Raw genomic sequence first — 113,072 nt, forward strand, 5'->3', positions numbered from 1 at the left:
CACTTCATGTTCGGGCCGGACTGGGCCGAGGGCTGCCCGCACTGCTCGTACCTGGTGGACCACTTCACCCACCTGGAGCACCTGCACGCTCGGGACACCGCGCTGGTGGTCGTCTCCCGCGCGCCGTGGCACACGATCGCCCCGTTCCGGGAACGGATGGGCTGGACGTTCCCCTGGTACTCGACGGCGGGCAACGGCTTCGGTCAGGACTTCCGGTGCGACGGCGGCGACGACGAGTGGGGAGGCCTCGCGGTGTTCCTCCGCGACGGCGACCGCGTGCTGCACACGTACTCGACCACCGATCGCGGCCTCGACCGCCTGCACAACACCTACAACCTGCTCGACCTGACGCCGCTCGGCCGGCAGGAACGCGCCGACCACCCGATGTCGTGGGTGCGCCACCATGATCGGTACGACCTCGGAGGTGGCGCGTGAAGTACCTGATGCTGCTCATGGACACCGAGACGGCCTCCCGGCTCGACCCGGCCGCCCGGGAGGCGTGGATGGCCGAGGTCAGGGCCTGGTACGACCGGGCCGAGGGGAACGGCGCGCTGGTCGACGCCGGCCACGAGCTCACCGGCCCCGAGACGACGCGGACGATCCGCGCGGGGGGCGTGGTCGACGGCCCGTTCATGGAGACGAAGGAGGTGCTCGGCGGCTACTGCGTCATCGAGGCCGGCACCATCGACGAGGCCGTTGCGTTCGCGAGCACCTGGCCGGGCATCGACCGCGGGTACATCACGGTGGAGATCCGGCCGGTAGTGCCGCACTAGTCCGATCCGGCGCGAGCCGGTGTGGCTCCGCCGACCCGGCGGGTGAGCAGCTCGACCTCCGCCGGGTTGGCGGCCAGCGCGAGCGCGCGCTCGTTCGCGGCCCGCGCCTCGTCGCCGCGTCCGAGCGCGGCGAGCAGCTCGGCCCGGACCACGTGCAGGAGTCGGTAGCCGTCCAGCTGCGCGGCGAGGGCGTCGACCTCGGCGAGCGCCGCGGCCGGGCCCGCGACGTACCGCGTGGCCACGGCCCGGTTGAGCCGGACGACGGGCGAGGGCGCCAGCTGGTCGAGCCGGTCGTAGAGCAGGCGGATCTGGCGCCAGTCGGTGCGCTCGTACGCCGGCGCATCGGCGTGCAGCGCGGCGATCGCGGCCTGCACCTGGTAGGGCCCGGGTGCGCGCCGAGCCATCGCCCGGTCGAGCAGGACCGTCGCATCGGCGACCAGGGCGCGGTCCCAGCGGCCGCGGTCCTGGTCGGCCAGCCGCACGAGCCGGGCCCATCCGTCGAACCGCGTGGCGGCGCGGGACTCGTGCAGCAGGAGCAGGGCCAGCAGCCCCATCACCTCCGGCTGCGTCGGCATCAGCCGGTGCAGCAGCCGGGCGAGCGACACGGCCTGCGCGGCGAGGTCGCGGCGGGCGGGCGTGCGGCCGGCACTGGCCAGGTAGCCCTCGTTGAACACCAGGTAGACGACCGCGAGCACCTCGTCGAGCCGCCCGCCGAGCTCGTCGGGGTCCGGCATTGCGACGGGCACGCGGCTGATCGCCCGGCGGGCCCTGGTGAGCCGCTGCGCCATCGTCGGCTCGGCGACCAGGTGGGCCGCGGCGATCTCGGCGGTCGTCAGGCCGCACACGGCGCGCAGCGTCAGCGCCACCTGGGACTCACGCGGGAGCGCCGGGTGGCAGCAGGCGAAGACCAGGCCGAGCAGCTCCTCGTCGGCCGCCTCCACCCCCGGCGGGTCGGGGGCGGACAGCAGCGCGAGCTTCGCCTCGCCGGCACGGGTCCGGCGCAGCCGGTCGATCGCCTTGCGCCGCGCGGTGGTGGCGAGCCAGCCGCCCGGGTTGGCCGGCACGCCGTCGACCGGCCAGTGCTCAAGTGCCTCCGCGAACGCGTCGTGCACCAGCTCCTCGGCGAGCCCGACGTCACCGATGCGAGCGGCGAGGGACGCGCGCAGCCGCACGGCCTCCTCCCGGTAGACCCGTTCGAGGTCCTGCACGTCCGGCAGCCTATGTGGCCCCCACTGTTAAAGTTGGGGACGTGGCAGGCGCAGGGGACGACGACATCTCCGGGTGATCCCGGACGAGTTCGCCCCTTCCCCCGTTCTCCCTCACCTCTCGTGAAGGCTGCCGCATGTCCATCGTCTGTTCCCACCTCTCGTTCTCCTGGCCGGACGACACCCCGGTGTTCCAGGACCTCTCCTTCACCGTCGGCTCCGGCCGCACCGGTCTCGTCGCACCCAACGGCGCGGGGAAGAGCACGCTCCTCGAGCTGATCGCCGGGCAGCTGCGTCCCAGCACCGGCTCCGTCACCGTCGAAGGGGTGCTCGGGTACCTCCCGCAGGACCTGCCGTTCACCGCCGAGCTGACGGTCGCCGAGGTGCTCGGGGTCGCCCCGGTGCTCGCCGCGCTGCACGCCGTCGAGGCGGGCGACGCGAGCGAGGAGCACTTCACGACGATCGGCGCCGACTGGGACGTCGAGGAACGCACCCGCGCCCAGCTCGACCGGCTCGGACTCGCCGACGTTGCCCTGGACCGGCGGCTCGGCACCCTCAGCGGGGGCCAGGTCGTCTCCCTCGGCCTGGCCGGTCAGCTGCTGAAGCGGCCCGATGTCCTGCTCCTCGACGAGCCGACCAACAACCTCGACCTCGACGCCCGCCGCAGGCTCTACGACGTGCTCGACGAGTGGAGCGGGTGCCTGCTCCTGGTCAGCCACGACCGGGCGCTGCTCGACCGGATGGACCGGATCGCCGAGCTCGACCGCGGCGACGTCCGCTTCTTCGGGGGTGGCTTCACCGCGTACACCGAGGCCGTGACCGCGGAGCAGGAGGCCGCGGAGCGGAGCGTGCGCAACGCCGAGCAGGAGGTCAAGCGGGAGAAGCGGGAGAGGCAGCAGGCCCGCGAGCGGGCCGCTCGCCGGGCGAGCACGGCCGCCCGGAACATCAAGGACGCCGGCCTGCCCAAGATCCTCGCGGGAGCGCGGCAGCGACGGGCCCAGGAGTCGGCGGGCAAGGCCGACGGGACGCACGCCGCGCGGGTCGGGGCGGCCCGCGCCCGGCTGGACGAGGCGAGCCAGGCCCTGCGCGACGACGAGAGGATCGTGCTGGAGCTGCCGGAGACCCTGGTGCCGGCCGGGCGCACCGTGTTCGCCGGCACGGGTATCCGGGTACGCGACCTGTTCGCGGGCGGCGGGATCGACCTCACCATCCGCGGTCCGGAGCGCATCGCGCTGACCGGCCCCAACGGCGCGGGGAAGTCCACGCTGCTGCGCGTGGTCCAGGGCGAGCTGCCACCGGACGGCGGCACGACCACCCGCCTGGACGGCCGGATCGCCTACCTGTCCCAGCGGCTGGACCTGCTTGACCCGGACCGCACGGTCGCGGAGAGCCTCGAGTCCGCCGCACCTGCGATGCCGCCCTCGCGGCGGATGCACCTGCTCGCGCGCTTCCTCTTCCGCGGCGCGCGCATCCACCTCCCGATCGGCGCCCTCTCGGGTGGTGAGCGGCTGCGCGCCACCCTGGCCTGCGTCCTGTTCGCGGAACCGGCGCCCCAGCTGCTGCTGCTGGACGAGCCGACGAACAACCTCGATCTGGTCAGCGTCGGTCAGCTCGAGGCCGCGCTCGGCGCCTACGAGGGCGCGTTCGTGGTGGTGAGCCACGACGAACGCTTCCTCGCGGAGATCGGGGTGAACCGCTGGCTCCGGCTCGCGGACGGCAGCCTGCGCGAGACGGGGGCGCCGGAGGGCACCTGAACCGCGAGTCGCGGTCCGGGTGCGCGCGAGTCGCGGTCCGGCTCAGCAGGCTCGGCCCGCTGCCCCGACGGTCTCGGCCGTCCGGCGGTGCTCCGCGACCGCGCGCCGGACGTCCTCCTGCACCAGGTCGGCGTTCATGGCGATGGCGGCGGCCGAGCCCATCCCGGCCGCCGTCACCACCTGGGCGCGCGGGTCCACGACGTTGCCCGCCGCCCACACGCCGGGCTCGCTCGTGCGACCGGTGGGGTCGGTGCGGACGCGGCCGTCCTCTTCGGTCGCGCAGCCCAGCCCGGTCAGCAGATCGTCGCGCGGGACGAACCTCGGCCCGACGAACAGCACCTCGCGCGGGACCACCTGCCCACCGGCCAGTTCCACCCCGCGCAGGGCGTCGCCCTCCACCGCGAGCCCGGTGACCTCGCCGTCGGCGATGTGCACCCCGCGCGCGAGGAGCTGTTCGCGGTCGTCGGCGGAGAGCTCGGTGCGGTGCGGGAAGAACACCACGTCCGCCGACCACTGCGGCAGCATCAGCCCGAGGTGCAGCGTGCCCAGCACGCCGATCGGACGGTCGCGCACCTCGTAGCCGTGGCAGTACGGGCAGTGCAGCACGTCGCGGGCCCACCGCTCGCGAAGGCCGGGGACGTCCGGTAGCTCATCGCGCAGGCCGGTGGTCACGAGCACGCGGCGGGTGCGCAGCGTGCGGCCACCGGCCAGGTGCACCGCGAAGCCGTGGTCGATCCCGGTGACCCGGTCGGCGACGATCTCGCCGCCGTAGCCCGCCACCTCGGCCCGCCCCGCTTCCAGCAGCTGGGCCGGGGGCATCCCGTCCCGGGAGAGGAAGCCCTGCATGTGGGCGACCGGCGCGTTGCGGGGGTCTCCGGCGTCGACCACCGCCACCCGCCGCCGGGCTCGCACGAGTACCAGTGCCGCGTTCAGGCCCGCCGCCCCGCCACCGACCACCACCACGTCGAACTCGTCCATGTCCCGCAGCATCCGCTCGCCGTACCGGGATCAGCAACGATCGTTGCCGTTTCCGGGACAGCGGCGTTCGATGGCGCCGTGCAGGACACACCGATGATCAAGGGCGCCCTCGCCGAGGTCGGGCCCCGGGTGCGGCAGCTGCGGACCCAGCGCGACATCACCCTGACCGCGCTCGCCGAGGCCACCGGCATCTCCAAGAGCACCCTCTCGCGGCTGGAGTCCGGCGGGCGGCGGCCGAGCCTCGAGCTGCTGCTGCCGATCGCGGTGGCGTTGCAGGTGCCGGTCGACGAGCTGATCGGGACGCTGCGGGTCGCCGACCCGCGCGTCCAGACCAGCGCTCGCCGCGTGGACGGACGCACCGTGCTCCCGCTGACCCGCCACCCGGGCCCGCTGCAGGCGTTCAAGATGACGATCCCGGTGACGCAGCAGGAGCCGCGGCTCGTGACGCACGACGGGTACGAGTGGCTCTACGTGCTGTCCGGACACCTGCGGCTCCGGCTGGCCGACCACGACATCACGATGGGCCCGGGCGAGGTGGCCGAGTTCGACACGCGGCTGCCGCACTGGTTCGGCAGCGCGGGCCGGGGACCGGTCGAGATCCTCAGCCTGTTCGGCCGCCAGGGCGAGCGCATGCACGTCCGCGCCGGCCCCCGCCGCTGAACGCCCGACCGCATCTCGACACGGTGCGCCGCGCGAAGGAGGCTTTCCCCATGACGATCATCGTGCGGGCCGAGCTGCGGGTCCGGCCGGGGCGGGTCGAGGAGTTCCTCGTGGTCGCCCAGACGCTCGCCGCGGCCTCGGCGGACGAGCCGGGGACGCTGCGCTACTGCTGGTACACGAGCGCTGACCCGGCCGTCTTCGTCGTGCTCGAGGAGTACACCGGGCCCGGAGCGGCGGTGGAGCACAACGAGCGCTGTGCCGCACAGCTGGGTGAGGTGGCGGAGCTGGCCGACATGACGTCGGTGCACGTGCACGGTGATCTCGGACCGGAGATCGAGGCGTGGGTCAACGCCAACCCGGTGGCTCACGCGCATCCGCCGCTGTAGTCGGTGCCGGTCAGTCCGGCCGGGGAGCGGCGGCGTCCACCGCGACCGTGGAGCGGCGCATCGGGCGAACGGCGAACACCATGTCGCGGGTGACGTCGCCGAACCGGGTGCTCAGCACGTCGACGAGGTAGTTCTGGTGCAGCACCCACGGCGCGGCCGTGCCCTGCTTCGGCAGCACGTCCGCCGCCCGTTGCACGTAGCCGGAGGTGAGGGCGAGCAGGGGGCGAGCGGCCACGTCACCGTCGAACTCGGGGGTGGCCGAGCGGTAGCCGTGCGCGTCCATGTGGGCGAGGAGGCGGCAGACGTAGCGCGCAGTCAGGTCGGAGCGCAGCGTCCACGAGGCGTTGACGTAGCCGATGCAGATGGCGAGGTTCGGCACCCCGGAGAGCAGGCAGCCGCGGTAGACGACCGTCCGCCCCGGATCGACGACCGTGCCGTCCACGGTGATCCGCATGCCGCCGGCGACCTGCAGCTGCAGCCCGGTTGCCGTGACGACGACGTCGGCCGGCAGCTCGCGCCCGGAGTCGAGGCGGATCCCAACGCTGGTGAAGGTGGCGATGGTGTCGGTGACGACCTCGGCGCGGCCCGACCGCATCGCGCGGAACATGTCGCCGTCCGGCACGACGCACAGGCGCTGGTCCCACGGCTGGTAGCGGGGCGTGAAGTCGCGGTCGATGACGCGGTGGTCGGGGATCTGACGCTCGAGCCCGGCGCGCAGCAGCCGCTTGGCCGCGCCGGGCGCGCGCCGTGCGAGCTCGTAGAAACCCGAGGTGACGAGCACGTTCTTCCAGCGGATCAGCCGGTGTGCCCACCGGGGCAGCCGGTCGACGAGCCGGTCGGTGCCGGGTAGCGCGACGACGTAGCTCGGCGAGCGCTGCAGCATGGTGACCTGCGCCCCCCGCTCCGCGAGCGCCGGCACCAGCGTGACGGCGGTGGCCCCGCTGCCGATCACGACCACCCGCTTGCCCGCGCAGTCGAGGTCCTCCGGCCAGTGCTGCGGGTGCACCACCGTGCCCCGGTACGCGTCGATCACTGGGAGGTCGGGGAGGTAGCCGCGGTCGTAGCGGTAGTAGCCAGTGCCCAGGAAGAGGAAGTCGCACGAGTACCGCTCCGTCGAGCCGTCCGCGACCTGGACCTCCACGATCCACCGCTGGTCCGGGCTCGACCACGCAGCGGCCGTGACCCGCCTGCCGAAGCGGATGCGCCGGTCGATGCCGAACTCGGCCGCCGTCTCCTGCAGGTAGCGCCGGATCGACGCGCCGTCGGCGATCGCCGCGGCCGCCCGCCACGGGCGGAACGGGAACCCGAGCGTGAACATGTCGGAGTCCGAGCGGATCCCGGGGAAGCGGAAGAGGTCCCACGTGCCGCCGATCGCGTCGCGGGCCTCGAGGATCGCGTACGTGCGCTGCGGGTGTTCGGTCTGCAGCCGGTAGGCGGCGTCGATCCCGGAGATGCCGGCGCCGACGACGAGGACATCGAGGTGCTCCACGGGCGTACCCCCTGACGATCAGCCTCCCGGCATCATGCCCGGCGGCGGGGTCTCACATCCGACGAACGGCGCGCTCGTCGGTACCTATCCGACGAACGCGCCGTTCGTCGGGAGGAAGCGATCCGGGAGGTACGGGGTCAGGTCGAGGCGTGGTTCCTCCCCGAGCACGACCTCCGCGACCAGTGCCCCGGCCAGCGGGGCCATGGTCAGGCCGGTCGGGCCGAACCCGGTCGCCATGACGATCCGGGGGTAGCCGGGGAGCGGGCCGAGCACGGGCAGGCCGTCCGGCGTCGCGGGGCGGAAGCCGACGCGCGTCTCCAGCAGCGTGGCGTCCCGCAGCCCCGGCGCGACCGCGAGCGCCTGCTCGAGCACCTCCAGCTGCCCCGCGGCGGTCACCCGGTGGTCGAACCCGGATCCGGTCTCCCTCGTGGCTCCGGCCACCACCCGGCCGCCCGGGAACGCCAGCAGGTAGTGGCCGCTGTCCATGGGCGACACGACCGGCCACCGGCCGGTGTCCGCGGACACCTCGAGGTGCGTGATCTGCCCCCGCTGCGGGGCCACGGGCAGCCGGATCCCGAACGGGTCCAGCAGCTCGGCGCTCCACGCCCCTGCCGCGAGGACGACCGAGTCGGCGTCGAGCCGCTCCCCGTCGACCCGCACACCGTCGACGGCCATCATTGCCGTGCCGGTGCGCAGCTCGGCACCGCGCCGCCGCGCCGCGTCCAGGAGGCTCGCGCGCAACTGGCGACCGTCCACCCGCGCACCCCCGCTGACGTGCACGGCCGCGAGCCCCGGCTCCAGCGGTGGGAACAGGGCGCGGGCCGGTGCGGGTTCGAGCAGCGAGGCCTCCCCCGCGGCCGGGTGGGCCGCCGCCCGCGCCGCGACGAGCCGGTGGACCTCCCGAAGCGCCCCCTCGTCCCGGCCCGTGACGAGGCCGCCGACCACCGAGTAGGACGTGGGCTCGTCGGTGTCCTCGGCGAGCGCCGCGACCAGCTCGGGGTAGTAGCCGGCCGAGGCGCCCGCGAATGCGAAGCGCGTCTCGTCGGCCGTGGCCCAGGGCGAGACGATCCCCGCGCCCGCGGCCGTCGCCACGCCGGGCCGCGCGTCGTCCACGACCACGACGTCGACGCCCCGCCGGGCGAGGTGGTAGGCCGCAGCGGCCCCCGCGATGCCGGACCCGACCACGACCACCCGCACGGGAAGATCCTCCCACGCCGCGAGTCGCGGCATGAGTGCACGCGAGTCGCGCTGTCCGCGCGCGTCAGTCGGGGTCTGCCACAGCCCCCGCGAACTGGCTCTCGTAGAGGGCCGCGTAGGCGCCGCCCGCGACCACCAGCTCGTCGTGGGTGCCCTGCTCCACGATCCGGCCGGACTCCATCACGAGGATCAGGTCGGCGTCCCGGATCGTCGACAGGCGGTGGGCGATCACGAAGCTGGTGCGGTCGGTGCGCAGCGCGGCCATGGCCCGCTGCAGGAGCAGCTCGGTGCGGGTGTCCACGGAGCTGGTGGCCTCGTCGAGGATGAGCAGCGTCGGGTCGGCGAGGAACGCCCGCGCGATCGTGATCAGCTGCTTCTCCCCCGCGCTCACGTTCGAGCCCTCGTCGTCGATGACGGTGTCGTAGCCGTCGGGGAGGCTGCGCACGAACCGGTCGACGTAGGTGGCCCGCGCCGCGGCCACGATCTCCTCCTCGGTGGCCGCCGGGTTGCCGTAGGCGATGTTGTCCCGGATCGTGCCGCCGAAGAGCCACGTGTCCTGCAGGACCATCCCGATGCCGGAGCGCAGCGTGGCGCGGTCCATCGCGGCGATGTCGGCGCCGTCGAGGGTGATGCGGCCCGCGTCCAGCTCGTAGAACCGCATGATCAGGTTGACGAGCGTGGTCTTGCCGGCTCCGGTCGGCCCGACGATCGCGACCGTCTGGCCCGGCTCCGCGGTGAGCGAGAGGTGCTCGATCAGCGGCTGGTCCGGCCGGTAGCGGAACGAGACGTCCTCGAACACCACCCGGCCGCAGCGCGTCTGCGGCACGGCCGGTCGCTCCGGATCGGGTACCTGCTCATCGGCGTCGAGCAGCTCGAACACCCGCTCGGCCGACGCGACACCCGACTGCAGCAGGTTGATCATCGACGACACCTGCGTGAGCGGCTGGGTGAACTGGCGGGAGTACTGGATGAACGCCTGCACGTCACCGAGACTCAGTCCGCCGGACGCCACCCGCAGGCCCCCGATCACGGCGACGAGCACGTAGTTCAGGTTCCCGATGAACATCATCGACGGCATGATGATCCCGGAGATGAACTGCGCCAGGTAGCTGGCGCCGTACAGCTGCTCGTTCTTCTCCGCGAAGCCGGCCTCCACCTCGCGGCGCCGCCCGAACACCCGGACGAGCTCGTGGCCGGTGAACGCCTCCTCGATGTGGGCGTTGAGCGCCCCGGTGTGCCGCCACTGTGCAACGAACTGCTTCTGCGACCGGGCCATGATCGCCCGCGACAGCAGCAGCGACAGGGGGATCGACACGATCGCGACGAGCGCCAGCATCGGCGAGATCAGCAGCATCACCAGCAGCACGGCGACGATCGTCAGCAGCGAGGTGAACAGCTGCGACAGCGTCTGCTGCAGGCTCTGCGAGACGTTGTCGATGTCGTTGGTGACGCGGCTGAGCAGCTCACCGCGGGGCTGGCGGTCGAAGTAGCTCAGCGGAAGCCGGTTGATCTTGTCCTCGACGTCCCGACGCAACGCGAAGATCGTGCGCTGCACGACGCCGTTGAGCAGGTAGCCCTGCAGCCATGAGAACAGCGCCGCCACGACGTAGATCACCACGACGCTCATGAGCACCTGGCCGAGCAGGGCGAAGTCGATGCCCTGTCCCGGCACGACACCGGCGCCGGAGATCACGTTGGCGTACGTCTCGTTGCCGGCGCTGCGCGCGGCCTCCGCGGCGGCCTCCGTGGAGGTGCCGGGCTCGAGCTGGCGCCCGATCACCCCGGCGAAGATGACGTCCGTTGCGCGGCCGAGCACGAGCGGCCCGACCGAGCTGAGCCCCACGCTCAGCACGCCGAGGACGACGACCGCCACCACGCCCAGCCGCTCCGGCGCGAGCCGGCGCAGCAGCCGGCGCGCCGACGGGCCGAAGGCCAGCGACTTCTCCGCCGGCATGCCCATGCCGGCCCACGGCGGGCCGCTGCGCCGCTGCGCCGTCATCTCGCGCGCGGCGCGGTTGGTCTCCGCGACGGGGTTCGGGCGGGTCATGCCACTTCCTCCGGGGTGAACTGGGACGCGACGATCTCGCCGTAGGTCGGGCAGCCGGCCAGCAGCTCGTCGTGGGTGCCGATCCCGACCACGACGCCGTCGTCGAGCACGACGATCTGGTCGGCGTCGCGGATGCTCGCCACCCGCTGCCCCACGACCACCAGCGTGGCGGTGGCGGTGACCGGCCGGAGTGACGCGCGCAGCCGGGCGTCGGTGGCGAGGTCGAGCGCGGAGAACGAGTCGTCGAACAGGTAGATCTGGGGGCGCCGCACGAGCACGCGGGCGATCGAGAGCCGCTGGCGCTGGCCGCCGGACACGTTGGTGCCGCCCTGGGCGATCGGCGAGTCGAGGCCGTCGGGCATGGCGCGCACGAAGTCGGCGGCCTGCGCCACCTCGAGCGCCGCCCACAGCTCCTCGTCGGTGGCGTCCGGGTTGCCGTAGCGCAGGTTGCTGGCCACCGTTCCGGAGAACAGGTACGGCCGCTGCGGCACGATGCCGACCCGGCTCCACAGGTACTCGGGGTCGAGCTCGCGCACGTCGACGCCGTCCACGCGCACCGAGCCGCTCGTGACGTCGAACAGCCGTGGCACGAGCCCGAGCAGCGTGGTCTTGCCCGCGCCGGTGCTGCCGACGATCGCCGTCGTGGTGCCCGGCCGCGCGGTGAACGTGACGTCGTGCAGCACCGGGGCATCGGCGCCCGGGTAGGCGAACCCGGCACCGCGCAGCTCGAGCGCCCCGGTCGGCGCGGGCGGCGTGATCGGCTGTGCGGGCGGCGCCACCGAGGACTCCGTGTCGAGCACCTCGCTGATCCGCTCGGCGCAGACGGCGGCACGCGGGATCATCATCGTCATGAAGGTGGCCATCATGACCGCCATCAGGATCTGGATCAGGTAGGCCAGGAACGCGGTCAGCGCGCCGATCTGCATCTCACCGGCTTCGATCCGCTCGGCCCCGAACCACAGCACCGCCACGCTCGACAGGTTCAGCACGAGGATCACGGTCGGGAAGATCAACGCCTGCAGCTGGCCCACGTACGTGGCGACCTCGGTGAGCGAGGCGTTGGCGGTCTCGAACCGGGCCGTCTCGTGCGGCTCGCGCACGAACGCCCGCACCACCCGGATGCCGGTGATCTGCTCGCGCAGGACGCGGTTGACCTCGTCGATCCGGCTCTGCATCGCGCGGAAGCCGGGCATCATGCGCAGGATCAAGGCGCCGATCGCGACCACGAGGACCGGCACGCAGACCAGCATCAGCCAGGACAGGTGCGTGTCCTCCCGCAGCGCCATGACCACGCCGCCGAAGCACATGATCGGCGCCGCGACCATCATCGTGCAGGTCATCAGCACGAGCATCTGCACCTGCTGCACGTCGTTGGTGCCGCGGGTGATCAGCGACGCCGACCCGAAGTGGTTGACCTCCCGCACGGAGAACTCCCCGACGCGGTGGAACAACGCGGCGCGGACGTCACGGCCGAAGCCCATCGCCGCGCGGGCTCCGAAGTAGACCGCGGCCACGGAGCAGACGATCTGCACGAACGTGACCACGAGCATCCAGCCGCCGACCGACATGATGTAGCCGGTGTCGCCGCGGGCGATGCCCCGGTCGATGATGTCGGCGTTGAGGCTGGGCAGGTAGAGCGAGGCGATCGTGCCCGCGAGCTGCAGAACGACCACCAGCAGCAGCGGTCTGGAGTACGGGCGCAGGTGGGTGCGCAGCAGTCGGATCAGCATGCACGGTCCTCGTTCGTGGTGGGGACGGCCAAGCCGTCGAGCAGGATCGCCACGATCTGCTCCGGGTTCAGCGGGCGGCCGTCGGAGATCATCGGATGGGTGCCGGAGAAGATCAGCAGCCTCAGCACGTGGGCCAGCTCTGCGGCCGGCACCCGCAGCCGGGACTCGTCGGGGCCGACGAGATCGGCGATGGCGGCCCGGAACGCATCGTTGATGGCCTGCGGCGGTTGCGGACGCTGCTCCTCCGGCTCGGGCGGCCGGATCCAGCCGAGCGCGTCCAGCAGGCCGAACACCTGAGACAGCCGATCCTGCAGGACCTCGGTGGCCCTCGTCAGGCGCTCGCGCAGCGGGAGCCCGCGGTCGACGGCGGCGAGCTCGCGCAGGGTCGGGTCGGGGTCGAAGACCTCGGTGACGACCGCCTGGACGACGGAGTCCTTGTCCGGGAAGACGCGGAAGATGGTGCCCTCCGCGATCCCTGCCGCCTCCGCGATCTGGCGTGTGGTCACCCCCGAGCCGTGCCGCATCACGAGCGGCCGCGCGGCGTCGATGATCGCCGTGCGGCGCTCTGCGGGGGCCATGCGGGGCGCACGGCGGTTCGAGGGGGCCACGGCGCCAGATTAAATGAGCGCCCACTCACTAACCAACCGGATTTCACCGTGGGCGGAGACGGCACGCCGGTCGCCGGGGCGTTCGGCGCGGTGATCATCACGAGTGCTGGCGATCACGAGGTCGTTCCGGATGCTGCCAGGTGACGCCGACGTCAGCCCGGGATCGTGGACCGCCTCAGCGACGCCGGTGGCCGGTTGCGCGGGATCGCGGGGCCAGGGAGCGCGCGGGTCCTGCCGTGCTGCGTTCCGCGGAACGCGGCCCCCCGATCCTGCTCCCAGGCCCCGTGGTGTCGACCTGGTCGGGCACGTTCGGCTTGGGCGCGCCGTTCCCGGGACCGCGCGCGCGAAGCGCCGGCCCGCCCACCCGAGGACCGGTGGTCACACCCCCCAAGGGGCGAGGCCGGGAGCCGTGCATCTGCAACAGACCGACCCGAGCCGCCGTCGAAGATCGCGCCAACCCCACCAACCCGCGCCGCCCTGCCCGAGCCGCCGTGATCCGATCCAGCGGTTGTCCATGTGCGCGACCAGCGCCGAACAGGCCCGCCGCAATGCAATCCGGGCCTCACCGCGGGTCGCCGGGCGGCCCCGCTGGGGGACGGGACCACCCGGCGGGGCGGGACCGCCGCGCCAAGTCGGGCGGCGGCCGGAGGCGTCAACCGCCGGTGACTCCCCTGAGGGTGTCGACCAGGAACGAGGTGACGGGCCGGACCAGCTGCGGGAGGAGGCCCGGCTGTTCGTCGGCCGGCTCCGCCTCGGGGGTCGGCGGGGCCGGTTCGGGGACGTCGTCCGGCGGGATCTCGGGCTCGTCCGGCGCCTCGGCGGCGCCGGAGGAGCGGATGCCGCTCCCGGTGTCGCCGCCACCTGTGTCGCCCCCGGTGTCGCGGACCGCGGTGTCACTGCCCGCGGTGTCACTGCTGGCGGTGGTGCCGGGACTGCCGGTATCGGCGGGCGGCCCGCCGGGCTGGGCCGCCGGTCCGGCGGTGCGCGGCGCTGCCGGACCGGCCGGTGCGCCGTCCCGGCCGCCCCGGACGGACCGGGGCGGTGCCGCGACGACACCGGTGCCCGCGGCATCGTCGGGAACGGGGGGCGGCTGGAGGAGGGGCGGCTCGGGCAGGCGCCGGTCCGGGAGGGCCTCGACGGCGTCTGCTCGCGTGACGGGCGACGGCGTGCCGAGCACCACCGCCACGCCGAGCGCGGACACCGCCACGACCAGCGCGCCCGCCGTGACCACCCTGCGCAGCCGCTCCTGCCGCTGCCGGACGGCGGCCACCACGAGGTCCACCACGACGAACGCGGCGAGGCTGAGCCCGAAGGCGGGCATCAGCCAGCCGAGCACGACCGTGACCAGCACGACCGGCACCCCGACCGACGCGGTGAGCTGGCGCAACGCGGGTGGCGGCACCGGGGGCAGCTTCCCCTCGCCGTACGGGCTGCGCTGCCACCACATCCGGTAGCCGATGAGGATCAGCACGATGGTGGTGATCACGAGCAGTCCGAGCACGATCTGGTTGGCGATCCCGAAGAGGGTGCCGGTGTGCGCCTGCTGGCCGATCTCGCGCACTTGCGCCAGGAACGGGTAGTCGTTCCACCCGATCCGCTCGGTGACCTGCGCTGTGTACGGGTCGACGGCGATGTGGTCCTTCCGGATCGGCAGGCCGGGCGAGGTCTCGGCGACCGTGAACGGCCGGTCGGGCGCGGTCGGCGCCACCACGCGCAGCTCGCCGCTGAGCCCTTCCGCCCGCGCGACCTGCAGCACGCGGTCGACGCTCGCGGGATGGACGCCGCCGGGCACGGCGACCGGGGCGGCGGCGAGCTCGGGCGCCCGCACGGCGGGCAGCCCCCAGCCGGCGAACCGGCTCATCGTCAGGCCGGTGGCGCTCATGACGAGCAGGCCGGCCGTGAGCCAGATCCCGAGGGGCCCGTGCACCGCCCGCATCCGCGCCTGGTCCCCCTTGCCCCGCGGCAGCGGGGTCAGCAGCTCGCGGATGCCGCGCCTGCGCCGCCCCTGCTTGGCGGTCCACAGCAGCAGCCCGCCGACCACGATCACGGGCAGCCAGCTCGCGGCGACCTCCGAGTACAGCCGTCCGACCGCACCGAGGTGGAGATCGGTGTGCAGGTCGCGCAGCCAGACGTTGGCGGGCATCCGTCCGTCGACGGTGGTGAGCTCGCCGCTGATGTAGTTCGTGTACGGGTCGACGAAGACCGTGCGCGCCTCGCCGCGCTGGGTCAGCCTCGGTACGGCCAGGTTCACCTGCGTTGTGCGGTCGGGTTCGGGCGGCGGCACGACCGAGCGCAGCTCCGCCTCCGGGTGCGCGGCGAGCGCGGCGGCCACCTGCTCGGCCACGGGCCGCGGCGCCTCGCCGATCTCGGGCACGAAGAGCTGCCTGCCGTAGAGGTCCTCGTGGATCTGCGGGCTGCACACGTAGACCAGGCCCGTCAGGCACAGCACCAGCAGGAACGGCGCCACCAGGATCCCGGCCAGGAAGTGCACCCGGCGGGCGAGCGGGCGCAGCTGGGCGACCGAGCCGGCGAAGGGCCGCTTCCTGGGCGGACGCCCCGTGAGGGTCCGACCCGAGAGCCGGCTGGCGTGCGCGCCGGGTTCTCCGGACTCCATCTCGTGCCTCGGACTCATCGCTCGACGACACCGCCCTGCTGGAGGCCGCCCGGCTGCGCGAGCTGCGTCGGGGCGGTCGCCGGTACCGCCGCGGCGAGCAACGCCACGGCGACGCCGACCGCGCCGACCGCCGCCAGCCTGCGCAGCCGCGCGCGCCCGGAGACGTCACGCCCGCGGGTGCCTCTCCGGCGGCGCGCCCACCACCCACCGGCGAACCCGGTTGCGACGGCGAGCACCGCCAGCACCAGCAGCGCGACCAGCCGCCAGCCCGCCGTCGTGAGCAGCGCGACGGCCAGCAATGACACTCCCCCGACCGGCATGACGCGGGCGAGCCGCGGCAGCGCCACCCGGAGCACGGAGTCACCTGCAGTGCGCACCAGGACCCACAGCAGCACCGGCCCGCCGGTGCAGACCGCAACCGCGAGCAGCAGCGCGATGTCCGCGGTGACCACGAGAGCGGAAGGCCCGTCCGGGCCGGCCGGGCGGGCGAGGCCCCACGTGGCCGCCAACGCCGCGGCGGCGCCGACCACCACGCCGGACCGCAGCCATCGCTGCACGGCGGAGCGAGCGGGTGTGCCGGTCAGCAGCTGCACGAGCGCGACGGTGATCGGCACGAGCACGAGCAGCCGCGCCAGCAGAACCGCGCCGACGTCGGACCCGAACGCCGCCGACACGACCACGGGGTCGTACGCCTCCGCGAGCGGGAGCCGGGCGGTGTAGCCACCGAAGGACACGATGCTGCCGAACGTCGCCACCACCAGCGCCCACCAGGCGTAGGTGATCGGACGGCGCGCCGGCGGGTGCACGACCCCGGCCGGCCAGACGGCGCCGAGCACGAAGGCGACGCCGGTCCCGCGCGCGAACGCCGCGGTCGCGGCCGCGCGGAAGGCGTCGTGGATCGCGACGACGGCCGGATCGCGGTCGGCCGGTATCTGCGGGACGGCCGCGGCCTCGGTCGGCGCGTACACCTGGAACGCGGATGTGCCGGTGATCGGTTCGAGCGTGCTGGACGGCACCGACCACGCCACCGAGTACGTCCCGGCGTAGCGGGTGCGAGGCATCCGCACGGCGAAGGTGTTCGGGTCGTCCGACACCGGGTACGGCCGGCCCTCGACGACCTGCTGCCCGGCCGGGACGGTCATCCGCACGGTCGCCAGCCCGGCGGACACGGGCCGGTCGAAGGTGAGCCGGACCTCGTCCGGCGACTCGACGATCTCGCCATCGGCCGGCGACACGGCGACCAGCACGGGGTCGCCCGTGCTCGCCGGCACCGCGATGAGGAGGGTCCCCCAGCAGGCGGCGACAACGGCGAGCAGCCCGAGGAGGCCGCGCAGGTGCGTCCGGGTCGCGGTCATCGCCTGCCCGCCCCGGTCGGCAGCTTCCGGATCTTCGTGCTGGTGAGCCGGCGACGCGCGAGTCGCTTGCGCCGCTCCTGCTGCCGGTATCCGACGGCGGTCGCGACGCCCGCCACCAGCACGCCGACCGCCAGCAGGATCCAGGGCAGCACGCCGGTGCCGGCGGAGACGGGCTCCACCGCCGCGGCCGCCGCCGCGGGGCCGGCACCGACCTGCACCGGTGCACGGCCGCTCTCGGCGGGCCGGTCCGCCGGGGCGGCGTCGGAGCTCGGGGTGATGGTGATCGTGGGCGCGCCCGGCCAGCCCGGCCGCGCCGGTCCGGTCCACCGGTCGACGGTGCCGTCCTCGTAGCCCTGCGCGGCCGCCAGCACGAGCCGGCCCCCGCCGACGGGGAGCGGACCCGCGGTGACGAGGAACTGCTCGAACTGCTTCGGCGCGATCTCGCCACCCGTCCACACGATCGACGCGACCGCCTCGTCGACCTCCTCGCCGTCGACCGTGACCGGCGGGTCCACGCGGCGCATGTCGACCTTCGCGCGCCACTTGCCGACCGGTGCGACCTCGACGCGCGGGATCACCACGTCCGCGGGGAAGCTGAGCTCGAGCCGGGTGGTCACCAGGTCCGGCTGCTCGTTGGACAGGCGGACGGCGAAGGTCTCCGTACCGCCGCCCTGCACCTCCCCGGGCACGACGGTCACGCGCGCGGACGCCGCCGGTGCGAACGCCAACATGCAGGCCATCGAGACGAACGTCGCTGCCAGGAGGCGAGGAAAGAATTTCCGACCGCAGGCCATGGGGGAACTCCCTCAGAAGTACGGTCCCGGCCGGGCGCCGACCCGGTGCGGACCGCGGGGTGAGTCGAGCTGCTGGTGTGGTCCGGGGCCGGGGAGCCGGCCCCGGACCACTGCATGTCAGCCGATCAGCAGCCTGATCAGCCGATCGGGTTCAGCTGCGCAGGCGTCAACTTCTCCCGCCACCCTGCGGGGACCTCCTGTGACCAGCCGTTGTAGACCAGCGGGATCGCCACGACGCCCTGGCCGCCCACCCCGGCGTGCGCGACGAGCTCGTCATCGGTCGCCGTGTCCGCCGTTCCGCCCAGCACCAGCTGGCCGGCGACGGCGGCGTCGGAGATGTCCCCGTCGTTGTTCGGGTCGACGTCGATGATCTGCGAGGCGTTGGAGAACTTGTTGGAGATGTAGGCGTAGTAGCCGCCACCCTTCTTGGCGCCGAAGTTGCCGCCGTGGCAACCGGCGTTGCAGGGCAGGTCCTTGACCACCTTGTTGGTCTTCGGATCGATCACCGAGACCGTCTGGGACAGGGTGTTCGCGGCGAGCATCGCCTTGCCGTCCGGGCTCACCGGGAGCTGGATGGTCAGCCCACCCCACGGACCGGTGGGGCCGGTCAGCGGGTTGTAGTTCTGCCACAGGTCGATCGTGGAGCTGTGCGCCACGGCGCCGTCGGGGGTCGCACAGGCGTCCTCCGCCAGCGAGACGCACGAGATGCTCATGCCGAGGAAGTCGGACAGGTACGCCTTCTTCGAGTCCGGCGTCATCGAGGTGGCGATCGGGAAGTACCCGACGGAGTCGTGCTTCACGGTCCCCGACTCCATGTCGACGATGACCGCCTCGTTGGTCATCGTGTTCGGCGCGACGACCGTCTTGCCGTCATGGCTGGTCCAGTGCGCGTGCGGGTGCGGCGTGATGCCGCTCTCCGGGTCGACGTTGATGCGGCGGGTGATCTCGGTGCCGCCCGGCGCCAGCTCGACGATGTCCGTGCCGGCGTTGATGCCGACCACGAGCTGGTCGGTGTCCGGCCGGGTCATCACGTGCGCCGGGTTGGGCCCGACCTCGATCTGCCGGACGGTCGCCCCGGTCTCGCGGTCGAAAACGTCGGTCTCGTTGTCGAACCACTCGTTGGCGTACAGGTACTTGTACTCCTTGTCCGTCCACATGTTGTGCGGGTTGTTCATGTCGATCCCGGGGGCGGCGATCTTCCGGTCGATCGTCCAGTTCTCCGCGTTGATCTTGGTGATGGCCCCGTGCTTCTCCTTGCCGGCGAAGTCCTCCATCTGGGTCGCGATCCAGACCTCACCCACGCCGGGGACGTCGGGCTTCTTGTTCAGCGCCGGCAATGTCCTCGGGTAGTCGAACTTCTGGTCGTAGTAGGCGTCCAGGTTGGGGATCAGAACCGGCTTGCCCGCCTCGTCGTACTGCAGGATCGGGGCCGGGGGCTGGAACGGGTTCCAGGCCACGTCCTCGGTCTCGCTGAACACCTGCCAGTTGTTCGGGTTGGTGATCGTGAAGAACGCGTTCACCAGCCGCTGGATGATGTCGGCGTTCGACGGAACCGGGGTGTCCTTGCCGTTGACCAGCAGGGTCTTGCCGAAGTCGAGGCCCAGCGTGAGCGGGTCGTCCACGACGACCGCACCGAGCATGTACGGCGCCACGGAGTCCGTGAAGGCGTAGAGCCCTGGCTCGGTGAGCTGGATCGTCTTCTCGCCGAAGAACGCACCGCCCGCGTCCATGTACGGGAACTCCTTCGCGCCCTCCGGCGCGATCAGCCCGATCGGGTTGCGGATGCCCTCGGAACGGGCCGGGTCGACGTTGAAGGTCACCGAGACCGGCGGCCCCACGACGGCGAACTCCGCAAGCGAGTCGAGCACGCCCTGCAGGTCCACGCCGACCGGGAGGGAGAGCAGGTCGACCGGCGCGTCGGCCGGCAGCCCGGCCAGGACCCCGTTCAGCTCACCGATCAGCGACTCGGCCTCGAGGGCGAGCCCGCCGGCCTCCGCGTTGGAAGCGCCGATCCCCTTGACGGCGGACAGGGTCTGGTCCAGGCCCAGCACGTCGTCGAGACCCAGCAGCCCACCGGACGGAGCGGGAGCAGGGGCGGGGGCGGGAGCAGGAGCGGGCGTGGGCGTGGCCTCGGCCTCGGCTGCCTCCTCGGGCTCGTCCGTGGTGGAGGTGGAGGTGGGAGCGGGCGTGTCCTCGACCTCCGCCGCCTCCTCGGGCTCCTCCGTGGTGGAGGTGGAGGTCGGGGTGGGGGCAGGGGCTGGGGCGGCCGCAGGCTCCTCCCCGCCGCCGAGAAGACCACCGGTGATCCCGCCGACACCCTCGGTCAGGCCCTCGGTGAGCCCGCCGGTCGCACCGCCGGCGGCACCACCGGTGACCCCGTCGACCAGGCCGCCGATGTCGCTCTCGAGCACCGGACCACCGATGCTGGGCACCGCGATGTCCGTGCCCAGCCTCGGCAGCACGGCGACCGCGAGCGAGCTGCTGCCGAACAGGTTCAGCCCGGAGTCGAACCACGAGCCGTTCTCGTCGGTCATGTTGAACGTGATCGGCAGCGGGCCGACCCCGATCGGCTGCTGAGCGGCAGCCGGCGTCGCTGTCATCGTCGTGGCACCGACCGCCGCCATCACCGTCGCTGCGGCGAGGCGGCGCCGTCTCTTTCCAGACCCCGCAGGGCCTCGGGGAGCGATTTCGGACATGTGTTTCCTCTCGTGTCTTGCACCGATTCGCAGGACTCTCGGACCGCAACTGCCGACCCATTTCTGGACGCGCAGTGACGACGGCACACCGAACCACCGCAGCGACCCGGGAGATTGCACTTCGGGGAGTAACTCGTCCATCACTCCCGGGTCGCGGGATGCGCAAAGTTTGCACGCACGGAGTAACAACGAGGTGCAAACGGATGACTCTTCCGTTACAGAGCACTACTCCGTACGGAGTACGCGCCGGTGAGCCTGCAGACACCGAGAGTTAACTGCTGTCAGCCGTAACCGAGCGCGCGTTCGGTCGTTGACAACGTGGCCGCTCCGAATGCGCACCGAAAACAGCAACGGGCCCCCGGATCGGCAGATTCCTGCCGATCCGGGGGCCCGGGCGAATTCGTCGTTCGATGTTGTCAGGCGACCGCGGTCTCCCTCGCCAGCACCCGGCGGGCGAGCGCCCGCACGTCGTAGTCGACCGCCACGAGCTCCGCCTCGCCGGGGGTCGCGCGCTCGAGCAGGCGGCGCGCCGCCATGTGCGTGCCCGGATCGTTGACCGACTCGACCGCGGTCAGCCGCCCGTCCCGCATGCAGAACACCGAGAAGCGCGCCGCGTCACCGCGCACCACCAGCTCAGCGGAATCCCCCGCGATCCCGACCAGCTGCAGCCGGAGTGCCCCCTGGTTGCTCCAGAACCACGGCAGCGCGCAGTACGGCCGCTCCTCGCCCAGGATGCGGGCGGCGGCGTAGCGGCCGTGGTCGGTCGCGTTCTGGATGGACTCCAACCGCCGTCTCGTACCGGTGGCCGGATCGCACACCACGGCGCAGTCGCCGATCGCGATGATCCGCGGGTCCGAGGTGGTCAGCCACCGGTCGACGAGCACGCCCCCGTCCGTGGCGAGCCCGGCCCGGCGGGCCAGGCCGTCTTCTGCGGTGGCACCGATGCCCAGCACGACGAGGTCCGCCGGCAACACCCGGCCGGAGCCCGTCCGCACCCCCGTCACGTGTCCGGCGTCCCCGACCAGCTCGGTGGCGTGCTCACCGAAGCACAGCCCGACGCCATCGGCGCGGTGGTGGGCGGCGACGGCGGCCGAGACCGGCGGGGACACCGCCCGTCCGAGCAACCGGTCGGCGAGCTCGACCACCGACACGTCGACACCGCGCTTGCGCGCCGCGCTCGCCACCTCCATGCCGATGAACCCGCCGCCCAGCACGACCATCCGCCCGGCGCCGACGAGCGACGCGCGCAGCGCGAGCGCGTCGTCGAGAGTGCGCAGCTCAGCCACCCCGCGCAGCGACCGGCCGGGGAGCTCGATCCGGCGCGGCGCGGCGCCCGTTGCGAGCACCAGGTGGTCGTAGTCCAGCGGCCGGTCGCCTGCGATGTGCACCTGCTGCCGGGCCCGGTCGACGTCGACCGCGGGCCCGTGCCGAAGGACGATCCCGCGATCGGCGAAGAACGCCTCGGAACGGAGCGCGAGTGCGCCCGGATCGCCGCCGTCGGCGAGCATCTCCTTCGACAGCGGAGGTCGCTGGTAGGGCAGATGCCGTTCGGCGCCGACCACCGTCACCGGACCGGAATAGCCGCCCGCACGCAAGGACGCCGCCGCCTCCACGCCCGCGTGCCCCGCGCCGATCACCACGACTCCGTGCATCTCGGGCCTCGGCATGTCAGACCTGCTCGGCGGGGACGCGGACGACGAGATGGGCGCCCTCCTCCGTGGGGACGAGCTGGCAGCTCAGCCGGCTGTTCTCCGCGCGTGGAGCAGCGGTCCACTCCAGCATCTCGTCCTCGTCGCCGGACGGCGGCCCGAACTCCTCGGTGCTGTGGTCGAGGTAGACGTGGCAGGTCCCGCAGGTCGCGGCGCCGCCGCACTCACCGACGATGCCGCGCACCTGGTTACGCAACGCGGCCCGCATCAGGCTCGTCGCGACAGCCACCTCGACGGTGTGCTCCGAACCGTCGTCGTACACGTAGGTGACTTTTGGCACGCTCATCTCCTTCTCGTGGTCGACGGATCGGCGGACGATCAGGGGAATGGATTCCACGTTCCGAAAACGGTCCGAACCGATCCGAGTTCGCGCGATCAGACCGTGCCAAACGAGCGTGACCGCGGCGTCGCACACCGTAAAGTCACGGTAACGAAGAACTCTGCGGATCTGCTCGTGGCTGTGAGACCCGGCCTGGCCCGAACCGGATGCCGCCGGGTGGCCCGCTGTCCGGTCGAACCATCCGGCGGCCGCCGCTGGGGAGCGAATACTGTGGATGTCGATCCCGGATCGCGGGATCGGCAATTTCTACCGAACCGGAGTGACAACCACGAACAGCTGCGTGAGCCTTTCGTTACGACCATCTCATCCGGACACGTCGTCGAGAGTGAGAGGGTGGTCACGCAGTGTTTACCACCGATCGCGCATCCCGGTCGTTAGGGAGCACCTGCCTGCGAGCGGGAGGTGTGAGTCATGCTGGGGACGTGACCACCGGGGAGACGAGTGCCGTCGGGCGCGATCGGGTGCACGTGATCGCCGCCGCCGAGCTGGAATCGACAGTACGCGCGATCTTCACCGCGGCCGGCTGCGCCGACGAGGAGGCCGCGCTGGTGGCCCGCGAACTCGTCGGCGCGAACCTCGCGGGCCACGACAGCCACGGCGTCGTGCGAGTGCCGCTGTACGTCGACTGGATGCGGGAGGGCTGGGTCCGAGCCGGACAGCAGGCCGAGATCGTCACCGACGGCGGTGCGTTCGTGGTGCTGGACGGGCACGGGGGCTTCGGCCAGACGATCGCCGCGCAGGCGGTGGCCCTCGGCGTCGAACGGGCCTCGGCCAACGGCAGCTGCATCGTGGCCCTGCGCAACTCGGGGCACGTCGGCCGCGTCGGCGCCTACGCCGAGACGGCGCTCGCCGCCGGCCTGATCTCGATCCACTTCGTGAACGTGGCCAAGTCGCCGCTGGTGGCGCCGTTCGGCGCGGTCGAGCGGCGGTTCTCCACCGCGCCGTTCGCCGTGGGAGTTCCGCTGCCGGACCGTCCGGTGGTGCTGGACTTCGCCACGTCGCTCGTCGCCGAGGGGAAGGTGCAGGTGGCCTCGTACGGTGGCAGGCCGCTGCCTCCGGACGCCCTGATCGGCCCGGAGGGCGTGCCGTCGGACGACCCGCGCCTGCTCTACGGCGACTACGGACCCACCGACCTGCGCCGCCCGGGCGGGGGAGTCGGTGCCATCCGCGCGTTCGGCGAGCACAAGGGTTCGGGCCTCGCGCTGATGTGCGAGCTGCTCGCAGGCGCCTTCACCGCGGGCGGCTGCGCCGGCCCGATCGACGGCCCGCGCAAGGGCATCGCCAACGGGATGCTGTCGATCTACCTCTCCCCGGCCCACTTCGGCACGCAGGCCGAGTTCGAGCGGATCGCGCGCGAGTACCTGGACTGGGTGCTCGGCGCGCGTCCGATCGACCCGGCCGTGCCGGTGCTGCTCCCCGGCGAGCCGGAGGCCGCCACCCGCGAGGAGCGGCTGACGAAGGGCATCCCCATCCCGGTGAACACGTGGGGGGCGATCCTCCGCACGGCGGAGGGCCTCGGCGTCACCGCCTGAGCCGTCACTGGTCGCTTCCGGTCCGCACGGCGAACTCGGCCGTGTGCACGGCACCGCCGTGCTTGAACTCGAGGAACAGCCGGTGCTCCCCCGCCCCCGGCACCTCCACCGTGAACGCGATGCCCGCGCCCGCGCGGTGCGCCGAGGCCGGTGCGGCGTCGGGTGGCATGGCAGCCGTTCGCAGGTAGGCCTGGTCGGACCGGCGCAGCACGACGAGATGGCCCAGCCCGCCGAGATGGGGCTCGATGTCGGTCACCGGGAGGCGGTCGCGGTCGATCGCCACGAACACCTCCGACGTGCCGCCCGCCACCAGGTCGGCGTCGAGTCGCACGTCGTAGCCGTCGACGTGGGCCGTGCGGGATGTCGAGAACCCTTCGGGCGAGAACCTCCCGGGCGCGAACAGGTCCATGCCGAGCACGAGTGCGGGCCCACCGGCCGCCACGAAGTCGACGTACGCGCGGTACACCCCGGCGGCCGGCAGCGTGAGTTGCGCCCGCCAGACGCCGTCCGGACCGATGACCGGGTCCGGGTGCAGGAACCCCCCGCCATCCCGAGCCGCGACGACGAGGTCCAGCTGCCGCTCGTCCTTCGCGTCGAACGCCGTGAAGGGGAGCCCGTCGGGCCCGACGACGACGAACGCGAGCTCGCCCGCTGTGCCCGGCGTGTACGTCGTGGGGCCGCGCGGCACGAGTGTGTACCCGGCCCAGCTGGAGACGAGGCCGGCCGACCCGATGTCGAGCGCGACTCCCGAGTACCTGCTCTCGGCGTGCCCGTCGGCACCGGTCGGAGGGGGGACGAGAGCACCGGGCGCCAGCGTTCCCGCCCACCACGCCCCACCGAAGACCAGCGCCAACACCGCCATGAAGCCCCCGAAACGCACCGCCGGGCCCATCCGCGTCCCCCCTCGTCGCCGGTACAACGGGCGCGACCCGCTCCGATGACGGGATCCGCGCGCCAACCGGCTGTGGAATCGCCCACGTGCAACCGGATGCGCCCGATTCGCGGGAACGGTTGCGTTCACCCCGAGGGGTGACTACGGTCACCGGCGTCACTGTCGATGCGTATCGACAAACCCGACGGAGGGAGGCGCCCATGGCCACCAGCCGGGACGTCGCCCGGGTAGCGGGGGTGTCGCAGAGCACGGTCTCCTACGTCATGAGCGGCCGCCGCTCGATCTCGCCGGAGACCCGCAAGCGCGTGCTCGACGCCATCGAACAGCTCACCTACCAGCCCAACGCAGGTGCCCGCGCGCTCGCGAGCCAGCGCACCCAGGTCGTCGGTCTCGTCGTCCCGTTCGGGCCGGCCGCCGACACCGCGGGCCTGCTGCCCTTCATCGAGACGATCGCGAGCTGCGCGCGGGCCGAGGACCACGACGTCCTGCTCGTGACCGCCGACGAGGGCGCGGCCGGGCTCATCCGCCTCGCCGGTCGGGCGCTCTGCGACGCGATCGTGCTGATGGGCATCGGCGCCGACGACGCGCGCATCCCGGTGGCCGCCACGCTCTCGGTGCCGGTGATCCTCATCGGCGTCCCGGACGACAGCGCCGGCCTGCACTGCGTCGACGTCGACTTCGCGCTGGCCGGCGCACTCGCCGTCGACGAGCTCGCCGGACTCGGGCACGACCGGGTCGTGCTCATCGGACACCCGGCCGAGGTCATCGAGCGCGACATCAACTTCGTGCGCCGGTTCCAGCGGGGCGCCGCGGCGGCGGCCGAGCGGCACGGGATCGGCTACTCGGTGGTGGCCCCCGTACCGCCGGACACCGCGGGCGCCCGCGAGGCCGTCGAGCGCGCACTCGAGGGCGGTGGCCTGCCGGGCATCGTCGTGCCGAACTCGCAGGCCGTCGGGCCGGTGCTCCACGCCCTGGTCGAACGAGGGCTCGTCCCGGGCCGGGACATCTCGCTGATCGGCCTGTGCACCGACGCGGCCGCCGAGGCCACCACGCCCGCCGTCACGAACGTGTCGCTGGAGCCGCGGGACGTCTCGCGGCGCGCGATGGAGATCCTCTTCCGCCTGCTCGACCGCGACGGGGACGACCCCGCCCAGCTCGTCGAGCTGATCCCGCCCCGGCTCACGCGCCGGGACACCACGCTGCCCGCCCCCTGACCCGGCCGCGCACCCCGCGGCCGACGCACGCCCGCAATCGATACGTATCGACCGAGAGGACCGGACATGGCTCGACGAGGAGCATCACTACGGACCGCCCTCCCCGCGCTGGTCGCGGCCGCCGCGCTGGGGCTCACCGCCTGTGGCGGCGGGAGCGGTGGCGGCGGTGGCGGCGGCGGGGAAGTCACGTCGCTGCGGGTGCTCGACTACTACAACAACGAGCCCGACAAGACCGTCTACGCCCGCAAGCTCGACGAGTGCGGCCAGCAGGCAGGCGTGAAGATCGAGCGCGAGGTCGTGCCGGGCGCGCAGCTGATCGCGAAGGTCCTGCAGCAGGCGTCCTCGCGGACGCTGCCGGACGTCCTCATGCTCGACAACCCCGACCTGCAGCAGATCGCCGAGACCGGCGCGCTCGCCCCGATCACCGACTTCGGGCTCTCCGCTGACGGGTTCCAGGAGGGCGTCAAGACCGCGTCGACCTTCGAGGGCAAGGTCTACGGGCTGCAACCGATCACCAACTCGATCGGCCTGTTCTACAACGTCGACATGCTCAACCAGGCCGGCATCACGCCGCCGAAGACCTGGGACGAGCTCAAGGCGGCCGCTGCGGCGCTCACGCAGGGCCAGCGGTACGGCGTCGCGTTCTCCGCGGTGGCCGACTACGAGGGCGCATGGCAGTTCCTGCCGTTCATGTGGACCAACGGGGGCGACGAGACCAACATCGCGAGCCCGGAGACCGCGGAGGCGCTGCAGCTGTGGGTCGACCTGGTGAGCTCCGGTGCGGCGTCGCGGTCGGTGCTGAACTGGACCCAGGCCGATGTCAGGGAGCAGTTCGCGGCGGGCAACGCGGCGATGATGGTGAACGGGCCGTGGCAGTTCCCCGCGCTCGACAAGGTGCAGGGCCTCAAGTACGAGGTCGTGCCGATCCCGGTGCCGCAGGCCGGTGAGACCGTGGTGGCCCCGCTCGGCGGCGAGACCTGGACGATCCCGCAGACGGGCGACCCGGCCCGCCAGGCCAAGGCCGCCGAGATCGTCGCGTGCCTGAACACCGACGAGAACCAGATCGCGCTGGCCACCGAGCGCACCACCGTGCCGACCAAGACGGCACTGCGCGACCGGTTCACCGCCGAGGTGCCGCGGATGGCGGCGTTCACCGAGATCGTGCAGACCGCGCGGGCGCGCACCGGCAAGCTCGGCCCCGAGTGGCCCGCCGCCGCCACCCGCATCTACACCGCGGTCCAGACCGCGATCACCGGCGGCGCCCCGCCGCTCCAGGCGCTCCAGCAGGCTCAGAATGGCTGACGGAGCCAGGCCGGCGGGTGCGGTCGCCACCGCACCCGGCCGGCCACTCGCCAGCGACGCCGCGCCCGCACCCCCGAAGGCCCCGGCAGGCGGGTGGTGGTCGCCCCGCGGGCGCGAGCGGATGCTGCAGCTCGCGTTCCTCGTGCCCGCGGTGGCCTACCTGCTGCTGTTCTTCGGCTACCCGGTGGTCCAGAACGCCCTGATGGGGTTCCAGGAGTACACGACGCGGACGTTCTACACGGGCGAAGCGCCGTTCGTCGGGCTGGCCAACTACGTCACCGTGCTGTCGTCGGGACTGTTCGGCACGGCGCTGCTCAACACCGTGCTGTTCACGGTCGGCTCGATCGCGGGGCAGTTCGTGATCGGTCTCGGCATCGCGCTGTTCTTCCACCGGCGGTTCCCGCTGTCCGGGGTGCTGCGCTCGTTGCTGCTGATGCCGTGGCTCATCCCCCTGATCGTCTCCGGGGCGGTGTGGCGCTGGATCCTCGACCAGGACAACGGTGCCCTCAACCGGTTCCTCGGCGGCATCGGCGTGGCCGACAACCCGGGATGGCTCACCAGCACCTCGCTCGCCCTGATCGCGGTGATCGGCGTGAACATCTGGATCGGGATCCCGTTCAACACCACAATCCTCTACGGCGGCCTGCAGGACATCCCGCAGGACCTGTACGAGGCCGCGGCGCTGGACGGGGCCACCGGATGGCGGGCGTTCCGGCACGTGACGTGGCCGCTGCTGCGGCCCGTTGTGAACGTGGTGCTGGTGCTCGGGGTCGTCTACACGATCAAGGTGCTGGACATCATCCTCGGGCTCACCGACGGCGGTCCGGCCAACGCGACGCAGACGATCGCGACGCAGGCCTACCACCTGTCGTTCCAGGAGTTCCGTTTCGGCGAGGGCGCGGCGATGGGCAACATCCTGATCATCATCTCGCTGGTGTTCGCCATCCTCTACCTGCGCGCCAACCGGCGCGCGCTGGCCCGGTGAGGCGTCGATGAACACACGGACCCACGGCTGGGGCTACACCGCGATCGCGGTGCTGATCCTCGCCGTGATGCTGTTCCCGCTGTACTGGATGTTCAACGTCTCGCTGCAGCCGAGCGGCTCGGCCGTCGGCACGCCGTGGATCCCGCTCGAGCTGTCCTTCGACGGCTATGCGACAGCCCTGCGCGAGCAGGGCCGCAACCTCGTCACCAGCCTGATCGTGGCCACCGGCAGCGTGCTGTTCAGCCTGCTGATCGCCACACCGGCGGCGTACGCGCTGGCGCAGTTCAAGGTGCGCGGCGCGGGCGTGGTGCTCTTCGGGATCCTGATCAGCCAGATGATCCCCGGGATCGTCGTGGCCAACGCGCTGTACAACGCCTACAGCGACCTCGGCCTGCTGAACTCCATCCCCGGGCTGATCCTCGCCGACTCCACGCACGGCATCCCGTTCGCGATCCTGATCATGCGCGCCTACCTGCTGTCGATCCCGGGCGAGGTCATCGAGGCCGCGCGGGTGGACGGGGCGGGGCAGATCCGCGCATTCGTCGCGATCGTGCTGCCGATGAGCCGCAACGCGCTGGTGACGGCAGCGCTCTTCACGTTCCTGTTCACGTGGAGCGACTTCCTGTTCGCGCTCACGCTGACCACCACCGAGACGGTGCGGCCGGTGACCCTGGGGATCTTCCAGTACATCGGCACGTACGTGAACGACTGGAGCTCGGTGATGGCCACCGCCGTGCTCGCCTCCCTCCCCGCAGTGGTGCTGCTGGTCGTTGCCCAGCGCTTCGTCGCCGCAGGCGTCGCCAGCGGCGCTGTGAAATAAAAGCGTGAAATAGAAAGGACTCAATCTGTGACTCCCGTCCGCGTGACCGTCTGGGGCGAGAACCGCCACGAGAAGGTCGAGGAGCACGTCCGCAAGATCTACCCGGACGGCATGCACGAGACCATCGCAGACGGCATCCGCGAGAACCTCGGCGACGGAGCCGTCGTCCGGACCGTCACCCTCGACGACCCGGAGCACGGGCTCACCGAGGAGTCGCTGCAGGACACCGACGTGCTCGTCTGGTGGGGCCACGCCGCGCACGGCGAGGTGGCCGACGAGGTGGTGGAGCGCGTGCACCACCACGTGCTGTCCGGCATGGGTCTCGTGGTGCTGCACTCCGGGCACTGGTCGAAGATCTTCATGAAGCTCATGGGCACCAGCTGCACGTTGCGCTGGCGCAGCGAGCACGACCGGGAGCTCATCTGGACCGTCGACCCCACCCACCCGATCGCGGAGGGGGTCCCGCACCCCCTCGAGATCGAGGAGGACGAGATGTACGGGGAGTTCTTCGACATCCCCGCTCCCGACGAGCTGATCTTCATCAGCACGTTCTCCGGTGGGGAGGCGTTCCGCAGCGGCTGCACGTTCCGCCGCGGCCACGGCAAGATCTTCTACTTCCGGCCCGGCGACCAGGACTACCCGACCTACCACCACAAGGACGTGCGCCGGGTGATCGCCAACGGCGTGAAGTGGGCGAAGACCGACCGCCCCGAGCGCGCCGAGCCGGTGCTGCTGCGCTACGAGACCGGCGAGTTCTTCAAGGGCGCCGGCTACACGGGGCCGCTGGGATGACCCTCGCCGATCCACTGCGGGTGGTGCTGGTCGGCGCGGGCCTCATGGGGCGGGCCTGGCGCGACACGATCGAGGCCGCCCCCGGCGTCGAGCTGGTCGGGATCGCCGACCTCGACCCGGCCACCGCCGAGGCCACCGCGGCAGCGCTGGGCCGTCCGGTGCCCACCGGCACCGACGGCGTCGCGCTCGCCGCTGCCACCGGCGCCCGTGCCATCGTGAACGCGACCGTGCCGGAGGCCCACCACCCGGTCACGACCGCGGCGCTGTTCGCCGGCCTCGACGTGCTGGGCGAGAAGCCGGTCGCTCCCACCGTGGCCCAGGCGCTCTCGCTCGCCGCCGCGTCCGCGGTGACCGGGCGGCTGTTCATGGTGAGCCAGTCGCGGCGGTGGAACCCGCAGCTGTTCGCGCTGCGCGCCATGGCGGAGGACCTCGGCACGCCGGGCTCCCTCACCACCGAGTTCTTCCGCGAGTCCCACTTCCCCGGGTTCCGCGAGGAGATGGCGCACCCGCTGCTGGTCGACATGGCGATCCACCCGTTCGACTCCGCCCGGTTCCTGCTCGGCGCCGAGCCGGTGGCGGCGTACTGCGAGTCGCACAACCCGCCGTGGAGCTGGTTCGCGGGCGACGCCGCGGCCACCGCCGTGTTCGAGATGACCGGCGGCATCCGCTACACCTACACCGGCAGCTGGGTCAGCCCTGGCCGGCAGACGTCCTGGAACGGTGAGTGGCGCCTCGCTGCGGAGAAGGGCTCGGCGCACTGGGACGGCGACCACGACCCGGTGTTCGAGGCCGACGTCGAACCGACGCCGCGCACGGCGGCCCCGTACTCGGGGATCGAGGGTGCGCTGCTGGTGTTCACCGACGCCCTGCGCACCGGCGTGCCGCCGATGGGCGAGGTGCACGAGAACGTGCTGAGCCTCGCCATGGTCGAGGCCGCGGTGCGCTCGGCGGACACCGGTCAGCGCGTGCTGATCGACGACGTGCTCGCCGACGCCCACGCAGCGGCCCTGCAGGCGGAGACGAACCCGGACGTCCGCGACGCACTGGCCTCCTGGCCATCGGTGCGCTCGGTCCTCACCGCCGGCCGTTCATAGCCCGTGGGTGGATACGAGTGCTCCAGCACTCGTATCCACCCACGGCCAATACGCTGGGACGATGCGGCTGTTCGTGGCGATCCGGCCGCCCGCCGACGTCGTCGAGGTGCTCGGCGCGCTGCGGCGGGAGCCCGTCGCGGGCGTCACGTGGTCGGTGCCCGAGCAGTGGGTGGTGAAGCTGCGACCGCTCGGGCACGTACCCGACCGCGTCGTGAGTCCCCTGGTCGCGGCGCTGGCGGACGAGCTGGCCGGTGTCCCGCCCGTGCGGTGCGCCCTCGGTCCGGCCACCCGCAGGCTGGGCGGCCAGTGGCTCGGCGCCCCGGTCTCCGGGCTGGACGACCTCGCAGCGCTCGTGTTCGACGCGACGGTCGGGCTGGTGCCGGTGACCCACCCCCAGCCGTTCCAGGCCGACGTCGTGCTGGCCAGGGGCCGGGTGCCCGCCGCGCTCGCCGGTGAGGCGGTGGCTGCGGCGTGGACCGCCCACGAGGTCGCCCTGGTGGCCGACCGCTCCTCTCCCCAGCGTCCCCTCCTGGACGACGTCGCGACGTTCGGGTTGGCGGGCTGAGTTTTCCGAAACGGCCCCGCGCGAAGGGGTCGGCCGCCTACCGTCCGCCCCATGGATGGACGCGAGTGGCTCGCCGGCTACCAGGACCGCCTCCAGGACATCCGGGCGCGGGCGGCCCGGGCCGAGCGCGCGTTGGCCGCCGTGGCCGGCAGGGCGACGAGCCGGGACGGCGCGGTCACGGTCACGGTCGACCAGGCAGGCGCGCTGCAGCACCTGGAACTCACCGAGCACGCCGAGGTCCTCTCCCGCAAGGAGCTGGCGGCCACCGTGCTCGACACCGCCCGGCAGGCGCGGCGGGAGGCCGCTGCGCAGGCCGAGGCCGCGCTGGTGCCCGTCTTCGGCGAGCGCAGCGCGGCCATGGAGGAGTTCCGCCGGCTCGCGGTACCGGAGCGGTGATGGACGGCTTCCGGTTCGACGACGGGGTCCTGTCCCGCCACGGGCAGGAGGTCGATGCGCTCACCGCCCGGCTGCGCAACGCCTCGGGCGCGGGTTCACCGCTGGGGCTCGAGGCGTACGGGGTGATCGGGCAGGTGTTCGCGGCGGCGGCCGTCGACGCCACGGCAACCGCGTCGCGGTCGGTCGCCGAGCTCGCGGAGGGCGGTCGGGCGATCGGCGACGGCGTGCGGGCCGTCGTCCGCGACTACCAGGAGGCCGAACGGCGGGTCGCGGCACCGTTCGGTCCGGGTCGATGAGCGAGCAGCCGGGCGCCAATCCGCTCGTGGTGGCGCCCGAGAACGAGGACGCCCAGCCCCTCGACAACTTCGAGGGCGCCGGGTTCGTCTCGAGCTGGGCGGACGTGCAATCCGCCGTCTCCGCCGACCACGTCGACCCGCTCCAGGTGGCCTACACCGCGGCCGGGGCGGGCCTCGACACGCTCGGTGCGATCGAGAACCCGCTCGACGCGCTGCTCTCGGCGGGAGTCGGCTGGATCATCGAGCACGTCTGGTTCCTGCACGAGCCGCTCGACGCGCTCGCGGGCGATCCGACGCAGATCACCGCGCAGGCGCAGACGTGGCACAACGTCGGCCGCGAGCTCACCTCCGTCGCGCAGGACCACCGCGCGGCGGCAGCGGCGCTCAGCACCTGGGAGGGCATGGCGGGCGACGGCTACCGCGGTGCCGTCGACCGGTTCAGCGGGGCGCTCGACCAGGCCGGGCGGGACGCCACCCAGCTCGCCGACCTGATCCTCACCACCGGCGCCCACGTGGGCACGGTGCGAGCCCTGGTCCGCGACGCGATCGCCGAGTTCGTGAGCACCGCGATCCAGTACCTGGTCGCCGCGGCCATCGGGGCGTTCGCCACGGTGGGCGGCACGCTCGGCGCCGCGGCGGCGCGGATCGTCGTCATGGCGGTCGACCTCGCCAACAACATCTCGCGGAGGATCCGGCAACTGCTCGACGCGATGACCCTCGCGGGTGGAACGGCCGCCCAGATCAGTGGCGCGATCCAGCAGACCGCAGGCGCGGTGCGGGACACCACCACGGCGATCCAGGCGGCGCGGCCCACGATCGAGAAGGTCAACGGCGCCGCCGACGACCTGCGGGCCGGCGAGCTGGTCGAGGCCGGCAAGCAGCTCACCGCGGCCGAGCAGCAGCAGCGGACCTGGGGCTGATCCTCACACGGGTAGCAGGGCCTCCACGACGTCGGCGAGCTGCGCCGCGGTGCGGCACTCGTGCATCGGCAGGATGTCGGCGTAGCGGAGCGCGGCGGAGTCGCCGCTGCCCCACTGCCGCCGCGGCTCGGGGTTGAGCCAGTGCGCGTGCCGGACCTGCCCGACCAGCCGCTTCAGCACGTTCAGGTTCGGGTTGCGGTAGTTGGTGCGCCCGTCGCCCAGCACGAGCAGGGAGGTCCTCGGGCCGACGGCGTCGCCCCAGTGCTCGGCGAAGCTGCCGAACGAGCCGCCGTAGTCGCTGTGCCCGTCGAACGCGACGAGGTCGGCCTCACGCAGCACCCGCTGCATCACCCCGGACAGCTCAGCCCCCGGTTCGAACAGGTGCGTGACCTCGTCCGCCCGCTCCACGAACGCGAACACCCGCACCTTGCTGAACTGCTCGCGCAGCGCCTGCACCAGCAGCAGCGTGAAGTGGCTGAACCCGGCGACCGACCCGGAGACGTCGCACAGCACCACCAGCTCCGGCCGCCCCGGCCGGCGTCTGCGGTGGGCCGGGCGCATCGGCACGCCGCCGGTGGACATCGAGCGCCGCAGCGTGCGTCGCATGTCCAGCTCGCCGCGCTTGGCGTGCCGGCGGCGCACCGCGAGCCGGGACGCCAGCCGTCGGGCCAGCGGGTGCACCGTGCGCCGCAGCCCGGCCAGCTGCTCGGCGTGGGCGGAGAGGAACTCGACCTGCTCGACCGGCGTCGGCACCGCTGAGCGCGCAACCTGCTCGCGGCCCCGGATCTCCGCCGTGCGCCTGCGCACCTCGTCGGTGACCATCCTCCGGAACGCGGCGATGCGTTCGCGGACGTCCCGGCGGAGCACCTCGTCCGCGAAGTCGTCGCCGGCCTGCAGGTCGGCGAGGATCTGCGCCAGGAGCGTCTCCGGGGAGAGCGCGCGCAGCGCCTGGTAGGACGACCAACCGGGTTGCGCCGCCGCGCCACGCACCCCGGTGCCCGCCGCACCGGAACGCCCCAGCGCGTCGACGGCGGCACGGGCCAGCTCGGCGAGGGCGGCCGGGTCGCCGTCGCGCAGCAGGTCGGCGAGCACGGCGCGCAGCGCGTCGACGTCCACCGGGCCGCCGTCGGCCCGGGGCACCTCGACGGGACGGGCCCCGGCGCCGAGCGCGGCCGGGAAGTAGAGGTCGAACAGCGGGTCGAAGACCTCGCGCTGCCCGGACCGGCGCAGCAGCGCGGCCGCGAGGCCTTCCCGCAGGTGCTCGCGGCGGGTGAGGTCGATGGCGGTGAGCACCCGCGCGGCGTCGACCGTCTCCCCCGGCCCGACCGAGACCCCGTGCCGGCGCAGCGCTCCGACGAAGTCGACCAGGTGCCCCGGCAGGCCGTGCTCGGGGACGGTCAGCACCGGCTCCACCCGGCCATCATGCCGCGTCACGACGGTAACGCCAGGGCAACGCGGCGGCCCTAGAGTCTCTTGAACCGCTTGGTTCAACGACAGGAGCGCGCCATGCAGTTGAGTTCCGGCCTCGCCGAGGCCTGCGTCGTGCCCCGCCGGGTGTCGTCCCCGGAGGAGGCCCGTGAGGTCGTGGACGCCGAGGGCGCCGCGATCGTGAGCGGCATCGCCGACGAGGAAGGCGCCATCGCGTTCGGCAGGGCGATGCTGGGTGCGGATCTGCGGCGCATCGGCCGGCAGATCGAGGTCACGAGGAAGCGGGGTGAGGAGGAGAGCGCGAAGGTCGCGCAGCAGCCGGCCGACGCCCGCGGCCGCAAGCGCAGGTTCGTCACCGACACGTCGCTCCCGATGCCCGCGCACAACGACGGGTTCGCCTTCGGCGACTTCGCGCCGGACCGGCTGTTCCTGTTCAGCGAGCGCCCTGCCGCCACCGGCGGCGAGTCGTTCCTGATCGACGGCGTCGCCGTTCTCGACGTCCTCGAGCGCGACCCGGCGAACGCGCAGATGGTCGAGTTCTGCCGCACCGTCGACATCGACCACTCCGAGCCGAACTTCCCGCAGGGCACGTACTCGTCGATCCTGCGCACGACGCCCGCCGGGCGCCCGCAGGTGCGCCACCACCCCTACCTCGCGCCGGTCGCGGGGCCGGACGAGGAGGCGCAGTGGCCGTTCGTCAGGCACTGGACCGCCGCGGTGACCGCGGCGCGGGACACCGGCCCCCGGTTCCGCCTGGAGGCGGGCGAGATGGCGTGCGTCGACAACTACCGGCTCTTCCACGGCCGCCACGGCCACACCGACCCGGCGCGCACGCTCTACTCGATCTGGGGCTGGAGCAGCGCCGCCGTGGCCGTGCCGGCCGGTGAGCTGGACATCGTGATGCCGAAGGCGCCTGCTCAGCTGGCGGGCTGAGCGGAGCTTGCGGAGCGAACATCAACGCTGAGCGGCTGCTCTGCAGCGCTCCGCGAAGGCGGCCGCGGTGCCGGCGTAGCTGGCCGCCACCGCGTCCGCGTCGCCGGTGGAGAGCAGGTCGAACTGCAGCCCGCGCCAGACGGCGACGATCTCCCTGGCGAGTGCGGCCGCCTCCGCGGCGGGGATGCCCTCGGCGTGCAGCGCCTTGGCGACCTGGTTGGTCCAGTCGTGCCCGACGCGGGCGAGGAAGTCGTCGAACCGGCCGGGGTTGTGCACGGCCTGGCCGAAGACCTCGAAGAACAGCTGCAGGAACGGGAGGTTCTCCCGTTCCGCGACGCCCCGCCAGGCCGCGAGCAGCCGGTCGACGAGCGGGACAGCCGGGTCGTCGAGGGCCGCCATGCCGGCGGTGAACGCGGGGAACCGCTGCGCCGCTTCCGCCAGGGCCTGCCCGATCAGCTGCTCCTTCGAGCCGAAGTAGTACAGCAACATGCGGTTGTTCGTGCCGATCGCGGCGCCGAGGCCGCGCAGCGTCATCCCGGCGATGCCGTGCTCGAGGACGTAGTCGGCGATGAGCCGGAGCAGCCGGTCCCGCTCCGGTTCGCCACCCATGGCGCAGCACGGTAGCCCAGCGCCGAGGCGTTACGTGCGGGCGCCGCGTGCGCAACACGGCAGCAACCAGTGCTCCATAGCGTGACGTGAACCGCGCGATTCACCCACGGAGCCGCTGCATGCTCACCCGCCCCAGCACCACCACCGCGATCGCCCTCACCGGCGTCGTCAAGGAGTTCCCACTGCGCCGGGGCGAGACGGTGCGGGCCCTCGATCACCTCGACCTCGAGATCGGCCACGGCGAGTTCGTGGCGCTGCTGGGGCCGTCGGGCTGCGGGAAGTCCACGGTGCTGCGCCTGGTCGCGGGTCTCGAGGGGGCCACGGAGGGTGAGGTCGCCGTGGAGGGCGCAGGCCCGGCGGACCTGATCCGCAGCCATCGCCTCGGCGTGGCGTTCCAGGAGCACGCCCTCCTGCCGTGGGCCACGGCCCGCGACAACGTCGCGCTCCCCTACCGCGTGGCGGGCCGCCCCGTCGACCACGAGCGCGTCGCCGCGCTGCTCGCCCTCGTCGGGCTCGCGGGGTTCGAGTCGGCGCGGCCGCGGCAGCTGTCCGGCGGGATGCGCCAGCGCGTCGCCATCGCCCGCGCGCTCGCGCTGGAACCCGACGTCCTGCTGCTCGACGAGCCGTTCGGCGCCCTCGATGCGGTCACGCGGAGGCGGATGAACCTCGAGCTCGCCCGCATCTGGGCGGAGCAGCGGATCACGACCCTGCTCGTCACCCACGACGTCGACGAGGCCGTGCTGCTCGCCGACCGCGTCGTCGTCATGACCGGGCGACCGGGCCGCGTGCGGTACGTCCAGGAGATCGCGATCCCGCGGCCGCGGGGCACCGAGGTCACCCGCGACCCCGGGTTCCACGAGATCGTCGACGAGCTCACCGCGCTGCTCGACGACTCCGAGGTGGGGCCGTGAGAGCCGCCGACCGGGGCCTCGCCACGGCCGGTGCGCTCGCGGTGCTCGTGCTGGCCGAGTTGATCGGGCGGACCGGGCTCGGCGGGGTCGGATGGCCGCCGATCAGCGAGGTGCTGCTCTACCTCACCGAGCCGTCGGCCCGGCAGCTGCTGGGCAGGGCGCTCGCCGCCACCGGGGCGGCCGCAGGCGCAGGCTTCGTGCTCGGCACGATCGTCGCGCTGCTGGTCACGGCAATGGGTGCGCTGCTCCCGAGCGCGGCGCCCGGCCTGGACCGGCTGGCCGCCGTGGTCCACGCGGTGCCGCTCATCGCCATCGGCCCGCTGCTGATCACCATCGCCGGCCGGGACGCCACCCCGACGCTGGTGGCCGCGCTCGCCGCCGGGTTCGCGGTGTTCGTCGCGGCCACGTCCGCGCTCGCGGCGACGAATGCCGCCCAGCGCGACGTGTTCTCCGTTCTCGGCGCGGGGCGGCTGGTCACGCTCCTGCGGCTGCAGCTGCCGGCGGGCGTGCCGCTGATCGTCGACGGGCTCACCCTCGCCGCCCCGGCCGCGGTGCTCGGCGCCGTGATCGGCGAGTGGTTCGGAGCACGCCGCGGCATCGGCGTGCTCCTGGTGAGCTCGATGCAGAACCTGCAGGTCGAGCAGCTGTGGGCGGCGGCGCTCACCTCGGCCGCGGTATCGCTGCTCGCCTACGTGCTGCTCGTGGCGCTGCGCGGCGTGGTGAACCGGAGGTTCTCGTGAGCGCCGCGCTCTCCCGCTACTGGACGGTGTTCGCGCTGCTCGTCGCCTGGCAGCTGTACTCGTCGCTGTCAGGCCTCAACCGGATCGTCGTGCCCGGGCCCGTCAGCGTGTTCGGCGACGTCGTCACGAACGTCGGGGTCTACCTGCCCGATCTCGCCTGGACTCTCGGAATGGCCGCGGCCGGGCTCGCGGTGGGCATGGCAACGGGTACCGCGCTCGCGGTGGCGGTCTGGTCGTCGCGGGTCGTGTCCGGGATGATGACGCCGCTCGCGCTGATCATGCGCTCGGTGCCGGTGGTCGCGATGATCCCGGTGCTGGCCAGGGTGTTCGGCTACGGCTGGACCACCGTGCTGGTGATCACGAGTGTCGTCTCGTTCTTCCCGGCGTTCGTGCTGGTCGGCGCCCGCCTGCGGGACGCGCCGCCTGCCACGTCCGACCTCATGGCCGTGCTCGGCGCCTCCCGCGGCACGCTGCTGCGGCGCCTGCTCCTCCCGCACGCGGTGCCCGGCCTGCTCGTGGCGTTCCGGCTGACGGCGTCCACCGCCGTGCTCGGCGCGATGCTCGCCGAGTACCTGATGGGCGGCCGCGGCCTCGGCACGCTGTTCGCCCAGTCGGTCAGCTTCTACGAGGTCGACCGGGCGTGGGGCACCGCGCTCGTCGCGACCGCCGTCTCCGTCGCCTGCTTCGTGGCCGCCCGTGCCGTCGAGCGCTGGGGCGTCGCCCGGTTCACCTGATCCCACCCCGAGGAGATCACCATGTCCGACTGGTCCCGCCGCCGGTTCCTGCAGACGGCCGGCCTCGCAGGCCTCGGCCTCACCGCCGCGTGCGGTGCAGGCGGCCCCACCCCGGCCGGAGGCGGCGCGACCACCTCCCTGCGCGTCGCGCTCGGCTGGATCAGCAACGTCGAGTTCGCCGGCTTCTGGATCGCCGACGACCGCGGCTACTACGCGGAGGAGGGCCTCGAGGTCGAGTTCCTCCCGGGCGGCCCCAACGCCCCGCGGACCGCGCAGACCCTCGCGGCCGGGGGCGCCGAGATCGCCATCCCGGTGGCGATGCAGGAGTTCCTCTCGGCCGTGAACGACGGCAACGACTTCGTCGCGTACGGGGCGATGTTCCAGAACTCGCCCGCGGCGTGGCTGTCCCTCGCGCAGCGGCCGGTCCGCACCGCGCAGGACGCCGTCGGCGCCCGGGTGCTCGGGCAGCAGGGCGTTCAGCCCTACGTCGAGGCGGCGATGCGGCTGGCCGGGGTGCCGGTGGAGTACGAGTTCATCCCGGTCGGCTACGAGCCGAGCCCACTCGTGGAGGGGCAGGGCGAGGTCTACACCTGCTTCGCAACCAACCAGCCGATCATGCTGGAGCAGCAGGGCATGGTCGCCGACCGCGACTTCGTCGTGACGACCTACGAGCAGCTCGGCCTCCCGCAGTACGCGAGCCTGCTGTGCAGCCAGCGCTCATGGCTGGAAGCCAACCGGCCCGTCGTCGAGCGGTTCATGCGCGCCACGATCCGCGGCTGGCAGGACAACGCGGCCGACCCGTCCGTCGCGGCGCGGCTCGCCGTCGAGAACTACGGCGCCGACCTCGGCCTCGACCTCAGCCAACAGACCCGCGAGAACGAGCTGCAGATCCCGTACACGCAGAGCGAGCTGACGCAGGCGAGCGGCCTCTTCCGCATCGACCCCGAGCGGATCTCCGGCCCGATGTACACGGCCTACGCCGCCGCGGGCGTCTCCCCACTTCCGGACGTTTCCCGCATCATCGACACAGGCGTGCTCGACGCCGTCTTCCAGGGAAGGTCGACCATCTGATGCCCCGCGATCTCCGGCAGCTCCCGAAGGCCCACCTGCATCTGCACCTGGAGGGCGCGATGCGGCCCTCCACGCTCGCCGAGCTGGCAGCGGAGGCCGGGGTTGCCACTCCCCCCGTCCGGGGCTACACGTCGTTCGGCGAGTTCGGGATGCAGTACCGCGCCGCCTCTGCGCTCATCGAGACCGAGGAGCACCTGCGCCGCGTGGTCCGCGAGGTGGTCGACGACGCGGCAGACGACGGCGCGGTCTGGGTGGAGCCGCATTTCTACCCGCCCCGCTACGCCGGGCAGCTCGGCGCCGTCGAGGAGGTGCTGGAGATCGTCATCGACGAGGGCGAGCGCGCCGCCGCCGCTCGCGGCATCGGGTGCGGGTGGATCGTGTCCGCCCTCCGCGACTTCGAGGTGGACCAGGCCGTCGACCTGGCCCGGCTCGCCGCCAAGTACGCCGGGTCCGGGGTGGTGGCGTTCGGGCTCGCCGCCGACGAGGCGCTCTTCCCGCCGGAGCCCTTCGCGGAGGCGTTCGCCATCGCCCGCGACGCAGGGCTCATCTCCGCTCCGCACGCGGGCGAGCTCGCCGGGCCCGCCAGCGTCTACGGCGCGCTCGACGCGCTGGGCGCCCGGCGCATCTGCCACGGCGTCCGGGCGCTGGAGGACCCGGCGCTGGTGGAGCGGCTCGTCGCCGACGAGGTGGTGCTCGACGTCTGCCCCACGTCCAACGTGATGCTCGCCGTGGTGCCCTCGATCGAGGAGCACCCCCTCGTGCAGCTGCTCGAGGCGGGCGTGCGCTGCTCGCTGAACGGCGACGACCCGCTGCTGTTCGGCCCCGGCCTGCTCGCCGAGTACGAGCTGGTGCGCGACACGATGGGCCTTTCCGACGAGCAGTTGGCGCAGCTGGCGAGGTCGAGCCTGGTGGGCTCGGGCGCTCCGCACGAGCTGGTCGCCGACGCCGCGGACCAGGTGGAGGACTGGCTCACCGCAACGGCCTGATCGACTCGCCGTCCCGCCAGAGACGGCCCACGCACCCGGTCGATCGCCCTGCCGACAGCACTTCACAAACCCAGTGGCCACTTCACACAGGGCCGGCCTTGTGTGAAGTCCGTGCTGGGTTTGTGAAGTCAGCTGTGCGGCGTCACGGTCGGCGTGATCGACCGTCGAACCGGCCTTCGGTGGTGCCGCGCGCCCTGAGGGCAGGCCTTTGGCCTGCCCGTGTGGTCTGCCTTCAGGGCCGCAGAGGCTCACGGTCAAGGGTCGCGCAGCGATCGCGAAGCGACGCCGCAGGCGCCCTTGAGGCGTGAGGAGCGGCCCCGCACAATGCGCGGCGCCACCGAAGGCCCTGACCCACGAGCAATCGCGGAGCGTCGGATCATCAGCGGGCCGCGTTCTTCACGAAGCCCGTCTCCCGGTCCATGAGCGCCCTGTCCCCACCGTGCCACCCACCCCGGACATGCCGCCGCATCGTGTCGTCGTCCGTCGCGCGGGCGGCGGAGTGCCAGAGGTAGGCGTCGTGCAGGATCACGTCGCCGCGCTCGACGTACACCGGGATCTCGCCGCGGATCTTCTCGAAGCCCAGCGGCATCGGCGCGGGCGGCGGGACGTCGGTGTAGCCACGGGAGGGCGGCGTGCCGTCCGGCACGGCGGCGTTGTTGATGTTCTCGAACGGCGAGGCCGTGGCCCACAGGTGGCTCCCGGGCACCACCCGCAGGAAGCCGTTGGCCGGGCTGGTGCCGTCGATGTGGATCGTGAACGCGGTGCCCGGCCAGATGTCCAGGTGCGGGACGGCCTGCCAGTCGGCGTGCCAGCCGATCCGCGTGTAGCCGGACTCGCGGCCGGGCCGGGCGTCCTGGTAGACGACCCCGTTCCGCCCCGGCCAGAAGTCCGTGCCGAGGATCCGCCCCACGAGCTCGACGAGGGCGGGCGTTGCGAGGGTGGTGCCGATCGTCGGCGCGAGCTCCTCGACGTGCTCGACGTAGTTGACGAACCGCTCCGCTTTCAGCTCGTCGTCGAGGTACTTCGTCGATCCGTACCGCGGATCGAGGTCCCCGCCCAGCACGCCGCGCTGCGCGGCGACGCACTCCGCCTCCATCGCGTCGATCAGCTCCGGCGCCACGAGGTCGCGCAGCACGACGAAGCCCCAGCGGCGGTAGAAGGCCTCGGCCGCGTCCGGGCCGTCGGTGGGGGTGAAGACGCCGAGGTCGGCGAAGGCGGTCGGGTCGAGATCGGGCACGGTGACTCCTCCGGTTGAACCGAGCGGTTCACCTAGTGTCGCGCGCTCAGGGCCGCTCGGAGTTACGCGTGGGTGAAAATCGGCCTCATCGATCCCGGCCGCGGTGTTCGGAAACGGCAGTGGTGCTAGTCGAGCTTCAGTTCCCTCACCGCGCGGTCGACGTCGGACCGGTGCTTGAGCACCACCCCGAGGGTGGCGCGCACGGCGTCTGCGTCGAGGGTGTCCATGCCGAGCGCGAGCAGCGTGCGTCCCCAGTCGATCGTCTCGGCGACGGAGGGCGACTTGCGCAGCTCCAGCCCGCGCAGCACGCGGACCGTGCGCACGAGCGCGTCGACCAGCGCCTCGGGCAGCTCCGGTACGCGGCTCAGCACGATGCGCCGCTCCAGGTCGGCGTCGGGGAAGTCGAGGTGCAGGAACAGGCAGCGCCGCTTCAGCGCCTCGGACAGCTCACGCGTCGAGTTGGACGTGAGCACCACGAACGGCCGCCGGGAGGCGTGGACGGTGCCCATCTCCGGCACCGTCACCTGGTAGTCCGAGAGCACCTCCAGCAGCAGGCCCTCGACCTCGACGTCGGCCTTGTCGATCTCGTCGACCAGCAGCACGGTCGGTTCGGTGCGCCGGATGGCTGTGAGGAGCGGCCGGGGTAGCAGGAACTCCTCGGAGAACACGTCGTCGCGGGTCTCGTCCCAGGACTCGCGCCCCTGGCCCGCTGTGATGCGCAGCAGCTGCTTGGCGTGGTTCCACTCGTAGAGCGCCCGGGCCTCGTCGATGCCCTCGTAGCACTGCAGGCGCACCAGGCCGGAGCCGGTGGCCTCGGCGACGGCCTTCGCCAGCTCGGTCTTGCCAACACCCGCCGGTCCCTCGACGAGGAGCGGCTTGCCGAGCCGGTCGGCGAGGAAGACGGTGGTGGCGACGGCCGTGGACGCGAGGTAGCCGACACCGGCCAGGCGCTCGGCGACCTCGTCGACCGAGCCGAAGAGCGCGGGCTGCGGCAGAGTCACCCCGCCATCGTGCCCGTGGGGTACGTGGACGTCACGCGGTGCGGCGCCCGCTCCACTCGTCGACCCCGAGGAAGAACGCCCACTCCATGTGTTCGGAACAGGCCGCTACCGGCCCGGAGCCGTCGTCCGATGCGACCACGACGACGGCCTCCCTCGTGCATCGGGTGCATCGCCGCACCGCCAAGGGCCATAGGGGGCTGCTCATGCCGACCGGATTCCCCGTCCGGGTGACTCCACACGTTCCCGGTGCCTGTCAGTTGCGTTCGCGTACGGCTTCCGTGTCCCGGGTGGCCAGTACGAACAGTCCCGTGATCATCACCATCGCCAGCCCGCTCACCCAGAGCGGCGCGCGCAGGTCCGACGCCGCCGCGAGTCCGCCGCCCGCGAGTGCGCCGAGCGGCGCCGCCGTCATCGAGAGCGTCCGGCTCGCCGCGTTGACGCGACCCAGCACGGCGGCCGGCACGAGCCGCTGCCGGATCGTCACCGACAGCACGTTCCACAGGGCGAACGAGAAGCTGGTGGTGCTGAGCACGACGGCCGCGAGCACCGGTGTGGGGAACGCAGCGAGCACGAAGTTGCCCACCGCGGCCACGGCGAGCGCGGTGACCTGGAGCGCGCGCTGCGGGTACCGGCGCACGAGCGGGGCGGTGAGCATCGCCCCCACGATCCCGCCGACCGCGCCACCGGCCAGTATCAGCCCGAACACCGTCTCGGAAGTGCCCATGGGGCCGACGGCGAGCAGGACGAGCAGCCCCTCCCACGTCTGGGTGAAGAACGTGAGACCCGCGCCGGTCAGGATGATCGTGCGGACGAACCGGGCGCCGAGCAGCCAGCGCATCCCCTCGGCGGCCTCCCGCAGTACGGCAGCGGGGGTGGGGCGGCCCTCGACCACGGGCGCGGGCGTGCGCAACCCCGCGACGAGCACCCCAGCGAGGAGCAGCGCAGCCGCGCTCACCGCGAACGGCAGCGACGCCGCTGCGGCGAACATGACCCCGCCGACCGCCGGCCCGACGAGGTCCTGCCCGAGCCGCTCCACGCTCACGAGCGCGCTGTTGGCCCGCTCCAGGTCGGCGTCGTCCACGACGCGCGGGATCAACGACTGGCTCGCGTTGTCGTACGCGGCCTCGCCCACGCCGAGCAGGAACGCGACGACGTAGAGCAGCACCATCGACCGCACGTCGAGCAGGAGCGCGAGCGTGAGCGCACCGAACAGCACGCCCCGCGACACCGCAGCCCCGAGCACGAACAGTTCGGGCCGGCTGCGGTCGACGAGAGCGCCGATGGGCAGGCCGAGCAGCATCCACGGGACGTACGCGACGGCCGTGAGCCCGGCGACGAGCAAGGCGTCCTGGGTGATCGCAGCGGCCAGCAGCGGCAGCGCGACCTGCCGGACACCGTCACCCAGGTTGGCGAGCCCCGACGCCGCGACGACGCGGCGGTAGACGGTGATGGTTCCCCCCGAGCAGCGAGCACGGCGCCCGCCGTGCGGACGCCGTGCTCGGTGTGTGCGCCGGGCTCCTAGTGGAAGGTCACCCGGGTGCCCGCGAAGGTCACCCTCGTCCCCGCGAACGTGACCCGCGTGCCGAACGTCGACGTGCTCGTGTCGTTCATCTGATCCCCCGATCAGGGCCGAACCCCCGCCGGCCCTTGCTCCGAAGCTAGCAGCGGCCATCCGCCGTCGGAAGGAGCGGAACCGGACAGGAAGGGACCGGAAACCGGACATCGTCGGTCGGCGCGGGCCGCCGGACGGACTGTCGGGCCCCTCGGTCACCATGGGTGCATGACCTCCACCGTCAGCTCGGACCTGCGCGAGCGCGCCGAGGCCGTGCTCGCCACGCTCGCCGGCCCGGGCGCACGGCTGCGAGAGGACCAGTGGACGGCCATCCACGCGCTCGTGGCCGAGCGCAGGCGAGCGCTCGTCGTGCAGCGCACCGGTTGGGGCAAGTCGGCGGTCTACTTCGTGGCCACGGCGCTGTTGCGGGCCGACGGCGCGGGGCCCACGGTGATCGTGTCGCCGCTGCTCGCGCTCATGCGCAACCAGATCGACGCCGCCGCGCGGGCCGGCATCCACGCCGCCACCGTCAACTCGGCCAACACCGGCGACTGGGAACGCACCTACGCCGCGGTCGCGTCCGGTGAGGTCGACGTGCTGCTGGTGAGCCCGGAGCGCCTCAACAACCCCGACTTCCGCGACCGCGTGCTGCCGCAGCTCACGGCCACAGCCGGCATGCTGGTCGTCGACGAGGCCCACTGCGTCTCCGACTGGGGCCACGACTTCCGCCCCGACTACCGGCGCCTGCGCACGCTCATCTCCGAGCTGCCCGCGGGTATCCCGGTGCTCGCCACCACGGCCACCGCCAACGACCGGGTGGTCGTCGACGTCACCGAGCAGCTGGGGCTCGCATCCGGCGAGCCGCTGGTCCTGCGCGGTTCGCTCGACCGGGAGAGCCTGCGGCTGTCCGTCGTCCGGCTGGCCACGCCCGCGCAGCGGCTCGGCTGGCTCGCCGACCACCTCGACGCGCTGCCGGGCGCCGGGATCATCTACACGCTCACGATCGCGGCCGCCGAGGAGGTGGCCGACTTCCTGCGCGAACGCGGCCACCCGGTGGCGTCCTACACCGGCAAGACCGACCCGCAGGAGCGGCTCGCGGCCGAGGCCGACCTGCTCGACAACCGCGTCAAGGCGCTCGTGGCCACCAGCGCGCTCGGGATGGGGTTCGACAAGCCCGACCTCGGGTTCGTGGTGCACCTCGGGGCGCCCGCGTCGCCGGTGGCCTACTACCAGCAGATCGGCCGTGCCGGGCGCGCGGTGGAGCGGGCCGAGGTCGTGCTGCTGCCGGGCCGGGAGGACCGCGACATCTGGGCCTACTTCGCCTCGCTCGCGTTCCCGCCCGAACCGCTCGTGCGCCAGACACTCGCCGTGCTCGGGGACGATGCGATGTCCACCGCGGCCGTCGAGACGCGCGTCGACCTGTCCCGCACCCGCCTGGAGATGCTGCTCAAGGTGCTCGACAGCGATGGCGCCGTGCGCCGCGTCAAGGGCGGATGGGTGGCAACCGGCGAGGAATGGGTCTACGACCGGGAGCGCCACCAGCGCATCGCCGAGGCCCGCCGCGCCGAGCAGCAGGCGATGCTCGACTACATCGACACCACCGGCTGCCGCATGCAGTTCCTGCGCCGGCAGCTCGACGACCCGGCATCCGAACGCTGCGGCCGCTGCGACACGTGCACCACCCCCGCATGGAGCACCGACGTCGACCAGGACGCGGCCGCGGCGGCGCAGGAACGCATCAACCGGCCCGGGGTCGAGGTCGCGCCGCGCAAGCAGTGGCCGAGCGGCATGGCCGAGCTGGGCGTCGGGGCGTCGGGCCGGATCCCCGCGACCGAGCTCGCCGAGCCGGGCCGGGTGATCGGCCGCCTGTCCGACATCGGCTGGGGCACGCGGCTGCGCGAGCTGGTCGACGGCGACGACGCGCCCGTCCCCGGCGACGTGCTCGACGCCTGTGTGCGCGTGCTCGCCGGGTGGGGGTGGGAGCAGCGCCCGGTCGGCGTGGTCGGCATCGGCTCCCGCACCCGGCCACACCAGCTGGACCACCTCGCCCGGCGGATCGCCGAGATCGGGCGCCTGCCCCTGCTCGGCACCCTCACCCCGGCCGGCCCGCGGCCCGAGGCACACGCCAACAGCCCGCAAAGGCTCGCGGCGCTGTGGTCGGCGTTCGAGCCACCGGCGTTCCCGGTGCCGAACGCGCCGGTCCTGCTGGTGGACGACGTGATCGACAGCGGCTGGACGGCCACGGTCGCCGCCCGCCTGCTGCGCCGCGCGGGGGCGTCGGCGGTGCTGCCGTTCGCGCTGGCCCAGCGCGGCTGAGCCGGCACGCCGGCTCGCGCCGTCCTCGAGCCACCCGGCGGTGTCAGCAGGGGATCTCGGCCCACGGCGCCGGTTCGACGGCAGCGAGGTGCCAGCGGCCGAGGTTCGCGGTGAGGAGGGGCACGTGCTGCTCGCCGACACCCCGGACGCGCAGACCGCGCCGGTCGCGCTGTCCTACTTCGCCGGGAACCGGCGCAACTCCGACCCCGGAGTCACGGCGGCCGCGGCGTCCTCGTCGCGCTGCCGGTGCTCGTGGCCTACGTCGCAGCTCAGCGCAAGTTCGCCGCCGGGCTCTTCGCGGGCGGCATCAAGGAGTGAGGTTCCTGCCCCCGAGGATGCGCACGAGGCACACCACGTGCAGGACGAGCGTGAGGGGCACCCCGAAGGTCGGGATCAGGCTCATCGGCAGTTGTGACATCGGCTCCATCCCGCTGTCGCTGGTGACGCCGAGCGTGACGGCCAGCACGAGGTCCGTGATGCCCAGTGCCGTCCATCCGACGTAGCCGCGGCGCGCCCACCGCCCACCTCCGACGAGGTACAGGGCGACGAGCGGCGCGCTGAGACCGATCAGCATGTCGCCGATCCCCGCCGGCAGCGCGAACCGTGCGGGCAGCAGCCCCTCGGCCCACAGGGCGAGGATGGAGAAGCCGGCCACGCGCCACGCCTGCAGCAGGGTGAGGAACCGCAGGTCGAGGCCGCGAACCCAGGTCCGGAACCGGCCCGGCACGAGCCCCGCCGCCAACGCGATCAGGGGCGGCAAGCCCGCTGCGAGACCGAGAGCGACGGGTGCGGCACCGGGCGGCTCGACGAACACGCCCGCCGCCCCGGCGACGAAGGCTGCGACCAACCACGCGACGACGACCACGACGACCACGGCATCCCCCAGTGACTTGTAAGTTGCAAGTGACTGTAGGGAGCGAGACTTGTAACATGCAAGTCACTACCGGGGAGGAGCCTCGTGACCCGCCGATCCGACTGCGCCATCGCCGGCACCCTCGACGTCCTGGGCGATCGGTGGTCGCTGCTCGTCGTGCGGGACCTGCTGTTCAGCGGCACCCTGCGCTACGGGGACCTGGCCGCGTCACCCGAGGGCATCCCGACGAACACGCTCGCTGACCGGCTGCGGAAGCTGGAGGACGCCGGCATCGTCGCCAAGGAGCGCTACCAGGAGCGGCCACCCCGGTACGCCTACCGGCTCACCGACCGGGGACGGATGCTGGCTCCGGTGCTGGACGCGATGGCGACGTGGGGCACCGCGCACCTACCCGGGACGCGGCGACTGGGGTGACGGGCGTGCGCCCACCCCCACCAGGCCTTCGTGGCGCCGCGCACCATCCAGGCCGACCCCTCACCAGGCCTTCGGTGGCGCCGCGCATCATGCGGGGCCGCCCCTCACGCCTCAAGGGCGCTCCGCGTCGCTGCCGCGATCGCTACGCGACCCTTGACCCGCGAGCCTCTACGACCCCTGAAGGCCCGCTTCGCGGGCAGGCCCACGGGCCAGCCCCTTCGGCGCGCGGCGCCACCGAAGGCGGTCTCACCTCCATGATCGAGGCTTCCCTCCCACACAGAAACGGGCAAAACGGCCGAGGAAGTCGGCCACACACCGACTTCGGTCCTCACACACCGACTGCAATCGGTGTGTCAGCGCAGAAGTCGGTGTGCGAGCGCAGGAAGATGCCCGACACCGGCCTCCTGGCGGCGCCGCGCGCCCAAAGGGCAGGCCCTTGGGCCTGCCCGCGAAGCATGCCCGGAGGGGCCGCAGAGGCTCACAGATCAAGGGGCGCGCAGCGCTCGCGAAGCGACGCCGCAGGCGCCCTTGAGCTGTGAGGGGCGGCCCCGCACAATGCGCGGCGCCGCCAGGAGGCCCGTCAGGGGGCCCGGAACCGATCGCCAGCAGCGGCGCGAGAAGCGTGCTGCTCAGACGATCAACCGCTGCGGCCGCCTACTCCCACACCACCACGTTGCGCCGCACCGGCACCGAGTCCGCGTTGCGGGCGAAGAGCTCCGGCGAGCGTTGCCGGATGCGCTCGACGTCGTCGAACACCGCCCGCAGGTGGGCGCGCATCGCTTTCCTCGCTGCAGCGACGTTGCCCGCGAGCACGGCGTCGAAGATCTCGACGTGCTGGTCGGTGAAGGCGGGGGGCGCCGTGGCCTGCAGGCCCAACCGGCGGGCGCGGTCGAGGTGGCCCTTTGCCGACACGACGGTCGCCCACGCGTTGCCGTGCCCGGCGAGGCACAGTAGCGCGTGGTGGAAGGTTTCGTCGAGCGCGAAGAACTCCTCGACGTCGAGGCCGCGGCGCCGCTGCTGGGCGAGGTTCTCGCGGAGCTCGTCGACGATGCCGGGGTCCAGCTGCTGGGGCAGGTCCTCCAGTGATGCCAGCTCGACGGCCTCGCGGAGGAACTGCGCGTCGGCCACCCGGGCCGGATCGACGCGGGAGACGAACGACCCGACCTGCGGGAAGACCTGCACCAGGCCCTCCTCCGCGAGGAGGATCAGGCTCTCGCGCACCGGCGTGCGGCTGACCCCGAGCTGCGCGGCGAGCTCGTTCTCCGACAGCGCGGAGCCCGGCGGGAACTCGCACGTCAGGACCTTGCGCCGCAGGGTCTCGTAGACCGTTCTGCGGCTGGTCCGCCGGGTCGGCTGCGCCACCACGCCAGCCTACCGACCCTTGCACCTTCTTCGCGACATCTGCTTGTATACCAGTACTGCGCGACAAGGAGGTTGTGGAACCGTGAGCCGGATCGAACGGGCCGAGGTGTTCGTAGCCTCGCCGGGGCGGAATTTCGTGACGCTCCGCATCACCACCTCGGACGGCGTGACCGGCCTCGGCGACGCCACGCTGAACGGCCGCGAGCTGGCCGTCGCGTCCTACCTGCGCGACCACCTGGTCCCGCTGCTGATCGACCGCGACCCGGCCCGCATCGAGGACATGTGGCAGTTCCTCTACAAGGGCGCCTACTGGCGGCGCGGCCCCGTCACGATGACCGCCATCTCCGCCGTCGACACCGCACTGTGGGACATCAAGGGCAAGGTCGCGGGCCTGCCGGTGTACCAGCTGCTGGGCGGGCGCTCCCGCCACGGCGTCACCGTGTACGCGCACGCGAGCGGCGCCGACGTGCCCTCGTTGCTCGACGACGTCGAGCGCTTCCTGGAGCTGGGCTACCGCGCCGTGCGGGCGCAGGCCGCCGTGCCCGAGGTCGGCGGCACCTACGGCGTGCGCAAGGGCGCGGGGATCTACGAGCCCGCCTCGACGGCGCTGCCCGACGAGCAGCCATGGGACACCGATGCCTACCTCGGCTTCGCGCCGACCTACCTGGAGGCGGTGCGGGAGCGCTTCGGGTTCGGCTTCCACCTGCTGCACGACGTGCACCACCGGCTCACCCCGATCGAGGCGGCGCAGTTCGGCAAGCGCGTGGAGGGGTGCCGGCTGTTCTGGATGGAGGACCCGACGCCCGCGGAGAACCAGGAGGCGTTCCGGCTGATCCGCCGGCACACCACCACCCCGATCGCCGTCGGCGAGGTGTTCAGCTCCATCTGGGACGTCCAGCAGCTGATCACCGAGCAGCTGATCGACTACGTGCGCACCACCGTCGTGCACGCGGGCGGCATCACCCACCTGCGGCGGATCTTCGACCTCGCGGCGCTCTACCAGGTGCGCACCGGCTCGCACGGCGCAACCGACCTCTCCCCCGTCACGCTGGCCGCCGCGGTGCACCTGGACACCGCGGTGCCCAACTTCGGCATCCAGGAGTACATGCCGCACGCGCCGGAGACCCTCGAGGTCTTCCGCTCCGGTGTGCGGTTCGCCGACGGGATGCTCGTCCCGTCCGAGGAGCCCGGCCTGGGTGTCGAGTACGACGCCGAGGCGGCCGCCCGGTTCCCGTACCAGCCGCGCTACCTGCCCGTCGCCCGCCGCCTCGACGGCTCCGTGCACGACTGGTAGCCCGTCCCACGAACAACGGAGATCCCCATGACCGGAACCGTCACACGGACGACCCGGGACCTGGCCAAGGCCGCGACGTCCGGCTGGCTCGGCACGGCGATGGAGTTCATGGACTTCCAGCTGTACTCGCTGGCGGCCGCCATCGTCTTCAACCAGCTCTTCTTCCCGGACGTCAGCCCGGCGATCGGGCTCATCGCGGCGATGGCCACCTACGGCGTCGGGTACGTCGCGCGGCTGGCGGGCGCGATCTACTTCGGGCGGATGGGCGACCGCATCGGGCGCAAGCGGGTGCTGTACCTGACGATCCTGCTGATGGGCGCGTCCACCACGCTGATCGGCGTCCTGCCGACGTACGCCCAGATCGGCATCCTCGCGCCGATCCTGCTGGTCGCGCTGCGGTTGGTACAGGGCTTCGGGGCCGGCGCGGAGATCGCGGGCGCCACCGTGATGCTCGCCGAGTACGCGCCGGTTCCCCGTCGCGGCCTGATCGCCTCGCTGGTGTCGCTGGGCACCAACTCCGGCACGCTCGCCGCGTCCGCGCTCTGGGCGTTCCTGCTGGCCGCCCTGTCGGAGGAGCAGCTGCTCGAGTGGGGCTGGCGCCTGCCGTTCCTCCTCAGCTTCGTGCTGATGATCTTCGCGGTGTGGCTGCGGCGGAGCCTCAAGGAGAGCCCGGTGTTCGAGGGGCGCGCTGACGTCGTCGACGGTCGCGCGCTCAGCCGTGCCGAGGCGGAGGGCAGCGTGCTGGAGGCGGGCCTGCACCAGCGCAAGGGCAAGGCGTTCTTCCTCGCGCTGGGCCTGCGGTTCGGCCAGGCCGGCAACTCGGGCCTCGTCCAGACGTTCCTCGTCGGCTACATCGCCACCACGCTGCTCGTCGACCGGTCCGTGCCGACCGACGCCATCGTCTACGGCTCGCTGCTCGGCTTCGCGACGGTGCCGATCGTGGGTCTGCTCGGCGATCGGTTCGGCCGTCGCCCGATGTACATCGCGCTCTCCGTCCTGACCGTCGTGCTCGCGTTCCCGCTGCTCCTGCTGATCACCAGCGGCAGCACGGTCGCGCTGGTGATCGGCATGATCCTCGCGCTCAACATCGGGGTGCTGGGCCTGTTCTCGCTGGAGAGCGTCACGATGGCCGAGCTCTTCGGGGCGCGCACGCGGTTCACGCAGCTCGCGCTGGCCAAGGAGATCGGCGGGATCCTGGCCACGGCGATCGGACCGGTCGTCGCGGCCACGCTCACCGCGGTGACCGGCAGCTGGTGGCCGATCGCGGCCATGCTGGTGGCCTACTCGCTGATCACCCTCGTCGCCACCGTGCTCTCCCCCGAGACGCGCGGGCGCGACCTCGTGGCGCTGGAGGATGCCGCATGAAAGCCGTGGTCGTGCATGCCGCCGGGGACGTCCGGATCGACGAGCACCCGGACCCCCGGCCCGGGCCGGGCGAGGTGCTGCTCGCGATGGAGTGGGGCGGCATCTGCGGCTCCGACATCTCCTACTTCCGCCACGGCTCGACCGGCACCGCCGTGCTGCGCCACCCCCTCGTGCTCGGGCACGAGGTGGCGGGGCGGGTCGCGGCGGTCGGGCCGGGCGTGGCGGGGATCTCCGAGGGGGACGCCGCCACCGTCCACCCGGCCACGCTCGTCGGCGACCCGCGCGTGCCCGACCGGATCGCGGGACGCACCAACCTGCACCCGTGCGTGCGCTACTTGGGCTCGGCCGCCCTGGACCCGCATACCGACGGCGGGTTCAGCGAGTACCGGGTGGTCCGCGCCGACCAGATCCGGGCCCTGCCCGACGGCGTGAGCACCGAGCACGGCGCGCTGGCCGAGCCGCTCGGCGTCGCGCTGCACGCCGTGCACCGCGCGGGCGACGTCCGGGGCAGGACGGTGCTGGTCAACGGGGCGGGGCCGATCGGCTCGCTCGTGGTGGCGGCCGCGAAGCACCGGGGAGCGGCGGCCGTGCTGGCCTCCGACGTCGCGGCGCCCGCGCTGGCGGTGGCCTCCCCGATGGGCGCCGACACGACCATCGACCTCACCGACGGCACCCTCCCCGATGACGTGGAGATCGTGTTCGAGGCCTCCGGCGCAGCGGCGGCGATCGGCCCGGTGCTGCGGGCCACCGCTCGCGGCGGCACGCTCGTGCAGGTCGGCAACCTGCCCGGAAGCGCGGTGTCGGCGGTGCTGGGCGACCTGGTGACCCGGGAGATCAGCTGGGTGGGCTCCTACCGGTTCGTCGACGAGATCGACGACGCGCTGCTCGCCATGCGCGACGGCCTGGACGTCTCCCCCGTGATCACCCACCGGTTCCCGCTCGCCCAGGCGGAGGAGGCCCTCCTCACCGCGGCGGACCGCACCACCGGCAGCAGCAAGGTTCTCCTCAACCTGACGGGATAGCGCTGCCGGGGGGTTCGGCCAGCACGCGGCAGTGCTTCTTCACGATCACCTGCGCGGCCGGCGGGGTGGGGACGTCCGCTCCGGTCGGCACCACCGTGAGCCGCCACTCGGCGGCGCCGGGCCGGCCGGCCGCGACCCAACGGTCCAGCGCGGCCAGCAGGCGGTCGCCGAGCGCGGCACCGCCCGGGCCGAACTCGCGCACGGCCACCGCCCCGGGCGCAGGTCCCGGCGACCCGACCGCCACGACGGCGGCCGCCCCCTCCGCATCCGCCAACGCCACCGTCCCGCCTGCGGAGCCGAGCGGGAGCAGGTCGTCGGGCAGCTCGGTCTCCGGCTCCACCGCCAGCAGCCGGCACGTGCCCGGCTCGGTCAGGGCGAGCCACAGGCCGAACCCGTCCCAGACGTCCGGCGCGCCCAGCGGCACCGGCGCGGGCCGCCGCCGGCGCGGGTCGGCGAGGACCCGGGCGAGCGCCGCAACGTTCGGCTCCGGCAGGTCGTCCGGTGTCTGGAGCGCGACGCCCAGCCCGACGACCGCCCGGCTCCCGTCCGCGCTCGCGGCGGCGCCGCGCAGGCGGATGAACGCGCAGCTGCGCACCGAGTCGCAGCGCAGCACCCCGTCGGGGCCGAGGTCCAGCGCCACCGACAGCTGGCTGCCGCGCACCGCGAGCGGCAGCAGCAGCCGCCCACCCGGCGCGAGCTGGGCCACCCAGTCGGGCTGCACGTCATCGCTTCCGACGGTCAGCACGATCCGGTCGTACGGCGCGTTGGGCGGGTAGCCGAGGGCGCCGTCGGCCGCCAGCAGCTCCACGCCGTGCACCCCGGCGGAGGCGAGGTGCACGGCGGCCAGGTCGACCAGCTCCTCGTCGATGTCGACGGCGGTGACCGCACCCGCCGGGCCCACGATCCGCGACATCAGCGCGGCGTTGTACCCCGTGCCGGCTCCGATCTCGAGCACCCGGTGACCGGGCCGCAGGTCCAGCTGCTCGAGCATGATCGCCATCATCGAGGGCTGCGACGCCGAGCTGGTGGCCACACCCCCGGTGAACTGCACGGCGACCGCCTCGTCGGCATAGGCGTCGGCCACCGGGAGCCCCGGCAGGAACAGGTGGCGCGGAACGGTGCGGAACGCCTCCTCGACGGCGGCCGAACGCACCCGACCCGCGCCCCGCAGGGCGTCGACCATCCGGGTGCGAGCCCGATCGGCATCCACTCCGGCCAGTCTGGTGCCCAGCGGCGAACCCCGCCAATCCGGCAGTTCCCGGTGGCCGGCTCAGGGGCCGGTGAGGGGCACCAGGTCGTCGGCGTGGACGACCTCACGACGCTGCTCGGGGGCGAGGTCGCGGGTGCGGCGGCCGATCAGCTCCGGCAGCTCGGCGGCGTCGAAGCCCACGACCCCACGGGCGACGACCACGCCGTGAGGGCCGACGAGGTCGACGACGTCACCCGCGACGAAGTCGCCCGAGATGCCGTGGATGCCGGCCGCGAGCAACGAGCGCCTGCGGTCGATCACCGCGGCCACGGCGCCCGCGTCGAGGTCGAGCGCGCCGCGCACGTCGGCTGCGTGCCGCAGCCAGAACCGGCGGGCCGACATGCGCCGGCCGGACGGCCGGAACGCGGTGCCGACCTTCGGGCCCGTCTCCGCGACGTCGAGCGCCGCGCCGACGTCCTCGGCCGAGGCGAGCAGCACCGGGATGCCGGCGGCCGCGGCCATCGCGGCCGCTGTGACCTTGGTGGCCATGCCCCCGGTACCGAGCGAGTCGGCCCGGGCGCTCGCCACCTGCACCGCTTCCAGGTCGGCCGGGGCCTCCACCTCGGACAGCAGGCGGGAGCCGGGGCGGCGCGGGTCGCCGTCGTAGAGGCCGTCGACGTCGGAGAGCAGCACGAGGCCCTCGGCGCCGACCAGGTGCGCCACCAGCGCGGCGAGCCGGTCGTTGTCACCCACGCGGATCTCGTCGGTTGCCACCGTGTCGTTCTCGTTCACGACCGGCAGCACGCCGAGCCCGAGCAGTCGCTCCAGGGTGCGCTGGGCGTTGCGGTAGTGCGCGCGGCGGATCATGTCGTCGGCGGTGAGCAGGACCTGCCCGATCTGCTGCCCGTGCCGGCCGAACGCTGCGGCGTACGCCTCGGCCAGCAGCAGCTGTCCCACGGACGCTGCGGCCTGCTGGGTGGCGAGGTCGCGCGGACGGCGGGTGAGCCCGAGCGGGGCGAGCCCGGCCGCGATCGCACCCGACGAGACCAGCACGACCTGGCTACCGGCGACCCGGCGCGCGGCGAGGACGTCGACGAGGGCCTGGAGCCGGGCCGGGTCGAGTCCCCCGTCGAGGCTGGTGAGGGACGACGAACCGACCTTGACGACGATGCGCCGCGCCGCGGCGATCTGCGCCCGTGCAGTCACTCGCCTTCGTCCTCCGCCGGCCACAGCTCCTCGTCGGTGTGGTGCCTGCGGCGTTCCGCCTTCGCCGCTTTGCGTTCGGCCGCCGAGATGCGGTTGCTCTGCTCCAGGCGCCGGTCCGTGCCGCGGCCGGACATCATCACGGCAACACCGGACGGCGTGCTCGGCTCCCAGTCGAACGTGACGTCGCCGATCGTCACCGGGCAGCCCGGCTGCGCGCCGGCGTCGGCGAGGGCGTCCTCGACGCCGAGCCGGGCCAGCCGGTCGGCGAGGTAGCCCACGGCCTCGTCGTTCTCGAACGCGGTCTGCCGGATCCAGCGCTCGGGCCGGGCGCCGCGGACGATGAAGCCGCCCGGCAGCTCGGGGTCGGGCTCGACCGTGAAGCCGGCGTCGTCCACGGCCTGGGGGCGCAGCACGATCCGCGTGGGCTCGGCCACCGGCTGCGCGGCCCGGTGGGCATGCACCTGCTCGGCCATCCCGAACGCGAGCTCCCGCAGCCCCGCGCGGGACGCGGTGGAGATCGGGAAGACCCGCCAGCCGTAACGCTCCTCGAGATCGGCCTTGACCATCTCGGCCATCTCGGCGGCGTCCGGCACGTCGACCTTGTTGAGCGCGATGAGCCGCGGCCGGTCGGCCAGCTCGCCGCCCAGGGCGGGCGTGTAGCGGGCCAGCTCGTCCTCGAGGGCCTGCACGTCCGATACCGGGTCCCGGCCGGGCTCGTACGTCGCGCAGTCGACGACGTGCACCAGCACGGAGCAGCGCTCGATGTGGCGCAGGAAGTCCAGGCCGAGACCGCGGCCCTCCGAGGCGCCGGGGATGAGGCCCGGCACGTCGGCGACGGTGAACGTCTCCTCGCCCGCGGTGACCACGCCGAGCTGCGGCACGAGCGTGGTGAACGGGTAGTCGGCGATCTTCGGCCGCGCCGCGGACAGCGCCGCCACCAGCGACGACTTCCCGGCCGACGGGAAGCCGACCAGCCCGACGTCGGCCATGGAGCGCAGCTCGAGCACCAGGTCGCGGGTCTCCCCCGGCTCGCCGAGCAGCGCGAACCCGGGCGCCTTGCGCGCCGATGAGGCGAGCGCGGCGTTGCCGAGGCCACCCCGCCCGCCTGCGGCGGCGACGAACCGGGTGCCGGCGCCGACCAGATCGGCGATGATCTCGCCGTTCGGGTCGAACACGACCGTGCCGTCGGGAACCCGCAGCTCCAGGTCCTCCGCGTTGGCGCCCGCCTTGAACCCACCCTGCCCCTGCTTGCCGTTGCGGGCAGCGGCGTGCGGGCGGTGGTGGAAGTCGAGCAGCGTGTGCACGCCCGGGTCGACGACCAGCACGACCGAGCCGCCGCGCCCGCCGTTACCGCCGTCGGGACCGCCGAGCGGCTTGAACTTCTCCCGGTGCACGGAGGCGCAGCCGTTGCCGCCCGCGCCCGCCGTGGCGTGAATCACCACGCGGTCCACGAACCTCGACATCGACTCTCCTCACACGACAACGGCGGGCCACCACTCGGGCGGCCCGCCGTTGTCAGGTTCTACTGAAAGGTGTGCAGGCCTCAGGCCTGCACCGGCACCACGTTGACGACCTTGCGGCCCTTCGCGTAGCCGAACTGGACCGAGCCCTCGACCAGCGCGAACAGCGTGTCGTCGCCGCCCCGGCCGACGCCGAGACCCGGGTGGAACTTGGTGCCGCGCTGGCGGACGAGGATCTCGCCCGCGTTGACGGCCTGGCCGCCGAAGCGCTTCACGCCGAGGCGCTGTGCGTTGGAGTCGCGCCCGTTGCGCGAGCTGGACGCACCCTTCTTGTGAGCCATGGTTGCGTCCTCCTACTTCGAGATCCCGGTGACCTGCACCTTGGTGAGCGGCTGGCGGTGGCCCTGCCGCTTGTGGTAGCCGGTCTTGTTCTTGAACTTGTGGATGCGGATCTTGGGGCCCTTGGTGTGCTCGACCACCTTGGCGGTGACCGAGGCAGCCGCCAGCGCCGAGGAGTCGGTGGTGACGTCCTCGCCGTCCACCAGGAGCAAGGCGGGCAGGGTCACCTCGGCGCCGGGCTCACCGTCGATCTTCTCGACTGTGACCACGTCGTCGACGGCCACCTTGTACTGCTTACCGCCGGTCTTGACGATCGCGTACATCGACGCACTGCTCCTGAAGCTCGGGGGTCATAGCACAGGGCAACCTGTGCGGGCCGCGACTGCTTCGGAGCGCGGCACTGATGTCCCAGGTTACCAACCGGGTCGGGGGGTGGCTCATGCCGGGTCTCCCCCGGCCTCGGCCACGGGCGGACCAGCCGGCCGCGACGCCGCCCGCCGGGTCCTGCGCGGCCGGGTGGCGGGGGCGGGTTCGGGCTGCGGCGGCACCGCAACCGGCGCCGGCGCGGCGCTGGTCTCCGAGGGCGACTCGGACGCGCTCGGCATCGTGAGCACGGCGGCAGCGGGCGCGTCGCCCGCCGTGGCCGTTGGCGCTCCCGCGGTGCGGGTGACCCGGCCACGGCGGCGCCTGGCCCGGCCCTCCGGCTCGACGGCCTGCTGCTCGGGGATGTCGGGCAGGACCGCGGGCGCGGCCGTGGGGGCCTCGCCCGCGGGTGTCTCGGTGACAGCCGGTTCCGCCTCGGGGCGGTCCTGGGCCGCCGGGGCGACCGTGCGCTCGACGACGACCTCCTCGACCGCCTCCGCTGCGACGTCCACCGGACCGGCCGCGGGCGAGGTCTCCACCACGCCGCGGCGGGCGCTGCGACGCACCCGCCTGCCGGTGGGCGTTGCCGGCTCGGCGGTCGGCGCGGGGGTCGGGTCGAGCACGGCGGGCGTGACGACCGGGGCGGGCGCCCCGACGTCGACGGCGGCGTCGGCCGCGGCGGGCTCGGCGGCGGCGGGCTCGGCGTGGCTGCCGTTGCGGATGCCGTTGCCGTTGGCGGCCGCCGGTTCGGGCTTGCGCACCTCGTGGCCGTTGCGGTCCTCGCCATCCCGACGCCCACGGCCGCCGCGGGTCCGGCGCGTCTCGCGTTCGGGCCGCTCGAACCGTTCCGAACGGGGCGCGCTGCTGCTCACGACCGGCTCGGCGTTGACGATCACGCCGCGCCCGCGGCAGTGCTCGCACGGGGTGGAGAAGTGCTCCAGCAACCCGCCGCCAACGCGCTTGCGGGTCATCTGGACGAGCCCGAGCGAGGTGACCTCGGCCACCTGGTGGCGGGTGCGGTCGCGGGCGAGGCACTCGGTGAGCCTGCGCAGCACGAGGTCACGGTTGGCCTCGAGCACCATGTCGATGAAGTCGATGACGATGATGCCGCCGATGTCGCGCAGCCGCAGCTGGCGCACGATCTCCTCGGCCGCCTCGAGGTTGTTGCGGGTGACCGTCTCCTCGAGGTTGCCGCCGGAGCCGGTGAACTTGCCGGTGTTGACGTCGATGACCGTCATGGCCTCGGTGCGGTCGATCACCAGCGTGCCACCCGAGGGCAGCCACACCTTGCGGTCGAGCGCCTTGAGCAGCTGGTCGTCGATCCGGTACTCGGCGAACACGTCGTTCGGCCCCACGTGGCGGTGCAGTCGGTCGGCGAGCTCCGGCGCGACGTGCCCGACGTAGTTGGACAGGGTGTCCCACGCGTCGTCGCCCTCGACGACGAGGCGGGAGAAGTCCTCGTTGAACTGGTCGCGCACGACCTTGATGAGCAGGTCCGGCTCCTCGTAGAGCAGCACCGGGGCCTTGGGCTTGTTGGGGCCCGTGGCCTCGGCCTTGCCCTTCACGACCTCCCACTGCGCCTGCAGCCGGCGGACGTCGCGCTCGAGGGCCTCCTGGCTCACACCCTCGGAAGCGGTGCGGATGATCACCCCGGCCTCGCTGGGGACGATCTCCTTGAGCATGTCCTTGAGCCGCTTGCGCTCGACGTCGGGCAGCTTGCGGCTGATCCCGGCGGCGCCACCGCTCGGCACGTAGACGAGGAACCGCCCGGCCAGGCTGATCTGGGTGGTGAGACGGGCGCCCTTGTGGCCGATCGGGTCCTTCGTGACCTGGACGAGCACGCTGTCGCCGCTGGAGAGCGCCTGCTCGATGCGGCGCTGCTTGCCGCCGAGGCCTGCGGCGTCCCAGTCGACCTCGCCCGCGTACAGGACCGCGTTGCGGCCCCGGCCGATGTCGACGAACGCGGCCTCCATGCTGGGCAGCACGTTCTGCACGCGACCGAGGTAGATGTTGCCGACCAGCGACTTCCCGGTGGCGCTGTCGCGGCCGCCGGTGGTGTTCACGAAGTGCTCGACGAGGACGTCGTCCTCTAGCACCGCGATCTCGACGCGGTCGCCGCGCTCCCGCACGACCATCGCGCGGTCCACCGACTCGCGGCGGGCGAGGAACTCGGCCTCCGACAGGATCGGAGCCCGTCGCCGCCCGGCGTCACGCCCGTCGCGGCGGCGCTGGCGCTTCGCCTCCAGCCGCGTGGAGCCGCGGACGCTCTGCACGCCGTCGCCCTCTTCGTCGCGCACCTCGCGCGGCGTCCGGACCTTGGTGACCGTGTTGGGCGGATCGGCCTCGTCGCCGGCCTCCGCCGCGTCGTCGCCGGAACCGCGGCGGCGACGCCTGCGCCTGCGCCTGCGCGAGGTGGCCGACTCGCCGTCGTCCTCCTCAGGGGCCGCCTCGTCCTGCTCCGCGTCCTCGGAGTCGTCCGAGTCGGTGTCGGCCTCGCCGGACTCGTCCTCGGTGTCGCCGTCGTCGGAGTCGCCGTTGTCGTCGCCGGTCTCGTCGTCGGTGCCGTCGGCACCCCGGCCCCGGCCCCGACCGCGACGGCCGCGGCGCCTGCGCCTGCGACCGGTGGTCTCGTCGGTGTCGTCCTCGTCCTCGGCGCCGGAGGGAGCGGCGTCGGCGGCGGGCTCGGTGACCTCGGGGGTCTCGGCGGGCGCCGCCGCGGCGGGACGCTCGGCCGGTTCGGGCTCGGGGCGGCGGCTGGGCCGGGTGGGAGCCTGGAACAGGGGGGTGGGCGGTGCGAACACCGGCGCCAGTGGGGCGCCCGGCTCGGCGAGCGGCTCACTCGTGTCCTGCTCGCCCGCGTCCTGCGCGGGTGCCTGCTCCTGCTCGGAGCCGAGCTTGGCGGCCACCTGCTCGGCCACGTTCTTCTCGACGCTCGACTGGGCACTGCGCACGTCGACGCCAAGCGAAGCCAGCGCCGCGAGGACCTCGCGGCTGGTACGTGCGAGCCTTCTGGCGAGCGCGTGCACCCGCATCCTTTCCGGCAGGTCATCCAGGGCGGGTACGGTGACGGGCCCGCCGGATGCACCGGCGGGCGATTCGATATTCGACATCCAGCTCCTCCGCCCCCGGGCGCCTCCGGTTCGGAGGCGGCCGCGCAGGGGCCACGTGCAGTTCTTCTCGCCGCGCTGCGCGACGAGCAATCCTCTGGTCTCGCTCCGCCCGGGGAGGGCGGCACTCCTCGACGACGAGCCGATCCCAGGATCAGGCCCGGGTGGTGACCCGGTCTTCAGCCGAGAGGATCGGCCAGGTCGCCTCGAGTGTCGAGCAGTCCCTGAGCCGTCCGGGTCGCCCTGGCGGGCGATGGCGACCTGAGGCCTGCGACAACATCGAGTGCACCCAACACGTCATCGGGTCGAACGGCGGGTGTCGTCTGCCGCACGACCGCCGTCAGTATCGCACAGACTCCCGCCCGATCGGGGGGTATCGCGGCCGAGCCACCCGACGGTGCTGCTCCGTCCGGGGCCGGATCCTGCACGTCCGCCCGTACGAGCGCGGCCCGCACGTCGATCTTGCGACGCCCCGACGGTGTGACGCGTTCGACGACCACCGACTCGCGCTCCAGCAGCGCGGACAGGGCAGCCCGCAGCTCGGCGGGCTCGACGCCGGGCAGCTCGACCCGCCAACTGCTCGCCTCGATCCGGTCAGCCAGGGACGCGCCCTCCGCGACCGCGGCCGCGAGCACGTCCAGACCGTCGGGCAGGGCAGCGTCCAGGGCAGCCACGAGCTCCGCGGGATCGACCGGGCGCGTCAGGCCGATCTCCACGTACTCCGCCTCGCTCGCCGTGCCCGTCGGCGCCGCCCCGATCCACGACAGCCGCGGGTGCGGGCTGAACCCGTGCGAATGCGCCACCGGCACACCCGCCCGCCGCACGGCCCGCTCGAAGCTGCGCGCCACGTCGCGGTGGGAGAGGAACCGCAGCCGCCCCCGCTTGGCGAAGCGCAGCCGCACCCGCTGGACGGTGGGCGGGGCAGGGTTGGCGGCCTCCCCGGGACGGACACGTGCCATGGCGGGGAGTGTAGGAGGCGAGCTCCGAGGTTCAGGAAAGCCACGTTCCGGGCGATGCAGGACTGGAATGTGGCTTTCCTGAACCTCGGCCGGGGGCACCGGCCGCGATGCGACGGGCCTGAGCGGCGGCGCGATAGAGGGTGCACGGCCATTGCCGCGCGATGCCCACCTGCGAGCGGCAGCCGCGGCAGCGGCCGTCCCGGCCGCTGACGTGCAGCTGCAGCAACGCGGACCACACCTCGGGCATCGCGGCCAGCTCGACCGCGAAGGGCCAGTCCGGCTGCGCTTCCTCGTCCTCGCTCACCCGTCGAGCATCGGATCGCCAAGATCGGAACAACACCCTGTCGCACGGCGATCTCGCAGCGTGACTCCCCCTCCGCCGGGGGAAGTACCCTCACCGCATGGTGGCGCGCTCGGCTCGGGCCCGCGAGCAGCTCGCACTGGCCGCATCGCTGCGCGACGCGGGACGCTCCTGGACCGAGATCGCCGCCGCCCTCCGCGACCGGTACGACTGGACGCCAGGATCGCGATGCGGGTCGCGCACGGGTGGACCCAGGCCGAGGTGGCGCAGCAGTGGAACAGCCGATGGCCCGACGAGCCCAAGACGTTCAAGAACATCTCCTACTGGGAGAACTGGCCGAGCCCCACGGGCCACACGCCCTCGCTGCACGTGCTCGACCGGCTCGCCCAGCTCTACGAATGCGACGTCGCGGACCTGCTCGTGGGGTGGGGTGAGCACAGCACCGCCCGCACCCCTGCCGAGACCGAACCCGAGACCCGCGCCTGGCAGGTCGGCCACCTCGACCTGTACCAGCTCACGCGCGCGGTCGACTCGTGGGCGGCCCGGCTCCCGGGCGACCAGCGACGCGCGCTGCTGCTCAAGCTGAGCACCGCAGCCGCGGTTGCGGCCGGCCGATCCAGCTCGGCTCCGCCGAAGGCACTCGGCCGCGGGCCGGCGCCTGCTGAGCTCGCCGGCTCGTGGGACAGCCGGTACACCTTCCTCAGCACGGGCCGGGGGACGGAGTTCGAGGGCACCCACCGCGTCGTCCTGCGGCTAGAGAACGCCAGGCTCGTGGGGAGCAGCGACCCGACGTCGACGGGAACCCTCGAGCTCGAACTGGTTTCGACGGTCTCCTCGTCACCGGCAACTGGACCGAGCGCACCGCGCCGGACGGCTACTACCGAGGCGCCGTGTACCACGGAATCGTCCAGTTCGTGCTCGACCCCACGGGCCGTTCCATGATCGGCCGCTGGCTCGGGCCAGACCGCCACTTCGCGATCGACTCCGGTCGCTGGGAGCTTCACCGCGCCGAATGACCGACCCGGGGACGAAGATCCGAAGTATCGGTTGCCCACGGCTGCCGCGACGACCATGAACAATCGCTACGGCGGATCATGGAACCGGAAGGGCCCTGGCTCCGTCTGTGCCGGGCATGTCGCTCGATCTCACCCGCCCGTTCCGGGGCTCCGCCGCCACCACCGCCGCGCTCCTGTCCCAGGGACAGCTGCGCGGGCCGCGCTTCCGGCGGCTGTTTCCCGACGTGTACGCCCCCGCCCACCTCGAACCGAACCTCGCGCTGCGGTCCGCCGCCGCGGCGGTGTGTTGGTGGAGGGGCGCGGCGTGCCTCGCGGGCTACTCGGCCGCGGAGCTGCTCGGCGCGTCCTGCGGGCCCGCGGACGCGCCCGCCGAGGTGTTGCTGCTGCGCCGGGGCCGTCAGTCATACCGCTGCCCCGGCCTGCGGGTGCATCGCGACCTCGTCGATCCCACCGAGATCACCGAGGTGGGGCCGTGCCGCGTGACCAGTCCCGTCCGCACCGCGTTCGACCTCGTCCGCTGGGTACCGACACTCCGCGAGAAGGTCGTGGCGGTCGACGCCATCGCTTTCACCTGCAAGATCGACCCCGTAGACCTCCTCCACCTCCGCATGCAGCACTGGGGCGCCCGAGGCTCCCGGCACATCGTCCCGGTGCTGGGGCTCTGCGACGCCAGGACCGAGTCGCCGATGGAGACCCGCATCCGGATGGCGCTGCACGAGCACGGGCTACCCGCTCCGCACGTCCAGTTCGAGGTCGAGGCCGGCGGACGGGCGCGCCGGCTCGACCTGGCCTACCCCTCGGTCAAGGTCGCGATCGAGTACGACGGCCGGGACCACCGCGAGCAGGAGCAGGCGCACAAGGACCTCGTGCGCGAGGCCGCCCTCGTCCGGCTCGGCTGGACGATCCTGCGCTGCGGTTCGACGCCCACACGGTCCACTGCCACCCGGCTCGCATCGCCGAGACCGTCGCGTACGAGCTGCGCCGCCGCGGCTACGTCGCCGCGTGATCGGTCCCCAGCGTCCGCCTGATCACCTCCGCCCCGCGGTCCATCGCCGCCTGGAACCCGGGGCCGAGCTCGTCGGGGCGCAGGTCGCGGGTCCAGACGAACCGGCAGCCGCCGTCCTCGGGGACGACCTGCATCTGGGCGACGTCCCGGTCGGGACGGACGCTGCCGCCGACCACGGAGTAGGTGATCCGCCGCTCGCCCTCGTCGACCGCGACGAGCCGCTCGTGCACGACCGACCCGTCGGCGAACGTGACGACCCGGGTGTCCGCGTCGGCCTCGCAGCCGACCACGAAGCCCGGCGCCATGCGCAGCGGGCCCGCCTCGAAGTCGCCGATCACGTCCCAGACGTCGGCGGGGGTCGCGGCGATCGAGATCTCGGTACGCAGGAGTGCCATGCCCCGAGCCTGGCGCCCTCCGGGCTCGCGGTCTTGACGATCCTTGCGCCGCTGTCGGACCCCGTGCGTACCGTCCGGACGTGCTCTCGGTCACCCAGGTCGCCGCCCGGCCCGACCTCACCGTGGGCACGGTGGTCTGCCGGGAGCACCACCGCGGCTGGTCCGACGCCGAGGTGCCGGGCGAGCCCCGCCTCGTGCTCGTCCGCTCGGGCCGGTTCCGCCGGACGGGCGCGCAGGGTCCCGTCGACATCGACCCGACGCTCGGCTACCTCTCGCGGCCCGGGGTGGAGGAGCGCTTCGCCCACCCGGCGGGCGGCGACGTCTGCACGTCGATCGCGATCGCGCCCGCGCGGTGGGTGCTGCTGTGCCGCGCGCCCGCCCGCGATGACTTCTACGTCGACGCCCGCGTCGACCTCGCCCACCGGCGGCTCCTCGCCACTGGGAGCGATCCGGACTACGCGCTCGTCGAGCGGCTGCTCGCCCTGCTCGCCGCGACCGTCGGTCTACTACCGGCCGGGTCGGCAGGGGATCGGGCGCTCGTCGCGGCGACTCGGGAGGCGATCCTCGCCGACGAACCCGCCGCCAGGGGCCTGTTCCCCCTCGCCGACCACCTCGGGGTCTCGCCGTACCGGCTGAGCCGCGCGTTCCCGCGCGAGATCGGCGTCTCGGTCACCCGCTACCGCAACCGCGTGCGCGTCGGGCGTGCACTCGAGCGCCTGGAGCAGGGCGAGCACCGCCTCGCCCTGCTGGCCGCCGACCTCGGCTTCGCCGACCAGGCCCACCTCACGCGCACGGTCCGCGAGCACACCGGGCACACGCCCGGTGTGCTCCGTCAGACCGCTTCAGCCGCTGCCAGGAGCGGGTTGCGGTAGGTGTGCGTCGCGTTGAGCCGGCTCATCAGGTACGGCCCGGCCTCCTGCGGCTCGTACCTCGCCTCCTCCCCCGGTTCCAGGCAGGAGCCGAGGCAGCTGATCTCGGCGTGGAACGGCGGGGTGACGAAGAGCGGGATCGAGTACCGGTCGGTCTGCGGCGGGTTGACCACGCGGTGCGGGTTGGAGACCCAGCGGTCGTTGGTCCAGATCGCCATCAGGTCGCCGATGTTGACGACGAGCAGGTCGTCGGGGATGCCGACGTTGATCCAGCTGCCGTCGCGCTTCATCACCTGCAGCCCGCCCACGCCGTCGTCGGCGAGCAGGGTGACGGTGCCGTAGTCGGTGTGGGCGCCGCAGCCGAGCTGGTCGGGGCCGGGCTGCACGGTCTCCTGCGGCGGGTAGTGCAGGAGGCGCAGGTGGTACATGACCTCGCCGCCGGGCCGGTCGAGCAGGAACTCGTCGTGCTGCGCGAGCGCCCGCGCCATCGCCCGCTGCACGCGCTGGGCCGCCTCGATCGCCTGGGCGCGGTAGGCCTCCCAGGCCTCCCGGAACGCCGGGTCGGCCGGCCACTGGTTCGGGCCGAACGTGGGGATGCCCGCCTGCACCTCGGGGTGGTCGGGGCCGTGCTCGCCGCCGGTGTCGAGCGACTCCTTGAGGTCGGCCGCGCCCTCCTCGTCGCTCTTCTCGGCCGCGATCCCGACGTAGCCGCGGTGGTTGGCCGACTTCCCGATCGCGATCTTCTGCTTCTCCTCGACGGGGAGCGCGAAGAAGCGGTGCATCGCCTCGAACATCTCGGCCTTGACCTCTGGCTGCACGCCGTGGCCCGCGATGAGGAAGAAGCCGATCTCCCGGCAGATCCGGTCGATCTCCGCGGCCACGGCGTCCTGCTCGGGGCTCGGCGGGGCGCCGGTGGCGAACGAGCTGACGTCGACGGTGGGCAGGGTCTCGGACACGGTTCCTCCCATATTCAGAGTTTCAGCCGCCGGCGCACCGCGGCCGCCCGGTCGGCGGCCTCGGCGAGCACCGCGGCCTCGTCGACGCGGGTGAGGCGCCGCTCGCGCAGCACCCACTCGCCGTCGCAGAGCACGGACTCGACGTTCTCGGACTTGCACGCGGTCACCAGCGCTGAGACGGGGTCGGCGGCGGTGGCGAAGTTCGCGGTGAACGGGTCGAGCACCACGAGGTCGGCCCGCTTCCCGACTTCGAGGGAGCCGACGACGTCCCCCATGCCGAGCGCGCCGGCGCCGTCGACCGTGGCCATCCGCAGCACGCTCGCGGCCGGCAGCACCGTGGGGTCGCGCCGCACGCCCTTCTGGACGATCGCGGCGAGCCACATCTCGTCGATCATGCTCATGCGGTTGTTGGACGGCGCCCCGTCGGTGCCCAGGGCGACGTGCACGCCCGCGTCGAGCATGTCGGCGATCCGCGGCGTGCCGAGGATCTTGAGGTTGGACGCGGCGTTGTGCGACACCGGGCAACCGCGTTCGGCGAGCAGCGCGATCTCCTCGTCGTCCACCCACGTGGCGTGCACGGCGAGGAAGTCGGGGCCGAGGGCGCCCAGCCGGTCCAGGTGCCGCACGGTGGTGACGCCCCGCGTCGCGACCGCGTGCTCGTTCTCCTCGGGCACCTCCGCCACGTGCATCTGCACGACGGTGCCGAGCTCGCGGGCCCGTTCGAGCGTGGCGGTGATCAGCTCGTCGGAGCAGTTGAAGATCGTGCGCAAGGTGTAGGAGAAGCGCAGCAGTCCGGTGCCGTGCCAGCGGGCGGCGAGGTCGTCCTGCGCGTCGAGCACCTCGGCGGTCGACTCCCGGTCGCCCTCGGGGCGACCGTCGCCGGAGTCCATGGCGCTGCGGCCGAGCAGCGCCCTGATCCCGACGGCGGCGATCCCGCGCGCCATCCCGTCGACGTGCCGGCCGCCGGGGTCGGCGAGCAGGGTGCAGCCGTTGCGGACCTGCTCGATCGCGCATACCAGCGCCGACAGCTCGGAGTCGGACTCGTCGAGCGCCAGCTCGTAGGGCCAGATCCGCTCGTGCAGCCAGGTGAGCAGGCCGACGTCGTCGCCGAGGCCCCTGCCGAGCTGCTGACTGGTGTGGCAGTGCGTGTTGACGAACGCCGGGATCACGATCCGCCCCGGCGTGGCGACTGTCTCCGCGGCCGGTCCGTCGGTGGGCGACGGGCCCAGGTGCGTGATCTCCCCACCCGTGACCTCGACGTACCCCGTGAACGGCTCGGCCGTCACCGGCACGATCAGCGCGGGCCCGATCCGCAGGCCGGTCATGTCCCTCCTCTGACGAACGGGACCGCGAGCGCCGCGGGCGTGCCGCTCCGGCGGGCCCGCACCATCAGCGCAAGCAGCGTGACCACGTACGGGAGGGCGAGGAACGCCTCGTACGGGATCTCGGTGGCGGTACCCTGCAGCCGCAGCTGGGCGGCGTCGCAGAGCCCGAAGAGCAGCGCACCGGCCACCGCGCGACCCGGTCGCCAGCGCGCGAAGACCACCAGCGCCAGCGCCACCCAGCCGCGCCCCGCCGTCACGTTCTGGACGAAGAGCCCGAGCGGCCCGCAGACGAGCATCGCCCCGGCCAGCCCGGCGAGCGCGCTCCCGGCCACGGTGGCGAGCGTGCGCACCCGAGGGATCCGGTACCCGAGCGCGTCGACGGCCTCCGGCGCCTCCCCGGCGGCGCTGAGCACGAGCCCGGCCGTGGTGCGGGTGAGCAGGAACCACACCCCGGCGAGCACGACGAGCACGATCACGACGAGCGGCGCCATCGACAGGCTCGGGATCCGGGGCGGTGCCTGGCCGAGCGTGTAGGACTGCTCGAACAGGTACGTCGTTGCGGAGCCGGCGAACAGCGTGAACGCCAGTCCCGTGACGATCTGGTCGGCCCGCACCACCACCATGAGCAGCGCGAGCACGCCGCCGCACGCCGCGCCGGCCAGCAACCCGCCGCCGAGTCCCAGCCAGGGCGTACCACTGGCGATCGTGGCGAGGTACCCGGCGAGCGCGCCGAACAGCATGGTGCCCTCGAGGCCGAGGTTCAGCACGCCGGCCCGTTCGCTGATCAGCTCGCCGAGCGCGGCAACGGCCACCGGGATCGCGAGCCGGATCGCCGCCGCGAGGGTCGCGAGCGTGAGCAGCGTGTCCATCAGCGCCTCCCCCGCCTGCTGAGCGCCTCGCCCGCCACGAAGAAGACGACGATCAGCGCCTGGATCACGCCGACGGTGGCCGACGGGATGATGAACACGCGCTCGGCCTCGTCGAAGCCGACGGTCAGCCCGGCCAGCAGCAGCGCCGCGACGAGCACGCCGAGCGGGCGCAGCCGCCCCAGCAGCGCCACGATGATCGCGGTGAAGCCGTAGCCCGTGGCGAACGCGGGCGTCATCCGCTCGGTCACCCCGGCCACCTCGACGAACCCGGCCAGTCCTGCGAACGAGCCGGCGAGCGCGAGCACCGCGAGGCGAGTCCGCGCCGGGCGGGCCTCGTTGACGGCGAGTACCTCCGGGTTGGCACCGAGCACCTCGACCCGGAAGCCGAAGCGGGTGCGCCGCAGCACCGCGGCGAGCGCGGGCACCGCGAGCAGGGCGAGGAAGAAGCCGAGGTGGATCGCGGTGCCGGGGATGTCGGGCAGCGCCGCGGCGCCCATCGGGCGGCTCTGCGGGGTGAACGATCCGGGGTCGCGGATGCCCACGCGCACCGCCCAGGCCAGCCCGGCGGCCGCGACGTAGTTGAGCAGCAGGCTCGTGATCACGACGCTCGCGCCGAACCGGGCCAGCATCCAGGCCGTGATCCCGGCCCACGCCGCGCCCGTCAGCACGGCGACGGCGAGCCCGCTGACCAGCAGCAGGAACCCCGGCAGCGGCGGACCGACCGTGACCCACGCCGTACCCGCGAGTGCACCGGCGATGTACTGGCCCTCCGCGCCGATCGTGAACACCCGCGCCCGGTAGGCCACGGCGATGCCGAGCGCGAGCAGGATCAGCGGGGTGGCGATGACCGCGGTGTCGACCAGCCCGCGGGTGCGCCCGAAGACCCCGAGCACCACCTCGCCGTAGGCCGAGAGCGGCGCCACCCCCTCGACGGCCATGAGCGCGCCGCCCACGACGAGCGCGCCGAGCACGGCGACGACCGGGACGGCGACGACGCCGAGGCGGGTGTCGGGGCCGCGCAGGATGCGCGCGAGCACGGTGTCGGGCGCGGAGGCGACCTCGCGGTCGCGCGTCACGGTCACGACGGGTGCCCTCCCGCCATCGCGAGGCCGACGGCGCCGCGGTCGTACGGCGGGGTGAACGCCTCCGTCGCGCGCCCGCCGGCCAGCACGACGAGCCGGTCGGCCACGGCGAACAGCTCGTCGAGCTCGGCGCCGAACCAGACGACCGCGGCGCCGTCGGCGGCCGCGGCGAGGATCCGCTCGCTGATCATGCGGGCGGCCTCCGGGTCGAGCCCGCGGGTCGGCTGGGCGGCGACGACGAGCCGCGGCCCGGCCGCGAGCTCCCGCGCGAGCACCAGCTTCTGGGCGTTCCCACCCGACAGGCTCGCGGCGGGCGCGGACGGACCGCTGCCCCGCACGTCCCACTCCTCGAGGACCGGCGCAGCGCGTTCCTCGCGCCGGGCGACGGGCGGGCGGCGCCGGTCGCCGCGGCCCAGCTCCAGGTTGTCTGCGAGCGTGAGCGGCCCGGCGAGCGCGCGGCGGTGGCGGTCGGCCGGGACGTAGGCGATGCGGTCGGCGATCCGCTCGCGCGGTGCACCGACGGGCACGGGTATCCCGTCGACGGTGACGCTGCCCGCGTCCGGCGCGGCGATCCCGGCGAGCAGCTCCTCCAGCTCGGCCTGCCCGTTGCCGTCGACCCCTGCGACGCCGAGCACCTCGCCGGCACGGACGTGCAGGTCGAGCGGCTGCAGCCGGCCGCGAGCCGCACCGTCGAGCCGCAGCCGCACCTCTCCGTCGGCGGACCGGCGGGCGGTGGACAGCTCGGCGGGCGCCGAGCCGACCATGAGCGTCGCGAGGCTCGCGCGGTCGTGCCGCGACACCGGCTCGCCCGCGCACACGACCGAGCCCCGCCGCAGCACCGTGACGCGGTCGCAACCGGCGAAGACCTCGGACAGCCGGTGGGTGATGATCACGATCGCCCGGCCGTCCTCGGCGAGCGCGCGGCACACGCCGAGGAGCTTCTCCGCCTCCGCGTCGACGAGCACGGCGGTCGGCTCGTCGAGGATCAGCAGGCGGGCGTCGGCGTCGAGCGCGCGCAGGATCTCCAGGCGCTGTTCCTCGCCGACCGAGAGCCGGTCGACGGGCACGTCGGCGCGCACCGGGAGCCCGTAGCGCTCGGCCAGCTCCTCCACCCGGCGCCGCGCCTGCCGGGCGCCGGGTCGCAGCCGGCCCGACGGGCGGGCGAGCGCGAGGTTCTCCCCCGCGGTCAGCGTCGGGACCAGCGTGAAGTGCTGCTGGACCATCGCGACGCCGCGTTCCCGCAGTGCGCGCGGGCTGAAGTCCTCCACCGGCCGCCCGGCCACCTCGACCGTGCCCTCGTCGGGGCGGTCGAGACCGGCGAGGATCCGCATCAGCGTGGTCTTGCCCGCCCCGTTCTCACCGAGCAGCGCGTGCACCTCGCCGGTCCGCAACTCCAGGTCGACGCCGTCCAATGCGGGAGCGCCTGCGCCGAAGCTGCGCCGGATCCCGCGCAGAGTGGCGGCCTCGCTCACTGCTTGTTCATCGGGACCGTGAACGCCCCGCTGCGGATGTCGGCCAGCTTCTGCTCGAAGGTTGCCATCACCCCGGCCGGGATCCGGTCCTTCCACGCCGGGTTGATCACGACGTCGAGGCCATCGTCGGTCATGCCGACCTCGTAGTAGCGCGTGGGGTTGGTCTTCCCGGCGACGACGTCGGCGACCATCTCCTGGAACACCTTGTCGAGGTTCCAGGTGAACGACGCCAGCACCTGCCCGGAGAGCCCGGACATGTCGCCGGTGTACCCGTTGGCCACGGCGCCGCGCTCGGTGGCGGCCTCGATCTGCCCGAACGTGGGGCCCTGCCCGCAGCCGACGAACATCGTGGCGCCCTGGTCGGCCTGGGCGAGCGCGGCCTCCTTGGCCCGCTGCACGTCGGACCAGTCGCCGACGGCGACGAACGAGCCGGTGGTGTCGGGCCGCACCAGCTTCGCGCCGTCCAGGTAGGCGTTGTACATCGCCCGGCAGACCGGGATGTCGAACCCGCCCGCCCCGGCGACGTTCCCGCCGGTCGTCACACCGGCGCCGAGGATGCCCTCCAGGTAGGTCGCCTCCCAGAACGGCTGCGAGTAGTCGGCGACGTTGTCCTTGACGTCACCGAAGCCGCCGGCGTAGGCGAAGATCGTGTTCGGGAAGTCGGACGCGACCTGCTTCACGTCGTCGCCGTAGTTGAACGAGTGGGCGATGATCGGGTTGTAGCCCTGCTCGGCGAAGCTGCGCAGCGCGCGCACACCGTCCGCCCCGGGGTTGACGTTCTCCTGCACGGCGAAGTCGGCGATCACGCCGGCGTCCTTGAGCTTCTGGGCACCGGTGAGCGCCGCCTCGCCCCACGACCCGTCCTTGAACTGCGGGTAGTAGACGATCGCGAGCCGCGGCTTGCCCGACGCCGCCGGGTCGCCGCCCGCCGGCGCGGTGTCGCGGCGACCGGCGTCGCCGCAACCGGCGAGGACGAGCAGGGCGGCCGCGGCCGTGACCGCGAGCGCGGCACGCCAGCGCCGCAGCGGGCGGTGGGAGGAACGCATCGGGGTGTCCTTCGGTTCGGGGAGGTTCCGAACGCTAGGTCGGCCCCGTCACGGTGGGGTGTCGTCATGTTTCCGGCATGTTGCGATTCCTCACAGGAATCAGTCGTGCTCGCTCCCCGGTATCCGGGCGGTGACGAGGAGCAAGCTCGCACCGGTGTCGGGCCCCACCCGCCAGCGGTGCGGGATGGCTCCGTCGTGCCAGAGCGAGTCGCCGGCCCGCAGCTCCTCGACCCGGCCGGTGCCGAACTCGACCCGCACGACCCCGTCGAGCACGTGGAGGAAGTCCTCACCGCCGTGGTCGAACCAGCTGCCCGCCGGCTGCCCGGGCTCGATCACGGCACGGCGTGCCTCCAACATCCGGCCCGCGGCACCCGCCAGGAGGACGGACTGAGCGGCACCCGGCGTCTCGTCCACGCCTGCCGCGACGCCCTCCCCGGCCCGGACGACGACGATGCCCTCGTCGAGACTCGCGGGGAGCAGGTCGGTCGCCCCGATGCCCAGCGCTGCGGCCAGTTTGTAGAGCGTGGCGACGCTCGGCGTCGAGCGGCCGTTCTCGATGTTGGACAGGAACGGCTGCGAGAGCGACGCCCGCTGCGCCAGCTCGCGGGTGGACAACCCGCTGCGCCGCCGCGCGCGGCGCACCGACGCGCCGATGGCAGCGATCACGGCCGCCTCGCCCGCGTCCCGCTGCGCATCCGTCACCGCGTCATCCTCACGTACGGCCGATAGCTCACAACAGTCAGCCGAGCGAGACGGCCCGCTCGGCGTAGCCGCGGAGGAGCTGCGCGAGCCCGGCGTCGTCCACCCCGATCCGGCCGGTCCGCCCGATGGCGACGAGGCACCCGACCACGGCGCGGTGCCGGTCGCGCATCGGCACGGCGAGTGCCGAGCGGCCCCACCTGAGCTCGTCGACCTCACGGGCCACGTCGCTCGCGCGGATCGTGGTCAGCTCCGCCGTCAGCGCGTCCGGCCGCGTGATGGTGCGGGCCGTCACCGCCCGCAGCGGCGCAGGCGCGAGCTCGGGGTGCTGCGCGAGCAGCAGCTTCCCGATGGCCGACGCGTGCAGATGCGTGCGGATCGCGGCCTCGCTGGTCAGCTCGTGGTCCGGGTCGCGGTCGACGAGCCGCACCCGGCCGTCGGCGTAGGAGGCCACGAAGATCCCGAAGCGGACCCGCGCCCGCAGCTCCTCGACCACGGCGCCCACCGGCCGGAACTCCGAGACGGGTTCCGCCATCCCGCCTGCGAGCTCGCGCGTGCGGCGGCCGAGCGCGAAGCCGGACAGGTCGGCGATCCGCACCAGGTAGCCGTCGGCCACGAGCACGTTCAGCAGCCGGTACGCCGTGGCGGGCGGGATGCCGCTCTCCCGGGAGATGTCCCGGGCCGTGGCACCGGAGCCGAGCTGCGCCACCGCCTCGAGCAGGGCGAGGGCCTTGCGCACGGCGGCGGGTTCGTGCCCGGCGGGCTCGCGATCGCGCACGACCATCAGCTCGTCCGGCCGCGTCTCACCAGGACGACGTTGCCGGCGGCGTCGGCGGCGAAGGCGCCGGCCCCCGGGAGGACGTCGGCCGACTCCGCGCAGTCGAACGCACCCACCGCGTCGAGCCGGGCAGGTCGGCGCCGCAGGTGGCGCTGCCAGAGCGGGCCCACCGCGAGCAGGGCGACGATCACCGCGGCGGTCCCGATCCGGCCGTCGAGGACGACGGCGACCACCAGGTAGCCGAGCAGCACGACGCACGCGACGGCACCGACCGCCCCCGCCACCAGCACCGGGACGGTCTGCTCGCGGATGCGCAGCAGGAACCGCACCGACGCGGCCGCCACCAGCGCGTACGCGGCGACGACCATCGCCCGCACGACGTGGCGCAGGGCGTCGTCGAGGACGTCGCCGCCGGCGAGCGCGAGAGCCCCGGCGGCCACCGCCGCCACGATGGTCGCGATCGCCGCGTGGGGCGTGCGGAAGCGGGCGTGCACCCGGGCCAGGCGGGCGGGCAGCAGTCGCTCGACTCCCAGCGAGTAGACCAGCCGCGACGCCGCGTGCGATGACGCCGTGGCCGAGGCGAGCCAGGAGCAGCAGACGCCCAGTTCCAGGGCGACGACGAGGGGGGCGGGCACTCCGGCGGCCGTGCCGTACAGGTAGGCGTTGATCAGCGTGGCGCTGTGCCCCGTCCACGCAGCCCACGCCGAGAGGACGAAGAGCGCTCCGCAGAGCATCGGGGTGAGCAGCACGGTGCGGGTGACCGTCACCATGGGGCGCCTCGCCTCCGGCCCGAAGAACGTGGCGCTCTCGAAGCCGGCCAGGGAGAAGATCGTGGCGAGGGCGAGGTAGAGCACGCCGTGCGCCGTGCCCACCGGCTGCGGCGGCGGGGCGACCACGCCGGCGGCGGGCAGCACCGACAGCCCGACGATGAACAGCAGCGAGCACAGCTCCACCGCGAGGATCGCGATCGCGCCGACCCGAACACCGCGGACCAGCACGACGATCACCACCGCGGCGACCAGTGCGCTGACGAGGGCGTGGCCGATCCAGCCGCCCGCGTCGACCCCGAGGTGCGCGAGCAGCAGGGTGACGGCACGGGACCCGCTGTAGAGGGTGAGCGCGGCGCTGCCGAGGAACTTGACCAGGATCGCTACGCCCGTGGCCAGCGCGGCCGGTGTCCCGAGGCCCTGGAAGGCGAAGCTGTGCAGCCCGCCCGCTGCGGCCTGCCGCCGGGTGAACTGCGTGACGCACAGGGCCACCAGCATGATCAGCACGGCGGCGGCCGCCACGGTCAGCAGGCCGGTGAACAGGTCGCCCGTCTGCAGCATGGCCACCGGCAGCGCCACCATCGACGCGGCGGGCGCCGTCGTGGCCGCGGACTGGGCGAGCACCTCGATCCCGGACAGGCGCCGCCTGCCCAGCGCGCGCAGCGGCGACACCGCGGGACGGTCGGGTTCGGCCACCGAGAACGAGCGGGCGATGGCGTGCGCGAGCGCCGACATGCGTCGGACGGTAGGTCGATCATGTTGCGGCCCGGTTGCCGGTTCGGGTCGCCTGGCGGCGCCCGAGTGGGAACACGGGCGCGCACTCCCGCTCGCTCCGCCGGGAAGCGTTGCCGCGGGTTGTCAGAGCCGTCGCAACGGCTGTTCACGATCGGTACCCGTGACCGTCACGCGCAGATCGTTCATGAAGGGTCTCGGCGTCACCGGGGGCGCCGGGATGATGTACGGGGCGATGGCCGCGGTTGGCCTCGCGCCTGCCGCCACCGCGGCGCCGTTCCGGCCGCCGTCGGCAGGCGACCTCATCGGGCAGGCGCCCGGCCGGCACACGGTGGCGATCCTCGGCGCCGGACCCGCCGGCCTCGCCGCCGCCTACGAGCTGGGCAAGGCCGGCTACGAGGTCACCGTGCTGGAGGCGCGGGGCCGTCCCGGTGGGCGGGTGTGGTCGGTGCGCGGCGGCACCGAGGAGACCGACCTGAACGGTGAGACCCAACGGTGCACCTTCGCCGATGGCCACTTCATCAACGTGGGCGCCACCCGCATCCCGCAGAGCCACATCACGCTCGACTACTGCCGCGAGCTCGGCGTCGAGATCCAGGCGTTCGGGAACCAGAACGCCAACACGCTGGTCAACTACGCGAGCGACACCCCGCTGTCGAAGACCTCGATCACCTACCGCGCCGCGAAGGCGGACACCTACGGGTACGTGTCCGAGCTGCTGCAGAAGGCGGCCTCGCGCGGCGCCCTCGACGACGTGCTGAGCGCCGACGACAAGCACGCGCTCGCCGAGTTCCTCACCGAGTTCGGCGACCTCGGCTCCGACGGCCGCTACGTCGGCTCCACCCGCCGCGGCTACTCGAGCGAGCCGGGCGCCGGCACCGCATACGGCACCCAGCTGCCGCCGCACGGGATGTCCGACGTGATCCGCAGCGGCATCGGCCGCAACTTCGCCTTCGACTTCGAGTACGACCAGGCGATGCTCATGCTCACCCCGGTGGGCGGCATGGACCGGATCTACCACGCCTTCGTCGACCGGATCGGGCCAGAGAAGGTGCGGTTCGGCGCCGAGGTGACGGCCATGCGCAACGCCCCGGACGGTGTCACGGTGGAGTTCCGCGAGGGCGGGCGCGCGCAGTCGCTCACCGCCGACTACCTGATCTGCACCGTTCCCCCGCACCTCGTGCCGCGCCTTGACCACAACCTGCCCGCCGACGTCGTCGCGGCGCTCGGCTCCGCGGGGCGAACGTCATCCGGGAAGCTCGGGATCGAGTACTCGCGGCGGTGGTGGGAGACCGACGAGCGGATCTACGGCGGTGCCAGCAACACCGACAAGGACATCGCGCAGATCATGTTCCCCTACGACCACTTCAACTCCGACCGCGGCGTCGTGGTCGGCTACTACAACACCGGCCGCCGCCACCAGGCGTTCGAGTCGCTGACCCACCGGCAACGCCTCGCGAAGGCCCTCGCAGAGGGCTCGGAGATCCACGGCGACAAGTACCGCAAGGACATCGTCTCGTCGTTCTCGGGCAGCTGGGCCCGCACCCGCTACTCCGAGTCGGCCTGGGCCACCTGGGAGCAGACCAGCCCCGAGTACCGCCTGCTCCTGCAGCCCGTGCAGCGCATCTACTTCGCGGGCGACCACCTCTCCAACGCCATCGCGTGGCAGCACGGCGCCTTCACCTCGGCCCGTTCGGTCGTCGAGGCCATCCACAGCCGCGTAGCCGGCACCAACTGACCAGTAGAAGGAGCCTGGCATGCGCCTTTTCCACGTCCTGCCCGCAATCGCCCTCGTCGTCGCCGGCTGCGCCGCAGGCCCGGCCGATGCGGCCCCCTCGGAACCGCCGTTCACCGCGCGCTCGGTCCTGCCGGACGGCGAGGCCAACCCGATGATCGCCCAGGGCGTCGCGCTCGGCGCCGGGGCGGACCTCTACAAGACCAGCGGGATCGGCCCGACCCAGCTCAATGCCGCGGCGGGCGAGGGCACTCCGGAGGCGTTCATCGACACCACGCAGTTCGCCGGCGGCGCCCTCCCTGCCGGCGTCACGATCACCGAGGCCCAGGGCATGAACGTGCTGCGCGCCATCCAGGAGAACCTGGAACGGCAGGGCCTGCGCCTGGAGGACGTCACGACGATGCGGGTGTTCCTCGACAACGCCCCCGGCTCCGACCGCGCCGACTACGCCGGCTGGAACCGCGCCTACCGGCAGTTCTTCGCCAACACCGACCTGCAGACCGGCGACACCGCCCTCGTGCCGATGGGCAGCGCGGAGCCGTCGGCCCCGCTGGTGCGCAACCCGGCGCGGCCGAGCCGGTTCGCGCTGGAGGTGCAGAGCCTGCCGGTACCGGGCTGGCTGGTGGAGGTCGAGGTGGACGCGGTGTTCCCGCCGGGGACGAGCCCGCGCTGACGGCGGGGGTGTGCTCGTGAGCATCGGGGCGAAAGGGTTGGGGACGAACCAACCCACGGACGAGATGTCGGCCGGCCCGCCTCCGGTCACCGGTCCAGTGCGGCGAGCGCGGGGCCGGCGCCCGCCCAGACGTGCGCGTCCCAGCCGTGTGCCCGGGCCGCCTCGACGTTCTCCACCCGGTCGTCGAAGAACACGACGTCACCCGGCTCCGTGCCGTACACGGAGTCGGCGTGGGCGTAGATGCCCGGGTCCGGCTTGACGAGCGCGACCTCGGCCGAGAACACCAGGTGCGGGATGCCCGCGCTCCACGGGGCCGCGCGCACGGCCGCCGCGAGCGGGCCGGGGGCGTTGGACAGGACCCCGAGCCGCACGCCCTGCGCCTGCAGGTGCGCGAGCAGGTCGGCGCTCACCTGCGGCAGGGTCGACCACTTGGTCGAGTCGATGGCGGTGAGCCGGGCCAGCAGCCCCGGCTCCGGAGCGCGGCCCAGCGCCGCCAGCACGCCCGTCCAGTACTCCTCTGCGGTGGCGCCGAGGTCGTAGGCGACCCGGCCGGACCAGTACGCGGGCAGGAACTCGTCCACGGTTGTGCCGAGCTCGGCCGCGAGGCGTGGGATCACCGCACCCGAGGACACGAGCACTTCGCCGAGATCGAAGACGACGGTTCGGGGGCGTTCCACTCCTCCCACCGTAGCCAACCGTGAGTGGTGTCAGCGCCGAGCCAGCGTCCTGTGAGCGCGCGGCCGGACCCTCGGGGCCCACGACGAGCCCGGAGGACGAGATGCCCCACCCATCGACCACCACCGTGAGATCGAGAGCGGTCGCGCCGCTCGGGATCGGCGCGTTCGCGATCGGCACCGACCTGTTCGTCGTCGCCGGGGTGCTTCCCGACCTCGCCGCCGACCTCGGTGTCACGGTCGGCACCGCGGGCCTGACCGTCACCGTCTTCGCGCTGGCGTACGCGACCGGCGCTCCGGTCCTGGGCGCCCTGCTCGCGGCCCGGCCGATGCGGCAGGTGCTGATCGGCTCGCTGGTGCTGTTCGCCCTGTGCAACGTGGTGTCCGCGCTCGCACCCGGCCTCGCGGTGCTGCTCGGGGCCCGCGTGCTCGCCGCGCTCACAGCCTCGGCCTACGTACCGGCCGCCGGGGCCGCCGCCGTCGCCGCCGCCCCCGCGAACCGGCGCGGTCGCGCGCTCGGGGTGGTGCTGGGCGGCTCCGCGGTCGCCATGGTGCTCGGCGCTCCGCTGGGTGCCCTGGCGGCGTCGCTGCTCTCGTGGCGGGCGGCGTTCGGGCTGGTCGCGGTGCTCGCGGTGGGCACGGTAGTCGGCCTGCTGCGAAGCGGCGTCGGCTCGGATGCCCCGGCGCGTTCGACGCTCGCCGAGCGGCTGCGTCCGCTGCGATCCCCCGCGGTCGCCGGGACGCTCGCAGTGACGTTCCTGGCGATGACGGCCTCGAACAGCGTGTACACCTACCTCGCCGTGCTCGTCAGCGGGCGGGTCGAGCTGTACATCGCGGCGTTCGGGCTAGCGGGCGTGGTGGGGACGTGGTGGGGCGCGACCGCGGTCGACCGCTTCGGCAGCCGGCGGGTGGTCACCGCGATGGTGCTCGTGCTGGGGACGGGTCTCGCGACGCTCCCGCACGTCGCAGGTGCGGTTGCGCTGGCGGCCGTGGCCCCGTGGGGCGTCGCGGCGTGGGGGTTCGTCTCGGCGCAGCAGCACCGCGTGACCGGGATGGGGCCGGCGCCGTTGCTGCTCGCGCTGAACAGCTCCGCGGTCCACCTCGGGTTCGCGACCGGCGCACTGCTCGGCGGCCTCGTCGTCGACGCAGCAGGGGTCGGGTCGCTGTGGCTGGTCCCCCTCGTCTGCTGTGGCGCGGGGTTGGTCCTGCACGGGATCCTCGGACGGGAGGCACGGTCATGATCACCGAGTTGGGGACGATCCTCGGGGTGTGGGCCCACCCCGACGACGAGGCGTACCTGTCCGGCGGGTTGATGGCGCTGGCCGGGGACGCCGGATCGCGGGTGGTGTGCGTCACCGCCACCCGGGGCGAGCTCGGCACGCCCGACCCGGACGTCTGGCCTCCGCAGCGGCTGGCCGCGGAGCGCACCGTCGAGCTGGCGCGCTGCCTGGAGATCCTCGGTGTCACCGAGCACCACTGGCTCGGGTACCGCGACGGCGAGTGTCCCCAGGTAGACCCGTCGGAGGCGGTCGCGCGGCTGTGCGAGCTGATCGAGGACGTCCGCCCGGACACGGTGCTGACGTTCGGCCCGGACGGCATCACCGGCCACCCGGACCACCAGACGATCTCCGCCTGGACGACGAAGGCGTTCGACCGCGCCGCCCCGCCGGATGCCCGGTTGCTGTACGCCGCGCTCTCGGAGCCGCGCATGAGGCGCTGGAAGCGCCTCGGTGACGAGCTCGGCATCTACCTCCCCGGCTACCCGGTCGTCACGCCGGCCGACCGGCTCCCGGTCGACCTGGAGCTGGACCCGCACACCGCGGAGCGCAAGGTCCGTGCACTGGCGGCCCAGACGACGCAGACGGCCGGGCTCATCGCCATGCTGGGCGTGGACCGCTACACGGCGTGGGTCGGCGCGGAGTCGTTCGCCACGGCCTGAAGGTTCCGCTGGATGGCCCGCCGCGCCACCTCGAGCAACTCGGTCCGGTCGAGGACCGGCGTTCCCGGGACGAGCGGTGGCGGCGGTACGGCCGCGGGGGCGTCGGGCGCGTCGGCGGCCGCGGCGACGAGCAGTGCCGCAGGCCCGTCGTCGCCCAGCGTGCGCAGGAGGCCGGCGAGGTCGCGCAGGGTGGCCCAGAGATGGGTCCAGTTGCCGGTGCGGGCGAAGTAGTCGATCACCTCGCGGTAGCCGCGCAGCGCGTCGCCGACGCGGCCGGCGGCGGCGCGCACCGTCAGCAGGCCCACGGTCGCGACGCCGACGAGGAAGGTCGCGCCCGACCTGCGTGCCAGCTCGATGGCGCTGAGGTAGTGCCGTTCGGCGAGGTCGTTGTGGCCGGCGCGGCTCTCGATCTCCCCCGACACGTATGCGATCCAGGAACGCTGCGAGGGCGACGTTCCGCCACCGTGTGCCCGCTCGATGAGAGCCCGTGCCTCGTCGGCATCGCCCGCGTAGGCGCTCGCAAGGGCAGCTCCTCCGATTGCCTCGGGAGCCCTACGAGCGAGCACGGTCGCGGCGAGGCAGTGCTCGACGACCTCGGGGTACGCCGCGCGGGCCAGCTCCACCCAGGCCAACGGGATCAGGCAGAACCACTTCCCGGTGGCATCGGTCGCCCGCTCCAGCCCGGCGCGAGCGAGCCGCTCGGCCCGTGGATGGTCGCCCCAGAGGTACGCGGCCTCCGCTGCCGTGCCGAGGACGGCGGCCGCGTTCGGGTGGGCGGCGATCGCCGGGTCGTCGCCCAGCTCCTCCGCCCAGCCGCGCAGCTCGACGAGGTCGCGGTAGCTCATCGCCTCGTTCAGCGCGGTGACCATCGCGGTGGCGGCGTCGAGAAGCCCCCGACTGCGAGCCAGCCGCCACGCGGCGCGCAGGTTCGGCAGGTCGCGCCGCAGGACGGTGTCCGCATCGGCTTCGTTCTCGGTGCCCAGGACGGTCCCGATCCAGTCGGCCAGCTCGACGGCCCACCGGACGAAGCGCTCGCCTGCAGCCTCGTCCTCACCGGCCTCCGCAAGGCGATCGAGGCCGTACGCCCGCAGCGTCTCCAGCATGCGGTACCGAGTGGCCCCGTCGAACGCGACATCGATCATGGAGGCGTCGACGAGGTGGGCGAGGGCGGTCCCGGGATCGGGTCGCAGTCCCATCTCTGTTCCGACCCGCTCGGCGGTCTCGAGGTCGACGCCGTCGACGAACACCGACAGCTGTCGGAACAGCCGCCGCTCGTCGTCGGTGAGGAGGTCGTAGGACCACTCGACGGTCGCGCGCAGGGTCCGGTGCCGCGCGTCGGCGGTCGGGCGGCCGCCGCCGAGCAGATCCAGTGAGCGATCGAGCCGCCGGTGCAGGTCGATCAGGGAGAAGGTGGACAGCCGGCCGGCGGCGAGCTCGATGGCGAGCGGCATCCCGTCGAGCCGCCGGACGATGTCCGCGACGGTCCGCAGCTCCGCGGGCGTCGGTGGAGGGCCGGGGCGGGCACGCGCAGCCCGGTCGAGGAAGACCGCGACGGACGGCACGCCCGGGAGGTCCTGGTCCGGACCGGGCAGCGGGAGCGGGGCGAGCCGGAAGGTGTACTCGGCGGCCAGCCCGAGCCGTTCGCGGCTGGTGGCGAGGACACTCAGGTCGGGGCAGCCGGCCAGGACGGCCTCGACGGTGTCGCGGACCGCATCCAGCAGGTGCTCGCAGTTGTCGATCACGAGCAGACCGGCGCGGTGGGCCAGTACCGCGACGCAGGCCGTGAGGACGTCGCCCTGCAGGACGTTCAGGTTCAGCGCCGCGGCCAGCGCGTGCGGGATCGCGGCCGGATCGGTGACCGGCGCGAGCAGCAGCACGGTCGACGCGTCGGTCCGCCCGGCCACCTCGAGCGCGACCCTGGTCTTGCCCACCCCGCCGGGGCCGACGATCGTGACGAGCCGCTCGTCCGCGAGCAGCCGGTGCAGCGCCGTGACCTCGTCGTCGCGACCGACCAACCGGGTCGTGGGGCGGGCCTGCACCTCGGGCCGGGCCGGTGGCGGACCGGCGGCGCCGCCTGCGATGTCGCGCTCCAGCTCACCGAGCGCCGGCGACGGGTCGAGGCCCGTCTCCTCGACCAGCCGCCTGCGGAACTCGCGTGCGGTGCGCAGTGCCTCCGCCGCCCGTCCGGCCGCTGCCAACGCGCGCATGCACAGCAGGACCGCCGGCTCGCGCAGCGGATCGGCGGCCAGCGCGTCGGCGGCGAGGCCGCAGACCTCGTCGCCCCGGCCGGCGGCGATCCCGGCGGCGATCAGACCGTCGGTGATCTCGCGGCGCAGCTGCGCGCAGCCCTCGACCGCCGTTGCGATCCGGGTGACATCGGTGAGGTCGGCGAGCACCGGCCCTCGCCACAGCGCGTGCGCCTCGCGGAGCAGCGCGAACGCGTCGTGATCGGCGCGCGCCTTCGCCAGCAGGGATCGCGCCCCTGCCACGTCCAGCTCGTCGGCGGTGAGGTCGAGCCGGTAGCCGTCGTGCCTCGTCTGCAGCCGGGCCGCCGCCGTCCCGAGGTGCGCGCGCAACCGGGAGACGTGCGTGTGCAGGGCCTGGCGGCCCGACTCCGGCACCTCCGTGGGCCACAGCGCATCCAGGAGGTGATCGACCGGAACGATCCGGCCCTCGGCGAGCGCGAGCAAGGCCAGCACCGCCCGCCGCTTCGGGCCGGGCACGTCCACCGGCGCGCCGTCGACCACCAGCCGCAGCGGCCCGAGCACCTCCACCCGAACCCTCACCAGGGCAAGCATGCCGTGTCAGGGCCGAGAAAGCGCGTGTGCGAGCCGCGACAGTGCCTGCGCCGAGCCTTCCTCCCACACGCAAGGAAGGGACAGCACATGGATCAGGACAAGGTGACGGAGTTCCTCGGGCGGGCCATGACCGACATGGCGGCGACCGGCGGTGCGGGCCTCGTGGTGATCGGTCACCGGCTCGGCCTCTACCGAGCGCTCGCGGAGGGCCCGGCGACGCCCGAGCGGTTCGCCGAGCGCACCGGGTGCAACGAGCGCTACCTCACCGAGTGGCTGCGCGGCCAGGCCGCAGGCGGCTACGTGACCTACGAGCCCGCCACCGGGGAGTTCTCATTGACCGAGGAGCAGGCGTTCTGCCTCGCCGACCCGAACGGCCCCAACGTGCCCGCGGTGTTCCTCATCGGGCTCGGCTACCTGCGCTCCGAGCCGCGCCTCACCGAGGCGTTCCGCACCGGCGAGGGCATCGGCTGGCACGAGCACGACGAGGACGTCTTCGTCGGCTGCGACGCGTTCTACCGGCCCGGCTACGTGGCCTCGCTGGTGCCGGAGTGGATCCCGGCACTCGACGGCGTCGACGCCAAGCTCGCGGCCGGTGGGCGGGTGGCCGACATCGGCTGTGGTCTCGGCTCGTCGTCGGTGTTGCTCGCCGAGGCCTACCCGAAGGCCAGCGTCGTCGGCTCCGACTACCACGCCGAGTCGATCGGCCTGGCCTGCAAGAAGGCCGCGGACGCCGGGGTCGGCGACCGGGTGAGCTTCGAGGTGGCGACCGCCCAGACCTTCACCGGGACGAACTACGACCTCGTGACCATGTTCGACTGCCTGCACGACATGGGCGACCCGGTGGGGGCCGCCCGCCGCGTGCGGGAGGCACTGGCCCCGGACGGCACGTGGCTGCTGGTCGAGCCGTACGCGTCGGACAAGGTCGAGGAGAACTTCAACCCGGTCGGCCGGCTGTACTACAACGGTTCGACGTTCCTGTGCGTGCCGAACGGGCTGTCCCAGCCGGGCGGCCACTCGCTCGGCGCGCAGGCCGGGGAGGCGGCGATCCGCCGGGTCGTCACCGAGGCCGGCTTCACGAGGTTCCGGCGGGCCGCGGAATCGCCGTTCAACCTCGTCTTCGAGGTCCGCCCGTAACCCGCTGCCGGTTGTCCACGGTCTGCTCGAGATCGTGGACAACCGATGGCATCGCCTACTGCGGAGGTCCGACGGACGACGACCCGGCGCCCCGCCCCTCGGTCACCACCTCGTACCAGACCATCTCGCTGCGGCCCTCCTGCAGGCCGTCCATCCGCTTGCGGGACTCGAGGAACCGCTCGTCCTCGTGCCAGGCCTCCCAGTCGGCGCGGCTCTCCCACGTCCCGACGACCGCCCGCTTGTTGACCCCGTCCAGCGGGATGAGCAGCTGGCCGCCCACCCAGCCGCGCTGCCCTCTCGCGGCCGCGAGGCGCTCGCGCATGGCGGCGTCCCACTCGGGCTCGCAGCCCGTCTTCAGCGTGACCTGGGTGACGACGGTCATCATGGGCGCACCATCCTTCGGGCTCGGCTGGTACCGGTTACCACCGATGCGCGCCTCCCAGTCAAGCGGATGGCAGCGTGGACGGGTCGAGCATCAGCAACCCCTCCCCCGCAGGCGCGAACCCGGCGCGGCGGTAGAAGGGCGCGCTGCCGGTGGTCGGCGCCAGGATCAGGCGGCGGTAGCGCCGCGCCTTCGCGTGCTCGACCACGGCCTCGAGCAGCGCGGCCGGCACCCCGCGGTCGGCGAACGACGCGAGCACGAAGGCGTTGCCGACGTGCCCCATCCGCCCGCCCCGCGCGCCCGGCCGCGGCATGTGCACGATCTCCAGCACGTTGATCGAACCGACCGCGGTGTAACCGCTGCGCGGCGAGCCGACCTCGGCGACCCAGAACGTCCGCCGCGGCAGCTCCACCCGCCACCACTGCGCGAACGACGCCTCGAACCCGGGGTCCTCCACCGGGTACCCGAGGCGTTCCTCCAGCCAGGCGCGCCGCAACCCGGCGAGCGCGCTCAGGTCGCGCTCGTCGGCCACGCGGATCGCGACCTGCTGTCCGAACTCGGTATCGGCGACCTCAGCCACCTGCGCCCGCGTTCCCCCTGGCCGACGCCGTCCCTTCGCCCCGCGCACCTCCGGTGAGCGGGTTCACCACCGTCAGCGGCAGCAGCGTGGTGCCGCTGGGGCCGACCTCGATGTCCGTGCCCGTCGACGGGCACACGCCGCAGTCGAAGCACGGGGTCCACCGGCAGTCGTCCTGCTCCCGGCCGGACAGCGCGTCCTGCCAGTCGTCCCAGAGCCAGTCGCGCTCCAGACCGGAGTCGAGGTGGTCCCACGGCAGCACCTCGTCGCGGTCGCGCTCGCGGGTGGTGAACCACGCCAGCGAAACCCCGAGCGGCTCCAGCTCGGCCGTGCAGGCCTGCACCCAGCGCTGGTAGGAGAAGTGCTCGCTCCAGCCGTCGAACCGGCCGCCCTCGCGCCACACCCGCTCGATCACGCGGCCGACGCGCCGGTCGCCGCGGGCGAGCAGGCCTTCGATCAGCGACGGCTCGCCGTCGTGGTAGCGCATGCCGACGTTGCGGCCGAGCCTGCGGTTGCTGTTGACCTTCTCCCGCAGCTTGCGCAGCCGGTCGTCGATCACCTCGGGGGACGCCTGCGCCGCCCACTGGAACGGGGTGTGCGGCTTGGGGACGAACCCGCCGATCGAGATCGTGCAGCGCACGTCGTTGCGGCCGGACGCCTCGCGGCCGGCGCGGATCACGTTGTGCGCCATGTCCGCGATCTGCAGGACGTCCTCGTCCTCCTCGGTGGGCAGGCCGCACATGAAGTACAGCTTCACCTGCCGCCAGCCCTGCGCGAACGCCTCCGAGACGGTGCGGATGAGGTCGTCCTCCGACACCATCTTGTTGATCACGCGCCGGATCCGCTCCGACCCGCCCTCCGGGGCGAACGTGAGGCCGGAGCGTCGGCCGTTGCGGGAGATCTCGTTGGCGAGGTCAATGTTGAACGCGTCGACGCGGGTGCTCGGCAGCGAGAGCGAGGTGTTGGTGCCCTCGTAGCGGTCGGCGAGGCCCTTGGTGATCTCGGCGATCTCGGAGTGGTCGGCGCTGGACAGCGACAGCAGCCCCACCTCGTCGAAGCCGCTCGCGCGCACCGCGGCATCGACCATCTCACCGACACCCTGCAGCGACCGTTCCCGGACCGGACGGGTGATCATCCCGGCCTGGCAGAACCGGCAGCCGCGGGTGCAGCCGCGGAAGATCTCGACGCTCGCGCGCTCGTGCACGGTGTCGGCGAGCGGCACGAGCGGCTGCTTCGGGTACGGCCAGGCGTCGAGGTCGGTGGTGGTGCGCTTGGTGACGCTGCGCGGCACGCGCTCGTCGACGGGCGTGACGGCGGCGATGGCGCCGTCGGGGCCGTAGCTCACCTCGTACAGCGACGGGACGTAGCAGCCGTCGACGCCGGCCAGCCGCAGCAGGAGCTCGCGGCGCCCACCGGGACGGCCATCGGCCTTCCACGCCTTGACGACGTCGGTGATCTCGCCGACCACCTCCTCGCCGTCGCCGATCGCGGCCACGTCGACGAAGTCGGCGATCGGCTCCGGGTTGAACGCGGCGTGTCCGCCCGCCACCACGATCGGGTGGTCGGTGCCCCGATCGACGGCGTGCAGCGGGATGCCGGCGAGGTCGAGCGCCGTGAGCAGGTTGGTGTACCCGAGCTCGGTGGAGAAGCTGACGCCGAGCAGGTCGAAGGCGCCGAGCGGCCGGTGCGAGTCGACTGTGAACGCGGGGACGCGGTGCTCGCGCATCAGCGCCTCGAGGTCCGGCCAGACCGCGTAGCAACGCTCGGCGAGCGCGTCCTGCCGCTCGTTGAGCAGCTCGTACAGAATCATGACGCCCTGGTTGGGCAGCCCGACCTCGTACGCGTCGGGGTACATGAGCGCCCACCGGACGGCGGCCGACTCCCAGTCCTTCACCTGCGCGTTCAGCTCGCCGCCGACGTACTGCACGGGCTTCGAGACGCGCGGCAGCAGCGGCTCGAGGTCCGGAAAAATCGACGGTGCCGTCATGTTTGCCCAGGGTAGCCCCGACCCGATCGGGGCAACCTCGCGGCCAGCCGTTGACCCGGCACTCAGCCCCAGGCGGCGCGCACCGGGAAGCCCGCGGTGCTGATCCGCCGCGCGGTGGCCGCGAGGACGACCACGAGCGCGATCGCGCCCGCGACCACGACGGCCTCCGGCGGGTCGTTGAGCGCGGTGCCCACGAGCGCCCACATCACGGCGATCGCGAACGGCACGACCGCAGTGCCCGACAGCACCGCCCACGACACCGTGGCGGTGACCGCGAGCAGCACGACCACGGCGGCGATCGCCGCAAGCGCCCCGGTGCCGGGCAGGCCGATCCACACGCCGGTGGCCGCGGTGCCCATCGGCGTGGCCATGCAGACCCAACCCGCGTAGAGCGCGACGGGGCCGCGCGCCACGACCCGCTCCACCACGCTCTCGGCGGGCATCCGGCAGTACCGCCCGAACACGAGGGTGATGCTCACGAGCAGCCCGATGAGCATCAGCTGCGCGAGCGGCAGCCAGCCGGCGCCGAACGACAGCACCCAACCCATGTTGAACACGGCCGAGGCGGCCATCCACCACCCCGTCGTGCGGTGGGCCTGACGGGCCCGCTGCGCGGGCAGTGCCTGGAAGACGGCGTAGCCGACGAACCCGACGTAGATCGGCACCCACGCCGCGAACGCCCAACCGGCGGCGAGCAACGGGCTCGGGTACTCGCGCGCGACCGTGCCGACCGTATCGCCGGCCACCGCCGCAACCAGTACCTGCGCAACCGCGAGCAGCGCCACCACCACGTTCCGAACGAGATCGGTCCGGGTGGGGCCCGGCGAGAGGACCGTCATGCCGCCATTGTCCCCCGCCGCGGGCAGTGCTTCAGGCGCTGTGCGCCAGCGGGTGAGACTCGACGGCCCGCGGCGCGCTACCGGAGCAGCAGTGCGTCCAGCCGCCGGGCCGCCACGACCAACCCGACCGCGGTCATGACCACGAAGTAGGCCAGGTGTCCGAGCATCCCGGCGTGCACGGCACCCGTGGTGAGCCCGCGCATCAGCTCCACCGCGTGGTAGAGCGGCAGGCACTCCACCACGATCTGCAGCCACCGGGGGTAGACCGAGAGCGGGTAGAACGTGGTGGAGAACAGGAACATCGGCAGCACCACGAGCGTGACCAGGTCGAAGTCCTGCCACGAGCGCATGTACGACGTGGCGGCCATGCCGACGGCCGCGAACGCGAACGCCACGAGCAGCGCCGCCGGGAGCGCCAGCAGCGCCCACGGCGACACCAACAGCCCGAAGCCGCCCATCACGGCGAGGAAGCCGAGCGCGTAGAGGCCGCCGCGGATGAGGGCCCACCCGATCTCACCGAGCGCGATGTCGACCGGACCGAGCGGGGTGGCCAGCATCGCGTCGTAGATGCGGCCGTACTTGAGCTTGAAGAACACGTTGAAGGTGGAGTCGAACACCGCGCCGTTCATCGCGGACGCCGCGAGGAGACCGGGCGCGATGAACGCGGCGTAGCTGATGGGGGCGCCGTCCGGACCGGGCAGCGTGCCCACCATGGATCCGAGGCCCTGCCCCATCGCGAACAGGTAGAACACCGGCTCGGAGAACCCCGACACGAACGCGAGCCACGCCCTGCGCGACGCGGTGGCCGAACGGATCAGCAACGCGTGCGAGCGCCCCGCGTAGCTGCCGGCCGGCACCAGCAGCCGCAGCAGCGCTGCCGAGGATGCCGCCGGTGTCGTGGCCGGCTCGTCGACCGCGGTCATGGTTGAAGCCTCCGCGTGTACAGGCGGGCGGCCAGCGCCGCGCCGAGCACCACCAGCACGAGCAGGTACGCGATGTGGCCGAGCGCGGCGAGCGGCTGCCACCGGTCGAGCGCGGCGGCGCGGGCGACCTCGGTGCCGTGCCACAGCGGCGACACCCACGCCACCGGCTGCACCCAGTCGGGAAGCCGGTCGACCGGGAAGAACGTGCCCGAGAACAGCGTCATCGGGATGACCACGAACCGGAACAGCACGCTGAACGCCGCGCCCTCGCTCTCGAGGGTGGCCGAGAACGCGGTGACCGGCGCCGCCATCGCGACCCCGGTGAGCACCGCGGCGAACAGCGACACCACGATGCCGGCGCTCTCCACCCCGCCGAACACCGCGATCACGCCGATGTAGACGGCGCCGGAGCCCGCAGTCTTGATCGCCACCCAGGCGAGGTGGCCGAGCGCCACCTGGGCCGGCGAGACCGGACCGGCCGTCATCCCGTGGTAGTGGCGCTGCCATTTGAATCCCGACAGCACCGGGTATGACGACTCGAACGCCGCAGTCTGCACCGCCGACACCGCGAGCAGCGCCGGCGCGAGCCACACGAGGTAACCGACCCCGCCGGTGGCCGCCGCGGTGCCGGCCCCACCCTGCACCAGCGAGCCGAACCCGATACCGAACGCGAGCAGGAACAGCAGCGGCTGCAGGACCGACGACACCACGGTGGCCCGCCAATTGCGGCGGTACCACACCCAGGCGTGCTCGACGACGAGCAGCACGCCCCGCACAGCGCCGGGCGCCCGCCCGGTGGATCGTGCGACGAGGTCGGGAGCGCTCATTCCACCAGGCTCCGGCCCGTGAGCCGGAGGAACACGTCCTCCAGCGAGGAGCGGCGCACCAGCGCCGACAGCGGACGGTGGCCGGCACCGGCGACCGCAGCCTGCGCGCGCTCGCCGTCGGCGGTGTAGAGCAGCAGCCGGTCGGGCAGCTCCTCCACGCGCTCGACGTGGGGCGCGAGGGCCGCCGGGAGACCGTCGGCCGGCGGCGCGGTGCCCGGCGGGAACCGCAGTTCGAGCACCTCCCGCGTGGAGTAGCGCTCGATCAGCTCGGCAGGCGATCCCTCCGCCGCGATCAGCCCGCCGTCCATGACGACGAGCCGGTCGCACAGCTGCTCCGCCTCGTCCATGTAGTGGGTGGTGATGATCTGGGTGACGCCCTCGCGCTTGAGCCGGTAGAGCCGCTCCCACAGCAGGTGGCGGGCCTGCGGGTCGAGCCCGGTGGTGGGCTCGTCGAGCAGCAGCAGCTCGGGGTCGTTGATCAGCGCCCTGGCGATGGTGAGCCGCCGCTTCATCCCGCCCGACAGCGGCTCGACCTCGTCGTCGCCCCGCTCCGCCAGCCGGACGAACTCCAGGAGTTCCTCGGCCTTGGCGCGCACGTGGGCGCGGGACAGGCCGAAGTAGCGCCCGTAGACCTCCAGGTTCTGCCGGACCGTGAGCTCCTGGTCGAGGTTGTCCAGCTGCGGAACCACCCCGATCCGGGCGCGGATGCGCGGCCCGTCGGCGGTGGGGTCCATGCCCAGCACCTGCAGCTCGCCCCCGCTGCGCGGCGAGACGCAGGCGATCATGCGCATCGTGGACGACTTCCCGGCGCCGTTGGGCCCGAGGAAGCCGAACACCTCGCCGCGCGCGACATCGACGTCGATGCCCCGCACGGCCTCGAACGCGCCGAAGCGCTTGCGCAGCCCCCGCGCCTGGACCAGTCCATCCCCCACCCCGAGCACGCTAGCCGGGTTCCCCGACAGAATGCGTGGACGTTTCGGAGGCCCTAGGGCCTGTCCTGTAGGCCCGGGGCCGCGGGCTTCGTGATCGAGATCGTCCCTGGCAAGGCGCCGGCACGAGCCGTTGTACTGGACGTACCCGGTCGTGCCGGCAACGCCGCCAGGGGCGATCTCGGGCGCGAAGAGCGTGGTCCTGGGCTTACAGGACAGGCCCTAGGCCGCGGGGCGGGACCGTCCGTGGAAGGAGCGGCGGTAGGCGTCCGGCGCGACACCGAGGGTGCGGTGGAAGTGCCTGCGCAGCGTGGCGGCCGTGCCGAGGCCGGTGCGGGCCGCCACCTGCTCGACGCTGTGGTCGGTGGTCTCCAGCAGCTCCTGCGCCCGGTGGACCCGCTGGGTCAGCAGCCACTGCAGGGGCGTGGTGCCGGTGGCGGACCGGAACTGCCGGGTGAGCGTGCGCTCGCTCATGCGCGCCTGGCGGGCCAGGTCCGTGACGGTCAGCGGCTCGTCGAGGCGCTCGAGCGCCCAGCCGAGCAGCGCGCCCAGCCCACCGTCCACCCCGGATGGCACGGGGGCGGGGATGAACTGGGCCTGCCCGCCGGACCGGTGCGGCGGCACGACGAGGCGGCGGGCGAGCGCGTTGGCGACGGCGCTGCCGTGGTCGTTCCGGACGAGGTGCAGGCACAGGTCGAGGCCTGCGGCCTTGCCCGCGGACGTGAGCACGTCGCCGTGGTCGATGTAGAGCACGTCGGGGTCGACCTGCACCCGTGGGTGGCGGCGGGCCAGTCGCTCGGCGTGCATCCAGTGGGTGGTGGCCCGCCTGCCGTCGAGCAGGCCGGCCGCCGCCAGGACGAAGGCGCCCGTGCAGATCGACGCGACCCGCGCCCCGGCCTCGTGCGCGGCCCGCACCGCGTCCACCAGCTCGGCGGGTGGTGGCTGTTCGACGTCGTGGTTCCACGGCACGATGACGGTGTCCGCGGTGACGAGCCGGTCGAGCCCGTGCGGCGTGCTCACCTGGAACCAGCCACCGATGCTCACCGTCGCAGGCGCGCAGACCACGAAGTCGTACCAGGGGTCGGCGAGGTCCGATCGGTGCAGTCCGAAGACGTCGTGCGCAACGGCCACCTCCAGCAGCGACTGAACTCCGGCCACGGCGAGGGCGACGGTGTGCATGTCCGGAACTGTACGCATGTTGGCGTTCCGGTCACTCGTGGTGCGGCCTGCGACCGCGCAGCATCTCCGCCGTGGAGCAACCGGGAGTGCTGCAGTGGCAGCGGGACAAGGTGTGGTGGGGAGCCGGAGCGGCGGTTGCGGCGGTGGGCTGGGGCGCGCAGCAGTTCGCCCCGCTCCTGCTGATGTACCGCTCCGAGCTGGGCGTCGGCGCCGCGACCGTGCAGGCCGTCTTCGCGATGTACGTCGTCGGGCTGGTCCCCGGTCTGCTGTTCGGCGGCCCCGTGTCCGACCGGTACGGCAGGCGACCGGTCGTCCTCGCGGCGCTGGCCGCGTCCGTGGCCGCCTCCGCACTCCTGCTCGTCGGGGGTCACGGCGTCGCGTGGCTGTTCGCGGGCCGGCTCGTCGCCGGGTTCGCGAGCGGGGCGGGCTTCAGCGCGGGTGCGGCCTGGATCCGGGAGCTCAGCGCCGGGGCGGGCGGCGAGCACGGCCCGCGGCGGGCGACCGTCGCGATGACCGTGGGGTTCGGCCTCGGCCCGCTGGTGGCCGGGGTGCTGGCGCAGTGGGCGCCGGCCCGCACGGTGCTGCCCTACCTGCCGCACCTGCTGCTGACCCTCGCCGCCCTGCCGCTGGTGCGCCGCACCCCCGAGACGCGCACCCCCGTGGCGGGCGAGGGACGGCTGCGGATCCCCGACATGTCGGCACCCCGGTTCCGCACGGTGGTCGCGCCGCTGGCGCCGTGGGTGTTCGGCGTGGTCGCGGTCGGCATCGCCTACCTCCCCGCGCTCGTCGAACCCCAGCTGGGCGCGTACGTGCTGATCTTCTGCACGCTGGTCACGCTGCTGGGCGCCGCGTCGGGGATCGCCGTGGTGCCCGTGGCCCGCCGGGTCGCCAGGCGGGGCAGCCGCCGCCTCCTCGGTACGGCCATGGGCCTCGTGGTCGCCGGCCTCCTCGTGGCGGCCCTCGCCGCCGCCACCAGGGACCCGCTCCTCGTCGTCGTGGCGGTCCTCGTGCTCGGCGCCGCCTACGGGTGCTGCCAGGTGTGCGGCCTCGCCGAGGTACAACGCATCGCCCCGCCGGGACAGCTCGCCGGCCTCACCGCGGCCTACCAGGCGATCTCCTACCTCGGCCTCGCCGTGGCGGTCCCACTCGCCGCCGTCGACCACCTCGTGCCGCCCACCGTCCTCCTGCTCGGCCTCGCCTCGCTCGCCGCGATCACGCTCGTGCTGACGATCCGGAGCACCGCACGATGAGCGACCAGGTCGAAGCCGCGCTCCGGCGCGCCCACGACACCGCGGAGCTCAACGCCTTCGTCACGCTCGCGGACGCCCCGGCCAGGGCGACGGATGGGCCGCTCGGTGGCGTCCCGATCGCGGTGAAGGACAGCATCCACGTGGCGGGACTCCCCTGCACCGGCGGAACCCCCGCCCTGCGCAACTGGCACCCGGCCGCGGACGCCGCGATCGTGACCGTCCTGCGCAAGGCCGGAGCGGTGGTCGTGGGCAAGACCGGCATGCACGAGCTCTCGGCCGGGATCACCTCGAACAACCTCGCGTACGGCGCCGTGCGCAACCCCCACGACCCGCGGCTGATCGCGGGCGGGAGCAGCGGCGGGAGCGCGGTCGCCGTCGCGGCGGGCGTCGTGCCGGTGGCCCTCGGCGCGGACACCGCGGGGTCGGTCCGGATCCCGGCCGCGCTCTGCGGGTGCGTCGGCTTCCGCCCGACCACGGGCCGCTACCCGAACGACGGCGTGATCCCGCTGTCGGCCACCCGCGACACCGTCGGCCCGATCACGCGGACGGTCGCCGAGGCACTCCTCGTCGACGAGCTGGTCACCGGCGTCCGCAGCGCTCCGGTCGAGCTCGCCGGGCGACGCCTCGGCGTGCCCCGGGCCTACTTCTACGACGACCTCGACGCCGGGACCGCCGCCGTGATCGACGAGGCGCTCGGGCGGCTGTCCGACGCCGGGGCCGAGCTGGTCGAGACGACCGTCGAGGACCTCGAGGAACTGCTGCTCCCCCACTCCCTCGCCCTCACCCTGCGCGAGTGGCCCCGCGAGCTGGGACTGCACCTCGCCCGCCACCGCTGCCCGCTGACGCTCGAGGAGGTCGTCGACGCGATGGCCGGTCCGGTCGAGCGCGGGTGGCTCGCCGACCAGCTCTGGGGCGATCCCGTCCCCGACACCCACCACGTCGAGATCCTGGAACGGGTCCGGCCCGCCCTCGTGGCCCGCTACGCCGACTGCATCCGGCGCGACCGGCTCGACGCGCTGGTGCTACCAACCACCCGGCTCCCCGCGCGGCCGATCGGCCAGGACGACGAGGTGCTGATCAACGGGCGGCCGGTCGGCACGCTCCAGGCGTACCTCCGCAACACCGACCCCACCTCCTTCGCGGGGCTGCCGAGCATCTCGGTGCCGGCCGGCCGCACGGCGTCGGGGCTGCCGGTCGGGTTGTCCTTCGACGGCCTGCCCGGCACCGACTCGGCCCTGCTCGGACTCGCCGCGGCCTTCGAAGGGCTCGACGCCGGGTAGGGCGGTCTCCAGGCCAACCTCGCACCAGGCCTTCGGTGGCGCCGCGCATCGTGCGGGGCCGCTTCGCGGGCAGGCCACGGGCCTGCCCCTTTCGGCGCGCGGCGCCACCGAAGGCCGGTCTCACGGGCATGATCAGCGTTTCGGCGCGAAACCCGACGCCCTGCGTCGGGAAACGCACCCAACTGGTGATCTTCGCAGCTCACGCACCCCTTTCTCCGTTGATGCACCCCGTCGACCGGTCGCATGGACCGAAACGCGGCGCGTGAGCCGAAACCGGGTGCGCAAGGGACAAGGAGATGCCCGACACCGGCCTCCTGGCGGCGCCGCGCACCCAAGGGGCAGGCCCTTGGGCCTGCCCGCGAAGCTTGCCCTCAGGGGCCGCAGAGGCTCGCAGGTCAAGGGTCGCGCCAGCGATCGCGGAGCGACGCGCAGCGCCCTTGAGCTGTGAGGGCGGCCCCGCACAATGCGCGGCGCCGCCAGGAGGCCCTGGAAAGGCAGACCTCGAGCCAGAAGGCCTTGAGCCAGAAGGGCGCCGCCGTCAACCCCCCTCGACGCCAAGTAGACCGGTCTCTATAGTTCAGGGATGCCGAGGCGATCAGACACCCGGGAGCGGGTGATCCGCACCGCGGCAGGCCTGTTCCGCGCCCAGGGCTACCACGCCACCGGGCTCAACCAGGTGCTCGCCGAGGGCGGCCTGCCGAAGGGCTCTCTCTACTTCCACTTCCCCGGCGGCAAGGAGCAGCTCGCGGTCGAGTCGGTGCAGCTCTCGGGCCGGGAGCTGGGTGAAGGGATCGCCGCGGCGCTCGCGTCCACCCCGGAGCCGGCGGACGCGCTCGCGCGCGTCCTGGCCCTGCTCGGCGAGCACCTCGTCGCCACCGGTTTCCGGGAGGGCTGCCCGGTGGCCACGGTCGCGCTCGACGCCGCCGCGCAGAGCGAGCCGATCCGCGCCGCGTGCGCGGACGTCTACGACTCGTGGCAGGACCTCGTGGCCCAGCACCTGCGCGCGGCCGGCGTCGCCGACGCCGAAGGCCTCGCCACGGTGCTGGTCGCCGCCGCCGAGGGCGCCATCCTCCTCGCGCGCACCCGCCGGGACGTCACGCCACTGCAGACCGTGGGGACGCACCTGCGCGCCCTGCTCACCCCGGAACGGAGACCGGAATGAGGATCCACCACCTCAACTGCGGCACGATGCGCCCCTACGGCGGCCGGCTGGTGAGCGGGAGCGGATCGCTGTTCGCGACCGCCGAGATGATCTGCCACTGCCTGCTGGTCGAGTCCGACCACGGGCTGGTCCTCGTCGACAGCGGCTACGGCACCGACGACGTCCGGAACCCGGACGCGTCGCTCACTCGGTCGTTCCGGCGGCTGGCCCGGCCGGTGCTCGACGAGTCCGAGACCGCGCTGCGGCAGGTCGAGGGGCTCGGGTTCCGCGCAGAGGACGTCCGCGACATCCTCCTCACCCACCTCGACCTCGACCACGGCGGCGGGCTGCGGGACTTCCCGCACGCGCGCGTGCACGTGCTGCGCAGCGAGCTGGAGGCGGCGCGCTCGGCCCGCACGTCCGGGGAACGCACCCGCTACCCGCGGGCCCAGTGGGCGCACGGGCCGCAGTGGGTGACGCACGATCCGCAGGGCGACGAGTGGTTCGGCTTCGCCGCCGTCCGCGACCTGCCGGACGTTCCGGCGGACATCCGGCTGGTCCCGCTGACCGGCCACACCGTCGGTCACACCGGCGTGGCCGTGCGGGACGGGGACGGCTGGCTGCTGCACGCGGGGGACGCGTACTTCCACCACGACGAGATGCGTGTCGAGGCACCGGGCTGCCCGCCGGGACTGCGCTACATGCAGGCGCGGATGGAGACCGCCCGCGGGCTGCGCCTGGCCAACCAGGAGCGGCTGCGCGAGCTGGTGCGGGAGCACGGCGACCAGATCACGATCTTCAGCGCCCACGACCCGGTGGAGCTGCGGGCGCTGCAGCACCACCGGGCAGGCGTCAACTGAGGCGCAGCTGGAACCAGTGCTCGTCGCGCAGGTCGTCGGGCCCGATGCGCAGCGCGTCCGGGAACAGGCCGACCTGCGTCCAGCCCTGCTTCACGTAGAACGCGGGCAGGCTGGTGCCGCCGCGGGTGGAGAGCAGCAGCTGTTCAAGACCCAGTTCCGTCGCGTGGGCGACGGCGGCGTCGAGCAGCGCCTTGCCCCACCCGCGCCCCTGCAGGTCGGGGTGCACCATCAGCTTGAGCACGTCGGCGCGATGCAGGATCACGGGCCGGTCGCCGCGCCGGAGGAAGACGGTGCCGGCGAGCGTGCCGTCGGCGTCGAGGGCGATCAGGTGCTGGCGGCCTGCCCGCACGTCCTCGACGAGCGCGACGGCGGCCGCCCTGATGTCCGCCTCCGGCGCGTCCGGCGCGAAGCCGACGGCCCCGTCCGCGCGCGTGACCGCCGTCCAGAGCGAGCCCAGCTCTGCCGCGAGTCCCGGCCGCACCCCGGTGACGGGATACGGCCCGGAGATCACAGGTTCGGGAACCAGAGCTTGATCTCCCGTGCGGCGCTCTCCGGCGAGTCGGAGCCGTGGACGAGGTTGTACTGCGTCTCCAGGCCGAAGTCACCGCGGATGGTGCCGGGGGTGGCCTTCTCGACCGGGTCGGTGCCGCCCGCCAGCTGGCGGAACGCGGCGATCGCCCGCGGGCCTTCCACGACGGCCGCGAGCACCTGGCCGGAGGTGATGAACTCCAGCAGGTCGCCGAAGAACGGCTTGCCGTCGTGCTCCGCGTAGTGCTGCTCGGCGAGCTCGCGGGGGACGGTGCGCAGCTCGAGGGCGACGACGTCGAGCCCCTTGCGCTCGATGCGGGAGATGACCTCGCCGATCAGGCGGCGCTGCACGCCGTCGGGCTTGACGAGGACCAGGGTGCGTTCAGTCACGCGCGACACCCTATCGGCGGGCGCCGAGCAGGCCCGGCGAGGTGGCGGCGACGAAGGTCGCGCCCCCTGCGACGGCGGTCGCGCCGCAGGCGAGCAGCGTCGCCGGAGCGCCCCAGTGCTGCACCGCCAGCCCGGCGAGGCCGCCTGCGAGCACCGCCCCGGCCGCGTTCGCGTTGGAGTACAGGGCCATCGCCCGTCCGGTGGCCGGGGCGAGCGCGTCCTGGAAGAAGCGGATGCCCGCCGCCCCGACCACCGCGATCGCCACGCCCCTCGCCACCTGAGCGGCCAGGAGCAACTCCATGCCGTCGGCCAGCACCGCGAGGACGCAGAACGCGGCGAAGGCGCCCATCGCGGCCGCGATCAGCCAGCGCTCGCCGCTGCGGGCCGGGAGCCGGGCGAGCGCGAGCGCAGCCACGACCTCCACGGCCGCGCAGGCGCTGTAGAGCAGGCCCACGGCGCTCGCCGGGAGGCCCAGGCCGCGTGTGACGTGCAGCGGCAGCGCCACGGAACCGGCGTACGTCGCGAGGTAGAACAGCATGACGGCCACGACGAGCAGCGCGACGGCGGCCGGACGGGCGGACGGGCCCGCATCCCGGCGCACCGGGACGGTCTCCCGCGCCGGGGGGCGCGGGCTCGGGACGGTGAGGGTGACCACCGCGGTGAGCGCGAGGACGGCCGCCGCCGTCCAGAAGATGCCGGTGTACCCCGCGGTGGCGAGCACCGCGGCGCCGGCGAGCGGACCGACCGCCCAGGCCAGCGACCACCCCGAGCGCAGCAGCGGGGCGGACCGGCGCCCGGTCGACCCGTCGCCGAGCACCACCCGCGCGAGCGCGAACAGCTGCGGGAACGCTGCCCCGACGGCGGCCACGAGGGTGCCTGCGATCAGGAGCAGTAGCGGAAAGGCCGATGTCCCGGGAAGCAGCACGAACCCGAGCGCCCCGAGCGCGGCGGCACCCGCCGCGTAGACGCGCGTCGGGGCCCGGTCGAAGCGCCGGGCCGCGACCAGGCTGATGACCATCCCGCCTGCGGCCGGCGCGGAGGTGAGCAGGCCGACCTGGACCGGCGTCAGGCGCGCCTCGTCGGCCGCGAACAGCACCAGGTAGGAGCCGACCATCGAGTCGGCGGTGCCGAGCAGCAGCACGGCAGCCGCGAGCGCGGGGAACGGGCCAACCTGGCTTCTGTTACCAGTCATCTGCGCCACGGCGGAAACCGTGGCACGCGAGTCGTCCCCTCGCAACCGGTGAAGGGCCGTATGGTGGAAACATGGAGCAACCGCGGGAGTTGCCGATCGTCGGCGGCCACCTCGCACTGGACTTCGCGAACACGGTCGACGACCCGCTCGGCCCCACTCGGCACGACCACGCCGCCACCTACCCCGACCTGGTCCGCTGGTCCCTGCGGGTGGGCACCCTCGACGAGCAGCGGGCCGCGGGGCTGCAGCGGGCCGCCGAGCAGGCGCCGGAGGCCGCGGAAGGGGCGCTGCGGCGGGCGCACGAGCTGCGCGACGTCCTCAACGACCTCTTCGGCGCCGTCGCCGACGGCGCGGACGACATCCCGGCACGCTGGACGCGGCTGCGCCCCTTCGCCGCCGCCGCCGTCGCGGCCGCCGACCTGGACAGCGGCGAAGGGCCGCACCGCTGGTCGTGGTCCGGAGCCGACGACCTGGAGGGGGTCCTGCACCCGGTGGCAGCGGCTGCCGCCGATCTTCTGGTCAGCCCCGAGCTCGGGCGGGTCAAACGCTGCGCGCGCTGCCCGTGGCTCTACGTGGACCGCTCCAAGAACCGCAGCCGCCGCTGGTGCGACATGGCCGACTGCGGCACCGCGGAGAAGATGGGCCGCTACGTCGCGCGCCGCGCGGCGAGGCGGCGTGCGGGGCGATAGGGGCTCACGAGGCGACCGGCTCCAAGGTGGCCGCGGCGAACGACACGGCGAACCGCTGGCACCAGATGCTCACGCTGGACAGCTGCGCGAGGTCGACCTCGGGCGGAAGCGGGTAGTTCGAGCTGCCGATGTTGCCCTTGAGGTCGCCGAGATCGACGTGACGGCCGTCGTCGAACACGTGCCACCCGTCCCGGCCCGCGATCACCGGTGCGTCCGTGATCCAGACCTGGAGGTCCGGTCCGTTGCTCGTGTCGAGGTCCTCCAGCCGCAGCACGCGGGACCCGTCCGGCAGCTCGAGGACGAGGACGGAGCCGCTGCTCTCGTGCTCGTGGGCGACCAGCTCGCCGCGGGCGAGCACGATCGGCTCCGCCGCCGCTTCCGGTGGCGCCGGCGCGGCCGGTGCGGCGGTCGGCAGCGCCTCGGCCACGCGCTCGTCGACCACGAGCTTCCACGGCTGGAAGAGCGCGAGTGCCACCACCGCGAGGCCCACCCCGACGGCGAGCAGTGCCCGGACGACGGGACGGCGGAACAGCGGTGTGCGGGTGGCCATGGTGCCGAGCGTGCCCGACGCCCCGCGGAGAAGACCCTTACGGTTCTCGGACCTGCTGGCTGGGCAGCTCGCCGCGGGCCATCTTGCCCATGAGATCGCGACGCAGCAGCAGGATCCCGGCCCAGACCAGCGCGAACACGACCCCCATCACGCCGAGCGCAGGCACCAGCAGCCCGCAGGCGATCATCACGGCCTGGAGGCCCAGCGCGAGCCGGAGCCCCCACGGCCGCCGCTGCAACCCCGCCGCGACGACCATCGCGACGGCCAGCGCCGCGATCGCCGTGACGCCGAACGGGGTGGCGCCCTCGCCGAACTTCGGCAGCACGAGCAGGGCGAGACCCACGACGATCGCCTCGAGGGTGAGTGTGGCCGCGTACACGCCCCGCAGCCCCTTCATCGGGTCGGGAGCGGTCATGCCGGCTCCTTGCCGAACAGCGTCCGCACCTCGCCCGCCGTGACCACGGAACCCGTCACGACGACGCCGACCCCGGACTCGCCGCCCTCCTCGGCCAGCTCGCGCGCCTGGTCGACGGCCTCCCGCAGCACCGGTTCGACGCTGACCCGAGCGGACCCGAACACCTCGACGGCGAGCGCACCCAGCTCGTCGGGGTCCATGGAGCGGGGCGAGGAGTTGGCCGTGATCACGACCTCCTGCAGCACGGGCTCCAGCTCGGTGAGGATGCCGCGGACGTCCTTCTCCCGCATCACGCCGAGCACGCCGACGAGCCGGGTGAAGCGGAACTCCGACACCAGCGAGGCGGCGAGCGCGCGGGCGCCGTGCGGGTTGTGGGCGGCGTCGGCGAGCACGGTGGGCACGCCCTGCCCGGCGGCGAGCCGCTCCAACCGTCCCGGGGACTGGACGCGCTCGAACGCGGCCCGCACGACGTCGGCGTCGATGGGCTGCTGCGGGCCCGCGCCGACCAGGGCCTCCGCGGCGGCCAGCGCCAGCGCGGCGTTGTTCGCCTGGTGCTCACCGTGCAGCGGGAGGAACACGTCGTCGTAGGTGGCGCCGAGGCCCTGCAGCACGAGCCGCTGCCCGCCGACGGCGATCTCCCGCTCGCGCACGCCGAACTCGACGCCCTCGCGCGCGACCTGTGCCTCCACCTCGACGCAGCGCTCCAGCAGGACGTCGGCGACCGCCTTCTCCTGGGCGGCCAGCACGGCGACGGCGCCCGGCTTGATGATCCCGGCCTTCTCGCGCGCGATGCCGAGGATGTCGTTGCCGAGGTACTCGGCGTGGTCGAGGCCGATCGGGGTGATCACCGCGACGGAGCCGTCGGCCACGTTGGTGGCGTCCCACCGCCCGCCGAGTCCCACCTCGACGATCGCCGCCTCCACGGGTGCGTCGGCGAAGGCCGAGAACGCCATCGCCGTGAGCACCTCGAACTTGGAGAGTGAGACCCCTTCCTTGAGGTCGACCAGCTCCACGAACGGCTTGACGTCCCGGTAGACCTGAACGTACTTCTCGGGCGTCACCGGGCGGTTGTCGATGTTGATTCGCTCGGTGGCGCGCTGCAGGTGCGGGCTCGTGTAGCGGCCGGTGCGCAGCCCCACCTCGGTGAGGATGGCGTCGACCATGCGGGCGGTGGAGGTCTTGCCGTTGGTGCCGGTCAGGTGCACCACCGGGTAGCCGCGGTGCGGCTCGCCCAGCACGTCCACGAGCGTGGCGATCCGGTCGAGCGACGGCTCCATCACCGTCTCCGGCCATCGGCGGTCCAGCTCCTGCTCGACCGCGAGGAACTCCGCGAAACCCAGCGTGGACGACTGGGCGGGCACGACATCGGGGGTGTCGCCGCCGCGGATGGCGTCGAGGACGTGCGACACCACCGCGTCCTCGGGCGTGGGAAGCTCGCCCTCTCCCTCGGGCAGCTCGTCGCGCTCGTCGCTCACCCCCGCGAGTCTACGAGCCGGGATCTGCGAATCCCGCTGGCCGGTCTGCGTACCGTTGCGGCATGACATCGCCCGTTCCCGCCCTGCCGGAGCGGCCCACGATCGACGGCCTCGAGCCGTTGTGGGCCCGCCGATGGGACGAGCTGGGCGTATACCGGTTCGACCGCACGAGCCCGCGGGAAGCGGTGTTCGCGATCGACACGCCGCCGCCGACGGTGAGCGGTTCGCTGCACGTCGGGCACGTGTTCTCCTACACCCACACCGACGTCGTCGCGCGCTACCAGCGGATGCGCGGGCGGGCGGTGTTCTACCCGATGGGCTGGGACGACAACGGCCTGCCCACCGAGCGGCGCGTGCAGAACCACTTCGGCGTCCGCTGCGACCCCGCCCTCCCCTACGAGCCCGGGTTCGAGCCGCCGGATCAGCCCGGCGAGCGCCAGGTCCCGGTGTCCCGGCGGAACTTCATCGAGCTGTGCGAGCGACTCACCGCCGACGACGAGGTCGCGTTCGAGGAGCTGTGGCGCCGCCTCGGGCTGTCGGTCGACTGGTCCACGACCTACCGCACGATCGGCACCGGTGCCCGGGTGGCGGCGCAGCGGGCGTTCCTGCGCAACCTCGCCCGCGGCGAGGCGTACCTGGCCGAGGCCCCGACGCTGTGGGACGTCACGTTCCGCACGGCCGTGGCGCAGGCGGAGCTGGAGGACCGGGATCGGCCCGCCGCGTTCCACCGGCTGCTGTTCACCCGGGCCGACGGCGCCGACCTGGAGATCGACACCACCCGGCCGGAGCTGCTGCCGGCGTGCGTCGCGCTGGTGGCCCACCCCGACGACGAGCGGTACCGCCCGTTCTTCGGCACGAACGCGCGCACCCCCGTCTTCGACGTGGAGGTGCCGGTGCTCGCCCACCGCGCCGCCGACCCGGAGAAGGGCACCGGCATCGCGATGGTCTGCACGTTCGGCGACACCACCGACGTGCTGTGGTGGCGCGAGCTGCAGCTGCCCACGCGCACGGTCGTCGGGCACGACGGCCGGTTCCTGGCGGAGCCGCCGGACGGCCTGGACGGCGACGCCTACGGGCAGCTGGCCGGGGCCACGGTGCACACCGCGCGCGAACGGGTGGTCGCACTGCTGCGGGAGCGGGGCCGGCTGGTCGGCGAGCCCGAGCGCATCACCCACGCGGTCAAGTTCTACGAGAAGGGCGACAAGCCGCTCGAGATCGTCACCACCCGCCAGTGGTACGTGCGCAACGGCGGCCGCGACGCCGACCTGCGCTCGGCCCTGCTGGACCGCGGCCGCGAGCTGGCGTGGCACCCCGCGCACATGCGTGCCCGCTACGAGAACTGGGTGGAGGGGCTCAACGGCGACTGGCTGGTCAGCCGGCAGCGGTTCTTCGGAGTGCCGTTCCCCGTCTGGTACCCGCTCGACGAGCACGGCGAGCCGGCGTACGACCGCCCGATAGCCGCCGAGGAAGCCGCGCTGCCGGTCGACCCGAGCACGGACGTGCCCCCCGGCTACACCGAGGCGCAGCGCGGTGTGCCGGGCGGCTTCGCAGGCGACCCGGACGTCATGGACACCTGGGCCACCTCGTCGCTCAGCCCGCAGATCGCGGCAGGCTGGTGCACCGACGACGACCTGTTCCGGCGGGTCTTCCCGATGGACCTGCGCCCGCAGGCGCACGACATCATCCGCACCTGGCTGTTCGCGACGGTGCTGCGTGCCCACACCGAGCACGGCACGCTGCCGTGGCAGCACGTCGCCATCTCCGGCTGGATCCTCGACCCGGACCGCAAGAAGATGTCGAAGTCCAAGGGCAACGTCGTCACGCCGCTGGCGTTGCTGGAGCAGTACGGATCGGACGCGGTGCGGTACTGGGCTGCCGGTGCCCGGCCCGGCACCGACACCGCCTTCGACACCGGGCAGATGAAGATCGGCCGCCGCCTCGCGATCAAGGTGCTCAACGCGAGCCGGTTCGCGCTCTCCACCGGAGCCGCACCCGGCGGGGTCACGGCGCCGCTGGACCGCGCCCTGCTCGCCGAGCTCGCCGACACCGTCGAGGCCGCCACCGCCGCGCTGGAGGACTTCGACCACGCCCGCGCCCTCGAGGTCACGGAGCGGTTCTTCTGGCACTTCTGCGACGACTACCTGGAGCTGGTGAAAGCCCGCGCGTACGGCGAGCACGGTGCCGACGCCGCCGCATCGGCCCGCGCCGGGCTGGCCACGGCCCTGTCGGTGCTGCTGCGGCTGTTCGCGCCGGTGCTGCCGTTCGTCACGGAGGAGGTCTGGTCGTGGTGGCAGGAGGGCTCGGTGCACCTCGCCCCGTGGCCCGACGCCGCGGAGATCCGCGCCCACGCAGGCGACCCGGGAGTCCTCACCGCCGCCACCGACGTCCTCACGGCCGTGCGCCGGGCGAAGTCGGAGGCGAAGGTCTCCATGCGCACCGACGTCAGCAAGACGGTGGTGACGGCGCCGCAGGCCGTCCTCGCCCGACTCGCCCTCGCAGAGACCGACGTGCGGGCCGCTGGCCGGATCCAGGAGCTCGACGTCCGTGAAGGCGAATCCCTGGAAGTGGGCGTCAAACTCTGAGCGGCCGATGAGTTCCGCTCCCTCGAGCGGTCTCATGTGGTGTGAGCGAGGAGAGCCTCGGCCCGGCGATCGGTGCCCTGCTCGACGAGTTGATCGACTCGGGAGCAGAGCTGGGGCTGCAGGTCGCCGTGATCCGGCACGGCCGCACGCTCGTCGACGCGGCGCGCGGCGTGGCCGATCCCCGTACCGCGGCACCGGTCGAGCCCGGGACGCTGTTCTGGGCCGGCTCCACGGCGAAGGGGGTGGCCGCGTCGGTGGCGCACGTCCTCGTCGAACGGGGCGCCCTCTCCTACGACATGCGGGTCGCCGAGGTGTGGCCGGAGTTCGGGTCGCACGGGAAGGACCGGACGACCCTGCGCCACGTACTGACGCACACCGCAGGGGTTCCGGGGCTCCCGTCCGGGACGAGCGCGGCGGACCTGTGCGACTGGGACGGCATGTGCGCGGTGATCGCCGACGCCGAGCCGTGGTGGGAGCCGGGGACCCGGTTCGGCTACCACGCCAAGACGTTCGGGTTCCTCCTCGGCGAGACCCTGCACCGGGCGACGGGCGAGCCGATCTCCGCCCTGCTGCGCACCCACGTCACCGGGCCGCTCGGCGTCGCCGACGAAGTCCACTTCGGCGTTCCCCGGCCCCTGCTCCCGCGCGTCGCGAGGCAGGTCGGTTCCGACACCCGGCGGCCGGAGCCGGGCTCGGCGCTGTCGCGGGCGATGCCGCCCGGCGTCGTACCCGACGCCGACTACGCCAACCGGCCCGACCTCCTCACCAGCGACATCCCCGCCGAAGGCACCATGAGCGCCCGAGGCGTCGCGCGCATCTACGCCGCGCTCCTCGGCCACCTCGTGTCGCCCGCCCGCCGCGCCGAGATGGCGGCGATCGCGTTCACGGGCATGGACGAGGTGATGGGCTTCCCGACGTCCTGCGCGTTCGGTTACGGCCCCTTCCGCCCGAGCGGCCGCGGCCGGCCCGGCTCGACGTTCGGCTGGCTCGGCGCGAACGGCTCCACCGCCTTCGCCGACATCGACTCCGGCGTCGCCGTCGCCGTGATGCGCAACCGCTTCGGTGACTTCACCACCGCAGCCCGGATGGATCAGCTGATCGTGGACGAACTGGCATGAGAGGAATCCCGATGGGTGCACCGACGACCTCGCTCGACAGCCGCTTCAGCGACCCGGACGCCACGCCGACCTCGTGGGACGACACCGTGGAAGCCATCGAGTCGGCGGAGCTGTTCTGGATCGCCACCGTCCGCGGTGACGGCCGACCCCACGTCACCCCGCTCCCCGCGATCTGGCTCGACGGCGCCCTCCACTTCTGCACCGGCGCCGCCGAGCAGAAAGCCGTCAACCTGCGCGGCAACCCGCACGTCGTCCTGACCACCGGGCGCAATGACTGGGACCGCGGGCTCGACGTCGTCGTCGAGGGCGACGCCGTCCAGGTCACGGACGACGCGAAGCTGGAGCGGCTCGCCGACGCGTGGCGCACGAAGTGGGACGGGCGCTGGCAGTTCGAGGCGCGCGACGGCGCGTTCCAGCACGAGGTCGGCCCGGCGCTGGTGTACGCCGTGGCGCCCACCAAGGTCCTGACCTTCGGCAAGGGCACGTTCTCCCACACCCGCCACCGGTTCTGACCCGCACGGCGTTCCGACGAACGCGCCGTTCGTCGGTGAGCTCAGGCGCTGGGCAGGGCCTCCAGCCGCGCCGTCACCCGAGCGAGCTCCGCCTCCGCGGCCTCACGGCGGGTCCGGATGCCCGCCACGACGTCGGCCGGGGCCTTCTCCAGGAACTTCGGGTTGGCGAGCTTCTTGTCCGCCTGGTCGAGCTCCTTCTGCGCGGCGGCGAGGTCGCGGCCCAGGCGGGCCCGCTCGGCGGCCACGTCGATCGCGCCGGAGGTGTCGATCTCGACGTGGACCTTCCCGCCGGAGAGCAGGACGTCCAGCGTGGCGGTCGGCGCGAAGCCGTCGCCCGGGTCGTCGAGGCGGGCCAGGGCCCGCAGCGCGGCGGCCGCCCCGCCCGGCCCCTGTTCCCCGAGCCCGGCCGCGGCGAGGCCCTCGACCCGGGCCGCGACGCGGCGGCTGTCGGGCAGGCCCTGCTCGGTGCGGAACCGGCGCACCTCGGTGACGAGCTTCTGCACGTCGGCCAGCCGGCCGTTCGCGGCGGCGTCCGTCGGCACGCCCACGCTCGTCGGCCACGGCGCGACGACCACCGACTCCCGGCCGGTCAGCGCGGTCCACAGCGCCTCGGTGACGAACGGGCTGATCGGGTGCAGCAGCCGCAGCAGCGCGTCCAGCACGTGGCCGAGCACGGCGCGGGTGCCGTCGGCGGTGCGCTCGTCGCGCAGCTGCACCTTGGCGAGCTCGAGGTACCAGTCGCACAGCTCGTCCCACGTGAAGTGGTAGAGCCCCTCGGTGGCCTTGGCGAACTGGAAGTCCTCCAGCAGCGCGTCGGTCTGTTCCACCACCTCGGCGAGCCGGCCGAGGATCCAGCGGTCGGCGTCGGTGCGGTCGGCCTCGGCGGGCAGCGGGAGGTCCGGTGACGCCCCGTTGGTCAGCGCGAGCCGCGTGGCGTTCCACAGCTTCGTGCCGAAGTTGCGCGAGCCTGCGACCCACTCCTCCGACAACGCCATGTCCGCGCCGGGGTTGGCGCCGCGGGCGATCGTGAAGCGCAGGGCGTCGGCGCCGAAGCGGTCGATGAGGTCCAGCGGGTCGATCGTGTTGCCCTTGGACTTCGACATCTTCTTGCCGTACTGGTCGCGGATCAGCCCGTGCAGGAACACGTGCTCGAACGGCGGCTTGCCGTCCATCGCGTACAGCCCGAACATCATCATCCGAACGACCCAGAAGAACAGGATGTCGTAGCCCGTGACCAGCACGGACGTCGGGTAGTAGCGCGCCAGGTCGGGGGTGGAGTCGGGCCAGCCGAGCGTGGAGATCGGCCACAGACCCGACGAGAACCAGGTGTCGAGCACGTCCTCGTCCTGGCGCCAGCCCTCCCCGGTGGGCGGCTGCTCGTCCGGGCCGACGCACACGACCTCGCCGTCCGGGCCGTACCAGACCGGGATGCGGTGGCCCCACCACAGCTGCCGGCTGATCGTCCAGTCGTGCATGTTGTCGACCCAGTCGAAGAAGCGCTTCTCCAGCTCCTTCGGGTGGATCGTGGTGCGGCCGTCGCGGACGGCGTCGCCTGCGGCCTTCGCGAGGGGCTCGACGCGCACGAACCACTGCAGCGACAGCCGCGGCTCCACCACCGTGTCGCAGCGGCTGCAGTGCCCGACGGCGTGCACGTACGGCCGCTTCTCCGCGACGATCCGGCCCTGCGCGCGCAGCTCCTCGCGGACGGCCTCCCGCGCGGCGAACCGGTCCATCCCGTCGAACCGCGTGCCGGACCCGGTGATCACCGCGGCCTCGTCCATGATCGAGGGCATCGGCAGGTCGTGGCGGCGGCCGATCTCGAAGTCGTTGGGGTCGTGCGCGGGGGTCACCTTCACCGCGCCCGTGCCGAACGCCGGGTCGACGTGCTCGTCGGCCACCACCCGGATCTTGCGGCCGACGATCGGCAGCTCGATCTCACGCCCGACGAGGTGGGCGTAGCGCTCGTCGTCGGGGTGCACGGCCACGCCGGTGTCGCCGAGCATCGTCTCGACGCGCGTGGTGGCGACGACCACGGAGTCCTCGCCGTCGCCGTACCGGATGGAGACGAGCTCGCCCTCGTCGTCGTGGTGGTCGACCTCGATGTCCGAGAGCGCCGTGTGGCACCGCGGGCACCAGTTGATGATCCGCTCGGCGCGGTAGATGAGGTCGTCGTCGAAGAGCCGTTTGAAGATCGTCTGGACGGCGCGGGAGAGCCCTTCGTCGAGGGTGAACCGCTCGCGGGTCCAGTCGACGCCGTCGCCGAGGCGGCGCATCTGGCCGAGGATGGCGCCGCCCGACTCGGCCTTCCACGACCAGACCTCGTCGACGAACGCCTCCCGACCCAGGTCGTGCCTGCTGCGGCCCTCGCCGGCCAGCCTGCGCTCCACGACGTTCTGGGTGGCGATGCCCGCGTGGTCCATGCCCGGCAGCCACAGCGCGTCGTAGCCCTGCATCCGGCGGCGCCGGGTGAGGATGTCGATCAGCGTGTGGTCCATGGCGTGCCCGAGGTGCAGGCTGCCCGTGACGTTCGGCGGGGGGATGACGATGCAGAACGGCGGCCGGTTCGACGCGTTGTCGGCCTCGAAGTACCCGCGCTCCACCCACCGCTCGTAGAGCACGCCCTCTACCTCGCCCGGGTTCCACTGGGCGGGCAGGTCGGCAGTGCGCGGTGGGAGGGTGTCGGTCACCCGAAAAAGTCTACGAGCGTCCGGGAGTGCGCCCGTGGGCGGCCGGTGCGAAACCGGGCGCGGTGGTTTCCCGTCCGGCGGGACCCCGCTCACGGAGCTACCTTGCTCGGATGTCGGTGCTGCGCACGATGCCGGTCGAGCACGTCCTGGAACGCGGCAAGGGCGAGCACCTCAAGCGGACGCTGCGCGGGCGCGACCTCATCGGTTTCGGCGTCGGCATCATCATCGGCACCGGCATCTTCACCCTCGCGGGGGTCGAGGCGAAGGAGCACGCGGGGCCTGCGGTCACGCTGTCGTTCATCATCGGCGCGGTCGTCGCCGCGCTCGCCGCGCTCTGCTACGCGGAGCTAGCGTCCTCGGTCCCGACGGCCGGCTCCGCCTACACCTACGCCTTCGCCACGCTCGGCGAGATGATCGCGTGGATCATCGGCTGGGACCTGCTGCTCGAGTTCGGGCTCGGCCTCGCCGTGGTCTCGCGCAGCTGGTCGAGCTACCTCGCGAACCTCTTCGGGCTGCCGCAGGTGCTGTTCGGCGAGACGGCGCCCGTCAACATCGGGGCCGTCCTGATCATCGGTCTGCTGACGATCGTGGCGGTGCTCGGGATCCGCCAGTCCTCGCGGCTCACCAACGTGCTGGTCGCGATCAAGCTCGCGGTCTGCGTGCTGATCATCGGCGTCGGGGTCTTCTTCATCGACGCCGCGAACCTCACGCCGTTCATCCCGCCCGCAACGCCCGTACCGGAAGGTGGCTCGATCCTCGAGCAGCCGGTCGTCGAGGGCATCTTCGGCATCGAGGCGACGGCGTACGGCGTCGGCGGGATGCTCACGGCCGCCGCTGTCGTGTTCTTCGCCTACACCGGCTTCGAGGCGCTGGCCAACCTGGGCGAGGAGACCCGCAAGCCGGAACGAGACATGACGATCGGGCTGCTCGGCGCACTCGGCATCTGCGCGCTGCTCTACATCGCGGTCTCGTTCGTCCTGACCGCGATGGTGCCCTACGACCGGATCGACCCGGGGGCCCCGCTCGCGGGCGCCTTCAACGCGGTCGGCCTGCCGTGGGTCGGGGCGCTGATCTCGATCGGCGCGGTGACCGGGTTGACCTCGGTGATGATGGTCGAGCTGGTCACCATCGGCCGGATCGGGTTCGCGATGGGCCGCGACGGGCTCCTGCCGGAACCGATCGGCACCGCCCACCCCCGGTTCGGCACCCCGCACCGCATGACGATCATCGGCGCCGCTGTGATCGCGGTGATCGCGGCGACCACGCCGATCTCCGAGCTCGCCGACATGGTCTCCATCGGGGCGCTGAGCGCGATGATCATCGTCGCGATCGCGGTGCCGGTGCTGCGCCGCAGCCGGCCCGACCTGCACCGGCCGTTCCGGGTGCCGCTGTCACCGGTGCTGCCCGTGCTCGCCGCCGTGGCCTGCTTCTACCTGATGCTGAACCTCGACCTGCTCAGCTGGTTGCGGTTCCTGGTGTGGCTGGCGATCGGCATGGTGATCTACCTGGCATACGGACGGCGGCACTCACTGCTCAACCGCTGAGCCCGCTCAGGCGGGCAGCAGCACCGCGTGCAGCCGGTCGAACCCAAGCACGGACGCGAGCCTGCGCTCCCGGACCAGCCGCAGGTCCAGCACGCGGACCTGTCCGCCCGTCGGCTCGTACACCCGCCACCGGCCGTCCCCTTCCACGCCGAGGGCCAGCACGTAGTGCCGCGGCACCAGCGAACCCACCAGCAGCGGCACCGGGCGGCCCGCGGCGAGAGCCACCCCCGTCACGGCGAGCGCGTCCTCGACGTCGGCGGCGGACACGTCGTCCACCAGCCGAACGCGGTAGGGACCGGCGGCGGGCGCGTACCGGCGCAACCAGCGGACCATCCCCCACGGCGTCGTACCGAGCGCCTGCGGCCAGAACCGCGTGGCCTGCCGGTGCACCTCCACCTGCCGAGCGTCGTAGCGCGCGCCGAACCCGGTGGCGACGCCGGCCCGCGCCACCGCGCCCGGCCCGTCCGGCGCGGCGGCGACCTCGTCGCCGTCGAGCCGCGCCGTCTCGGCCGGGTCGGCCCACGCCGCGAGGGCGATCAGCACCGCGCTGCCGCACGTCGTGCCGTCGACCTGGTCGAGGCGCGCACCACCGCGTCGCTGCTCGCCGAGCCGGTCGGTGAGCAGCGGGCGCCTGCCGGCCGCCAGCGGCCGCACCTGCGCCGCCGGCACGGGCTCCGCGCGACGGCGCCTCACCCGCCCGGCTCGCGAGCCGATCCACCGTGCCACCCCGACCACGGTCCGCATGCCCCGATACTCCCCCTCGGAGCAGGGATCACGCCATGGTCGGCAGCGCGGTCGACCAGAGCTCCCGACCGTCCTGCCCGCGCAGGGCCACGCGGAGCTCGCCGTCCGGCGCGACCTCGACCTCACCGAAGTGCTGGAACCCCTGAGCCGGCGAGGTGTTCGGAGCGGGCGGCGCCTGCACGAACACCGCCTCGGGACCGAACGTCGGGTCCAGCGGGTTGGGCCCGAACGCGCCCGCGTGCAGCGGGCCCGAGACGAACTCCCAGAACGGGTCGAACTCGGTGAAGGCCGCGCGCTCGGGCGCGTAGTGGTGGGCGGCGGTGTAGTGGACGTCCGCGGTGAGCCACACGACGTTGCGGACCCGGCGCCTGCGCAGCTCCGACAGCACCCACGCCAGCTCGGCCTCCCGCCCGCTCGGCGGTCCGGCGGCGCCGTTCGCGACGGCCTCCCACGCCGTCCCGTCCGGCACCTGCACGCCGATCGGCATGTCGGAGGCCACGAACTTCCACGTCGCCTGCGAGGACGCCAGCCCGTCGACGAGCCACCGGGCCTGCCGCTCGCCCAGGATGCGGCCGACAGGCCCGGTGTTGGCGCCGTTGGCGTCCCGGTAGGTGCGCATGTCGATCACGAACAGCTCGACGTGCGCCCCGTACGGCAGCCGCCGGTAGACGCGGCCGTCGAGCGCCCGGCGCGGGTCGAGCGGCACCCACTCGTGGTAGGCCCGGAACGCGCGCTCGGCGAGGACGTCCACCCGCTTCTCGGTGTACCGGTCGTCGGCGAGCAGCTCGCCCGGGTACCAGTTGTTGGTGACCTCGTGGTCGTCCCACTGGTTGACCTGCGGCACGGCGGCGGCGAACGCCCGCAGGTTCTCGTCGAGCAGGTTGTAGGCGTACTGCCCGCGGAACTCGGTGAGCGTCTCGGCCACCTTCAGCTTCTCCGGGGTCACGAGGTTGCGCCAGGTGCTCCCGTCCGGCAGCGCGACGGTCTCGGTGAGCGGCCCGTCGGCGTAGACGGTGTCGCCGCTGTGCAGGAAGAAGTCCGGGTCGCGCTCGGCCATGGCCCGGAAGATCCGCATCCCGCCCCGGTCCCGGTCGATCCCCCAGCCCTGCCCGACCACGTCGCCGGACCAGACGAACCGCACACCCTCCTGCCGGGCGGGCGGGGTGCGGAACGACCCGGTCACCGGGTCGCTCGCGACGCGGCGGTCGAGGTCCTCGGCCGTGACCCGGTAGTGCACGGTGCGGCCGCGCCCGAACACCCGCACCTTCCCGGTGAAGTCGGTGTCCGGCGTCAGGACCGGTCCCTCCACCCGCCGCGCGTGCGCGAAGCCGGCGTCCTCGGACACCTCGACGACCATCCGCGACGGCCGGTCCGCCCGAGCCCAGACGAGGCCCGACCCGCGGACCACGTCCCCCGACTGCACGCCGTGGGTGAGCACCGGGCGGTCGGCCCGCACGAGCCCGGGCGCGGCGAGCGCGCCAACAGCGGCGGCGCGGAGCAGGGTTCGGCGATCGATCCGAAGACGCATGCGCCTGGTGTAGTCCACTCGGGTGAACGGTTACCGGTCGCCGGATGAACGCCGGCGCATACAGTGCCGACTGTGTCCGACCTGACGCCCGAGATCCGCGCCTTCCTGTCCGCCGGCACGCGCACCGGCAAGCTCGGCTACGTCGCCAAGGACGGCCGCCCACTCGTGGCGCCGGTGTGGTTCGTCCTCGACGGCGACGAGCTCGTGTTCAACACCGGTGCCACCACGCCCAAGGCGCGGGCCATCGCCCGGGACCCCCGCGTGGTGCTCTGCGTCGACCTCGACGAGCCGCCGTACGCGTTCGTGCAGGTTCAGGGCACGGCGTCGGTCTCGGACGAGCCGGACGAGCTGCTGCGGACCGCCACCGCCATCGGCGGCCGCTACATGGGCGCCGACCAGGCCGAGGAGTTCGGGAAGCGCAACGGCGTGCCGGGCGAGCTGGTGGTGCGCATCCGGCCCACCCGGATCGTCGCCGACCTCGACGTGACCGGCTGAGGCTCGGCCGCTCGTACGTCAGGCGCGTCGGGACTGGTCCCCCGCCGCGGTGCCGCGCTCGCTGTCGGCGTCCCAGCCGTCGGCGAGGCGGCTGATCTTCTGGGCGTAGTCGCGGGCGGCAACGGCGGGGTCGTCGGCGCGGCCGGCCGCCACCCCGATGAGGAAGGCGGTGACCGGCGCCCCCGGCCGGGAGACGCCGTGCGCGACGTCGGAGGTCAGGTCGAGCACCATGTCGACGACGCCCTCACGGTCCAGGGCCTCCTCGATGCCGAGCTCCCGCACCACGGCGGTGACCCACTCGGACAGGGCGCTTGCATCACTGCTGTCAGCCACCGCGCGACCCTAACCGGACGGCGTCGCCCCCGCAGGCGGCGGTGCACAGGCGCTGAGCAACGTCGCGAACCGATCTGGTGTATTGGACGTATCGCAGCCAGCCACTTAGCGTCCTGCCCGTGACAGCACGACGCGCGATCCTCAGCGGCTCCACGTTCGAGGAGCAGATCGGATACGCCCGGGCCGTCGTGGACGGTGACTGGGTGCACGTGTCGGGGACGACCGGCTTCGACTA

Annotated in this window: 105 protein-coding genes (2 of these 105 cut by a window edge); 46 read left to right on the top strand and 59 right to left on the bottom strand. The window is 73.2% G+C overall.

The window, feature by feature from the left end; genetic code table 11:
- Both FB388_RS25970 and FB388_RS25975 read left to right on the top strand, forming a co-directional pair.
- A protein-coding gene (locus FB388_RS25970) for a DUF899 domain-containing protein (RefSeq protein WP_246122410.1) crosses the window boundary here: on the top strand, positions 1-435 show its 3' portion. Its footprint begins 216 nt before the window's first position; the window shows 435 of its 651 coding nt (coding positions 217-651); its start codon lies beyond the left edge, outside the window; the stop codon is at positions 433-435.
- Positions 432-773: a YciI family protein gene (locus FB388_RS25975; protein ID WP_142104770.1), complete on the top strand. Its 342-nt coding sequence runs from the start codon at positions 432-434 to the stop codon at positions 771-773. Before FB388_RS25970 ends, FB388_RS25975 begins: the two co-directional genes overlap by 4 nt.
- Here FB388_RS25975 and FB388_RS25980 read toward each other — a convergent pair.
- A complete protein-coding gene (locus tag FB388_RS25980; protein WP_342787933.1) occupies positions 770-1,981 on the bottom strand; it encodes an RNA polymerase sigma factor in 1,212 nt (403 codons plus the stop codon). The genes FB388_RS25975 and FB388_RS25980 overlap by 4 nt on opposite strands.
- Positions 1,982-2,115: 134 nt before the next feature.
- Between FB388_RS25980 and FB388_RS25985 the strand changes: the two genes are divergently transcribed.
- Positions 2,116-3,732, top strand: a complete 1,617-nt coding sequence (locus tag FB388_RS25985; RefSeq protein WP_142104772.1) for an ABC-F family ATP-binding cassette domain-containing protein — start codon at positions 2,116-2,118, stop codon at positions 3,730-3,732.
- A gap of 42 nt (positions 3,733-3,774) precedes the next feature.
- On the opposite strand, the gene FB388_RS25990 is transcribed toward FB388_RS25985, so the two are convergent.
- On the bottom strand, positions 3,775-4,710 hold the full coding sequence (locus tag FB388_RS25990) for an NAD(P)/FAD-dependent oxidoreductase (RefSeq protein ID WP_142104773.1): 936 nt from the start codon (positions 4,708-4,710) through the stop codon (positions 3,775-3,777).
- A 93-nt stretch (positions 4,711-4,803) separates the two neighbouring features.
- Here FB388_RS25990 and FB388_RS25995 point away from each other — a divergent pair, with 93 nt between their 5' ends.
- Entirely contained in the window at positions 4,804-5,370 is a 567-nt protein-coding gene (locus tag FB388_RS25995; protein WP_211362347.1) for a helix-turn-helix domain-containing protein, read from the top strand.
- A 50-nt stretch (positions 5,371-5,420) separates the two neighbouring features.
- Positions 5,421-5,756: a putative quinol monooxygenase gene (locus FB388_RS26000; RefSeq protein ID WP_142104775.1), complete on the top strand. Its 336-nt coding sequence runs from the start codon at positions 5,421-5,423 to the stop codon at positions 5,754-5,756.
- 10 nt (positions 5,757-5,766) lie between these two features.
- Here the strand turns inward: FB388_RS26000 and FB388_RS26005 are convergent, their stop codons facing one another.
- The 11 genes from FB388_RS26005 to FB388_RS26060 all read right to left on the bottom strand — a co-directional run bounded on the left by FB388_RS26005 (position 5,767) and on the right by FB388_RS26060 (position 22,275).
- Positions 5,767-7,245 (bottom strand): flavin-containing monooxygenase, encoded by a 1,479-nt coding sequence (locus FB388_RS26005; protein WP_142104776.1) that lies wholly within the window; start codon positions 7,243-7,245, stop codon positions 5,767-5,769.
- Positions 7,246-7,329: 84 nt separating this feature from the next.
- On the bottom strand, positions 7,330-8,442 hold the full coding sequence (locus tag FB388_RS26010) for an NAD(P)/FAD-dependent oxidoreductase (protein ID WP_142104777.1): 1,113 nt from the start codon (positions 8,440-8,442) through the stop codon (positions 7,330-7,332).
- Positions 8,443-8,506: 64 nt separating this feature from the next.
- Complete coding sequence (locus tag FB388_RS26015; protein ID WP_142104778.1) at positions 8,507-10,489, bottom strand: ABC transporter ATP-binding protein; 1,983 nt, start codon at positions 10,487-10,489, stop codon at positions 8,507-8,509.
- Positions 10,486-12,219, bottom strand: a complete 1,734-nt coding sequence (locus FB388_RS26020) for an ABC transporter ATP-binding protein (RefSeq protein ID WP_142104779.1) — start codon at positions 12,217-12,219, stop codon at positions 10,486-10,488. Before FB388_RS26020 ends, FB388_RS26015 begins: the two co-directional genes overlap by 4 nt.
- A complete protein-coding gene (locus FB388_RS26025; protein WP_142104780.1) occupies positions 12,213-12,827 on the bottom strand; it encodes a TetR/AcrR family transcriptional regulator in 615 nt (204 codons plus the stop codon). The genes FB388_RS26020 and FB388_RS26025 overlap by 7 nt, the downstream gene beginning before the upstream one ends.
- A 652-nt stretch (positions 12,828-13,479) precedes the next feature.
- On the bottom strand, positions 13,480-15,459 hold the full coding sequence (locus FB388_RS26030) for a PepSY-associated TM helix domain-containing protein (RefSeq protein WP_246122412.1): 1,980 nt from the start codon (positions 15,457-15,459) through the stop codon (positions 13,480-13,482).
- Positions 15,456-16,796 (bottom strand): copper resistance CopC family protein, encoded by a 1,341-nt coding sequence (locus tag FB388_RS26035; protein ID WP_142104781.1) that lies wholly within the window; start codon positions 16,794-16,796, stop codon positions 15,456-15,458. The genes FB388_RS26030 and FB388_RS26035 overlap by 4 nt, the downstream gene beginning before the upstream one ends.
- Complete coding sequence (locus tag FB388_RS26040) at positions 16,793-17,536, bottom strand: YcnI family copper-binding membrane protein (RefSeq protein ID WP_170225834.1); 744 nt, start codon at positions 17,534-17,536, stop codon at positions 16,793-16,795. The genes FB388_RS26035 and FB388_RS26040 overlap by 4 nt, the downstream gene beginning before the upstream one ends.
- 191 nt (positions 17,537-17,727) lie before the next feature.
- The gene (locus FB388_RS40555) at positions 17,728-20,190 is read right to left on the bottom strand and encodes a YncE family protein (protein ID WP_246122413.1); all 2,463 of its coding nucleotides are present in this window, start codon (positions 20,188-20,190) and stop codon (positions 17,728-17,730) included.
- Between the two features lie 512 nt (positions 20,191-20,702).
- Complete coding sequence (locus FB388_RS26055; protein ID WP_142104783.1) at positions 20,703-21,953, bottom strand: NAD(P)/FAD-dependent oxidoreductase; 1,251 nt, start codon at positions 21,951-21,953, stop codon at positions 20,703-20,705.
- A 1-nt stretch (position 21,954) separates the two neighbouring features.
- Positions 21,955-22,275: a 2Fe-2S iron-sulfur cluster-binding protein gene (locus FB388_RS26060; RefSeq protein WP_142104784.1), complete on the bottom strand. Its 321-nt coding sequence runs from the start codon at positions 22,273-22,275 to the stop codon at positions 21,955-21,957.
- 482 nt (positions 22,276-22,757) lie between these two features.
- Between FB388_RS26060 and FB388_RS26065 the strand changes: the two genes are divergently transcribed.
- Positions 22,758-23,867: a malate/lactate/ureidoglycolate dehydrogenase gene (locus tag FB388_RS26065; RefSeq protein WP_246122414.1), complete on the top strand. Its 1,110-nt coding sequence runs from the start codon at positions 22,758-22,760 to the stop codon at positions 23,865-23,867.
- 4 nt (positions 23,868-23,871) lie between these two features.
- On the opposite strand, the gene FB388_RS26070 is transcribed toward FB388_RS26065, so the two are convergent.
- Positions 23,872-24,747: a hypothetical protein gene (locus FB388_RS26070; protein WP_142104785.1), complete on the bottom strand. Its 876-nt coding sequence runs from the start codon at positions 24,745-24,747 to the stop codon at positions 23,872-23,874.
- 212 nt (positions 24,748-24,959) lie between these two features.
- On the opposite strand from FB388_RS26070, the gene FB388_RS26075 reads away from it, so the two are divergent.
- The 10 genes from FB388_RS26075 to FB388_RS26120 all read left to right on the top strand — a co-directional run bounded on the left by FB388_RS26075 (position 24,960) and on the right by FB388_RS26120 (position 33,143).
- Positions 24,960-25,973 (top strand): LacI family DNA-binding transcriptional regulator, encoded by a 1,014-nt coding sequence (locus FB388_RS26075; protein WP_142104786.1) that lies wholly within the window; start codon positions 24,960-24,962, stop codon positions 25,971-25,973.
- 66 nt (positions 25,974-26,039) lie between these two features.
- Positions 26,040-27,275, top strand: a complete 1,236-nt coding sequence (locus FB388_RS26080; RefSeq protein ID WP_142104787.1) for a sugar ABC transporter substrate-binding protein — start codon at positions 26,040-26,042, stop codon at positions 27,273-27,275.
- A complete protein-coding gene (locus FB388_RS26085) occupies positions 27,268-28,260 on the top strand; it encodes a carbohydrate ABC transporter permease (protein ID WP_142104788.1) in 993 nt (330 codons plus the stop codon). Before FB388_RS26080 ends, FB388_RS26085 begins: the two co-directional genes overlap by 8 nt.
- A gap of 7 nt (positions 28,261-28,267) precedes the next feature.
- On the top strand, positions 28,268-29,080 hold the full coding sequence (locus FB388_RS26090; protein WP_142104789.1) for a carbohydrate ABC transporter permease: 813 nt from the start codon (positions 28,268-28,270) through the stop codon (positions 29,078-29,080).
- Positions 29,081-29,107: 27 nt separating this feature from the next.
- Positions 29,108-29,872 carry a ThuA domain-containing protein gene (locus tag FB388_RS26095; RefSeq protein WP_246122415.1) on the top strand — a complete coding sequence of 255 codons (765 nt, stop codon included), beginning with the start codon at positions 29,108-29,110 and terminating at the stop codon, positions 29,870-29,872.
- Positions 29,869-30,966, top strand: a complete 1,098-nt coding sequence (locus FB388_RS26100) for a Gfo/Idh/MocA family protein (RefSeq protein ID WP_142104791.1) — start codon at positions 29,869-29,871, stop codon at positions 30,964-30,966. The genes FB388_RS26095 and FB388_RS26100 overlap by 4 nt, the downstream gene beginning before the upstream one ends.
- A 61-nt stretch (positions 30,967-31,027) precedes the next feature.
- Positions 31,028-31,531, top strand: coding sequence for a 2'-5' RNA ligase family protein (locus FB388_RS26105; RefSeq protein ID WP_142104792.1), 504 nt, complete (start codon positions 31,028-31,030; stop codon positions 31,529-31,531).
- 51 nt (positions 31,532-31,582) lie between these two features.
- A complete protein-coding gene (locus FB388_RS26110) occupies positions 31,583-31,927 on the top strand; it encodes a YbaB/EbfC family nucleoid-associated protein (RefSeq protein WP_142104793.1) in 345 nt (114 codons plus the stop codon).
- Entirely contained in the window at positions 31,927-32,223 is a 297-nt protein-coding gene (locus FB388_RS26115) for a hypothetical protein (protein WP_142104794.1), read from the top strand. Before FB388_RS26110 ends, FB388_RS26115 begins: the two co-directional genes overlap by 1 nt.
- Positions 32,220-33,143, top strand: coding sequence for a WXG100-like domain-containing protein (locus tag FB388_RS26120; RefSeq protein WP_142104795.1), 924 nt, complete (start codon positions 32,220-32,222; stop codon positions 33,141-33,143). Before FB388_RS26115 ends, FB388_RS26120 begins: the two co-directional genes overlap by 4 nt.
- 3 nt (positions 33,144-33,146) lie before the next feature.
- Here the strand turns inward: FB388_RS26120 and FB388_RS26125 are convergent, their stop codons facing one another.
- Positions 33,147-34,556, bottom strand: coding sequence for a vWA domain-containing protein (locus FB388_RS26125; RefSeq protein ID WP_142104796.1), 1,410 nt, complete (start codon positions 34,554-34,556; stop codon positions 33,147-33,149).
- A gap of 93 nt (positions 34,557-34,649) precedes the next feature.
- Here FB388_RS26125 and FB388_RS26130 point away from each other — a divergent pair, with 93 nt between their 5' ends.
- The gene (locus FB388_RS26130; RefSeq protein WP_142104797.1) at positions 34,650-35,504 is read left to right on the top strand and encodes a TauD/TfdA family dioxygenase; all 855 of its coding nucleotides are present in this window, start codon (positions 34,650-34,652) and stop codon (positions 35,502-35,504) included.
- A gap of 21 nt (positions 35,505-35,525) precedes the next feature.
- Here FB388_RS26130 and FB388_RS26135 read toward each other — a convergent pair whose 3' ends face one another.
- Positions 35,526-36,113 carry a TetR/AcrR family transcriptional regulator gene (locus FB388_RS26135; protein WP_142104798.1) on the bottom strand — a complete coding sequence of 196 codons (588 nt, stop codon included), beginning with the start codon at positions 36,111-36,113 and terminating at the stop codon, positions 35,526-35,528.
- Positions 36,114-36,232: 119 nt separating this feature from the next.
- Here FB388_RS26135 and FB388_RS26140 point away from each other — a divergent pair, with 119 nt between their 5' ends.
- From FB388_RS26140 to add, 5 genes are read left to right on the top strand one after another with little or no spacing between them, the layout of a single operon-like run.
- Complete coding sequence (locus FB388_RS26140) at positions 36,233-37,024, top strand: ABC transporter ATP-binding protein (RefSeq protein WP_142104799.1); 792 nt, start codon at positions 36,233-36,235, stop codon at positions 37,022-37,024.
- Complete coding sequence (locus tag FB388_RS26145) at positions 37,021-37,764, top strand: ABC transporter permease (RefSeq protein WP_142104800.1); 744 nt, start codon at positions 37,021-37,023, stop codon at positions 37,762-37,764. Before FB388_RS26140 ends, FB388_RS26145 begins: the two co-directional genes overlap by 4 nt.
- Positions 37,761-38,498 (top strand): ABC transporter permease, encoded by a 738-nt coding sequence (locus FB388_RS26150; RefSeq protein ID WP_142104801.1) that lies wholly within the window; start codon positions 37,761-37,763, stop codon positions 38,496-38,498. The genes FB388_RS26145 and FB388_RS26150 overlap by 4 nt, the downstream gene beginning before the upstream one ends.
- A gap of 21 nt (positions 38,499-38,519) precedes the next feature.
- Positions 38,520-39,569, top strand: a complete 1,050-nt coding sequence (locus FB388_RS26155; protein WP_142104802.1) for an ABC transporter substrate-binding protein — start codon at positions 38,520-38,522, stop codon at positions 39,567-39,569.
- On the top strand, positions 39,569-40,555 hold the full coding sequence (add, locus tag FB388_RS26160; protein ID WP_142104803.1) for an adenosine deaminase: 987 nt from the start codon (positions 39,569-39,571) through the stop codon (positions 40,553-40,555). Before FB388_RS26155 ends, add begins: the two co-directional genes overlap by 1 nt.
- 379 nt (positions 40,556-40,934) lie before the next feature.
- Here the strand turns inward: add and FB388_RS26165 are convergent, their stop codons facing one another.
- The 3 genes from FB388_RS26165 to FB388_RS26175 all read right to left on the bottom strand — a co-directional run bounded on the left by FB388_RS26165 (position 40,935) and on the right by FB388_RS26175 (position 44,243).
- Complete coding sequence (locus tag FB388_RS26165) at positions 40,935-41,792, bottom strand: phytanoyl-CoA dioxygenase family protein (RefSeq protein WP_142104804.1); 858 nt, start codon at positions 41,790-41,792, stop codon at positions 40,935-40,937.
- A 125-nt stretch (positions 41,793-41,917) separates the two neighbouring features.
- A complete protein-coding gene (locus tag FB388_RS26170; protein WP_142104805.1) occupies positions 41,918-42,793 on the bottom strand; it encodes an AAA family ATPase in 876 nt (291 codons plus the stop codon).
- Positions 42,794-43,046: 253 nt separating this feature from the next.
- Positions 43,047-44,243, bottom strand: coding sequence for an MFS transporter (locus FB388_RS26175; protein ID WP_246122599.1), 1,197 nt, complete (start codon positions 44,241-44,243; stop codon positions 43,047-43,049).
- Between the two features lie 330 nt (positions 44,244-44,573).
- Here FB388_RS26175 and FB388_RS26180 point away from each other — a divergent pair, with 330 nt between their 5' ends.
- A complete protein-coding gene (locus FB388_RS26180) occupies positions 44,574-46,661 on the top strand; it encodes a RecQ family ATP-dependent DNA helicase (RefSeq protein ID WP_142104807.1) in 2,088 nt (695 codons plus the stop codon).
- Positions 46,662-46,968: 307 nt separating this feature from the next.
- Here FB388_RS26180 and FB388_RS26190 read toward each other — a convergent pair whose 3' ends face one another.
- Positions 46,969-47,535 carry a hypothetical protein gene (locus FB388_RS26190; RefSeq protein ID WP_142104808.1) on the bottom strand — a complete coding sequence of 189 codons (567 nt, stop codon included), beginning with the start codon at positions 47,533-47,535 and terminating at the stop codon, positions 46,969-46,971.
- A gap of 84 nt (positions 47,536-47,619) precedes the next feature.
- Between FB388_RS26190 and FB388_RS26195 the strand changes: the two genes are divergently transcribed.
- On the top strand, positions 47,620-47,949 hold the full coding sequence (locus FB388_RS26195; protein ID WP_211362222.1) for a winged helix-turn-helix transcriptional regulator: 330 nt from the start codon (positions 47,620-47,622) through the stop codon (positions 47,947-47,949).
- Positions 47,950-48,603: 654 nt separating this feature from the next.
- Here the strand turns inward: FB388_RS26195 and FB388_RS26200 are convergent.
- Positions 48,604-49,311: a GntR family transcriptional regulator gene (locus tag FB388_RS26200; RefSeq protein WP_142104809.1), complete on the bottom strand. Its 708-nt coding sequence runs from the start codon at positions 49,309-49,311 to the stop codon at positions 48,604-48,606.
- Positions 49,312-49,393: 82 nt separating this feature from the next.
- Here FB388_RS26200 and manD point away from each other — a divergent pair, with 82 nt between their 5' ends.
- The 3 genes from manD to FB388_RS26215 are packed head-to-tail and all read left to right on the top strand — an operon-like array spanning position 49,394 to position 52,992.
- Positions 49,394-50,605 (top strand): D-mannonate dehydratase ManD, encoded by a 1,212-nt coding sequence (gene manD / locus FB388_RS26205; protein WP_142104810.1) that lies wholly within the window; start codon positions 49,394-49,396, stop codon positions 50,603-50,605.
- 27 nt (positions 50,606-50,632) lie between these two features.
- A complete protein-coding gene (locus tag FB388_RS26210) occupies positions 50,633-51,970 on the top strand; it encodes an MFS transporter (protein WP_142104811.1) in 1,338 nt (445 codons plus the stop codon).
- Positions 51,967-52,992, top strand: coding sequence for an L-idonate 5-dehydrogenase (locus FB388_RS26215; RefSeq protein ID WP_142104812.1), 1,026 nt, complete (start codon positions 51,967-51,969; stop codon positions 52,990-52,992). Before FB388_RS26210 ends, FB388_RS26215 begins: the two co-directional genes overlap by 4 nt.
- Here the strand turns inward: FB388_RS26215 and fxlM are convergent.
- The 8 genes from fxlM to FB388_RS26255 form a co-directional block, all read right to left on the bottom strand.
- The gene (gene fxlM, locus FB388_RS26220) at positions 52,976-54,202 is read right to left on the bottom strand and encodes a methyltransferase, FxLD system (protein WP_246122416.1); all 1,227 of its coding nucleotides are present in this window, start codon (positions 54,200-54,202) and stop codon (positions 52,976-52,978) included. The two genes, FB388_RS26215 and fxlM, sit on opposite strands and share 17 nt — an antisense overlap.
- 60 nt (positions 54,203-54,262) lie before the next feature.
- The gene (gene proB, locus FB388_RS26225) at positions 54,263-55,387 is read right to left on the bottom strand and encodes a glutamate 5-kinase (RefSeq protein ID WP_142104813.1); all 1,125 of its coding nucleotides are present in this window, start codon (positions 55,385-55,387) and stop codon (positions 54,263-54,265) included.
- Positions 55,384-56,850: a GTPase ObgE gene (obgE, locus tag FB388_RS26230; protein WP_142104814.1), complete on the bottom strand. Its 1,467-nt coding sequence runs from the start codon at positions 56,848-56,850 to the stop codon at positions 55,384-55,386. The genes proB and obgE overlap by 4 nt, the downstream gene beginning before the upstream one ends.
- Before the next feature lie 80 nt (positions 56,851-56,930).
- Positions 56,931-57,188, bottom strand: coding sequence for a 50S ribosomal protein L27 (rpmA, locus tag FB388_RS26235; protein ID WP_142104815.1), 258 nt, complete (start codon positions 57,186-57,188; stop codon positions 56,931-56,933).
- 12 nt (positions 57,189-57,200) lie between these two features.
- Positions 57,201-57,509, bottom strand: coding sequence for a 50S ribosomal protein L21 (gene rplU / locus FB388_RS26240; RefSeq protein ID WP_142104816.1), 309 nt, complete (start codon positions 57,507-57,509; stop codon positions 57,201-57,203).
- A gap of 114 nt (positions 57,510-57,623) precedes the next feature.
- Entirely contained in the window at positions 57,624-60,659 is a 3,036-nt protein-coding gene (locus tag FB388_RS26245; RefSeq protein ID WP_142104817.1) for a translation initiation factor IF-2 N-terminal domain-containing protein, read from the bottom strand.
- A gap of 176 nt (positions 60,660-60,835) precedes the next feature.
- Complete coding sequence (locus FB388_RS26250) at positions 60,836-61,615, bottom strand: TIGR03936 family radical SAM-associated protein (RefSeq protein ID WP_142104818.1); 780 nt, start codon at positions 61,613-61,615, stop codon at positions 60,836-60,838.
- A 31-nt stretch (positions 61,616-61,646) separates the two neighbouring features.
- On the bottom strand, positions 61,647-61,919 hold the full coding sequence (locus tag FB388_RS26255; protein WP_142104819.1) for a hypothetical protein: 273 nt from the start codon (positions 61,917-61,919) through the stop codon (positions 61,647-61,649).
- A gap of 225 nt (positions 61,920-62,144) precedes the next feature.
- Between FB388_RS26255 and FB388_RS26260 the strand changes: the two genes are divergently transcribed.
- Together FB388_RS26260 and FB388_RS26265 are read left to right on the top strand one after the other, a co-directional pair.
- Positions 62,145-62,858, top strand: a complete 714-nt coding sequence (locus FB388_RS26260; RefSeq protein WP_142104820.1) for a helix-turn-helix transcriptional regulator — start codon at positions 62,145-62,147, stop codon at positions 62,856-62,858.
- Between the two features lie 190 nt (positions 62,859-63,048).
- Positions 63,049-63,960 (top strand): endonuclease domain-containing protein, encoded by a 912-nt coding sequence (locus FB388_RS26265; protein WP_142104821.1) that lies wholly within the window; start codon positions 63,049-63,051, stop codon positions 63,958-63,960.
- Here the strand turns inward: FB388_RS26265 and FB388_RS26270 are convergent.
- Positions 63,923-64,333, bottom strand: coding sequence for an SRPBCC family protein (locus FB388_RS26270; RefSeq protein WP_142104822.1), 411 nt, complete (start codon positions 64,331-64,333; stop codon positions 63,923-63,925). The genes FB388_RS26265 and FB388_RS26270 overlap by 38 nt on opposite strands.
- A gap of 80 nt (positions 64,334-64,413) precedes the next feature.
- On the opposite strand from FB388_RS26270, the gene FB388_RS26275 reads away from it, so the two are divergent.
- A complete protein-coding gene (locus FB388_RS26275; RefSeq protein ID WP_170225836.1) occupies positions 64,414-65,205 on the top strand; it encodes a helix-turn-helix domain-containing protein in 792 nt (263 codons plus the stop codon).
- Here FB388_RS26275 and FB388_RS26280 read toward each other — a convergent pair.
- The 9 genes from FB388_RS26280 to FB388_RS26320 all read right to left on the bottom strand — a co-directional run bounded on the left by FB388_RS26280 (position 65,166) and on the right by FB388_RS26320 (position 74,931).
- On the bottom strand, positions 65,166-66,158 hold the full coding sequence (locus FB388_RS26280) for an isopenicillin N synthase family dioxygenase (protein WP_170225837.1): 993 nt from the start codon (positions 66,156-66,158) through the stop codon (positions 65,166-65,168). The two genes, FB388_RS26275 and FB388_RS26280, sit on opposite strands and share 40 nt — an antisense overlap.
- A 14-nt stretch (positions 66,159-66,172) precedes the next feature.
- Positions 66,173-67,483, bottom strand: a complete 1,311-nt coding sequence (locus tag FB388_RS26285) for an amidohydrolase family protein (protein WP_142104824.1) — start codon at positions 67,481-67,483, stop codon at positions 66,173-66,175.
- Positions 67,480-68,352, bottom strand: a complete 873-nt coding sequence (locus FB388_RS26290; protein WP_142104825.1) for an ABC transporter permease — start codon at positions 68,350-68,352, stop codon at positions 67,480-67,482. The genes FB388_RS26285 and FB388_RS26290 overlap by 4 nt, the downstream gene beginning before the upstream one ends.
- Positions 68,352-69,434 carry an ABC transporter permease gene (locus tag FB388_RS26295; RefSeq protein ID WP_142104826.1) on the bottom strand — a complete coding sequence of 361 codons (1,083 nt, stop codon included), beginning with the start codon at positions 69,432-69,434 and terminating at the stop codon, positions 68,352-68,354. Before FB388_RS26295 ends, FB388_RS26290 begins: the two co-directional genes overlap by 1 nt.
- Positions 69,431-70,906 (bottom strand): ABC transporter ATP-binding protein, encoded by a 1,476-nt coding sequence (locus tag FB388_RS26300; RefSeq protein WP_142104827.1) that lies wholly within the window; start codon positions 70,904-70,906, stop codon positions 69,431-69,433. Before FB388_RS26300 ends, FB388_RS26295 begins: the two co-directional genes overlap by 4 nt.
- Positions 70,903-71,952, bottom strand: a complete 1,050-nt coding sequence (locus FB388_RS26305) for a BMP family protein (RefSeq protein ID WP_142104828.1) — start codon at positions 71,950-71,952, stop codon at positions 70,903-70,905. Before FB388_RS26305 ends, FB388_RS26300 begins: the two co-directional genes overlap by 4 nt.
- Before the next feature lie 99 nt (positions 71,953-72,051).
- The gene (locus FB388_RS26310) at positions 72,052-72,654 is read right to left on the bottom strand and encodes a helix-turn-helix domain-containing protein (protein ID WP_142104829.1); all 603 of its coding nucleotides are present in this window, start codon (positions 72,652-72,654) and stop codon (positions 72,052-72,054) included.
- 37 nt (positions 72,655-72,691) lie between these two features.
- Entirely contained in the window at positions 72,692-73,429 is a 738-nt protein-coding gene (locus tag FB388_RS26315; protein ID WP_211362223.1) for an IclR family transcriptional regulator, read from the bottom strand.
- A 5-nt stretch (positions 73,430-73,434) separates the two neighbouring features.
- Complete coding sequence (locus FB388_RS26320) at positions 73,435-74,931, bottom strand: APC family permease (protein ID WP_142104831.1); 1,497 nt, start codon at positions 74,929-74,931, stop codon at positions 73,435-73,437.
- A gap of 160 nt (positions 74,932-75,091) precedes the next feature.
- On the opposite strand from FB388_RS26320, the gene FB388_RS26325 reads away from it, so the two are divergent.
- Complete coding sequence (locus FB388_RS26325; RefSeq protein ID WP_211362224.1) at positions 75,092-76,666, top strand: flavin monoamine oxidase family protein; 1,575 nt, start codon at positions 75,092-75,094, stop codon at positions 76,664-76,666.
- A gap of 19 nt (positions 76,667-76,685) precedes the next feature.
- A complete protein-coding gene (locus tag FB388_RS26330) occupies positions 76,686-77,336 on the top strand; it encodes a Rid family hydrolase (RefSeq protein WP_142104832.1) in 651 nt (216 codons plus the stop codon).
- Between the two features lie 86 nt (positions 77,337-77,422).
- Here the strand turns inward: FB388_RS26330 and FB388_RS26335 are convergent, their stop codons facing one another.
- A complete protein-coding gene (locus FB388_RS26335; protein WP_170225838.1) occupies positions 77,423-78,013 on the bottom strand; it encodes an HAD family hydrolase in 591 nt (196 codons plus the stop codon).
- A 125-nt stretch (positions 78,014-78,138) separates the two neighbouring features.
- On the opposite strand from FB388_RS26335, the gene FB388_RS26340 reads away from it, so the two are divergent.
- Positions 78,139-79,251 carry an MFS transporter gene (locus FB388_RS26340; RefSeq protein ID WP_170225839.1) on the top strand — a complete coding sequence of 371 codons (1,113 nt, stop codon included), beginning with the start codon at positions 78,139-78,141 and terminating at the stop codon, positions 79,249-79,251.
- Entirely contained in the window at positions 79,248-79,949 is a 702-nt protein-coding gene (locus FB388_RS26345; protein ID WP_211362225.1) for a PIG-L deacetylase family protein, read from the top strand. The genes FB388_RS26340 and FB388_RS26345 overlap by 4 nt, the downstream gene beginning before the upstream one ends.
- Here the strand turns inward: FB388_RS26345 and FB388_RS40020 are convergent.
- Positions 79,907-82,735 carry an AfsR/SARP family transcriptional regulator gene (locus FB388_RS40020; RefSeq protein WP_211362226.1) on the bottom strand — a complete coding sequence of 943 codons (2,829 nt, stop codon included), beginning with the start codon at positions 82,733-82,735 and terminating at the stop codon, positions 79,907-79,909. The two genes, FB388_RS26345 and FB388_RS40020, sit on opposite strands and share 43 nt — an antisense overlap.
- A gap of 99 nt (positions 82,736-82,834) precedes the next feature.
- Here FB388_RS40020 and FB388_RS26355 point away from each other — a divergent pair, with 99 nt between their 5' ends.
- Positions 82,835-83,881, top strand: a complete 1,047-nt coding sequence (locus FB388_RS26355) for a class I SAM-dependent methyltransferase (RefSeq protein ID WP_142104835.1) — start codon at positions 82,835-82,837, stop codon at positions 83,879-83,881.
- 55 nt (positions 83,882-83,936) lie between these two features.
- On the opposite strand, the gene FB388_RS26360 is transcribed toward FB388_RS26355, so the two are convergent.
- The 8 genes from FB388_RS26360 to FB388_RS26395 form a co-directional block, all read right to left on the bottom strand.
- Entirely contained in the window at positions 83,937-84,266 is a 330-nt protein-coding gene (locus tag FB388_RS26360) for an antibiotic biosynthesis monooxygenase family protein (RefSeq protein WP_142104836.1), read from the bottom strand.
- Between the two features lie 58 nt (positions 84,267-84,324).
- Positions 84,325-84,843: a GNAT family N-acetyltransferase gene (locus tag FB388_RS26365; protein ID WP_142104837.1), complete on the bottom strand. Its 519-nt coding sequence runs from the start codon at positions 84,841-84,843 to the stop codon at positions 84,325-84,327.
- Positions 84,836-86,827: a TIGR03960 family B12-binding radical SAM protein gene (locus FB388_RS26370; RefSeq protein WP_142104838.1), complete on the bottom strand. Its 1,992-nt coding sequence runs from the start codon at positions 86,825-86,827 to the stop codon at positions 84,836-84,838. The genes FB388_RS26365 and FB388_RS26370 overlap by 8 nt, the downstream gene beginning before the upstream one ends.
- Positions 86,828-86,889: 62 nt before the next feature.
- Entirely contained in the window at positions 86,890-87,666 is a 777-nt protein-coding gene (locus tag FB388_RS26375) for a hypothetical protein (RefSeq protein ID WP_142104839.1), read from the bottom strand.
- Positions 87,667-87,743: 77 nt separating this feature from the next.
- Positions 87,744-88,589: an ABC transporter permease gene (locus tag FB388_RS26380; protein ID WP_142104840.1), complete on the bottom strand. Its 846-nt coding sequence runs from the start codon at positions 88,587-88,589 to the stop codon at positions 87,744-87,746.
- Complete coding sequence (locus FB388_RS26385) at positions 88,586-89,416, bottom strand: ABC transporter permease (protein ID WP_142104841.1); 831 nt, start codon at positions 89,414-89,416, stop codon at positions 88,586-88,588. The genes FB388_RS26380 and FB388_RS26385 overlap by 4 nt, the downstream gene beginning before the upstream one ends.
- Positions 89,413-90,348 (bottom strand): ABC transporter ATP-binding protein, encoded by a 936-nt coding sequence (locus tag FB388_RS26390; RefSeq protein WP_425468572.1) that lies wholly within the window; start codon positions 90,346-90,348, stop codon positions 89,413-89,415. Before FB388_RS26390 ends, FB388_RS26385 begins: the two co-directional genes overlap by 4 nt.
- Before the next feature lie 219 nt (positions 90,349-90,567).
- On the bottom strand, positions 90,568-91,524 hold the full coding sequence (locus FB388_RS26395; RefSeq protein WP_142104843.1) for a helix-turn-helix domain-containing protein: 957 nt from the start codon (positions 91,522-91,524) through the stop codon (positions 90,568-90,570).
- A 71-nt stretch (positions 91,525-91,595) separates the two neighbouring features.
- Between FB388_RS26395 and FB388_RS26400 the strand changes: the two genes are divergently transcribed.
- From FB388_RS26400 to FB388_RS26415, 4 genes are all read left to right on the top strand, one after another.
- On the top strand, positions 91,596-92,774 hold the full coding sequence (locus FB388_RS26400) for an MFS transporter (RefSeq protein ID WP_246122417.1): 1,179 nt from the start codon (positions 91,596-91,598) through the stop codon (positions 92,772-92,774).
- Entirely contained in the window at positions 92,771-94,054 is a 1,284-nt protein-coding gene (locus FB388_RS26405; RefSeq protein WP_142104845.1) for an amidase family protein, read from the top strand. Before FB388_RS26400 ends, FB388_RS26405 begins: the two co-directional genes overlap by 4 nt.
- A gap of 583 nt (positions 94,055-94,637) precedes the next feature.
- Complete coding sequence (locus FB388_RS26410; protein WP_142104846.1) at positions 94,638-95,216, top strand: TetR/AcrR family transcriptional regulator; 579 nt, start codon at positions 94,638-94,640, stop codon at positions 95,214-95,216.
- Positions 95,213-96,055 (top strand): MBL fold metallo-hydrolase, encoded by an 843-nt coding sequence (locus FB388_RS26415; RefSeq protein ID WP_142104847.1) that lies wholly within the window; start codon positions 95,213-95,215, stop codon positions 96,053-96,055. Before FB388_RS26410 ends, FB388_RS26415 begins: the two co-directional genes overlap by 4 nt.
- Here the strand turns inward: FB388_RS26415 and FB388_RS26420 are convergent.
- The 3 genes from FB388_RS26420 to FB388_RS26430 are packed head-to-tail and all read right to left on the bottom strand — an operon-like array spanning position 96,048 to position 98,165.
- The gene (locus FB388_RS26420; protein ID WP_170225840.1) at positions 96,048-96,536 is read right to left on the bottom strand and encodes a GNAT family N-acetyltransferase; all 489 of its coding nucleotides are present in this window, start codon (positions 96,534-96,536) and stop codon (positions 96,048-96,050) included. The genes FB388_RS26415 and FB388_RS26420 overlap by 8 nt on opposite strands.
- 26 nt (positions 96,537-96,562) lie before the next feature.
- The gene (gene ndk, locus FB388_RS26425; protein ID WP_142104849.1) at positions 96,563-96,973 is read right to left on the bottom strand and encodes a nucleoside-diphosphate kinase; all 411 of its coding nucleotides are present in this window, start codon (positions 96,971-96,973) and stop codon (positions 96,563-96,565) included.
- 10 nt (positions 96,974-96,983) lie between these two features.
- Positions 96,984-98,165 carry an MFS transporter gene (locus FB388_RS26430; protein ID WP_142104850.1) on the bottom strand — a complete coding sequence of 394 codons (1,182 nt, stop codon included), beginning with the start codon at positions 98,163-98,165 and terminating at the stop codon, positions 96,984-96,986.
- A 71-nt stretch (positions 98,166-98,236) separates the two neighbouring features.
- On the opposite strand from FB388_RS26430, the gene FB388_RS26435 reads away from it, so the two are divergent.
- Complete coding sequence (locus FB388_RS26435; protein WP_142104851.1) at positions 98,237-98,854, top strand: CGNR zinc finger domain-containing protein; 618 nt, start codon at positions 98,237-98,239, stop codon at positions 98,852-98,854.
- Positions 98,855-98,858: 4 nt separating this feature from the next.
- Here FB388_RS26435 and FB388_RS26440 read toward each other — a convergent pair whose 3' ends face one another.
- The 3 genes from FB388_RS26440 to FB388_RS26450 are packed head-to-tail and all read right to left on the bottom strand — an operon-like array spanning position 98,859 to position 101,363.
- Positions 98,859-99,404 (bottom strand): DM13 domain-containing protein, encoded by a 546-nt coding sequence (locus tag FB388_RS26440; RefSeq protein WP_142104852.1) that lies wholly within the window; start codon positions 99,402-99,404, stop codon positions 98,859-98,861.
- 37 nt (positions 99,405-99,441) lie between these two features.
- A complete protein-coding gene (locus tag FB388_RS26445; protein ID WP_142104853.1) occupies positions 99,442-99,819 on the bottom strand; it encodes a DUF4233 domain-containing protein in 378 nt (125 codons plus the stop codon).
- Positions 99,816-101,363, bottom strand: a complete 1,548-nt coding sequence (locus FB388_RS26450; protein WP_142104854.1) for a bifunctional folylpolyglutamate synthase/dihydrofolate synthase — start codon at positions 101,361-101,363, stop codon at positions 99,816-99,818. The genes FB388_RS26445 and FB388_RS26450 overlap by 4 nt, the downstream gene beginning before the upstream one ends.
- Here FB388_RS26450 and valS point away from each other — a divergent pair.
- From valS to FB388_RS26465, 3 genes are read left to right on the top strand one after another with little or no spacing between them, the layout of a single operon-like run.
- On the top strand, positions 101,357-103,876 hold the full coding sequence (gene valS, locus FB388_RS26455; RefSeq protein WP_142104855.1) for a valine--tRNA ligase: 2,520 nt from the start codon (positions 101,357-101,359) through the stop codon (positions 103,874-103,876). The genes FB388_RS26450 and valS overlap by 7 nt on opposite strands.
- A 41-nt stretch (positions 103,877-103,917) precedes the next feature.
- Complete coding sequence (locus FB388_RS26460) at positions 103,918-104,994, top strand: serine hydrolase domain-containing protein (protein ID WP_142104856.1); 1,077 nt, start codon at positions 103,918-103,920, stop codon at positions 104,992-104,994.
- Between the two features lie 11 nt (positions 104,995-105,005).
- Positions 105,006-105,506 carry a pyridoxamine 5'-phosphate oxidase family protein gene (locus FB388_RS26465; protein ID WP_142104857.1) on the top strand — a complete coding sequence of 167 codons (501 nt, stop codon included), beginning with the start codon at positions 105,006-105,008 and terminating at the stop codon, positions 105,504-105,506.
- A gap of 41 nt (positions 105,507-105,547) precedes the next feature.
- Here FB388_RS26465 and FB388_RS26470 read toward each other — a convergent pair whose 3' ends face one another.
- The gene (locus FB388_RS26470) at positions 105,548-108,193 is read right to left on the bottom strand and encodes a valine--tRNA ligase (protein ID WP_142104858.1); all 2,646 of its coding nucleotides are present in this window, start codon (positions 108,191-108,193) and stop codon (positions 105,548-105,550) included.
- 110 nt (positions 108,194-108,303) lie between these two features.
- On the opposite strand from FB388_RS26470, the gene FB388_RS26475 reads away from it, so the two are divergent.
- Positions 108,304-109,737 carry an APC family permease gene (locus FB388_RS26475; protein ID WP_142104859.1) on the top strand — a complete coding sequence of 478 codons (1,434 nt, stop codon included), beginning with the start codon at positions 108,304-108,306 and terminating at the stop codon, positions 109,735-109,737.
- A gap of 6 nt (positions 109,738-109,743) precedes the next feature.
- Here FB388_RS26475 and FB388_RS26480 read toward each other — a convergent pair whose 3' ends face one another.
- The gene (locus FB388_RS26480; protein ID WP_142104860.1) at positions 109,744-110,481 is read right to left on the bottom strand and encodes a hypothetical protein; all 738 of its coding nucleotides are present in this window, start codon (positions 110,479-110,481) and stop codon (positions 109,744-109,746) included.
- Between the two features lie 28 nt (positions 110,482-110,509).
- Entirely contained in the window at positions 110,510-112,009 is a 1,500-nt protein-coding gene (locus FB388_RS26485) for an alkaline phosphatase D family protein (RefSeq protein WP_142104861.1), read from the bottom strand.
- A 72-nt stretch (positions 112,010-112,081) separates the two neighbouring features.
- Between FB388_RS26485 and FB388_RS26490 the strand changes: the two genes are divergently transcribed.
- Entirely contained in the window at positions 112,082-112,504 is a 423-nt protein-coding gene (locus FB388_RS26490; RefSeq protein ID WP_142104862.1) for a PPOX class F420-dependent oxidoreductase, read from the top strand.
- An 18-nt stretch (positions 112,505-112,522) separates the two neighbouring features.
- Here the strand turns inward: FB388_RS26490 and FB388_RS26495 are convergent, their stop codons facing one another.
- On the bottom strand, positions 112,523-112,837 hold the full coding sequence (locus tag FB388_RS26495) for a DUF6457 domain-containing protein (RefSeq protein ID WP_211362227.1): 315 nt from the start codon (positions 112,835-112,837) through the stop codon (positions 112,523-112,525).
- 119 nt (positions 112,838-112,956) lie between these two features.
- On the opposite strand from FB388_RS26495, the gene FB388_RS26500 reads away from it, so the two are divergent.
- Positions 112,957-113,072, top strand: partial view of a RidA family protein gene (locus FB388_RS26500; RefSeq protein WP_142104863.1) — the 5' portion only. 274 nt of this gene lie beyond the right edge of the window; the window shows 116 of its 390 coding nt (coding positions 1-116); the start codon lies at positions 112,957-112,959; its stop codon lies beyond the right edge, outside the window.

It is taken from the genome of Pseudonocardia cypriaca (assembly GCF_006717045.1).
Lineage (GTDB): Bacteria > Actinomycetota > Actinomycetes > Mycobacteriales > Pseudonocardiaceae > Pseudonocardia > Pseudonocardia cypriaca.

What these genes read in the sequence shown, in the direction of transcription:
- FB388_RS25985 (WP_142104772.1), top strand. Translation starts at nt 2,116, where the DNA reads ATGTCCATCGTCTGTTCCCACCTCTCGTTCTCCTGGCCGGACGACACC.
- FB388_RS25990 (WP_142104773.1), bottom strand. Translation starts at nt 4,710, where the DNA reads ATGGACGAGTTCGACGTGGTGGTGGTCGGTGGCGGGGCGGCGGGCCTG.
- FB388_RS25995 (WP_211362347.1), top strand. Translation starts at nt 4,804, where the DNA reads ATGATCAAGGGCGCCCTCGCCGAGGTCGGGCCCCGGGTGCGGCAGCTG.
- FB388_RS26000 (WP_142104775.1), top strand. Translation starts at nt 5,421, where the DNA reads ATGACGATCATCGTGCGGGCCGAGCTGCGGGTCCGGCCGGGGCGGGTC.
- FB388_RS26015 (WP_142104778.1), bottom strand. Translation starts at nt 10,489, where the DNA reads ATGACCCGCCCGAACCCCGTCGCGGAGACCAACCGCGCCGCGCGCGAG.
- FB388_RS26020 (WP_142104779.1), bottom strand. Translation starts at nt 12,219, where the DNA reads ATGCTGATCCGACTGCTGCGCACCCACCTGCGCCCGTACTCCAGACCG.
- FB388_RS26030 (WP_246122412.1), bottom strand. Translation starts at nt 15,459, where the DNA reads ATGAGTCCGAGGCACGAGATGGAGTCCGGAGAACCCGGCGCGCACGCC.
- FB388_RS26035 (WP_142104781.1), bottom strand. Translation starts at nt 16,796, where the DNA reads ATGACCGCGACCCGGACGCACCTGCGCGGCCTCCTCGGGCTGCTCGCC.
- FB388_RS26040 (WP_170225834.1), bottom strand. Translation starts at nt 17,536, where the DNA reads ATGGCCTGCATGTTGGCGTTCGCACCGGCGGCGTCCGCGCGCGTGACC.
- FB388_RS40555 (WP_246122413.1), bottom strand. Translation starts at nt 20,190, where the DNA reads ATGACAGCGACGCCGGCTGCCGCTCAGCAGCCGATCGGGGTCGGCCCG.
- FB388_RS26055 (WP_142104783.1), bottom strand. Translation starts at nt 21,953, where the DNA reads ATGCCGAGGCCCGAGATGCACGGAGTCGTGGTGATCGGCGCGGGGCAC.
- FB388_RS26075 (WP_142104786.1), top strand. Translation starts at nt 24,960, where the DNA reads ATGGCCACCAGCCGGGACGTCGCCCGGGTAGCGGGGGTGTCGCAGAGC.
- FB388_RS26080 (WP_142104787.1), top strand. Translation starts at nt 26,040, where the DNA reads ATGGCTCGACGAGGAGCATCACTACGGACCGCCCTCCCCGCGCTGGTC.
- FB388_RS26085 (WP_142104788.1), top strand. Translation starts at nt 27,268, where the DNA reads ATGGCTGACGGAGCCAGGCCGGCGGGTGCGGTCGCCACCGCACCCGGC.
- FB388_RS26090 (WP_142104789.1), top strand. Translation starts at nt 28,268, where the DNA reads ATGAACACACGGACCCACGGCTGGGGCTACACCGCGATCGCGGTGCTG.
- FB388_RS26100 (WP_142104791.1), top strand. Translation starts at nt 29,869, where the DNA reads ATGACCCTCGCCGATCCACTGCGGGTGGTGCTGGTCGGCGCGGGCCTC.
- FB388_RS26105 (WP_142104792.1), top strand. Translation starts at nt 31,028, where the DNA reads ATGCGGCTGTTCGTGGCGATCCGGCCGCCCGCCGACGTCGTCGAGGTG.
- FB388_RS26110 (WP_142104793.1), top strand. Translation starts at nt 31,583, where the DNA reads ATGGATGGACGCGAGTGGCTCGCCGGCTACCAGGACCGCCTCCAGGAC.
- FB388_RS26115 (WP_142104794.1), top strand. Translation starts at nt 31,927, where the DNA reads ATGGACGGCTTCCGGTTCGACGACGGGGTCCTGTCCCGCCACGGGCAG.
- FB388_RS26120 (WP_142104795.1), top strand. Translation starts at nt 32,220, where the DNA reads ATGAGCGAGCAGCCGGGCGCCAATCCGCTCGTGGTGGCGCCCGAGAAC.
- FB388_RS26130 (WP_142104797.1), top strand. Translation starts at nt 34,650, where the DNA reads ATGCAGTTGAGTTCCGGCCTCGCCGAGGCCTGCGTCGTGCCCCGCCGG.
- FB388_RS26135 (WP_142104798.1), bottom strand. Translation starts at nt 36,113, where the DNA reads ATGGGTGGCGAACCGGAGCGGGACCGGCTGCTCCGGCTCATCGCCGAC.
- FB388_RS26140 (WP_142104799.1), top strand. Translation starts at nt 36,233, where the DNA reads ATGCTCACCCGCCCCAGCACCACCACCGCGATCGCCCTCACCGGCGTC.
- FB388_RS26155 (WP_142104802.1), top strand. Translation starts at nt 38,520, where the DNA reads ATGTCCGACTGGTCCCGCCGCCGGTTCCTGCAGACGGCCGGCCTCGCA.
- add (WP_142104803.1), top strand. Translation starts at nt 39,569, where the DNA reads ATGCCCCGCGATCTCCGGCAGCTCCCGAAGGCCCACCTGCATCTGCAC.
- FB388_RS26180 (WP_142104807.1), top strand. Translation starts at nt 44,574, where the DNA reads ATGACCTCCACCGTCAGCTCGGACCTGCGCGAGCGCGCCGAGGCCGTG.
- FB388_RS26210 (WP_142104811.1), top strand. Translation starts at nt 50,633, where the DNA reads ATGACCGGAACCGTCACACGGACGACCCGGGACCTGGCCAAGGCCGCG.
- FB388_RS26215 (WP_142104812.1), top strand. Translation starts at nt 51,967, where the DNA reads ATGAAAGCCGTGGTCGTGCATGCCGCCGGGGACGTCCGGATCGACGAG.
- obgE (WP_142104814.1), bottom strand. Translation starts at nt 56,850, where the DNA reads ATGTCGAGGTTCGTGGACCGCGTGGTGATTCACGCCACGGCGGGCGCG.
- rpmA (WP_142104815.1), bottom strand. Translation starts at nt 57,188, where the DNA reads ATGGCTCACAAGAAGGGTGCGTCCAGCTCGCGCAACGGGCGCGACTCC.
- rplU (WP_142104816.1), bottom strand. Translation starts at nt 57,509, where the DNA reads ATGTACGCGATCGTCAAGACCGGCGGTAAGCAGTACAAGGTGGCCGTC.
- FB388_RS26245 (WP_142104817.1), bottom strand. Translation starts at nt 60,659, where the DNA reads ATGTCGAATATCGAATCGCCCGCCGGTGCATCCGGCGGGCCCGTCACC.
- FB388_RS26250 (WP_142104818.1), bottom strand. Translation starts at nt 61,615, where the DNA reads ATGGCACGTGTCCGTCCCGGGGAGGCCGCCAACCCTGCCCCGCCCACC.
- FB388_RS26260 (WP_142104820.1), top strand. Translation starts at nt 62,145, where the DNA reads ATGCGGGTCGCGCACGGGTGGACCCAGGCCGAGGTGGCGCAGCAGTGG.
- FB388_RS26265 (WP_142104821.1), top strand. Translation starts at nt 63,049, where the DNA reads ATGTCGCTCGATCTCACCCGCCCGTTCCGGGGCTCCGCCGCCACCACC.
- FB388_RS26270 (WP_142104822.1), bottom strand. Translation starts at nt 64,333, where the DNA reads ATGGCACTCCTGCGTACCGAGATCTCGATCGCCGCGACCCCCGCCGAC.
- FB388_RS26285 (WP_142104824.1), bottom strand. Translation starts at nt 67,483, where the DNA reads ATGACCGGCCTGCGGATCGGGCCCGCGCTGATCGTGCCGGTGACGGCC.
- FB388_RS26290 (WP_142104825.1), bottom strand. Translation starts at nt 68,352, where the DNA reads ATGGACACGCTGCTCACGCTCGCGACCCTCGCGGCGGCGATCCGGCTC.
- FB388_RS26305 (WP_142104828.1), bottom strand. Translation starts at nt 71,952, where the DNA reads ATGCGTTCCTCCCACCGCCCGCTGCGGCGCTGGCGTGCCGCGCTCGCG.
- FB388_RS26320 (WP_142104831.1), bottom strand. Translation starts at nt 74,931, where the DNA reads ATGTCGGCGCTCGCGCACGCCATCGCCCGCTCGTTCTCGGTGGCCGAA.
- FB388_RS26330 (WP_142104832.1), top strand. Translation starts at nt 76,686, where the DNA reads ATGCGCCTTTTCCACGTCCTGCCCGCAATCGCCCTCGTCGTCGCCGGC.
- FB388_RS26345 (WP_211362225.1), top strand. Translation starts at nt 79,248, where the DNA reads ATGATCACCGAGTTGGGGACGATCCTCGGGGTGTGGGCCCACCCCGAC.
- FB388_RS26355 (WP_142104835.1), top strand. Translation starts at nt 82,835, where the DNA reads ATGGATCAGGACAAGGTGACGGAGTTCCTCGGGCGGGCCATGACCGAC.
- FB388_RS26360 (WP_142104836.1), bottom strand. Translation starts at nt 84,266, where the DNA reads ATGATGACCGTCGTCACCCAGGTCACGCTGAAGACGGGCTGCGAGCCC.
- FB388_RS26370 (WP_142104838.1), bottom strand. Translation starts at nt 86,827, where the DNA reads ATGACGGCACCGTCGATTTTTCCGGACCTCGAGCCGCTGCTGCCGCGC.
- FB388_RS26375 (WP_142104839.1), bottom strand. Translation starts at nt 87,666, where the DNA reads ATGACGGTCCTCTCGCCGGGCCCCACCCGGACCGATCTCGTTCGGAAC.
- FB388_RS26380 (WP_142104840.1), bottom strand. Translation starts at nt 88,589, where the DNA reads ATGACCGCGGTCGACGAGCCGGCCACGACACCGGCGGCATCCTCGGCA.
- FB388_RS26385 (WP_142104841.1), bottom strand. Translation starts at nt 89,416, where the DNA reads ATGAGCGCTCCCGACCTCGTCGCACGATCCACCGGGCGGGCGCCCGGC.
- FB388_RS26395 (WP_142104843.1), bottom strand. Translation starts at nt 91,524, where the DNA reads ATGCACACCGTCGCCCTCGCCGTGGCCGGAGTTCAGTCGCTGCTGGAG.
- FB388_RS26405 (WP_142104845.1), top strand. Translation starts at nt 92,771, where the DNA reads ATGAGCGACCAGGTCGAAGCCGCGCTCCGGCGCGCCCACGACACCGCG.
- FB388_RS26410 (WP_142104846.1), top strand. Translation starts at nt 94,638, where the DNA reads ATGCCGAGGCGATCAGACACCCGGGAGCGGGTGATCCGCACCGCGGCA.
- FB388_RS26415 (WP_142104847.1), top strand. Translation starts at nt 95,213, where the DNA reads ATGAGGATCCACCACCTCAACTGCGGCACGATGCGCCCCTACGGCGGC.
- FB388_RS26430 (WP_142104850.1), bottom strand. Translation starts at nt 98,165, where the DNA reads ATGACTGGTAACAGAAGCCAGGTTGGCCCGTTCCCCGCGCTCGCGGCT.
- FB388_RS26435 (WP_142104851.1), top strand. Translation starts at nt 98,237, where the DNA reads ATGGAGCAACCGCGGGAGTTGCCGATCGTCGGCGGCCACCTCGCACTG.
- FB388_RS26440 (WP_142104852.1), bottom strand. Translation starts at nt 99,404, where the DNA reads ATGGCCACCCGCACACCGCTGTTCCGCCGTCCCGTCGTCCGGGCACTG.
- FB388_RS26445 (WP_142104853.1), bottom strand. Translation starts at nt 99,819, where the DNA reads ATGACCGCTCCCGACCCGATGAAGGGGCTGCGGGGCGTGTACGCGGCC.
- valS (WP_142104855.1), top strand. Translation starts at nt 101,357, where the DNA reads ATGACATCGCCCGTTCCCGCCCTGCCGGAGCGGCCCACGATCGACGGC.
- FB388_RS26450 (WP_142104854.1), bottom strand. Translation starts at nt 101,363, where the DNA reads ATGTCATGCCGCAACGGTACGCAGACCGGCCAGCGGGATTCGCAGATC.
- FB388_RS26465 (WP_142104857.1), top strand. Translation starts at nt 105,006, where the DNA reads ATGGGTGCACCGACGACCTCGCTCGACAGCCGCTTCAGCGACCCGGAC.
- FB388_RS26475 (WP_142104859.1), top strand. Translation starts at nt 108,304, where the DNA reads ATGTCGGTGCTGCGCACGATGCCGGTCGAGCACGTCCTGGAACGCGGC.
- FB388_RS26480 (WP_142104860.1), bottom strand. Translation starts at nt 110,481, where the DNA reads ATGCGGACCGTGGTCGGGGTGGCACGGTGGATCGGCTCGCGAGCCGGG.
- FB388_RS26485 (WP_142104861.1), bottom strand. Translation starts at nt 112,009, where the DNA reads ATGCGTCTTCGGATCGATCGCCGAACCCTGCTCCGCGCCGCCGCTGTT.